The organism is Desulfosporosinus fructosivorans, from assembly GCF_004766045.1.
Lineage (GTDB): Bacteria > Bacillota > Desulfitobacteriia > Desulfitobacteriales > Desulfitobacteriaceae > Desulfosporosinus > Desulfosporosinus fructosivorans.
Window position 1 is genome coordinate 1 of the sequence record NZ_SPQQ01000004.1, and the last position, 115343, is coordinate 115343.

The following is a 115343-nucleotide window of genomic DNA, read 5'->3' on the forward strand; positions in this document are numbered from 1 at the left end:
CCTGCCCTAATCCCACGGTTGTTGTCGTTTTTCCTTCTCCTGCTGGAGTAGGGTTAATAGCAGTAACTAAGATGAGCTTGCCATTGGGCTTATCTTTTAAGCGATTCCAAACACTCAGATTGATTTTGGCCTTATACTTGCCATATAACTCGACCTCATCCTCTTTCAAATCAAGTTTTTGGGCAATCTCCAGGATTGGTTTCATTACTGCTGCTTGGGCAATTTCGATGTCACTTTTCATCTTTCATTCTCCTATTCTAGTTTTATTAAAACCTTTGACCACCTAAACTCTTATAGATATACCTGTATATACAATTAGTAATCTATAAAGATTATATTATCAAAATGCAATTATTTTGTCAATTATACATTTTACTATATAATCTGCATTTTTTTGTGGTCACACCCATGGAAATGATTTCTTAAGACCCAGTAATGTATCTAGAGTAATACACTACTTCACTTGCTTCTATCGTTTAAAATACTGGAATTTCTGAAAATCTCCTTACCTTAATTCCTTTGTGCTAAGAACTCCAGGTGTTACTGCTGTTGGGAATAAAAAAACCATCCATATAAAAACCTGGTCTCGCTACTTTGCTGACCAGGTTTTTGTATGGATGGTTTTACAACGTCATCTCGCATTAATTAACCTTTGTTACATCAATACTGGAATTTTGAGGCAATGCCAAACCAGCTGCCACTTCCACCGTTTTCATAATTCCGGAAACTCCAGGGCAACTAGGATGCGGGCTATATTTGGCAAAAATCTCATAAACCTTCCCAGTATGAAGTTTATTCAGAATTTCTTTGTAGGCATCTACTTCCGTTAACTCTTTTGCAATCTTTTGGTAATTAGGACAATCACTCGTTATTACCAATTTTATCATCTTACTTCTTCGAGAATTTGATTGACTCTCATCGCTCACTGCCTTGACATTAATGGTAAAACCGCAGACCCCACAGTGAATAGTTCCTGTCGCCATCTTAATCCCTCCCACACAATTACTAGTAGCTCCCTAAGGTTTGCTTGCCACTATGGAATTCAAGTTACTTACATATTGATACACTTCAGTTACCTGTTTGACAGGTAGTTGGCTTCCAAGGATCCCGGCACTACTCCCAAAGATATAGCCACCCCCACCTGAAGCCACAGCCAATAATTCCGCAGCTTTTTCCGTTCTATTTTCCTCACTAAACCACCCCAGGTCATACCCCCCCATTAAACACAAATTATTTTCCGCAGCTTTTTTAACTATAGCTATATCGGCAAACGAAGAAAAATCTAAGGAATGTATTCCCTTAATCCCTGAAGCAATAATATCGCTTAATACCGGAATTATATTGCCGTCGGCATGAAAGAAGATCGGCGATTTTTGGGCTTCTAAAATGCCTACTTGCTCCGTAAGGCCAGGGAAAAAGTTCTTGCGCAAATGATCAGGGGAAATAAAAGTCCCCCTTTGATAGGCAATATCATCCGCAATAATTAGGCCATTTGCCCCTAACTTTAAAGCATCTAGTCCTAACTGAACATTAGCAGCTACAACCTTAGCTGCGAGTTCCAGTATGATTGGATCACTTTTAGCGATTGCTATCAGAAACTCACTGAATGAAGAAAAAAGCTTTGCTGTTCCCTGAAACGGACCGTCGATAATAGCAAAGATAAAAAAATCTGTTTCTTTCCGCCATTGTTTTAATTCATCCCAAACTGGTGCGTTACACTCTCGAAAAGAATCAGGAGAAAAGGCTAAGGCATCAAGTCCAAGGAGGTCACAAGCCTCAACTCTATCTTTAAACTGAATGTTCTCCTTCAGACCTAATAATTTAGCGACAAATTCATCTTCTAGGTAAAACTCCCCTTTGGGTACTCGATCCACGCACTCATGACGAATTGTAGCAAGGATTCTTTCGATTTTCTTCAAATAACTCACATTCTTCCGTTTTTCAGTTTTTAACCCGCCTTATTCTCAGCAATTTTCGTACTTACTCCCATAATCATAATACAGCTAATACCCATTAAAACACCATCTAAAATCAAGGGGGTTCCCCAACTTCCGCTACTATCTCGTATGGCACCGGAAATTACAGGTGATAATACCGCTCCAATTTCAGATACGAGGTTCAACATGCCAAACGCTGCACCACGCAAATGAACGGGTGCAATTTCTGAAGTAAGAGCATGCGCAACCGCTTGCAATGCGAAAAATATTAAACCTGAAACAAAGAGAATAACCGATTGCACAACCGAATCATGTCCTCCGGACATGACATAGGCTGCAAAGACAAAGATAAACACCGTTAAAAGAGCTTCCATCGCTATTAAGACATTGCGACGACCATTGGGTTTATGGGCTACCATATCGGAGATTTTTCCGCCTAATGGAAAACCGATCACCCCAGCTATTGCATTAAACGAAATAACCAACAAAGCCGACGCTAAAGTCCCCCCACCAAAATCTTTTATTACAGCGCCTCCCCAAAAACCATAAAACCAGAGGTGCCATAACACTGCAATATAAGAGATATAAATAAGCACTAAATTTTTATCCCTTAATATCGGGCTAACTTCATTACCTTTCTTGATAAAGATAAAGGCGATTAATACAAAAGCTAAGCAGGTTAAGATGATTGCAATCAGCACATCGTTTAAATGCAGTGCATTTGTAATAAAATAGACAGACATGATAGCCACCAAGAATACAATAGCATATTTAAGCAAACTGAACAAAGCTTTCCCATAATTCTCAGGCACAATTTTTCCTTGAGGTTTTAGGGCCTTGCGAATAAAGAAGGCTGCTATAATTGTGACTGTCCCCAAAATAAGAAAAGGGGCTTTCCAAGCATTGACACCCATCGAAGGTTGAGCCCACTCTATTAAGTATACTGTTCCCACCAAAGCGGCAGATAAGCCCACCGTAAGTCCACCCATGACTACCCCCATGCCTAAACCAAGCTTATCGGGTGGAGTCACTTCGGCAACCAAGGAGCGGTCATTTGAATAGAGAACACCTTCACCAAGCCCGGTGAAAACCCGCAGGGCAATAAAAGCCACTAAACCACCGGTTAATCCCGTTAAAAGGGTAGTAATACCCGCCCAAAAGATACTGATTACAACAATAGTCCGATAACCAAACTTGTCACCAAAGTAACCTCCTGGGAATTGTGTTAGCATATAACCGGCAAAAAATAGACTTCCCAGCAAACCACCAAGGGCATGAGGGTTACTGGCAGCTTCTAAAAAGCCAACCTTGTTAGTAATCATCCAAGTAACGACTGGGCCAGTCAACGTTCGGTCAGCATAAGAAACTACCCAACCAATAAAGAGCATTAACCAAATCGTATGGTATCTTTGCCATCCCTTTTCTTTTTGTACTGTCATGTCAACCATCTCCTCCTATTTATTTTGAAGAAGTAGTTATATCTTTTTTTGAGCGATTAATTCATCCACTGTATGAACCTTTGCTAACTCAGATAGTTGCTTCGTGATTGTGACAATTTCTTCAGTTGCGGCGGCCATCTCCTCCGATGCTGCTGCTTGGTTCTCAGACGAAGTGCTCGTATTATTGATTTTCTGACTGATCTGCTCGATTGCCTTTTTTATTTCTAAAAGCGACTTCGATACCTTTTCAGCTGATTCCTTGCTTAAGCTTGAGAGTTTACCCATTTCTTTAGCTACAACACTGAATCCTCTACCTGCATCTCCTGCCCTTGCCGCTTCTATAGACGCGTTTAGGGCTAAAAGGTTTGAATGCTTCGAGATATTTTTAATATCTTCGATGATGGTATCGATGTCCTTAATCTTTTCTTCTGTCTGCGCACTGAATTCGTCAATCTCCTTAATAAAAACTGATAATTGCTGCGAACTCGAAGCAACTTCCTCTATACCAGCGTTTAATTGTTCCATAGAGGAGAAGAGCTTAGACGTACTATCTTGAATGTTCATCTCTTTTTCAATGCTCTTAGAGACTGATACTATGGCAACAACTTCTCCATTTTCATCAAAAACTGGTGAAAGCTGTCCTTTGGCTGGAACCCCGAAAAATCGTGTAGGAACTATTGACGCTAATTGTTTTTTGCTTTTCTTTACCAAATTATAGTTTTCCATATTTTTAATAGGATCTCCAACTTTTGAAGGCATCTTAAGTTCGCCCCCCGGCGCATAAGCTTGGATAATCTCTTTTCGAAGATCAAACACGACTATAGTGACATCGTCTTGCATTACTCCATTCAAGGTTGGCATTACATCAATAAATTGTTGAAGGTCTTTTTCTTTCATTCTCTTTAACTCCTATCAATCTCATTTCTTACGGTCAAAAATCACGTAAGCGAAATAAGGGAGATGAACACTAATTCATCGCCCTTATTTCGATACAATCTTTAAGATCTTCGCTTAGACTTTCCGAGCAGCTATTTCTTTTTGCATTTGTGAAAGGCTTGCAGGTGTAATCTTGTAAAGGAATATAATAAAGAATAAACCTACTAGCATTATTACTGCTGGCACCAAAGTCAATCCGTTCTTAATAGATTCTATGAGTACTGGTGTCGCCTGCATATTTGCAACATATCCTGCTCCCACAAGAACAGCTGTGATAATAACACTTCTCACCAGAATAGCCACTTTAATTGGAAAACTAATTAAAGACATGATGAAACCTCTGGCATTTTTACCTGTTTTCCATTCACCATAATCAACCGTCGATGAATACATAACAACCCCCAACGCATCCGGCATTCCATAACCTAAATAGGCTATGAACATGATGATCATGAAGGAAACATAATTCATTGGTAAGGCCCATACCGCAAAAAGCCCGATAATAAAAATTGAGAGGGACAAGATATACGTATTTCTTTCTCCGAACTTCTTAGCAATTGGATTTGCAATCAGAGCTCCAACGAAACATACTACGTTAAGTCCCGTCATGAAAATCGCAATAACAACCAAATTATTTACAACATATTTAAAATAATAAAACGCCAATCCAAAGATGACGAACCTTCCTAAGTATCTACCTAATTCCCCTAACATTAAGCCGATAAGTGGTGGGTTGACAATAATCTGCTTCAACATCTCACCAATAGGCATCTTTTCTGCAGGTTTCCCTGATTGAACGGTCGTTCCGTGGAAGGCATAGTCTTTGGTCATAAAGAACAAGGTATAATAACTAGCAATCATAACTGCCCCAGTAATTACAACAGTCAGTGTATACCCCATCGCAGGATTTCCTTCGCCAAGCGCCAAGATCATCTTCATTCCAATTAAGGAAAAAGCAATAGCACCTAAGGAGTTAAACATCCCCCTATTCGTCGACATGGCAATTCTTTCTTCTCGTACAGTTGTCATTGAAGAATTTAAGGCTACATGTCCCGCATAGAAAATATTCCAAATTAAATGACTGACAACAAATCCGACTGTAATGATAATAGCATTCACTGTTGGTGAGCCGATTTTAGAAAACTGTAAAATAAAGAACAATGCTGCAAAAGGAGGTCCTACCAGTAGCCATGAACGGTATTTCCCCCACCTCATATTGCTCTTTTCCAATATAACTCCTGCAGTAGGAACCCATAGGATATCAAAGATACTAGTGATCATCAAGACCGTTCCAACCAGGGCCATTGGTAGCTTGGCAAAGTCAGTTAAAAATGCCGCGAAATAAAACACTTCCATATTTACAAATAATTGAAATCCGAATGAGGGTAATCCGTAAAGGTTAATAATCGATTTTTTTAATCCCTTTTCCATAAAATAATCTCCTCTCAAAATCAATTTCTTTACTTCTAATTTGTCGCTAATATTAGGTCGATCCGTCTCTTTTGTCATTACTAACTTCTATAATGTCACCTCCTTAAATGTTTTTATCTCCACATTCAGAGTCATCCATTCATAAGATCCAGCACGTAATTTATGGGATGGATCAGAACCAAACTAAAGAATATTCAGAAATATCGAAGAAGAAATGTGGGCAACCTCCTCCCCGTTAAAGCCTTCCGTCTTGTAGCACGCCTACGAGGTCGAATGTTGCCCAGTGAATAAATTCTTCTGGAAATCTGATCAACTTACAATAGTAAATCCATAATGAAGCTAAACACAGCGTCTTCATATTTCTGAATTTTTGGTGCTATTACATCTGTCGGCTTGCCCTCTAATTCAGGATGCACTGCTAAATATTCTTCCCAAGTAGCATAATATTTCGAATCCATTTTATCCTCTCCTCTAGCCTTAATAAGTTCCGTTTTCATACACATACTCCAAAACAGCTCTCATGTTTTCCGCGACAGGACCCTTCGATTCAAAATTGATAACACTCTTATCTGCTTGGAACCAATATTTTCCACCAGGAGCAAGGATATCAAGTAACTCTTTAGCTTTGTCAATACACTGCTGCTTTGTACCTGTTTGTAACAACGTAATCGGATAGAAACCAGAAATAATATGTTTCTTGCCGAGTTTTTCCTTAACAAGTTTGGCATCACCGTATTCAAATCTCATAATCGTATTTTCTGGTAATTCATAGAGATAATCGAGGTATCTCATCCAGTCATTTTCCACAAACAATTGGACATTTTGACCCATGCCAGATAACGTCTCGACTAACTTCTTGAAGGTTGGCCAGTATAAGGTCGCGAAATCTTTATCACGCAAATAGGGAGCCATGTGAAGAGGAATAAACGTATAACCTAACATCCCGGGACTCGGCAGAGTACCTTTCTTGATCATCAGTGGTAAGACCGCTTCGCAGGCTGCCAGTATTTTATCTGGATATCTTCGAACATCACCAGAAATACCTTTGAAACTTCTCAGAAAGTCTGCCATAAAGTCAAAGGGAGCTTCAGTTAGAGCGCCAACTATTCCAGCATAACCATATTTTGCATTCATTTTTGCTCTAATCGTTCCGAGGTAAGCTAGGTCATCGGATTGTGCTCGCATTGCTTTGGCTAAAGCCATTGCCACTTTCCCTGGTGCTCCGTTAAACTCAGTGAACAGCCGAGGTAAAACCTTTTCAACAATACAGTCGTATGGTGACGCGATAAAGTCATCATATTCCTCTGCCAACAGGCCCACGACTTCAGGATGCTGCATGAATCCGCTAGAACTCATGACAATAGGAGTTGACCCTAGGATCTGGTAGTGTGAGGGAATTCTAATGGAACCACCAGGATAGGTGTCTGTGAAAAAATCTTGACAAAACTTATCATAGACAGGTTCTAATCTCGTTAGATCCCATTGGCATTCCGCCAAGTCCAGACCAGCATATTGGATAGCAAAATCTTGAGTTGCCGGATTGCTAACCGGCACTCTTTTGGGAGTTTTTCCGCTGAAAAGATCACGGAACATCTGATTTCGTTCATTGGTCATAGCAACGGCATCCATCATATTATTTCACCCACCCTTGACAAGTTTTCAGTCCTTCAGCAGCGTTTGTTGTAAAAGCGTCCGCGCCGATTTGCTTACAAGCGTCTTCATTAACAGGATTCCCGCCAATAATAATTTTTACACCATCTCTTAAGCCCGCTTCATTCAGAGCCTTAACCGTGTTATACATTGAATCAATAGCAAGGGTCAGAACGCCACTCATTCCAACGATTTGTGGTTTAACTTCTTTTACCTTTTCGACAAACGCGCTGGGAGATACGTCAATTCCCAAGTCATAAACGTCAAAACCCGCTGCTTCTGCCATACTACCGAAAATATTCTTCCCAATATCGTGTAAGTCTCCTTCAACAGTACCAATGACGATCGAGCCAACTTTTTGAGTAGCTACACCACTTAATACAGGTTTCAGTAATTCAATTGTTTGGGATAGCAATTCCCCAGCAAAAATCAGGTCGCCCACGTAGTATTCGTTCTTTTCAAACAGATCCCCAACAATCGCCATACCTTGCTGGCAGGCGAAAACAACCTTTTGGGCATCTTCACCACTTGGGTTTGAAGCTACAAAATCGTTAATCATGCCTAAAATAGCTTTTTCGTCGAGGTCTCCTACCGCTTGTGTTAGTACCTGTAAATCGATCATACTTAAACAACTCCTTATTAATAATTTGTGTTATTTAACTTATATCCAAGATTTAAGCTTTCATCTTAAATTTTTCCAAATCGGCGATTATGAATGTCGAAAAAGATGATATTTGTCATTGTTTGTAGGATATTCGCATTATAGCACTAAATTAGCCTCAATAAATGTATTGAAATTTAGTTTTCCCTTTAGTCCTATTAAACGTCAATTTTTACTGGACCAATCTTGTTTTTGCGGAAGGCATTCAAGTAATTTCTGCAAAAACGGTCTTTCCCCAGTAACGCATCGGTTACAAACAGTGTCGTAACTATATCTCGATTACAAGGATCTAAGATGGCTGAATCCATTCCTGCATCGATAGCTAGAGTTAAGAAGTGTTGATTAACAACTTTTCTTAACGGCATTCCGAAGGATATATTGCTTAAACCAGACGTTACTTTAATAGTAGGATATAAGGTTTTTACTTCTTTTAAAGTCTCGACAAAGTTTAATAGAGATTGATTATCTGCCGATAGCGCCATTACTAAAGGGTCAATGTGGATCCGATCTGGAGTAATATCATAAGTCAGAGCCTTTTCAACCATCACCTTTGTAATATCCACCCTTGTCTGAGTATCCTTTGGGATACCCCTACTATCACACGTCAGGGCAATAACTTCCCATTTAGTCCCTTTAATAATCGGAAAAATTATCTCGCATTTTCCACCTTCTTCAGATACGGAGTTAATCAATCCTGGGCGTTTGGCATATGGGAAGACCTTTTCAATAACGAGTGGATTTGGACTATCGATACACAACGGCGTATCCACTGCGTCCTGAACAATGCCCATTAGCCATAGTAAAGTATCTACTTCGACATCTGGAGAAGTACTCGCACAGACGTCAAGATAATCAGCACCTGCCTCAGCTTGCTTTAGGGCAAGATTCCGAATGAATTCCTCATCCTTTTGCTCTATGGCTCTTTTGACACTTGGTATAGTTCCGTTTATTTTTTCGCCAATGATAATCATTGAATTGGGCCTCCTTTTTATGCTTCATGGCTACTCCTGTATATACAGGTCTTATAAATGTATTTTACCAATATTCAATTACTTTGTCAAATGTTCTTTTTCACAATTCATTCTATTTTGGTTGATTCAATTTTTTCGAAAAAGAAACTTGATAGCCTATTCAGAAGATTAGTCCTGTTCAAACCTTTGGACGTCGGCGTTAGACTAAGTTGAATTTTTTGTTTCAGTAGTACATACCGGTCAATATACCTTTAAATTAGGATACGCAGAAAAGAAGCAAAGAACTTTATCAGTCCAGTGCTTCTTTTGTAATCACGTGTATTTTTTTGTTAGTGATTATTTAATGTTAAAGTATGTGGATTCGCCAAAAATATTATTGAATCTAGGGTAACTACCCAATTCAACAAATTTAACACCTTCTGCAATAATCTTTGCCCTACGGAATTCACTTGAAGAAAGCAACGCCAGCTTAGCGCCAGTGCCCGCTGCATTGCCAATCATCTTAATTTTACTTTCCAGTTCAGGAGGAATCAATCCTATGACACAAGCACTGTGCGGGTTCAAGTAGTTTCCAAAGGCTCCAGCCAAGAGGACTTCTTTAATGTCTTGTACTTGGATACCATAGGTCTCCATCAGAACTCTGACTCCTGCCGCTATGGCTCCTTTGGCCATCTGAAGTTCCCGGATATCACTCTGCGTAATCATAATTGGTCTGCCGTTACCAGTTAGACTTGCTTCAGCAAGCAGAAATGCCCCTTGCCCCTCATACTGTATGAGGTTTTGTTTAAACCTTTGGGCCGCAGGATTTGTTAATTGATCGAACGCTAAGATTTTCCCTCTCTTATTGAGGATACCAAGTTCCAGCAATCCTGCGACTGCGTCAAGTAAAGCAGAACCGCACACTCCTAGCGGTTTTCCTTCCCCTATTACCGAATACTCCAGCTTGTCCCGATAGTAAACATGGTCAATCGCCCCTACGGCCCCCCTCATCCCACCACTGATTTGGGCCCCCTCAAAAGCTGGGCCTGCGGCGGCTGAACAGGCAAAGATCTTTTCTCTTGAACCAAGCGCAATTTCTCCATTAGTACCAATATCAATGACAAGCTTAATATCTTCACTCCGCTCCAACTCAGTGGCCAGTAGAACTGCTACCGTGTCGGCTCCCACAAAACCAGCAATATTGGGCAGTATAAACACTTTCCCAGCCTGATTGATGCTAATCTTGAGTTCGGAAGCATTTAATACCAAAGGCTCACTGAGGACAGGAACATACGGGGATACTGCAATACTCTGAGGATTTATACCTAGAAAAATATGATGCATGCAAGTGTTCGCTGCGATAGAAATCCCATAGATCTGATCCCTAGTTACAGAAGCTTTTTGTACCGCTTCTGTAACTAGTTCATTAATGGCCTCGACCACAGCACCCTGCAGTTTAATTAGACCATTTTCTTCATGGCTAGCAAAGTTGAGCCGGGAAATTACATCCGCCCCATAGGCTGTTTGGGGATTAAGTGTAGAAACCACACTTAACTCTTTACCTGTATAGAGATCGAGCAAATAACCTACAATGGTGGTAGTTCCAATATCGAAGGCCATTCCGAGCATTGTCTTGGTAGTGTCCTGCTGTTCCATTCCTGATATTTCATTTCTATATATAACTGCAGTAATCTGGTTATTCGCGCTTCTCATGACATCTGGCATCTGCCGTAAAATGGAGATTGTTGACTCTAATTCACTATCCTTATACCCTTGTTGAACTATACTTTCCTTCAAGCGACGCCAATGAGAACTATGATTCTCACGCGAAGGCTTGGCAACTTCAATGAATATTTTGTGGAGGTGCGGATCAATTTCGAAAACCCTTTCATCAGATGTTATTAAGATGTTGTGTTTAAGCTCTTTTCGGTTAGGAAGCTCCACTGTCATATCGTTACTTACTCTAGTCAGACAAGCTAAGCGAATACCCTCGTCTAATTCCTTAGCCTGTAACATTTCTTGTTCCCTGGTTACTGGTGTCGTCAAGCCCTTTGTGATTTTGACCCGGCACTTTCCGCAGGTTCCTCTACCGCCGCACAAAAAATCAAACTCTAAGCCTGCATCGTTCATGGCTTCCTTTAATGTGCTTCCGTCCGTCGCTTCTACTAATATATCACCCGGTTGGAAAAATACTTTATGCTTGTTCAAGACGATCCCTCCACCTTGTGTCATTTCTCTCGCATTGGACTTAGGATTAATCACTACTACCCTGCAGTTTTATATAGTCTCCTCGATAACTAGTTACACCTATGCCAATTGGCTTGTTTTCGTTGTTATAAAGTTTCTGCTCAACAACCAATAAAGCATGTTCATCATAAATATTGAGATATCGTTTAATCTCTTCGTTTGGTATTTGAGCACTAATACTGATTTTTCTTTTCAATGCAAAGGTAGGCATACTATTCGATACCATTTCCTGAAATGTTGCCTGTTCAATTTCCTTTTCAACAATAGGCATGCCTTTACTATAAAGCAAATACTTAACATCATAAGCCACCGGGATTCCATCAGTATAAAACACTCTGCGAATCATAATAACATGCTTGCTTCTTGTAATTCGCAACTCATCCGCTAACTTTTCATCCGGCATAATGATCGTTACTTCCAACAGTCTTGCATTATCAACACTGTTAATAGGGTTATTCATCTCATCGTAATGTAACGTGTATTTGTTGACTTCCGGTTTTTGGACGTAGCTCCCTTTGCCAGGAACAGAATAGATGTATCCCTCGTTTGCCAATATGGCCAGACCTTTTCTGACCGTCATTCGGCTAACACCATATTCTTTGCAAAGTGCGGTTTCAGGTGGAACGGTATCTCCTGGTTTTAACTCGGCACTGTTGACCTTCCTTTTTATATCCTCAACTATTTTAATGTATACCGGATCAGCCATTACCTTCTACTCCTCGCCCATTAGCGGTCTTCATCCATTCCCAACACAATTTAGCCCCTACCGAAGCATCAGTGGCGAAAAAATCTGCGCCAATAAACCTGAATGCATCTTGTGTCAGATGATTAGCACCTATGATAATCTTAACGCTATCCCTAAGGTGTGCTTCTATCAAAGAATTAACGACTTCTCTCATTTCATCCACAGTACTTGTTAATACACCACTAAGCGCCACAATATCTGGATTATGTTTCACGACATTTTTCACAAAGAGTTCTCGCTCGACATCTACTCCAAGATCAATAACATCAAATCCGTATGCTTCTAGCATATACTTAAAGATATCTTTTCCAATGTCATGTATATCTCCGTGTACAGTCCCGATAACAACTTTGCCAGTTTTTTTATTATGCGTCCCATGGAAAAAATCAGTCATTTCTTCTAATTCTAATATTTGTCTGAAAATCAATCCAGCCATAATCAAATCTGCGATATAATAGTCTCTACGATCATAAAGTTTCCCTACCATCTTCATCCCTTCATTCATAATATCGAGTAGATATATAGGGTCAATCCCTCGATTTAGAGCTTCCTTGGCCAATTTTATTGAATTCTCTTCATCTAATAGCTCTACGTATCTGAGTAACAATTCCTTAATTTCGCTTAAGTCTCTCATTTTTTGCCTCCACCAAACCATATTAGGGTTATGCTGGCTTAAATATTGCTTGTAATTGAACGTTATATATACAAGTATACAAGAATAGTCACATTAAATATTATATTCTTAATTTTGTTTTGTCAAATGTATAATAATAGTACCTATAATTTGATCTTAGTAAATGAGTTCACTAAGATTGAACAAAACCCACTGGATGCACTATGGTATCCAGTGGGTTTTGCCTACACTACCTGACTCATCGGACAAGTTGTTTGCAAGTTGCAGAAATTACAATGGGTCTTCCCCTTAGACTCAGGGAGATCATGGCCCACTCCCATCACCATCGCAACTGACTTTCGCGGTATGATCAGGTTCGAGTCGTTTAGGTGAATACCGATCCGTTTTGCTCTCAGAAAATGAAAGATAACCTGCATGTCTTCCAGCCCTTTCCAATAAGAATGACCTGGACCCATCGGAAAGGTTGTTTTCAGGCCTTCACGATGATACTCTTCTTCGACCCGACTCATCGCGATTGTAGCAGTTTTGGCGACATAGCTTGTCGCACAGGCATCTAATGCGTAAGCTTCGGACATTTTCCCTGCTTCCTTATACTCTGTCAATCGGTCTTCAATGGCTGTACCGATGGTTGTCGAGATTAGGAGCATTTTTTCTGCTGTTCCGGCCACCTTGGGAAGAAGATTACTGGAAAACTTAAATCCATCCTCTAGAAGCAACTCACCAACCCCTGTTCCAGTCACATCAACCTCGACCCAAATTGCAATTGGACGTACTAAACTTGAGGCTTCCTCAATAATTTGGTTGTGTAATTTCACGGTTCTAGGATGCGGAGGACGTCGACTATAATCAGCCCCTTCTGCTTTAAACACTTCGTCCAACGTAATCTCAGGTATTGGGATCTCCCAGATTTCTGGTTCTCTCATATTCTTCCCCCATTTACACCCTCTATTAATAATAAAACTTGGTCTTTTCCAGCTCGAACATTGTATATTTCACTGATTGACCTTTGCTTTTCAACCTTTGCCTAGAATAACTGGAAACAAGCAAGCACTATTAACCTCAGAAAATATCCCCTTTAAACAGGCCTGAAGCCTCTCCCGGGCCTCTTCTCCTAAAACTTCCTTCGCCGGCCCAAAAATAATCGCAGTCACACTCAGGTTAATCCTGTCAGTAGACCATTTACTCCACCCCTGTGAGTGCTTAATATTAATGTTCTTACCGGTTGATGACAACCATAAATTCTCCTGACCATCCACAAATAGTTTGATATGGCCCACCAAATAAGCATTCCCTTTTGCCCAATCTCTAATTTCTTCGACCCAGCGAGTGAAGGCTTGTTGGATTTTCTCAGAGCTCACCATTTCAAGAGATAACAATTGATGTGTTTCAGAAAAAATGGCTGGCTCAGGTTGATTATTCAAGATCTCAAGTGACGGTTGATGTGAGTGCACCGAAATGTGTTCGAGCTTTGGTTCATTCAATTACGCTCACCGCCTCACTCCAGATTTGCGGATCAACCTCCAGCTGCGCAGAGATTGCGTAGAAAAGCGCTGAAGGATTTATCCCCCTAACCCGGTCTTCGACAATACTAACCTGCTCAGGTTCAAGACAATCAATCTTGTTCAAAAGAATAACCTCTGCTTTAGAAATTTGCCCTTCTATTAAACCCGGCATGACCGTAGAAAGTTCATCCCATCGTTCGGCATCAGCCACTACAATGGTTTTGATACTGTCAATCCCCTTACCGTATTTAATAATCGTATCCACAATTTTTTCTGGAAATGCCATGCCTGTTGTCTCGATGATCACCCATTTCGGGGACAGTTCCTCTTGGATTTCATTGAGACAAATAGTCAGTTCCGCATTCAGCGTACAGCAAATACACCCAGCGAAAAGATCCCGGACATTCAGTCCTTCTGCTCGGAGTATCTTATCATCAATGCCCGTTTCGCCCACTTCATTTTCAATAATTACCAAGGATGGCTTTTCACGCTCTGTCGGCCGTTTCGGAAATCCTTCTTCCATAATTTTCACTAAGTATCTCGCGACCTGCAAGATTACCGAAGTTTTGCCGGAACCCAAGAACCCGCCGAACAATAAAACATTCATGACTTTTAACTCCTTATAAGTTCAAAACACATAACCTTGGTGTGTCACTCTGCTCTTCCAGGTTAATCATGATCATATGCTCTAACGTCACTTTTTCACCCGCTTGAATTATGGCAAACTCTGCATCCCATGGGCCCAAAAGCAGCTTCTTCAATAACCTTGATGAACCTTCGATTTCCTCGTGACTCAACCCTAAAACATCTGCAAACCATTTTGTTTTTTTCAGAACACCCGCAGATTGATAAGCTTGAGTGTTAATCACCATCAAACGATGATAATTATTAAGCATCATTTTCATAACCTTGAGAGCTTTTTCCTTGCCATACCTTACAACACAGCGTTCATATTCGGATACTAGATTCTGTTCGTTTTCTAACCACCCTTTGGTTAGAAAATAAGTCCCAATTTCATTGTCCATGGTCTGTCTGCGTTCATAGGAACCTAAAAGAAGTGAGATACAGTCATCCACCCTCGGAATGATCAATTGGGCTCGTGACGATCTTATGTCTAATAAGCTATTGCCGCAGTAACCAAAGGCCAGTAAAATAGTTTCCACATTTTCGATTTTATCGATTTCTTGCTGGATCTTTTGGCCGAGTCGGTCAGGAAAATTATGCAACCCAGATTCAATCCAAAGCACAGGATAAGGAACTCTCGTTTCAGCGATTGCCAAATTCACTTCATCCCTAATCGTTTGACATGCTACGATGATTGTGCCCAACTCAGTTAATTCCTTCCTTCCTCACAAACAGGCAATCATTTGCTTGCCGCTCTGCTCGTTCATGATCCGAATACAGAGATCCGTGCCCTTGCCACAATCCGTAACCCAATAATCAGCACCCGTATAATTTTTGACAGCTTCGTTTACTAATCCACCAATTACAACAGAAACCTTCGACCGAAGCCCTTCCTTTTCTAATAAGTCCACCGTCTTTTTCATGGAATCATAGGCGGTTGTAATTAATCCCGAAAGACAAAGCACCTTGCTTCCTGTTTCCTTAATAGCTTCAATAAAAGCGACTTCTGGAACGTCAACCCCCAAATCATACACTTGACAGCCTTTACTTTTCAGAACTGAAATCATAATATTTTTACCAATATCATGAATGTCCCCTCCGACAGTACCGAAAATAATCGGAGGGAAAATAGAAACGGGCTCAATGTTTGTGGACTTTAAGACTAAATTAATGACTTCCGTAAAAATATCGGCTCCCACCATTAAATCACAGAGAAAATACACGCCTTCATCATAGAGTATGCCGACCTTTTCCATGCCGGCTCTTGCTTCTTCGATCATTTCCAGTGAATCCACGCCTTGTTCGAGCCCTAGTCTGACTAGGTTGAGAACCGTGTCTTCATCCAGCTTTCCCATAGCATGTGTCAGAAATCTTCGTGCTTTGAATACCTCAACATTATTTTTAATCCCCATCTAATCACACCTTTGCAGAGTATGGATAAGAGACGCCACTTAATTCGAAGGATTCTCCTCGGTAAATTGTTTTAGAAAAGCCTAAGGTCGTACCGTCCTTTGCGTAAAAGGCCCTATAAACGCATAACGCAGGGTGTCCCGCAACAGTCTTAAGCAACTCCGCTTCTTCAGCTGACAAGGGTGTTGCAGAAATCCTCATCTCAATTTTATGAATGGTTATATTTGTATGTTTCGCGACTATTGCAGGAAAGTCCGCATACTCAATTTCATTTTCCAGCATTGGCTGGCCCTTGATATAAGGCAGATACTTCATATCAATACCTACTGGACCATTATCGCCATGAATTAATCGCCTAATCCTAAAGACTTTGGTCCCTTTGAAAACACCAAGCTTGCTAGCAGTTATATCATCGGCGCTAATTCGTTTCACTTCTAACAGTTGATAGTTGAGTTTGTGCTCCTCAAGAGAGTCTTTCTCCTGAAAAGTTAAAGTCACCTGATTCAGCTTAGGTTTGGCCACAAAATTACCGATCCCTCTTACGGTCTCAATCAACCCAGCTTCCAATAAGATAGCCAAGCCTCGTCGAACGGTTACCCTACTGATACCGTAGTCGCCGACCAGTTGGGATTCTGAGGGCACTGCATCACCTGGCTTTAATTCCCCGGATTCTATCTGCTGTTTCAAATCATCAGCCAGTTGATAATAGACCGGCATAAAATCTCTATTCGTCTTCATTAAATCCCCTCCGGAAACGCTAAGTTACTGATAAACTTCTTCTGAAACCCCGGGTGATTTGCAAGTTCAATAAACTCGGCTTTACTCGCAATAGTCCGACATCGTTCCAATACACGCACTGATAAGATTGCTTTGACAGCACCCGTTCCTGCAGCATTGCCAACAGGGATGATCTTACTCCGCCCAGCTGAAGGGACCAGCCCAATCGCCAGCGCACTGTCCAAATCAAGGTTATTACCGAAAGCTCCGGCAACCAAAACCTGCTCAATTTCTGCAAATGTGATCCCGAGCTGCTCCATTAGGATTTCGACACCCGTAAATATGGAGGACTTGACCAATTGTATCTCTCGAATATCCCCCTGAGTAATCGATATATCCTTACCGGTAGCGCTTTCCTCCGCCCTGACCAGGACAAATTCCTTTTGGCCGCTGTCTTGGACTTTAAGCCTTTTTCCCAAAGATCCAGGCAAGAGAGCCATCTTGTCGTCACTGACAAATCTTCCGGACGTCGTGATAACTCCCACTTTAACGAATTCAGCAATAGCTTTGATGACGCCTGAACCGCAAATCCCCCTAGGCAATTCATCCTTAATCGTGTGAACATAGACATTATCAGTAATCGTGACATCATCAATCGCCCCGTTTGCCGCCCGCATCCCAGAGCTTAACTGGGCACCTTCAAAAGCTGGACCCGCTGCAGTCGAGCAAACGAGCATTTTATCCTTGTTTCCGAGTACTATCTCGCCGTTGGTTCCCAGATCAATCAATAACGTCATCTTGGAGGTAAGATCTTGGTCAACCCCAACCATTGCGGCTACGGTATCAGCTCCCACAAAGCTTGCGATATTGGGCAAGACGATAATTCTTGCGCCACAGTTAATATCTAAACCAATGCCACTGGGGGGAAACCAAGGTAATTCGTTAAAGACTGGCACATAAGGGCTGATGGCTAAATACGCAGGTGAGACACCCATTAGCAGGTGTTCCATAGTTGAATTACCTGCTACAGTGACTAAATAAATATCCCTGTTGGAAATCCCCGCCGCTTCACACAATTTATTAACTAAATCATTTAAACATTGTCTGACGACAGACGACAGAGTCTTCAACCCATCTTCAGTCTTTGCCGCTTTGATTCTGGATATCACATCAGCACCATAGGCTGCCTGAGGGTTTGTCTCAGCCGCTGCAGCAATGACCTTCCCTTGATTCAAATCTACCAAAATCCCCGCCACTGTGGTGCTGCCGATGTCGAAGGCCACTCCATATAAGGATGCTACGCTATCCCCAGCCTCGGAAGCTAAGATTTGGCTAGAACTACGGACAATCGTAATCTCGTCTACCTTTTTAAGAGCTACTTGGGCTAATTCCTGCAAAGCACTTATATCAATGGAGATATCCTCAGGTTGATCTGCTTCTCCATCCCCATCTCCACTGATCGCTCGCCTGATCATCTCCTGCAACGAGTAGTTATTCTCTAAAGTGGGATAAACCGGCTTGATAAGAACTTTTTTAATTGGGGGAAGTAAGTCGATGTATTCTAAGAAACGATCACTTATTTCCCCCTTACTGCTGACCTTGGCTTGCTTCGTCTGCTCAATCACCAGATCCTCTGCAGGGTATACCTGACAAGCAAGATACCACTCACCGTCTACGGGTTCAACTGTGTTTCCCTCCCGATCAACAACCTGCCCGCTAAGAACCCAGATCTTGCACTTTCCGCAAGAACCCTGACCACCGCAAGTGGCCTCAATCATGATTCCCGCTCCTGACAGTGAACTAAGCAGGGTTTCATGAGTTGAGGCAACTGTAACTTCTGTAACTTCTGTAACTTCTGAGCCTACCACGCTCGTGTCAATGACAGAGATTTTAATGTTTTTCATGATAGTTACCTTTTTCGTTTATTCAACCTACTCGTATACACATCTATTATAGTCTCTTGTCATTTCGACCGTCAATACATACTGAAGGTGGCAGCAACTTCAATAAACCTACACTTGCTGCCACCCAATCCACCAATTATTGATGTACAGCCAAGACTCTACTTTTCTAAGTGAGGGACGACTGCTCCGTTTCTGTTACTGTTATATTACTGTTACTTACCCGTTGCCGCTGCAACCATGGCTTGTACATTCTCTAATTTAGCGTCAATAGGAATATCGCACCCTGAATGGAGTATGAAGCCTGTGGGTCCTATCTCCTCAATTAACTTACGGCTATATTTATAGACTTCATCCGGAGTTCCAAGGGTAAACAACGACGCTGGAACATCTCCCATGATACACATGGTATCTCCCAGAATTTCCTTGGCTTTAAAGATATCCGTCATACCGTCTAATTCCAAAATACATTTACCTTTAGGGAATACCTTAAACCTTTCTAAATCACGAGTCCAATCAGAGTCAAAATGAAGAATGGGAGTTAACCCGGCTTCGATGGTTTCGTTAATCACTTTTTCTAAATATGGGAAAACAAAGCGATCCCAGAGTGGCTGGGAAAGCATCGAGCCTGCCGCGCGCCATCCACCAACCCAGATATACTCATTACCCAGTGCTTTGTTTCCTTGAATCGCTTGGGGAGCCATAAATGGCAATGCCGCATCCATTGCCTCCTGCACTTTGTCAGGCATCTTGTATAGGTCTCGAACAAATTTCGCAAATGAACGTGCCCCACAAAAATACTCAAAAGGTATTGTCGCCATGCTATTTTGCAGTACAGGGATTCCTTTATTTCTCCACATTTCCTGGATTTTCGGTCCCTTTTCCATCTCTGCCATAATTCTTTCGAAAACATCTGCACCAATTTTTGCTTGGAAAAACGACATCATCCAGTTAGGGAACCCTTCAGTGATAATTTTGTCGTAGTCTTCTTTAGTCATTAACTCTGCTTCTGACACCTGCCAGAGGGAGTCTACAGGAAGTTCTTTACCCGCTAACTTAACTTTACTTAGCCATAATAACGAAAGCACTGGTGGATACAGACTACCGTAATCTACTCCATCTGCTCCACCGACTTTTTCAAAAGTATTTATCATAGCCTGAGCTGAGATAAAGCTGTCGCTTCCCCACTCTGCGATTGATATTTTTTCGATTCTCGCAGTAAATGCAGCCATCTCTAAAACGACGGGTATTCTGTCGGTTTTTTCCAGGGCAGTAGCTTTGGCGATTCGGTCTTTTCTTTCGGCTAATAATCTTTGATTATCCATCCTTAGTTCACCCCCATAATCTTTTTGCAGGTTTCGACGGCTTCTTGCGCGTTCATACATACCATATCAGCGTTGACATATTCAAGTACCTTTTGATCTGTCGGCCCACCGCCAATTAATATAGTTCGACCTTCTCTTAGCCCTGCCCCTTCAATAGCTAGAATTGTTTCTTTCATATTCTCGAATGCGGATGTCAAGAGACAGGATAAACCAATAATCTTGGGATTATGTTCCTTGATGGCCTCGACAAACTTCTCATACGGTACATCGACGCCTAGGTCAATGACATTAAACCCATTGCACTTTAAGATGGTGACCACAATATCTTTGCCAATATCATGAATATCTTCTTTGACCGTTCCCATAACCACTGTTCCCAATGTTTCTGAAGCATTCGTCTTAAACGCATCTCCCAAAAGACCCGTAGCCTCCTTAAAGACGTCGGCCGACATAATCAGCTCTGAAAGAAAATACTCCTTTGCTTCAAACTTTTTGCCCACTTCCTCCATACCTTTTTGTAAGGCTGCAAGGATATCGAAAATAGGAACCCCTTGTTCAAATAAACCTTTAACTCCATCCAGTACCGAATCCTCATCGAGCTCCGCTAGCGCCTTGGAAATTTTCTCGTACATACTTTCTTCCTCCTCATTTTATATCTAGCCTCTCTAGGCGTGTGACCTTATGATCCTTAAATATTGCGATCAAGACATAGTTTCTAACTATAGAGTCCTTTACGATGTGCTGTTAAGTATCCACGACAGTATCGATCCTGACCAGTCAGAGCCATAGCAACATACAACGCACCCATCATGTCTCTATTGGTAGGATCTAAAATATAGCCATCCATGCCCAGCGCCATAGTTTGAACCATAAACATCCGATTTACAAGGGCCCTATTTGGGAGACCATAAGAAACATTACTGAGACCACACATGAAATGAACCTCCGGAAAAGCATCCTTGATCAAGCGAATACTCTCTAAGACTTCCCGCCCATACTTATCTCCTGCGCTGATCGGTTTAATCAAGGGATCGAGATAAATATCCCCCTGGGAAATACCTTCAGCCTCCAACTTTGTCACCAAATCCCGCGCAATTCGCAGTCTATCCTGAGCTGTTTCTGGCATCCCAGCATCTTCTATGCACAGAGCAATGATTTTAGCGTTATACTTTTTAATTAATGGGAGTACACTTTGAAACCGCTTTTCTTCAGCCGTAATTGAGTTGATCATAGGAATAGAGGCTTTTGTGAGCTCCAGACCTGCAATTAACGCTTCGGTGCTTGGGCTGTCAATACACAACGGCAGATTCGTAACCTCCTGGACGGTATTAACCAGCCATTCCATGATTTCTACTTCTTCGCCGACCATAGTACCGCAGTTTATGTCTAAGTAATGGGCACCTGCTTCTTCTTGGGCTTTGGCAACCTGTTGAATGTAGTCAGTATCTCTCTTCTCGACCGCTTCGCGAATCAATTTTCGGCTAGTGTTGATCAATTCTCCTACGACAACCATTTCCTGCCTCCTTCTCTAGTACACATATGTACATCAGTAAGATCACAAACGAATGAAGTCCCACGAGTATAAGTAAGTGCTAACTAGTGTACACGTCTACATCTGTCTTTATGATATTGAATATATACTGTTTTGTCAATAGTTTAAAAACTTAGAATCTTACTCTTTCAGATATTTATTTACCGATAACGTCCTAGCATAAAAAATTGGTGATTACTATCCTCTCGGATAACATCACCAAAACAGACCTATGCGGGCTAACCCCTATTTTTTTCTTCTATTCTATCACCATAATAATTAATACTTGGTCAGAACCCTTTCTTTCTTCAACCCCGCTCCTTTTGTACGAGTTCCAAGGCATTAAAGTGCTTATTCCCAGATTTCCTCTTGTGTAAAACTGTGTTAAAAGGATCGTCCCTTGGACACGTTTTCCAAGCTAGCCCCTTTGACAAAGAATCGCTCGATGTTCTTTTCCACAGTTGGATCAGGGATCAGCGGCGGTGCTTGATGAGGTTTAATACGAGCGTCAATAATAAGGTTATCACAAGCCCAATGCTTATTCTCATAATAGCTATTTACACCATAAATGTCGTGGGAAGGATTGCTGCGCGTGAAGGTAGCCCAAAGAAAATTATTGACCGTGGCACTCATGAATGAACTGTCATCACATAGTATGATCATCGGACATGATGGAATCGGACAAGATGGTATTGGACCCTTTGCCTTAATCGCTTCACATAAAGCTTGTATTTCTAGTTGTGCTGTAGCGTAATCTGTAAATTTGGGACCTTGCATCGCTACTACACCTGGCATCACCCACCGTACATTGTCAAACCCCTGTATGTCATTCAATTCGCCCGGGACTTCTTGGCATAAATCTCTTAATTTATCTCCATAAGCTGCAAAGACCACTTTGCTACCACTATTTAATCCCGTTCCTGAATAATCAAGGGTATCAATGGTCGTATTGGTCTGAAAATGTATGTCTCGATGTAGATCAATACGTTCCAGGATATAGGTTAAAAAGTTCACTTCATGATGAGTATCGACTGGTTGATTATCTTCAGCCGTTATAAATAAAAACTTGGCCAAGCTCAACTGTCCAGTTCCTAAAATGCGATTGGCGATCGTAAGCAGCTCGGTCGGCTGCTTTACAGGTTGATAAGGGGTATACCGTTCACTGCCTATGGCAAAAAGCAAGGGATGCACACCGGCAGCATCGACTGCGTGGACTTCTTTAACGCCAGGAATCTCTTGTTTAATTGCATCACCTGTTAACTTGTGTATGAGTTCACCGAATGATGTATCCTCTTGCGGCGGACGGCCAACAACTGTAAACGGCCAGATAGCATTTGGTTTAGCATACACCTTATGAACCTTCATTAATGGAAAAGGATGAGTCAGACTATAATAACCCAGATGATCCCCAAAGGGACCCTCTGGTTTCGTTTCGCTAGGGTGAATTTCTCCTGTGATCACAAAATCAGCATCATTACTAATACAAAACCCATCGATATAACCGTAGCGAAAACGACGTCCCGCCAGCAAGCCAGCAAACGTCATCTCGCTCATACCTTCTGGTAAAGGCATCACGGCAGACAAGGTATGCGCCGGGGGCCCACCTATAAAAATACTCACTTTAAGAGGGACTCCTCGTTTGTTCGCTTTGTCCTGATGGATACCGATACCCCGGTGGATTTGATAATGCACACCAATTTCCTGATTCATCTCATATTGATTACCATTGAGTTGAACACGATACATACCCAAATTGGAATTCATAATCCCCGGCTTATCCAGATCTTCTGTATACACTTGGGGCAACGTAATAAATGCTCCACCGTCCATCGGCCAGTGTTGTATGAGCGGAAGGTCAGCGATATTAATTTCCTGAACAGTAACTGCTAGACTTCCACTCATTTTTAAAGGCAAGGCTTTCCCTGCTGCCAACCCAGTTTTGATACTCTTAATCGGGTTTTTAAAGGCTTTCATTGGATCGTTGCGCAGAGCCATTACGCTCTGTACGTCTTCCCATGTATCTCGGAATATAAACTTACTGCGTTCTAAGGTTCCGAAAAGATTGGAAACCGCCCGGAATTTCGAGCCTTTGACATGTTCAAACAACAAAGCAGGCCCGCCGGCCGCATAAACTTTCATATGTATAGCCGCCATCTCAAGATAGGGATCTACTTCTTCTTGAATACGTATCAAATGTCCATTCTTTTCTAAATCTATTATGCAATCTTCTAGATTACGATACATAATTATTTATCTCCAATCAACACATTATTGTTATCAAAATATGTATAGTCACACTTAGAATACAGCAAAATACGTGTTGTATGCAAGTTGGAGTGTGTCAAAAGGACGGTCCTAGCGTTGAGTAGGCGGTCCTTTTGACACACTCCAAGGGATATCCTTTCGATATTAAAGGACCATTCCTTATGCGTCCGCATCCAACAGCCTATATGCTGTCAATTTTCAGCTAACCCCTTCAACCCTCGCTCCTTCTGAACGATTTCACTGGCCACTTGATGAGCTTTTTTCCGAATCTCCTCAGTATCCTGAGTTATAAGTTGTCCCTTTCTTACAACTACCTTCCCGTTAACAATCGTGGTATCCACCAAGCTGTGATTTCCGCAGCACACAATCGAAACCAATGGGTCGTGACAGCCTGCATAGGCTACATCCTTAAGATCCATTAAAATAATGTCAGCTGCCTTGCCTGCTTCTAGACGCCCTGTATCAGAACGCCCCAAGACATCCGCTCCCCCGCGAGTAGCACATTTTAAAGTCTCATAGGCTGAAAAGCCCTGTTCTTTGTAGCGCAGATGGTTTAATAGATACGCTCTACGGACTTCTTCCCACATATTCGAGCCATCGTTACTGGCGCTACCGTCGACAGCAATCCCTAATTTGGCGCCAGCTTTTACTAAATCAGTCGTCGGGCAAATTCCACTTCCGAGTTTCATATTGGAACTCGGGCAGTGCGCGACCCCTGATCCACTCTGAGCCAGAAGAGCAATTTCTCGTCCACTAAGATGAATAGCATGGGCAAACCATACGTCCGGCCCGATCCAGCCCACATCTTCCATCAATTCAACCGGACGACGCCCGTAGCGTTCTAAACAAAACGTCTCCTCATCAATAGTTTCAGCCAAATGGGTATGCAACATGACCCCTTTTTCCCTGGCCAAGATTTGAGATTGACGCATCAAGTCTAGACTCACAGAAAACGGGGAACAAGGGGCCAACGCCAGTCGAGTCATAGCATAAGGCGAGGGATCATGATACCTTTCGATCAAACGCTGAGAGTCTCTAAGAATCGTCTTTGCATCCTGAACCACCTCGTCAGGGGGTAGGCCTCCATCGCTTTTACCCAAGGACATGGAGCCACGGGTGGCATGAAAACGAATTCCGATCTCCTGAGCCGCTGTGATTTGATTATCAATTAAGTCAGTCGCTTGTCCCTTCGGAAAAACGTAATGATGATCAGTTGTTAAAGTACACCCAGTCCGCAAAAGTTCGCTAAAGCCTACCATCGCCCCATAATAAACTGCGTCCGGGGTGATATGACGCCAAAATTCATAGAGATTAATCAGCCAGGAGAAAAGTGGCATTCCTTGGACCTCTGGAAGCCCACGGAACAAGGTCTGATAGAGATGATGATGAGTATTGACTAATCCTGGGAGAACGACCATTCCACGGGCGTCAATAATTTGCGTTTGCTCAGAAGTTAAACTCAAATCTCGCCCCACTGCAACAATTTCCTTCCCTTCGATCAAAAGATCACCATTCTGGATTATTTCATCACAGTCATTAAACGTAACAATCGTAGAAGCATTTTTAATCAAGATAGACATGGATGTATCCCCTTTCAGCTTACATTACCCTCTTATGAAACACAATATCGCCTGAAACCAGGTAGATAAATTGATAAAAGTTTAAAAAGAGACAGTGGTTCCTGTGCAAGAACCTCTGCCTCTTTTCACTCTAGCTATTTCACGTATGGATGAACCTTGAACAATGGATGTTCGCGGGTTGAGTTTTCCGGATTTCCTGTATTACTTGCTCGTCAACCCAGTTCGCTCATTAAACTGTTCAATCAATTTATCGAGTTCTGGACCCATTTGATGCAGTTTACCCCAGTAATTGTCGTAATCGTACCACTGTGCATTCAACTCATCCATACTGTACTCTTGTTGTTCAATCCAAGTATAGTACTTGAGGTTATGAATGCGTTTTTTACTTTGGTAGGTTAACTCTTCCATACTGTCCGTTCTAACACCCAAAACATATCTGTTATGGTCAATGGCAGCATCCAACGAACTATATTTACGCCCTTTCTCTGCTTCCATTTCTTGCAATCTCGACTGATACATTTCTGCAGAGTCGGTGAGGACTGTTATGACAATATCATCTTCTGTTAACTCGTAGTATTTGGCGAATTTAATGCAGGATAGGATGTTAGCTGCGCCGGAAATTCCAACCCATGTAAGTTTGGAGATAACCTCTTCAGAAACCCCTTGCTCTCTTAAATATTCTTGTCCAGCGGGTTCATTACAAAGCCGGAACAGACCCAAACTATCGTTGTCATCAATGGCTATCACCATATCTGAATTTTTAACATTATGAACCCAAGGGATATGTTTATCTCCGATCCCTTCAATTCTGTGTTCCCCAAAACCATTATTCAATAAGGTTGGGCACTGTAAAGCTTCACCAACGGCAATCTTAGCATTGGGGTATTGATCTTTTAAGTAGTCTCCGCTCCCCAATGTTCCAGCCGAACCAGACGTTAAGCAGACCCCGGCAAATTTGCCCTTAGCGCCGATTTCAGCTTTGATAATATCATGCATAGCATTACCCGTGACTTCATAGTGCCATAAATGATTGCCGAGTTCTCCAAACTGATTAAAGATTACAACATTTTCTCGGGTTCTTTTGAGTTCCCAAGTTTTATCATAGATTTCCTTGACGTTACTTTCACTGCCAGGAGTCGCGATAATTTCTCCCGCAACGGTCTTCAGCCATTCGAAACGCTCTCGACTCATATTTTCCGGCAGAATAGCTATGGACTTACACCCTAATAAGGCTGAATTATAGGCTCCGCCACGGCAGTAGTTTCCTGTTGAAGGCCAAACTGCCTCATGAAATTTCGGATCAAATTGCCCAGTCACCAAACGAGGAACTAAACAAGCAAAGCTTGCTCCAACCTTGTGGGCTCCTGTTGGAAAATACTTTCCTGACATAGCTATGACCCTTGCCTTAACCCCAGAAATCTCAGAAGGAATTTCAACATAGTTGGGCAATGGATTGAATAAGCCACCTTCTTTGACAGGTTGGTTTTTCCAAGAAATTCTGAACAAGTTAATTGGGTCAACGTCCCATAACCCAGTCTTCTTCAATTTTTCTTTTACATTCGCCGGTATTTTGCTAGGATCCTTCATTTGAGCCATGGTAGGGATAACTACGTTTCTCTCTTTAACACTCTGCACCGTTTTTTTAAGTTGCTCTTCATTAATAGTCAAATCGATCAAATTATTCATATATCTGCCTCCTTTAATTCTTAGCTCGTAGTTCAGAGTTCGCGTGCCACGGGGACGTTTTGTTCGCCACCGAGTTCACCTCATCATTTATACCGCATCAAATTTCAAGTGAATTGACCACTGTCTTGTCTATTCCTTAATATTTGTAACCCTCAAAATTTGTAATGTATTCCGGACTTGACACTTGAGATATGGCAAACAAAACGTCCCTTTGCCACGCTCTGCCTTGTGACCTCCGTCTTCAGATCTTGCCTTCCAACTTCACTAACAGTTCTTTCAGCGAAGGCTCTACCTTAATGGGCTCACCGACGGCTTTAATGGCATTCTGGACATCTTTTAGGCCATTACCCGTAACGATAGAAACAACTTTTTCGTCCGCTCCAATGATCCCTTTTTCCAGCAAGACCTTCAGCCCAGCCGTTCCAGTCACACCAGCCGGTTCTCCGAAAATACCGCTGGTTCTCCCCAGCTCGCGCATCGCATCCAAGATTGCTTCGTCAGATACAGCAACCATTGTGCCTCCCGATTCGCGAACAGCATTTAAGGCCTTATCTGGATTGCGCGGCACCCCGACTGCAATACTATCGGCGATCGTGTTCTCTTCCTTGGGAGTCCAAGGGCGATCTTCCAAGAAAGCATCGACGAGTGGGCAACATCCTGTGGACTGAACTCCTGCGATTTTAGGTAAGCGATCAATCCATCCAGCACTGTAAAGATCCATAAACCCTTTCCAAACCCCGGCTATGGTGCAGCCGTCCCCGACAGAAAGGATCACCCAGTCCGGTACTTCCCAGTTTAATTGCTCGGCGATCTCCAAAGCAACCGTCTTCTTGCCTTCAACAAGGTAAGGGTTAATGGCGGCATTCCGATTGTACCAACCAAAACGATCAATCGCCTCGGCCGACAGTCTGAAGGTATCTTCATAAGACCCCTGAACACTGATCACGGTAGCTCCGAAAATCAGCAATTGGGCGATCTTCCCTTGGGGCGCGCGACTAGGTACAAAGATCACTGATTTAATGCCCATAGCAGCAGCGCTTCCAGCCAACGACGAGGCTGCATTCCCTGTTGAAGAAGCGGCAACTGTCGGAGCCTTTTCCTCCACTGCTCTAATAACCGCGATGATCGAGGCTCGATCTTTCAAAGAAGCGGTCGGATTCTGACCGTCATCTTTGATATACAAGTTACTCATTCCTAGACTTTTCCCCAGTCCCTGAGGTTTATAGAGTGGACTCCAGCCCACTCTTAGATGAGGGCGAGCAGATTCTGGATGAATCGGTAAAAAGGGAAGATAGCGAAATATCGAATTGTCTTTAGAGTTTGTCACTTGCTCACGAGTCGTCATCCGGTTGATCTCCTGGTAGTCATATATGACATCCATAATGCCACCTTTTGAGCCACAAGACGGGCAAGTATACGTCCCTGCTTCAGAGGGCACTTCCTTTTTACATTCAATACAGCGTAGTCCTAATACATTCTTCAACTAAAATCACCTCAAATTCTATTCCATACACCCTGTGCCAATTCACGTGAACGTTCTCCTATGGCTACCTCATCGATGTCTATTAGTTTTCGATTGAGCATGCGTACTCGCCCATTGATAACCGTCGTTTCAACAGACCGTCCAGAGACCCCAAAGAGAAGATGCCCTGTCCAATTGTTAGCATTCAGGGGAGTGGGTGGTATATAATCCACGACAATGACATCGGCCCAAGCTCCTTCGACTAATTCTCCGAATTTCCCACCAAAGAGTTTTGACGCAATCTCAGGGTTATTTCCATAAAGCATTTGAGGAACTTCGCCCCAGGCGACACTTGGATCAGCTGCGGCATGTTTATGAAGTATATTAGCGACTTTACTACTCTCAAACATATCGCACGTATAGCCATCTGTTCCAAGTCCTACTTGGACCCCTTTTTCCAACATTTTAAGAACAGGTGTTACTCCAACAGCGTTCCCCATATTTGATTCTGGGTTATGCACCACTTGAGTTTGAGTTTTTTTCAGGATGTCGATTTCATGATCATCGATATGCACACAGTGTACTGCAATGGTCTTTGGTCCCAGAATATCAAATTTTTCTAAACGTTCAACTACCCGCATTCCATATTTGTCGAGGCAATCTTCTAGGTCTTCTTTACCTTCGGCAACATGAACATGAAAACCTGCTCCAAGACTCTTAGCTGCCTCACTACTCGCAGCTAAGGTTTTATCGGATAAAGTTAATGAAGCGTGGAGCCCGAACATTCCTGCGACCATAGGTTCAGGGTTAGCCTGACACGCTGCGATAAAGTCGACATTTTCTCGAATCCCTTCATTGGCAATCTCTTCGCCATCTCGGTCCGAGACCTCGTAGCAAAAAGCGGCGCGAACTCCCATTTCCTTGGCTGCTTTGGAGAGAGCAAATAGACTTCCAGTAATAGTCATAGGACTGGCATGATGGTCAACAATTGTCGTTGTACCAGTTTTAATACATTCAATTAAAGGGGTAAGACCACTATAATAAACGTCTTCAATGGACAATAATTTATCTAGTTTCCACCAAAGCCCTTCTAGGATATCTCCAAAGCTTTTTGGCGGTTTACTTTTGGAATCCATTCCCCGAGCGAAGGTGCTGTAAAGATGCATATGAGTATTGATCATTCCTGGCATGATCAACTTTCCATGAGCGTCGATAAACTCCGCATCTGGAAACCGAGTTTGCAAATCTTGGGTTGAGCCGACTTCAATGATCTTGGTGTCTTGAATTAGAACGCCACCCTTTGGAATGACCTGATTACTTTTACCTAGAGTTAAAACTGTACCATTTCCGATTAATAGCATACTCTCACCCTTTCTGACTAATATCTTCGCTAATATAATGAACTCGTTCAACTAAAGATGAATTTTTGGGCAATTATTAGAATTGAATTTTACTTGTATTCACGGCTCCGGAAGGTCGAACTAGGGTGATTGCCTTTTCGAAACACATCGCCCGACAAATACCACACCCAATGCACTTGTTCATTATAACCTGAGGAAACCCTTCTCTCCAAATAATGGCATTGTTTCCTCCTGTCCGACAAGCGGTTAAACAACTTCTGCACCCATTACATAATTCGGACTGGATTTGAGAAACAACTTGAATGCCTCTCGGAAGCTGGGAATGTTCTACTAAATACGGGAGTGAGCGGCCAATAACTTCTGTTATGCTTTGGAAACCCTTTTCTTCCATCCAACTCTCTAAGCCAGCGCGAAGCTCTTGAATAATTCCTATTCCGAAACGCAAGACGGCGGTGCAAATTTGCAAGGTACTCGCTCCTAGGAGCAAGAATTCAGCACCATCCTGCCAAGTGGTAATCCCACCACTAGACGCAATATCTAGATCTACATTTTGGGCAATCTCTGCCGTACAGCGTAAAGCAATCGGCTTCAAGGCTGGGCCAGAGAGTCCACCATACGTCGATACCCCTGCTACATTGGGATAGGGAATTAAGGTATCCAGGTTAACACCAGTAATACTTTTTATCGTGTTTATCGCACATACTCCATCCGCACCACCACGTTCTACCGCCACAGCAGTAGCAATGATATCGGAATCTTGTGCAGATAATTTAATAACAACGGGAACGTCTCCGGCTGCTTCCTTCACCCAACGAGCGATTTGCTCAGTTCCTACGGGGTCTTGAACTTTAGTACACAAACCCCATTCAGCTCCATGGGGACACCAGATACTACATTCAATAATATCAGCACCCGCAGCGACAAATCGTTTCGTCAGCGATTGCCAATCTTCCTTTGTGCTGGCCATTATACTAGGAATCACAACTTTATTTGGGAAACGGTTTTTTAAGGTAACGACCATTTGTTCCATAAACTCAACTGAATGTTCAGAGACGAGATCGATATTTTGCAAGCCTATAAATGCTCCGCTTTGTTCAATCCGCATGACTAAGGGGAAAACCCTACTAACAACACTAGAATCTACTGCAACGGTCTTTAGAACTGCTCCAGCCCACCCGGCGTCGAAAGCTTCAATCAAGAGATCGAGCTGATCTGTGCTGGGAGATGGAGCTAAAACAAAGGGATTCTCAAGTTTTAATCCGCAAAACTCAACGGATAAATCGACAGCCATTCCCTAAAACCCCTTCGCTGTACCAGATTTCCGGTAGGGACAATTCACGAATTGCCAAACCCCTGACCATGTAAGGGCAATTCATCAAAAATTGCCCTTACATACATACTAGTCGTGAAAAGGTGGGAAAGGATATTCTCTCCCACCTCTAATGTTTTAGGCATTCATTCCAGCATTTTCTTTAAGTTCATCAATATCTCCTGCACCTTTACTGCCATTAAAGAAGGCATTAAGGACAATTGCCGTGATTGAACCTAAAGTAATACCACTATGCATAATGGTTTGGCTCCAAGATGGGAAGTGTTGGAAAAAGGTTGGAACTACTACGGGAATCAGGCCAATCCCGATACTAATAGCAACAATGAAAATGTTATTAACGTTTTTCTCGAAGTCGACTTTAGCGAGAGTTTTAATACCGCTTGCAGCTACAATTCCAAACATAGCGATTCCAGCTCCCCCAAGTACTGGGACAGGTAGGGATGCGATAATTGTAGCCATTTTAGGGAACAAGCCCAAGACAACCAAGATCAGACCAGAAGTCGCAACGACAAAACGACTCTTAACCCCTGTTAAGCCGACCAATCCGACGTTCTGTGCAAAAGCCGTGTATGGGAAAGCGTTGAAGATACCGCCGAGCATAGTGGCTAATCCATCCGCTCTTAACCCAGCCGTAAGGTCCTTTTCACCGATCTTTTTGCCGACCATCTCACCAATGGCCAGAAAATCTCCCGTTGACTCAACCATAACAACCAACATAACAAGAATCATGGCAATGATAGAACCAATGTCAAAGGTTGGAAATCCGAAGAAAAAGGGCGTATCAATACCAATCCAAGGTGCAGAAGCAACTCCCGAAAAGTCTACAAGTCCAAAGGGTATGGCTACTACAAGGCCGACGATTAAACCGAGCAAAACTGCAATGTGGGATATGAAACCTGTAAATAATTTATTAATCAAGAGAATGGCCAAAAGCACAATTGCTGCTACAGCAATAAACGTTAACGAGCCGAAGTTCTTGTTTCCAACTCCGCCTGCAGCCCAGTTAACACCCACTGGCAGGAGAGATACCCCGATGATCGTGATAATGCTCCCCGTAACAATCGGCGGGAAAAAGCGGATCAACTTACTAAAATACGGTGCTGCTAAAAAAGTAAATAGACCGGCTACTATCACGGATCCAAAAATCAGCGGCATACCACCACTCTTGGCCATAATAACCATAGGCGTAACGGCAGCAAAGGTAACCCCTTGGATAACAGGGATTTTAATTCCGATTTTCCAAATTCCCAAGGTCTGGAGTAGGGTGGCAATACCGCATGTAAACAAGTCAGCGTTAATCAAAAAAGCGGTTTGTGCTTGTGTTAAACCAGCAGCAGCTGCGATGATCAGAGGGACAGCAACCGCTCCAGCATACATTGCCAGCACGTGTTGTAATCCAAACAAAAAGAGTTTCGGAGCAGGCAACATCTCATCAACAGGTGCAACAACATTTTTCGTAGTAGCCATTATTTTCGTTCCTCCTTATATTTACGTGGAATAATCTAACCCTAGCCCCTTTCCACCTCCTTGCCCTAGAATCCTTAAGAGAAAAATACAATTAGACTGGATAGCCAAATATATAGCAAGATTCGTGCCAATCTAATAAAAACCGCTAAGTTCGCCTATAATAAGCTTTTCTACAAAAAAATCACATTTCTCTTTATCATAATGATAAATATTTTGACAGGAATTTTACAACTTGGAATCCTTCTTACAGAATTTTTTAATATTAACGCATTATAGCCAACTCTTCGCATATTTATCACTTTGATAAATATGCTTATCAATACAATAATACTTGAAAGAAATGTATTCCTCCGGTCTTATTATAGAGAAAAATCCGCAGACAACTAGAAAATAGAACCTTATGTATACCATTTATATCTACAATTCTTTGTTAAATAAGTTGGTTAGCCCCAACTTTCAGGCCTTTAAAGCTTGAAGAAAAGAGAGGCCAATGTATTTCTTGACCTCTCTAACTATGCGCAATTTTTTAGATTTTATACAAATAACCGTATTTATCTATGACGGTCCAAACAAAAGCAGCTATAGACTCATCAATCTGCACATCCGTTTTACCTGATTCGTCAAACTTGACCGTGCTTATTTCCCCAGCCAGGCGAAGCTTTACTACTACCTCAGCCCCATCCTCCACGACGAGGAAGCCTGAGTTATCACTATCCTGGAAGTCTTTTTCACTCCAGAATAACGTTAATTTAACCTTGTACGGCTCACTAGAATACGGGCAGAAGGTTGCGCAGTTTCCGCAGACATTACACATCCCGTCCACGTGCAGGATCTGGTTCATATTCGTTAAGCCTTTTCCATTAACCGGAATCATCAGGTTAGCGCGGTTTGGACAAACCTCAGCACAGATATTACACACTTTGTTACACTCTAAACACCTATCGGATTCTAGTTTGTGATCGGCAACTGGTTTCATTACACCTTTCTTTTCAGCAATTTCTAACAACTGCTTTTCATTATTAAAAGCAATCTTAGAGATAAACTCTTGTTTAAAAACAAGCTGTTCTTTTTCCAAAATGGCTTTGGCTACGATTGTTCCGTGCTTAGCTGCTCCAACCACTGTCCAAGGCCCTACCAAAGCATCTCCACCGATGAAGACATTTTCTACATTGGTCTCCAGCGTTTCCTCGTTGACTCGGATGACGCCTTTCTCCCCAACTTCGATTCCGTTACTCTTTAACAGATCATAATCGATCAATTCCCCAATCGCCGACAAAACGGTATCGATCAACAATTCTTCAAAAGCACCCTCTACGGCCATTGGTCTCCTTCGCCCAGACCCATCCGCTTGACCTAAGGCCATCTTCTGACATTTCAAGACACCTTTAGTCAAGGAGACGGGAGCAAGAAGTTCCTTAAAGATTACTCCATCTTCAACCGCATAGATCAATTCTTCATGGTCTGCAGGCATATAGTCTTTCGTTCTACGATAAACGACATAGACATTCTCGACGCCTTTCACCCTCAGAGCAGCCCGAGCCGCGTCCATAGCTGAATTACCGCCTCCGACTACCGCCACGTTCTTGCCAAGCTTTAAGGCATCTTTGTTCGAATTGAAGTCTTCTAAGAATGGAATTGCTCCCATCACACGCTCGGTATCTCCTTGGATATCCAAGTCATTGGTCTTCCCTGCGCCAATGGCTAAATAGACGTATTGAAATCCTTTAGCTTTGTATTCTGAGACGGAAACCTTCGGATCAACCCCAAATTCGAACTTAACGCCCATTTTTTCGATGAGCTTAATATCCTTACTAATTGCTTCTCTGGAGATTCTGAAGTCCGGAATCACATATTCGACCGTACCGCCGGCTTTCGCTCGTTTATCAAAAACAGTGACTTCCATACCTCCTTTGGCCAGGAAATAGGCGGCCGCCAGTCCGGATGGACCCGCTCCAATCACCGCAACTTTGGCAGACGACACAGGCTTCAGTGTCGGGATCTTTTGCATATAGGCATCAAAGCCTTTTTCTGCAGCCACTAATTTCTGCCCCCGAATATGGACAGACTCATCATAGTCCAAACGAGTACACTTCGTCATACAGTTATGGGTACAAATTGTCCCAGTAATGAAGGGGAATGGGTTTTTAGACACTATCACGTCAAACGCTTCCTCATAACGCTCTTCCCCCACTAGGCGCAGATACTCCGGAACATCCTGTTCAATAGGACACCCAACCGTACAAGGAGCAATAAAGCAATCCAAGATAGGTAGCTTAAGCTCTGTTTTACGATTGATCACGTCTCTTTTTTCTTTAAGATGATTGGCATCGTCAAACGAACTTTCCGCGAGGGCCTTTAATTTTTCCATATCGAGTTTACTTGACTGTTGGTTAGCCATGAGTGGGTCTAATAGATCCGCCATTTGCTTAAAGCGCATATAGGCTCCGGGCTTGAGCAGGGTTGTAGCCACAGTAATTGGCTGGATTCCCGTCTCAAAGATTCGTCCAATATTAAAGGCATCCGCTCCACCAGAATAAGAGATATTGAGATCTCCCTTGAACTCAGCAGCTAACTTGTACGCTAGATTAATCGTTAAGGGGTAAAGTGCTCGGCCAGACATATACATTTCATCGCCCGGCAATTCAGATTTCGTGATCTTCACGGGCAAGGTGTTGGACATCTTGACTCCAAAGTCTTTTTTATGGTCCGCTGCAAAAGCTTTGAGGCGTTTCAACATTTCAACGCCATCTTTAAACTGGAGATCATGAGTAAAGGATTCTTCCTTAAGGGAAATGTACTTATAACCCATTTTATCGAAGGTGTTTCTCACATACTCATAACCTAAAAGCGTCGGATTCATCTTCACAAACGTATGAAGTTTCTTTTCGCTGAGCAGGTATTTGATGATGGCTTCAATTTCTGCTGGAGGACAGCCATGCATGGTTGATAAGGTGATAGACGTGCAGATATTAGGAGAAATCTGTTCTATAAAGGCCCGATCAATCTTCTCGAACTGATCAACATTTTCGAGAAGAGAAGCGAGACACTCCTTAAAAATAGCCGTTTTTGAGGCATCTTTAAGCCCTTCCACAAATTCGTCGACCTTAGGAGACTGAATTCCCTTTAGGTCATATCCCACACTCATGTTGAACATAAAGCGACGATCACTTTGGTTAAAGAACTCCTTTTGTAACACATGTAACGCAAACCACGCTTTGACATACTCGTCAAAGGCACCCATGATCGGAAGCTCTGTCGACCACTCCGTATTATAGCATTCGTCCTCCGCTAGGATACAAGGCTTAGGGATCTCTAACTCATCCATGATTTGGACGGATTTCAGCTCAAAAAACCGACTCCCGCTCAGATAAGAAGCGATAATGTTTTGGGCTAGTTGGGTGTGCGGACCAGCTGCAGGCCCTACTGGCGTCTCCATGGTTTCACCAAAGAGCTTAATTTGCTGGTCGTTAGTTTTCTTAAAGAACTTTACTTCAGATACACCGAAAATAGTTTGAGTTCGTTTATATTCCTCGAACATCCAATTAACAAGTTTGTTAAAGGGAATTTGCACCATCTTGTCACTCATCATAATTATTGTTCCTCAATTCTTTCTTGTTGTTGTTTATAATGAGGGCTATCCACACAGGTGCAAATATGCCCGTCTAATGATTTTTCAGCAGCTTTTAAGATGCTCTGATAACCAGTACAGCGGCAGAGATGGCCCGAGAGTTCTCGTTTAAGTTCTTCTCGCGTAAACTCTTTGCCACTCTCCGCCAAAGCCGTGGTCGTTAAGACAAGGCCAGGGGTACAAAATCCACATTGCACAGCCCCTTCATCAACATACGCCTTTTGAACATCAGAGAGTTCTCCACTTTTTGAAGCAACTCCTTCAATGGTCGTAATCGCCTTACCATCCGCCCAGACTGCCAAATAGATGCAGGAATCAAACGGTACTCCATCAATCAGCACGCTACACGCGCCACATTCGCCAACCCCACACCCTTTTTTTGCTCCAGTGTATCCTAAGTGATTTCTCAACAATTCCAACAATGATTCTCGAATATCTACTTCTATATTAAAGGCTTTACCATTGACGGAAAACGCTATTCGTTTAAACAAGTTCCACACCTCCTGCGTTGACAATGGCTACTTTCAGGGCTCTTTGCACAAGTTCTTCGACAAGATGTTCCCGATATTCTTTAGATGCCCGCCAAGACGTTCGTGCTTTGGTAGAGTTAACGGCTAGTTTGCCAATCTCCGCCACAGTTTCCACGGAAACTTCTTTTCCTTGGGCATACTCTTCTGCCTCAAGACACCTCAAAGGGGTGGGACCCGCTACTCCAAGCGCAATTCTAACCTTGTCAAATTTTTTACCTTGCAGTTTGCAAATTACTGCAACGCCAAGCGTGGCAATATCCATAGCTTCACGCATGGCAAACTTAATATACTGCCCGCCGAAGCCCTGATAATCTTGCGGGGAAATGCGAATTTCAGTAAGAATTTCTCCATATTTTAGAGCCACTTTGCCCGGTCCGAGGTAAAACTCTTGGATCGGAACAATGCGTTCCCCTTCATAACTCACTAATTTCAACTGAGCATTGAGCGCAAACAACGTGGATGCACTGTCTCCAGAAGTTGCCCCACTGCAGACATTTCCACCAATCGTGGCAATATTTCTGATTTGTGGCCCCCCCATCGAGACGGCCGCTTCAGTTAAAATGGGGATCATTTCTCGAATGATAGGATCATTAAAAACTCGAACAAAGGTAGATAGCGCGCCAATGACAATCGTCCCATCCTCAGCAATGCGTATAATCTCTAGAGATTTTATCTTGCGAAGACTGAGGAGCTCGACGTCTTCAGACTTTCCGTGCATCTTAATCAGTACGTCTGTACCACCCGCAATGAGTTCCAAATTGGGTTTTGCCGCAAGGAGCGTTGTCGCTTCACCGATGGTTTCCGCATCATAATATCCAATAATATTGTACATCTCATCACCGCCTTCCTAGATTAATCCAGCATTTTTGAAGCCTTCGAAGACCCGTTGCGGATTCATCGGCAACCGATTAAAGGCAACACCCGTCGCATCCAAGACGGCGTTACGAATCGCAGGAGCAGGGGTTATCGTCGGAGGTTCCCCCAGAGATTTAACACCAAAGGGTCCGGTTGGTTCATAGGCTTCCACGAAGGCTACACCAATGTCCGGAGTATCCATAATGGTGGGAAGTTTATAGTCTAGTAAATTGTTGTTGAGGGGCTTCCCTGTGACTGCATCAAAGAGCAACTGTTCAGAAAGCGCATAGCCAATTCCCATACTCACCCCACCGTGCACTTGTCCCTCAGCCATTTGCGGATTGACGATCGTCCCTGAATCATGAACATTGAAAATTTCTAAGACTTCGATCTTCCCAGTCTTAATGTCCACTTCCACCTCGGCAAAGGTCACCCCAAAAGGGATGGCATTAATGCGGGCATTATTAGAAATATCGCTCGTAATAGGCTTAGCAAGAACGCGGTCATAGTAGGACTGCATTGCAACTTGTTCGAGGGACAAGACGCTTTCCCCAGAATGTTTGAGAACAATCTTTTGGTCTAAGAGATCCAGTTTGTCGGCAGGAATATCAGTCATACTCGAGGCGAAGCCAAGAATCTTCGCTTTAACTTCGAGGGCTGCCTTTTCCACCGCCATGCCTGAAACATAGGTTTGTCTCGAGGCGTAACACCCTGTATCAAAGGGGGTAATATCCGTGTCTTGCGTTGAGTGAACATGCACCATGTCCATGGGGAGCCCCAGCACTTCTGCCACCATCTGGCCAAAAACCGTGTCACTGCCCTGCCCTGTATCCGTTGCCCCAATTTGTAGTTGTACCGAGCCATCTTGGTTTAAGACAATTCGAGCCCCCGCCAACTCTAAAGCCACCGGGTAGGTTCCAGAGGCATAACTGAAGCAAGCCATGCCCACACCCCGAACTTTATCTCCACTCTGTTCTTTGTAGAGGGCCTTCTTCTCGTCCCACTTAATTAAGGCCTTCCCCTTATCGATGCACTCGCGTATGCCACAGCTCGTGATCTTATTTTTACTGACAGGATCGACATACCCAACTTCCACTACGTTTTTGCGGCGGATCTCGATGGGGTCCATATTCAAGCGTTTGGCAATATCTTCAAGATGAGATTCAAAGGCATAAAAAATTTGCGGACACCCGTACCCTCGCATCGCCCCAGCGACAGGCAAGTTCGTGTAAACCGTCATAGGCTCATATTTCAGTGCCTTCGTAGGATAAAGATAGCGGAATTTCCCACCTGCACTGCCCGCAATGGAATGACCGTGCGAGGCATAGGCCCCAGTATTGGAGACAGCAGTAATATGAATCCCAATAATTTTTCCATCTTGATTGATCCCTGTTTTAATTTTAAACTTAAAAGCATGACGCGTACGCGTGTCAACCATACTCTCTTCGCGAGAAAGTTCGATTTTCACGGGTCTCCCGCCCACAGCTAAAGTCATCGCAGCATTTAAAGGCTCAATGCAAACATCTTGCTTATTGCCAAACCCTCCGCCGACAAATGGTTTAATCACGCGCACCCGCCCCCAAGGAAGCCCCAGCGATTGAGCAACCACGCGACGCACAATTTGTGGAATCTGAGTCGAGGTGACGATCACAATTCGTCCATCGGAGTCTTGATAGGCATAGGAGGTTTGATTTTCCATATGGCAATGTTGCACAATACTTGTTTCATATTCCCCTTCAAAGACATGGTCGGATTCTTTGAAAGCTTCTTCCACATCTCCGATGGCGTACCCACCCGATGCTAAAATATTTCGCTCGCGTTCTTCGTGAATCAACGGGGCGCCTTCTTTAAGTGCAGCGTCCGTGCTTGTTAGCGCTTCCAATACCTCGTATTCAACCTTAATTAATTTTAAAGCCTTTTCCGCGATTAGTTCATCCGTCGCCACCACAGCCGCTATGTTATCTCCCACAAAACGGGCTTTTTTCGTCAAAATATGACGGTCCTCTACATCCCGATGGCCAGGGTCGAGGGAATAGGGATGTCCTGCCGTCCCATATTTTAGGCGGTCAGCTTCAAACTCTTCCTCTATACCATCATCTACAAAACCCGGCAACGACGTAGCATAGTTAATTCGCGGTAGGTCTTTATACGTTAATACAGCCTCCACGCCAGGCAAAGCCTTGGCCAAACTTACATCAATCGATTTAATAATCGCATGGGCATAGGGGCTGTGCAGGATTTTCCCGACTAACATATCCCGCTCAGGAAAATCATCCGTATATTTAGCCTTACCTGTAACCTTGGCGATAGCATCTACTCTGCTAACGCTTTTTCCCACCACTGTGTAAGCCATTAAAAATTCCCTCCGTCCCGACGTTTAATGAGGCTCCTACTTCTACAAGCGGGAGTGGTGTCAGTTCAACTTTAGTTGAACGAGTTCACTTGTTCCTATGCCACTCATAAGTGCTTAGTGAGTTCGAAGTTAATCACCTCTATATATTATGCCTTTATACCTGTGCAAAATCCGTGCCAACTGGCTGAAATGTCGTAAAGTGGCTCAATCAACGACTTCTTATCTTAACCTCTCAACAACTCTCTATCAAAACGAGAAATATATCACGCCTACTTACACCCACCTCCACCGTGCCATAGGCATCTCCATGTTTATCGATACGATAATATCTTATCAAAATGATAATAATATCCATCTTGAAAACATGTCCTCAGAGCATTATGCCCAGAAAACATGATTTAAGTAGGACTACTGAATGTTATAGCGTGCCAGTTTTCTGTAAAGTGTGGCCATCCCAATTCCTAAGGCCTTCGCAGCTCGTTCTTTCCCCCGCACACTATCTTCGGACGTTCGGAGGCAACGAAGAATGGTTTCCCTCTCGATATTTTCCAAATTAAATCCATCTAGATCCTCGGACTTTTCCGACTGCTTAAGTCTAGGGGATAAATGGTCTTCTGTTAAGGTTGAATCTTCCGTTAAGCTCATCGCATATTCTAGAATATTCTGTAGCTCACGAACATTGCCTGGCCACGAATAGTCGCGCAACCTTTGCCGAAAGCCATCGGATAAAAACTGGACATTTTTATTGAGTTGCTGATTGTAGACCTGGATAAAATGCTCACATAAGGTGGTCAAATCTTCTTTTCGTTCGCGCAAGGGTTTGATAAGCATAGGAATTACGTTAATCCGATAATATAAATCTTCTCGGAATTCCCCTTTGGCCAACATTTCCTCAAGGTTACGATGGGTTGCCGCGATCACCCGAACATCGACGGCAGTCGGTGTTATTCCGCCAATGCGCTCTACTTGACGTTCTTGTAAAACCCTGAGAATCTTGGCCTGTAAGAATAAAGGCATATCCCCTATTTCATCGAGAAAAAGTGTTCCTTTGTTGGCCAATTCAATCTTCCCGATTTTACCCCCTTTACGAGCGCCGGTAAAAGCACCCTCCTCATAACCAAACAGTTCACTTTCCAGTAACGCTTCAGGAATGGCTGTACAGTTAATCGCCATAAACATCCCCTGGTGCCTAGGACTGAGATTATGAATCGCCCGAGCCAACATCTCTTTACCCGTTCCACTTTCCCCTCGAATCAACACAGTTGACTTGCCCCCAGCAATGACTTTGGCCCGCTCACGTATTTCACACATCGCTTCACTGGTACCCAAAATATCTTGAATCGTGTACCCGGCATTTTGCTGGCTAAGGCGAGTGACAATTTGGCTAATTTCATCAAACGGGCGCAGGATCACGGCAATACCCTTGATCCCATCTTCACCATCAATGGGCAAGGCACGCAAGACCATCTGAACCCTATTTTTCTTGGTTTCAATATGCACTTCACGCTCGACCACTTCATCGGCGTTTTTGCCGACCTTAAGGATATCTGTGACAATTTGAGCTGTAAAGAGAGAGGATAGATTACTCCCGGGTGTCAACAAATTGGCGCTAAAGAGCCGCTGGGCAGACTGGTTGAAGTGAAGGATATTTCCCGTAAGATCCGCGGTTAGGAGCCCTTCGTCCAGACAGTCGATAATCGAATTCAAATAGTGATTAGACGAAACAAGACCGGCTAGAAACTCTTGTTCCTTAAGTTTTAAGGCAATCGTTTCGGCCATTTTAGTTAGGAAAATAAGATAGGAGTGTTGATTTTCCTCCACAAGTTTCGCTTGGGCTTCAGTAAAGCAAATAAGCCCGATCGCGCCCACCGCTTTACCATCCACATTGATCGGGGAAACCACTTCATAACTTTCCGAACAATTCCCCCGCGCTTTACACGGAGCACACAGAGGATGCTGGCCCGGTGTTTCAATAATAAACTGATGCCCCGTCCGCAGAACTTCCTGATACACATAACCCTGCCGGTCCATCGATTGACCGACCCCTTTGTGATACTTCCCCGTTCCAGCAATGCGAATCAGGTTATGATCCGCGATCTCTATATCGATTTTCACAACTGTGGCAATCGCTTCTGCAATTTGTTGCGCATAATCTTTCACATCTAAGAGTTCAACCATTTAGCTCACCCCCATAAGAACCATCATTTTCTATTTAAAACGACTGAGGCATATCCAAGAGACCATCGAATCAGCATGTCTAAAATAGATTCAAGCGAAAATGCCCTGCGTAGTATGCAAAGCCGATGACTAAAACGTTCAACACTAGCAGGATTGGCGCCCCAATCACAAACTTCGTGTGCGAAGTCTTATGTCGGAAATACTTCATCCCGGCATAGAGTCCGATCCCGCCTAAAGCCGCTCCCATCAAAAGTAAACTAGTTTCAGGCGTTCTCCACTGATGCCGCTTCGCTCGGCGTTTATCTCTCCCCATCGCCATAAAAACGTAGCCATTCCAGAGGGCGTAGGCTACCACAAATATCTTTAAACTAAGCATGCCCTACCTCCTACATAACTCGTTGGATTCAATCGTCTAGTCGATCAACTCTTATGAGCAAAGACGATCACTCATGATCAGTATCGGGCCTTACACATTCGCTTAGAGCCCGCTCCAGCGTTGAAAAAGCGTATGTTCAATTTCAAACTGATCCAAGACTCTTCCCACCACATGATTGACTAAATCCTGAATATCTTGAGGATGGTGATAGAACCCTGGTGAAGCAGGCATAATCGTTGCCCCCGCTCGTGCCAGCCGCAACATATTTTCTAAATGAATAATATTATAAGGCATCTCCCGGGGGACGACCACCAAGGGGTGGCGTTCTTTCAACGTAACTTGAGCCGCTCGGGCCAGAAGCTGATCCCCTGTACCGGTTGCCATCAAACCCAACGTGTTCATCGAACAGGGAATCACCACCATCCCACGGGTTCGATAGGAGCCACTGGCCAATGCTGAAAATAGATTCGTATTTTCATGGATATGGACGTTTTCAGACAAAGCCGCTCGTTCGACCCCTGTTTCATAGGCAAGTACTTTTTCTCCGGTCGGAGACATGACTAATTCTATCTGCCAATCCATAGCAGCAAGAACATTAATTAACGTGAGGGCGTAGATCGAACCACTTGCCCCAGTCAGGCCAACAATCAAATGTTTTCTCACATGGCACCTCCATCATCTACGATGCTAACTACCCTAAGGGCGGCAACCCGCATATGCTACTTCGCGATCTCGGATACTACCTCTTTGGTTTGCATAACCGTTAACTTGTCTTTTCGAATCATACCAATACCTAAAAAGATGACGACAGCGCCTATGCCCTGCATCAAGTGAACCTGTTCTCTGAGAATAATAGCCGCCGTAATCACAGCAACTACTGGTACCGCGTACATATAAGGCATGACTCGATTTGCCCCTATTCGGCTTATGGCGTGATACCAAACAACCAGTCCGAAGGCTGTCACTAGAACAATGGAATACAGCATAGAGCCCCACTCCGCGAAAGTTATCTCTGACCAAGTGATGGCTAGTACACCTTTCCCTCCGATGATCAGAAAAAATATCGTGCCAAATAAGGAAGCATAGGTCATCGTTTTAAGTGCAGAATATTTACTCAGCATGCGTTTAGCAAGTACCGGGTATAATCCCCAGACGCTCGAGGCTAAAATAGCGATCAGATCTCCTCGCAGCACGTCCCAGCCTAAGGCCAATTTATTCGTCCCAAAGAGCAAGACAAAGACGACTCCTACTAGAGATAAAGCGCTTCCCAATCTCCCCTTTGGTCCTAAACGCTCTTGGCCCGCTAGGTAAGCAAAAATAGCGGTGAACACTGGCGAGATGGCGAGCATTAAAGAGGCATTGGTAGCCGTGGCGTATTTTACAGAGGCCATGAACAAAGTCTGGTAAATAGTAATGCCTATGAGTCCGAGCATTGCCAATTCCCAGCAATCCTTTAACTGGATACGCAGGTTTTTTTCCAAAACATACAGCAACAGAAACAACAAAGGCGTTGCTCCTATAAAACGAACGACATTAAAGGTCAAGGGATCAAATCCAACCATTCCCCATTTTCCAACCGTGTAATTTGCTCCCCAAACCAAGACAACTCCCCAAAGTACCCACTCTGGAAATTTCTTTTCCGCATTCATTTAGTTTCCCTCTTTCTCCTTCGCCCATACAAAAGACCCCTAGCATCGTGTCATGCAGGAGTCTTCTACTATATAAGATAATGCTATAATTGTATCATCGTGCCCTTACTCTTTCAATGGACGAATTAAATGATTGACAAAATCTCAATCTTCTCATATAATAACCTTTGTTACGCGGTCGTGGCGAAACTGGCAGACGCGCTAGATTCAGGTTCTAGTGCTCGCAAGGGCATGGAGGTTCAAGTCCTCTCGACCGCACCATAATTTGTCTTAAAACCCGCTATTCATGCGGGTTTTCGGTTTTTTATAGTGGTAATTTTAAAATGTACCCTAGAAAACGGACAGCAAGGGTTTTCAAAACCCTTCATTTTGGACAGGCGGATTTTCAAAACCCCTAAACTCGGACAGGTGGATTTTTGAAACCCTTAACCTCTGACAATAGTGGTTTTTGACTCCAGTTCAGACAGGTATTACAATAAAACTGAACTGAATTGGAGGCCTGCCGCATGGCGAACAAGAAATTTACTGAAGAAGATATGAATCATCTCCGAGCAAGTCCTTATGTTTTGGATGTAAGCCCTAGTATTGTGCATTTCTCGGCCAGATTTAAGGAACTGTTTTGGAATTCAATACAAGAAGGAAAAGAGCCGCGAGATATTGTTATCGAGCTCGGCGTCGATCCGGATATTCTTGGCGAATATCGTGTAAACGGATTGAAAGGTATGATCCGAAATGAAGTACGAGCGGGAAAAGGGTTCAGGGACTTAAAAACATACGGGTCATATCTCAAAGACTACACAGATCCAGAAGCAAAAGTAAAGTACCTTGAACAGCAACTGGCATACAAAGATCAGGAGATAGAATTCCTAAAAAAAATTGTATCTCTAGGCCGGGAGGATGCGGAATCATGAATGTTCCCGCATCTGCCAAGTATGCTATCATCCGTGAGATGACCCAGCGAGACAACAATTTGCTGAATATTGCCTGGCTGTGCGCTGCTGCTGGTGTTTCTCGGTCTGGATATTACCATTACCTTGAAACGGAAGACCTCAGACAACACCGTGAAGAACAAGACCACAAGGATTTCCTAATAATTCTGGAGGCTTACCGGTTTCGTGGTTACAACAAGGGAGCTCGCGGTATTTACATGCGGCTTCTTCATATGGCTCCTCCGGTGCACATGAACATTAAGAAGATCCGACGTTTGATGAACAAATATGGGCTAATATGTCCTATTCGCAAAGCAAATCCGTACCGGAGAATGGCCAAAGCACTAAGAACCAGCAATGTTGCTCCCAACCTGCTGAACCGGGAATTTGAAACACACGGCCCCCGTGCTGTTCTGCTGACGGATATTACCTACATCATTAATGGGAAGGCGCCACGGTGCTATATGTCTACTATCATCGACGCCTGTACAAAAGAGTTGCTCGCTTGGGTACTGAGCGAATCTCTCGAAATCGATTTTGTTCTGGAAACCGTGAATCAGCTCATCGAGAATTATGGTATCTCTTTGACAGCCGAGACCCTGATTAATTCGGATCAAGGGGCACACTACACAAGCATCAAGTTTATACAGCTGATAAAAGACAGTGAACTGAGGCAGTCCATGTCCCGAAAGGCAAACTGTTGGGATAACGCTCCGCAGGAATCCTTTTACGGTCACATGAAAGATGAAGTTGACATTTCTCAGTGCACAACGTTTGAAGAAATTCACCAAGTGATCAGCGGCTGGACTGATTATTACAACATCGAGCGATACCAATGGGATTTGGCAAGATTAGCTCCAAGGGAGTATTACAAGTATTTCGTTACAGGAAAATACCCATTAACAATACCAAAAGCAAAAGGTGAAGATTGAAGGTGGGGCTCTGCCCCACACCCCGAGGTTTTTCGCTTTGGTTTCCAGGGAGGCAGTATTTGCCTGCAATAAAAAGAAGCGGTGCTGATACGCACCGCCCTCCCTTGTAAACCCACACGGGCGCTCGGGTCGCTCCTCAGCGTTGCCCTATCCTCCCTTGCGGTAAAGCACCTTTAGTATAACAGAAATACCTATTTGATTGGAATCTCAAAAACCCAAATTGTCCTTGACATGGGGTACACAACATTTTGCTTGTTTTTTTCAGAGAAGTATTTTATAAGACAAAAAAGAAGACAATTATGCCCTCATAACCTCCACCAATTTCTTTGTCCCAACCATATTAATGGCCCTTTTCAGATTATATGCAAGAAAACTAAGCCCCAGCTCGCCTGTGGCTTTTTCTATGCCCTTACATAACAGATAATGGGCTCCATGGTACCATTTGACCGTACCAAAGGGATGTTCCGAGAGGCATAAGCGCAGTTTTTGTGTCGGTATGTCGTCGCGTATATGTAGAACCACTTTCTTTTTGGTTCGCCTTTCAAGAAGTGAGAAGGCATTGTAGGGCGTTTCCGAAGCAGGAAACACCTGCAGCGGTCGCAACGCAGTGCCATACATCAGAACCGGCACATACCGGGTGCTTGGTCCAAATTTTACTACCTTGTAATCTTTCCTCGAAGTACAGCGATTGGGGCATTGCCGACAGGCTAAGCGGTTCTGATAGCTGGCACTTCCCCCTTTATGGGTGCGTACTTTTGTTAAAATACAACCCATCGGGCAGGTAACAGTATCATTCAGATTGCGGACGAAGCAACTGATCTGGTTCTGCTCTTAGACCTCGATGGACATAATTGTATGCTCGTAAAATGTGGGCAGAACTCCGGCCTTATCCGTATCAGCTTCTTTTTTAAAATTTCCTCGTTATACATTTTCTTTCGCCCGTTAACTGCCCGGAATTTTGAACCATCAATAGCAATCAGTTCCCGCTCATACAGCTTCAGATCCATACATACATTGACAAATGCCTTAAAGACATGTTTGATGGCTTTAGCATTATTTTTTCGAAAGTCCGAAATGGTTCGAAAATCGGGTGTCAAGCGGTTAAGCAGATAGATTAGCTCAATATTGCGCCCACATTCGAGCATCAGTCTACGGCTGGAACGGATGCGGTTAAAGAACCGTATATGTAAAGTTTAAGTAGTTCTCTAGGATCATAGGGAGGTCTACCTGTCCTGGCCGGTGTTGCTCTTTGAATCTCTAATTTGTCCATAGTTAAATGATCGACAAAGGCATCAATGACTCGAACAGGATTATTTTCGTCCACTAGCTCTTCAAGAGTTACTGGATAGAGATGCATTTGGGTCCGGTTTTCTCCGTAAATGAATCCCATAGTGACACCCCTTTTAAGCAATCCCCTTATATGGTTATTATACCATTTTTTGTCTCAATATGGGCGTTTATGGTGACTTTTCGGACAATCTGACCAATTAGAAAGTAACCGTTAACTTAGCTCCTGCAGACTTGCGTAAAGAGGGATCAGGTCTCGATCTGCCGATTGCAATAGGGATTCTTGCAGCGACAGGACAATGCCTTTGCCCAAGTCTTAATCAGGATGTTTTCTCCGGCGAACTATCCCTAGAAGGAACCTTGAGACCAGTTCCAGGCGTATTGACGATGAGCATCGCTCTGAATAAGGAGAATAATAAACTGGACTTTGAAGGGGCGAGGATTTCAGAGGGGTTCTGTTTGATAATTCCTCCTAATAATTTAGTTGAAGCCCGTCTGGTTAATAGGTTGGAACACATAGCACGTCGACCTTGAGGCAAATAGTACAAGCACTTGAAAAAAAAGAGTGACTTCGAAGATGATATATCGTCATCCCAGCCTCCATAATATTTAAATTCAAGAAAAAATAAAATAAACCTTCTTTTTTACAATAAAGGGTATTTTATTGTAACCTTTTACCATGCTGTAAGACTCTATAGTAATAGAACCATATTTATCTTAGAAAGGAGGACAGAAAAATTTAATTTCAATAACAATATCCCATAAATGAAAGGAAGCGAATATTATGCAAAAGAAAAAAAAATTCCTCAGTTTGATACTTGCAATAGCCACCGTCATTGCACTCGGAGTCCCAGCTCTTGCACAAAGTCCTATTATCACCAGTAAAGGTGCTCTTTCTAGCAGCGAAATTATACAGCTAAAGAAAAACTTCAGTTCAGAGAATGTACCTGTAGATACACAACGAATGCTTATTGAGAAGCTTAATAGTGGACAGTTAATCAATTCCATGGACTCTAAATTTACGGCACTAATTCCAGAAGGCGCGCTTAATGTCTCTGAAAATCAACCCGTAAAAAAATTTGTTTTCCCAGATGGTTCATATATCAAAAATTCAATGAAGGTAACAAAAAAAATTAGTATTATTCCTGAAAATAGAGCTCAGTTAATTGAGGCTATTGGAAATACGCAAGAAGTTGACACTCTTTTGGCGACTGAGAGTTCTGCAAACGGAATAGTTTCTCCAATGGTTTTACCACCGAAAACTTTTATGGGAGTCTACATGCAAAAGGAATCCGGGAATGTAAGCGCGAGCTTTTATACTAATTTCGTAGAAAAGGATGCTCAGGCTAGCTATATTATTAAGTCGTATACTTCCTCAGTTGCCGTCACAGGTGGTACGTATACGAAAGACCCTATCGATTATACAACTAACCAGTATCAAGACGGTAGCACACCAGCGCAGGCTCAACTTGATTTCACAGTGACTCTTATAGGTGGGTCCGCAATGTCTGATTATCATCTTGTTTTTAATGTACGAGATTATAGCTATTGGGGAAGTCTTATTTAGTTAAGGAATTTTATTCTATTGGTCAAAAACTCACCTCTTTATAAACTTGGTGAGTTTTTGGCTATTTCCATTAATTAAAGAAGAATCTATAATATATTGTTTTTACATAAAGGAGGGTTAATGTTATGTATCCTACGCTTGCATTTATTACATTCTCAACAACATTCGCTGTTTTTCTAGCCTTTTTACTTATTTTACTAGTAATAATCATACCTTTTATATGCATAATTACAAAGCAGAAAAAAGCCGAGAAAATTCTTTACCAAATTTTACATTCAATAGAGACTAAAGCAAAAGATTAAGGGTGGTATACATTTAGAGATCAAAGAGTATTCGTATCACCGTTTTTGTAGAGTAGCACCGGGCTTGTTCTTCATACTGGGCGTTTGGGTAATAATTGACCTTGTGTAAGGGCCTTTAAGTCGATTTAATTACCTCGGGAGGAGCAATGCCTGGAGACTATGTCGACATATTGGTGTCCAGCGGCAAACAAACGAACGGACAACCTAGTCAATTGAATACTTTATTTCGCCACAAACGGATTGTTGCCGTATTCAATGCAGGCGCACAAAAGATTGAAAGTAGATCCACGGCGAACGCCGCCGGCGGACTCTCAATGACACCCGCCGCCGTTTACACACTGGCGTCGGTTACGATCGCTGCAAGTTCTACCCAAGAACGTGACCAGATTATGAGTGCTGGTAAAGTCGTGCTAAGTATATCGCCTTGGGAAGGTGAAACGAGTCCTTAGTCAATAATCTGATACGCTTATCCTTTGTAGACAAAGTGTCTGAGATAGAGAGCAAGCTCTACCATATGAGTGACCGTTTGTTCACACATACTGACATCCAGAATTAGATAATAAGATTTTGCTGAATAGTTGAACTTTAGTCACAGGACTAAGGTTCAATTATTTTTCATGTATTGAGCTTTTAAATCCTTTAAAATAAAATGCTGCCACCGTTTCCTTAGCATTTCATAATGAAAATAGTTAACAACTTTCCACTGCTTATCTTCTCTCAATACTCCTTCTGTCACGAGTACATGAACATGAGGATTCCATTTCAGATCTCGTCCAAACGTATGGATCGCGCAAACTATGCCTGGGGTTGGTTTCTGCTTCTTACTCCGTTCCCAAAATGAGCTTATAATCGTTTCTCCTGCTGCATCCGATAAGTCCTTTAACAGCTTCCTATCTTTTAAAAAAACTATTCTCAGTTTCTCGGGTATAGTAAATACCATATGACGGTGGGGTACGTCTAAAAGCTCTTGACATAGGTTTTCTACCCAATCATCTGTAGACTTTTTTCCGCAAGATGTACAAAATCGACTCTTGCAAGTAAATGCTACATACTTACGTTCGCCACAAGTGGGACAACGATATTCACTATAGCCTTCGCTTAACTCTCGGCACTTTAGCATTTTCGTAATTTCTTTAGATACGACATCTCGAACCTTATTATTTGTTTCGAATTTTCCCCATTGATCTGCAAATATTTAAAGATGCTTTTAATCGGCTACTTGTACGGGATAGATTCCGAACGGAAGCTTGAGGAAGAAGTCACAGTCAACAACGCCTATCGCTGGTTTCTTGGCCTTGACCTGGAGGATAAAGTTCCGGATCACTCCATCTTCTCCCAGAACCGCCGACGCAGATTCAAAGACTCAGAGGTGTTTCAGGAGATATTTCATGAGGTCGTTAAAAAATGTGCCGAGGCAGGACTCATAGGCGGCGAATGCGTGGTAATGGATTCCACCCATATCAAGGCCAACGCCGCTAACGGCAACGCGGAAACGGTACTTCTCATGGAAGGGCCGGATGAGTACTGGCAAAAGCTAAATGACGAACATGGTCAAAAGGTCAGGCAAAAAAGAGAAGATGCCGACATGACCGTAAAAATAAAGAAAAAGTCCGTCTCCGATCCTGAAGCCGGATGGATGCATAGGCACCCCAAGCCCGCAGGCTTTCACTATCTATGCCATCAAAGCTCGGACATCCGGTATGGTATCGTAACAGACGTACATGTCACCCCTGGTGATGTGACAGACGCGCCCTATTGTGTTAAACGGATAGCATCCCAGAAGCAAAAACTAAACATTGCCTACCGCTTTGCCGGATTGGACAGCGGCTATGATACAGTAGCTGTACATCACGGTTTGCATGAGCTTGGTATTAGGGGGTATATCCATCTGAATACCGGCCATAATGCTAATTGGCGCAAAGAAAGAGGACTGTTTAGTATTGAAGACTTCAAATATGACGCAATAAATGACCGTTATATCTGTCCAAACGGATGCACGCTGCGTTATATAGGCGTGAGAAAAGTACGATATAGAGTCGGCAAAAACTACGTATCAAAGTCAAAAGACTGTAAATGCTGTCCTTTGAAAAGCCTCTGTATTACCGGAAAAGCCGGTTACAAGGAAGTCCGACGTGATTTTTATCAAGAGGATCAGGAACGCAACCACGCTTTAATCGGTACTGCCCTATACCGCTATGTGATGCGAAAGCGACAGGTGATCTGCGAAGGGAATTTTGCGCTTCAAAAGCGATGTCACAATCTAAGGTTCACCCGCAAGAGAGGTGTTGAGAAAGTTCGAGAGCAATGCCTCTTTTCGGCGATGGCACTGAACCTGAAAAGACTGGTGAAATACGGGACAGCGCCGTTAAGGCCGGCTGTCCCGTCTCTAATTTATAGTCTGAATTTTGCTCTGCAAAGAAATCTCCCATTAAGAACTTGTTGATAGTTATATAAATTTAATTTTATCCCTATTTGTCAACAGACCCGCGCTTGCCGATTTGAGTTGTTGTACATAATGCGTCTACTGCGTAGTAGGAATTACATCTCAATACCCGTATTTCTCCACAAAGAATATCTTTGGTATTGGTAAGGATAATAATTACATAATTTGCTTTGATAGCTTGCCATTCTACTCATCTTCAACTACATATTAATCGTATTTGTAAGTACTTTTCTTTTTCAAACACCCCAAATTTTATTACTTTTTCTACTTTAAATTGGTCAAATGTCATGTCAATGATAACGTCTTTATTACCATCTATGTGCTCCGCAAATTTAAATAAATCATTGGTGTTAGAATCACACCAGGCTAACAATTTTCTATAATCGTCAATCGATGATCCTGATCCTATCGACAAAATCTCATGTTGATGGGCAACATATGGTTTGAAGTTGGGAGAACATAGCCTTATTAAAGCTGTTTTTGGGATACATGCATCTCCAATAGTTATTTTAGACACTGGAAAAGTTCCTATCATAAGTAAATGACAACCTAATTTTTTCTCTAATACAGGAGCATTGTTGTATATATGCTTTGCTTTGCTACTCCATTTCTGCGCAACAAAACTAGGAATAAACCCCTTTTGGTCTTTCTCATTCTTTATACAGTCCGCTAGTCCATCAAGCATTTTAAAACCCAAGTTGACGCTACCAGCAATCCAGCGCCTATATTATTGTAATAGGATAAAACTTTTGAAGGCAGTCTAGTTCAGAACTATTACCCCATGATGCCTTAATAATAAGGCAAAACTGTAGCCCATGAATGAATGTATTTACTCCAATTATCCAAGTCACCATTCTCACCTCATTAAAAATGATACACCGCCTTGGTGATAATTCAATAATCGTTAATTTGATGCCTCAACTGAGTAATGACATACTATAACTCATACATTATCGAACCACTTGTAGAGTCTATCAATGTAGATTGGTTTATTAATTGAAAATATTCTTCATTATTTATAAGAATTTTTTCAAAGACCAAAACCTTCGTTGGAAAATAGTACTTGTCAATAGCGTCAGGGCTTAAAACAATGTTAATGCCTTCTTTATCAACTGCTATTGAAGGGTAGCATAGTCCATCTAAATCTCCTCTTGCAAATAAAATCTCTTTCACTATAACAGATATTTTATAATTATACTCCTCACCTATTCTCACTTTCTTAAGTGATTCGGATTCTAAAAACTTCTGAATTAATGTGAACTTCTTGATATTCTCATGGGTCTTTAAAATACTGTGGGCTTTATTGTGTTTTTCAATTGGTTCGACATTGACACTAATTCCCGGTATAGATTTATAATCATTTAAAAATATATTTGGAACTTTTAACTTCCTTTTAGGTTCTTTAAGTTCACACTCCATTACCGATACTACATCTCCAACCTGAGCATTAATCTCAGAAGTTGCTATCAGTTGGTGCGTACCACAGTAAAACATTTGTTCATGAATAGCATTAAACCTTCCAAGTTTTTTGATTTTCTCCTTGTCTGGGTACCATAGGTCTTTAATATTAGGAAATGATTTTTTATCCTCATTTATTCTAGCCCTATATACTTTAGGGAAATTGGCACCTATAACCATTTCTAATAAAGGTTCTATAACTTCTCCAATTTGCATTTTTAAATAATCAATCGTTATGTCTACTTTGCTCAAATCAAGTTTCGACAACTGTTTGATTTTTTCCGTAAGATCCTTTTCATTCATTTTCTGCATATACCAATTAGTCCCTTCTATACTTAAATACTAATTTAGTATTCTACATTTTAACCCATTCTCCTTGATTCTCCACAAATCAAATAACCTCGTAGAAGGGCAAAGAAAAAAGACTATCTCTAGTCCCTGCTTTGCCCTCCGTGAAATTAAGCCGCTATTACTACGATTAAATCTTGACGTCCTTCTGCAACTAAAATTGCATCAATACCTACCTTGAATTTGGAATAGGTCGGGCTAGTTGTTACTGCTACATAGTCAAAACGACTTTCGATAATGCCTTTAGCTAGATATTCCCCTTCCACCACTTTATTAGGTAAAAGGAAGGATTATCCTTCCTTTTAGTAGAACTAGGTAAAAGACAATTATTTATTAAAAAATTGTCAAAGTTAAGGTAAGGGAGTTTATAAATTGGACAAACCATTTATTTCAATTGAAGACCTAGTCAATTTTCGTAATAGTCCTAAATTTAGCGTCTATGCTCTAATATTTAAGCCAAAAAGGAAAGGTGTTTTTATAGGACTATGTGTTTTATACATTATGGCAAATATCCTCATCTTAGTTTCGCTGATTGAATCAGTTCTCAACAATTATTACCCTTGGAAGATCGGCATTGTGGTTGGAGGAACAATTAATCTTCTTATAATCGTTGTTTTATCCCGTCTCCAAAAACATATTGAATCAAAATTCCCGGATAATAAAACATCTACCCAGATCAAATCAGAGGCTTTAAGGGATTATTGTAAATCCAAACAAATTACAAAAAGTGATCTTGAGAAAATACGAGATATATTAATTCGTGAAGAAACAAAATCGCACAAGAAATTCTCAGTAATCATACCAGGGGCCGTAGTACTCTTACCACTATGGAATGCTTTCCTTAATAAATTATTCACCTATACTACGGATACTAAGTCATTATCCAGTTTGTTTGTTGGACTTTCTCTTTCTATGATATGCTTATCCTTCGTCATGTGGTTAACTTATAAATTAATCTATGATGTTTTCATTATTAGGAGGTATGATAAATTAAAGGCAACTATTAACGCAATTGAAGAATTACTTTTAAATCAATATCAATAGTTTCATTATTGGCTTTTATAATGCTTACTTTTCTTTTTAGTATTCAATTCCCTCTGCTTCAACACATTCGGCAAAAGCAAAAGAAAACATTTTCCTGCATTCAAAATTGATTCGACAGTATTTATCAGGATGATTTTTCTTAATAATAGACCTTTGACTGCTAGCGGAATAATTTTAACATCAGTTTTGAGCACTATAATTACAACAATTCTAATCTATTTTTTTAAGTCTCTGGTTCTGAAGACGGTTAAACAATTATACAATAAATGTAAATTATATCTATTGAAGAAATATAGACGATATAAAGGCCACTAACTAAAAAAGAAGGAAAAATATTAGCAAAATACCACGAAGAAATTACAGATGCTCTGAGTAATGTTGCCTACCTAAGAACATAGTGTAACATTACTAATTTGACGATTTTAAATCTAAGAAGAGTCCAAGATCACGTTCAATATCTAATAATCTTTCTTGATCCCAAATCTCCAAAATAAAATCCTCTGTATCTAAATTCAATTTTTCCAACACTTGTTCAAAGAATCGAATGCAATAACTTTTTAATTCGTCGGTAAAACTTAGACTCGCAACAATGAATCGAAAGACCATATCATCACCAATATCTTTGTAATCCTTTAACATCATTCTAATCTCAGCTAAAATAGTTACTATGTTCAACGAATCATCTTCATCTACAAATAAAATCCCAAGATATGCTATACTCGACTCATCCTTTTCATAAAAGTAATACCCCTTAAACTCTCCTCTTGGTTTACTTGCAGTAAACTCTATATCCTCACCCATATCATTAACCCCGTTGATCCAAACTAGTTCACCATCTTCTTCTTGGGCGTCTAATAACTCAACGATACGTTCAATACGATAACTTAAATCATCTAGGTTCATTATATCAATACTGTTATTTGCCTTCGACTTTGACTCCTTTTTGATGTGGTCAATTCTATTCAATAATTCTCTTTCTCGATTCCTTAGTTCGTTATTTTCATCTAGTAAACGGGCTATTTCATTTATATATTTTTCAGAGTCATGTAGTTCTTTTCCTGATACCCACCCAGTCAATGTATACCTTTGTCGAAAGTCTGTTAATGTCTCATATACTGCTAATTTTATATCCTTAGTATCATTATAGAATTTACACATTTTAGATTTAACCAATTCCTTAAACGTACCATAGAGATTGGGATTTTGTAGCTCCAATGCACTTTTACCACTACTTTGAACCTTTGTATCAAGAGCGGAATCAGTAATAATGACCCCAAAAAACGGCTTACCTGAACTTACTGCATATTCATATTCCAATTGTGTATAACTTTTTCCTGAGATGGGTTCAATTGTTCCATATCTTCCACCAAGTATAAGCAAGAATATATCCGATTCATCAATCCAACGTTTAATGACTTCAAGTTGCGATTCACTACTCGCACTAAATAGTTCCATACCAGCTGGTATATGGCTTGCCGCTAAGATTGCTTCTACCGCAGCTTGACGTTCCTCAATTAAGTCAGTAAATGTTGAAGAAATAAACACTTGCAATTTTCTCATTATAAAGAACACTCCTCTGTTTATGTACAATTTGGAGATTATGCATCCGATCTTATCCAACTCGGCATATGACCGTCCGTGGTACTTATGAACACAATGTCATTGAGTAACATAATTTGTAAATAAAGAATATGTTTTAGCAAAATGGGAAATGCAGAATAAACAATATCTACCTGAAACGAACGAGGAGTGAGTGTATGGCAAGACATCAGTAAATAATCATCTTTAAGTAAGTCTTATCTTAGCGTCATTATATATAACTTCTCCATGATCTAGTACCTAATACAATAGAGATAACGGAAGATATAATGGAAAACACTTCTACTTGTTTTATGGACACCTCAATTAATTTTCGTCCACTAGCTCTTCAAGAGTTACTGGATAGAGATGCATTTGGTTCCGGTTTTCTCCGTAAATGAATCCCATAGTGACACCCCCTTTAAGCAATTCCCTTATATGGTTATTATACCATTTTTTGTCTCAATTTGGGCGTTTATGGGTGACTTTTCGGACAATCTGACCACTTAGAAACACAAGGCCTTCGGGCCTTTTTTCTTTTGCCCTTGTTGACACTGAAAATATAAAATAGTCAACAAATAGTCAACACATTTTTCAGGTCACGTACCCTGAATGAATTACAAAAATCGTTATTAGGGTTTACAACAATGGCGATGAACTTACACTGCTGGAAACCCTAACAATAATACTGTAATTATTTGTTTAAATTCGCCTCCATATTCAGCAATCGCCATGGACGGCGACTCCCAAAATCCTGCAAAACCTTTCCTAATGATTTAAATAATATGGAAAATCCTGCGAAGTTGAATTAACAGCAATAAAATAAAACTGCGTCCTATAATTAGGGTTATGACAATAGCACCAGCATTCTATCCATAGAATATTGGTGCTATTGTTTTATAGAATCATTTTATAATAAGCAAGTGAATACTAAAAGTAAATTATAAAGACATCACCTTCAAATTAGATATTTTTACATTGTAAGAATGGAACCATTCACCAGAAATAAATAATTTACTTTTTTAAATTCGGGTCCAATTAGGTGAAGTTTGAGTTACCCAACACCCAACCCAACTCGACAATTTCTAATGAAACAATTTTTCATATTTCCCCCCATTAACCTAGTTCCTCTTGGACCAAATTCAAAGTCGGTACCACCAACTTTTTCAAAAACTTCAACTGCCGTTATAGGAAACGCGATTCCCCATTGTTCGGGTGAAGTTTCAGGGTAGCGTTTCTTTACTGCCTCTTCCGATTCCAGTTCCACAAATTCAATCTTTAGTTCATCACTGTTAGTATATTTAACTTTTAATAACTTCCCTGAGGGAGGACACTCTAAGTCATCAGGACTGCCAATACTTAACCAGAAGTTGTCTTCGATTGTAACCCTTGGTTCCCTTGCAGATGTTAGCATTTTTACATTTAATAGTAAATATCCATTGTCATCCCGATTGAACCAAATCGCAGGTTGCCCTTTGAATTCAAAAATAATCGGTGTCTCGAAGAAGAAGTTTCCTCCTACGACGGCCAAGATACTGTTCCTCATCCAATCAAATTTTCCGCTAACGGCCAATTCGCGTTGAGCTGAAGTTTCTTTTAAATCTCGTAGCTGACCTTTGGTAAAGGCTCCACTATCTGCCTTCGCATGATGTTCACTGCATAATGCAATCATCCCTGAGGGTTCATGATGTTGTCTTTCATTCCAAGGTGGATCAAAGTGATGCCATGATAAGTAGGGATTTCCACACTCTGGGACTGGACAACCGAATCTAACTTCTCTTCGTAATTCACGACGCACCCCGACAGGCGGTGTTCTATTCATTCAAAATTCCCCCATATTGAGTTCCTTTATTGGCACATCTAAATCACTCGACTCAAGGAATAATTTACCTTTATTTACACCTTGAGTCCTATAGCCAATGTTATGTCAATAGCACCAGCTTTCGATCATAAGAACTTGTATTAGCTGATGTGCAACCCCCAAAGAATTCTAATGTCAAAATGGTGGGTAAAAACTCCAGGGACTTCTGTGCTTTGTATAATTATGAGATTGTAATTCCCATTTTACCTTGTCAAGTACCTTAGCTCTAACTGATTCAAAATTCTGCCTTATTTGGGCTAACGCAATTAATAATACTAAATTCAGCAAAGTCCCTCCAATGGTTGGATAACTAGTTTCACCATGTAATGAAGAATTTCGCCACCTATAAATGAGGTCAAACGGGTCTTCTTGATCATCTAATTCAGAAATATATTTACGAACCAAAGTAATTTGTGTCTTTAAATCGGAGTCCGCTACTTCATTGTAGAGTAGGCAAAGTAAATCGCGCAGACTTGAACATGCCTTTTTCCCTCGTCCAGAAGGAACGTAATCTACTTTATGACCATCCTTTTTAATAACTGAAAAATTAGAGACTACCTTTCCCGAGTAATCAACATATTTAAAACAAGCTTTTTTGATTACTGCCTCTAAGAGTGGAAATACCAAATATGTTTGCACACGTGATTTGTTTGTAACGAGCTCACGTGTATTGAATTCGGTAAGTTCTCCAATTCTTATTTGTTCTTCCCATTCCTGCCGATCGTGAACCGGTAGTCGGATTCCGGCAAGAGTAGCCCTAATTACTATTTCAAATAATTTCTGAATTGAATACTCTTCTGGCAGAAAATAACCTGTATCCTTTGAGGATAAAACCTCACCCATCCACGACCAATAAACCAAGTGGTCCATATCTATAATTGTATTCATTCCCTTCAGTAGAAGGACATGTGTCAAACCTATACAGGCAGCTTGAGTTTCCTCAAAGGCCAGCTCATGAAACACAATTTTATTGTTTAAAAGCCTATATTTCTCGGAATTACCACCTATTCCTATACTGCCGTCTTCCTGATAAACGGCACTAATCCAAGATTCACACAGTCGTTTTATCAATTCTTTCTTATTTTCTTCCATTTAAATCCTCCCGTTTCACTACTTGCCGCATGTCATCCATTCGCCACAATGAATAATTTACCTTTATTTTGAATTTGAGTCCGATAAAGAACATTACGTACACTTATTTAAAATCGTTTTCCTCGTTTTTGGCCAAATTTGACCGTGAGCGACGATTTAGGTGTTTTCGATTTCTACTTTTTTTGCACGCTGGAAGCATATTTAAGACTAAAATGCAAAGTCCTTTATTCTCTCGCTCACGTCGATTTACTATGGTGTTTGTCACCTGAATATTTCATTTCATTAAAAGTTAACTTGGTTTTTCTAAAATTAAATTAATCATCTTTTTAGATTACTTTTTTTCGATGTTACTTTTCCAGTTATAGATTAGCAGAAGCATTCAGGGACAGTAGAACTACTACTTTTTAATGTTTTCACATTCGCATTAAGGTTTGTCTTCTTTAAATTAACAACGCTAATAAGATTTCGACAAGTATTTTTATTTTCCTCCATTATTTAATAATATTGAAAATACCTCTCATTCCTTAAGGGTAAAGCCATTCAAATTATTGATTTTTTAGTTACTGAGTCCAGATAGATTCCACCTTCTGTGTCAAAATGAATTAATTAGAATATAATAAATGCACCAGTGGCGGGGGCCCCCGAGAACCCCGCTCACTGGTGCATTTATTTATTCGGCTGAATCTTTATCAAAGATAGCAGTAACAGGCACCTGCATCGTTAATGGCACTGGTGCTCGTATATCCGTTATCTTGTCTAATAACGCTTGGGATAATTTGAATCCAGTGAACATTGCATAAGTATCATAATGATTCGCAACTTTTTTATGATACAAAATAAATTTGGAGCCAACCTTTTGTTTTATGACATACCATCAGAGTGGGGATAAAGACCAGTGTTTAAGCCTGAGACGGGTCGAATAGATCATCGGTAACAGTTCCGATGACCCTAACGTCCCGTAGGCCTGTGAGGGCGCCGCTGGTCGTCAAGAAAATATTGCTGGAGACAATCGTATTCATAACGGTCAGGACCTCAGCTTGATTCAGGTCTTCCCGGGGATTGGGAATTGTTATGCTAAACGTCTTTCCTCCCTCGGTGGCAAAACTTAACCTGACCACTTTGGTATTGCTTGTAGCCACAAACTCACCTCCTTCTCTTTGGATTTTCTTAAACGGTTACTCCTCTGTCAGCCTGAAATTCTTTCTCAACTGCACGTCCACAAGCGGCTGCAGTGACAGGCTGAATAAGGCCTGAGCCACATCGTAAAGGGCTTCTTCGGAGGCATCGGAGCGCACGTAGCTCAGGCTTTTTTGCCTGCTTACCGGGCTTCCGGTGGGAGTCGATCCGGTTTGGTAAATTGCTATCAGTGCCGAATTCAAAGGTTCAGCTATGATTGACATTTTCTTGCTCCTTTCTGATCGTTTTGACAAACCGGCTGTTCCGGCATATCCCTATATTCTATGGGTTTGTACTTCGGGGGGTTACCCTCTGAAACAAAAAGAATGTCCGAACCAGCTGACGTTGCCTGCTTCGGACATGATCTTAGCCGGGATTGTCACCAGATTCCCAATTTTGGAAGGTGATTTGCCAGATTCATAGCCAAGCCTTCACCATTCGAAGCCCGCCTACGTATGCTGTCATTAAAGCTATTAAAAAGGCGGGAATCAAAATGGATGAACCCAGCACTGAACGTACTCCCCAAGGCATCGCGGCTGAGATTAATAGGATCAAACACAGACTTGTAAAATTATGCTTACCAATGCCCTGGAGATCGGCAAGCGCCTGAAGGAGGCCAAGGACCTGCTCCCCCATGGAGAATGGAGTAAATGGCTGGTGGAATCGGTGAGCTATTCCCAGCGCACAGCCAACAGGCTAATGCAGCTCTTTGAAGAATATGGAGATAAACTATTCACTTCCACCGCTGACGGCGACAGGTCAAATTCGTCGGCGCCGACGAATTTGACCTACTACCAGGCCATTCTCCTGCTGGGAATTCCGGAAGATGAGCGGGAGAAATTTATATTGCAGCATGATGTTAAGAATATGACCACCCGGGAGCTGGATCAGGCGCTCAAAGAACAGAACCAAACCCCTCCGGAGAAAGAGCAGACTCAAGTTACGCCCATGTCCAATAACCCTGGGGAAATCAAGATAGAATATCAAACCGTCAAAAAAACCGTCAAACCCATAAGCAGGCCAGAAACTGCAGCCTCCCAAGCCTTTACTACGGAGTATGAAGAAAGATGCACCGCTTGCTGCCAAACTATCGCCGATACATTCCACGAGCTGCTGGTAGCCCTCGGCCAACTGGCCAGACTTGATCTGGCGGTGAAGGAAAAATGCATTAAAGACGCGAGCCAGCTTGCTGAATATATGGTCGAAAGGCTTAAAGAGTGGCCGCCTGTTCCCACGACGAATATGAGGACGGTTGAAACGTATGCCACTCATGAAAGGTACTAAATCCGAGGGCAAGGGATATTCCTTTAGATGACGGACAGTTTACGACAATGATAGATATCGATATGACAGCCTATCGCCGACATAAGAGTTCAAAGGCTGTAAAGAAAACATTATCGATTCCCTCATGGCTTAATGAAGAGGCACCAATATCTCTCAACGCATTTAAAGTTTGAAGGTAATACTTCCTCTACTATCTTTCCTGATTCTCCGTCTGAGTAGATGTACTCTCACCACTTAAAGCCCTTTAATGTTCAAAAAATAATGAGAAGACAAGGTTGACTCTTGTCTTCTCATTATTTTTTCCCATTGCTTTATTCTTCTTCCTTCTGCATATCTAAAAATCCTTTGTATAGCAAATCTTTGAGAACCAAAACAGTATCCGCTAAAGTGTAATTATATGTTGTCATCATCTCTTTAATCATCTTACTGAATATTCTATGATATTGCTTACAATCTACGGTGCTTTGATATTCTGAAAGAATTGGATAAAGTTTAGTCCAGTCAAGATCATAACCATTTGAACTCTGCATAGATACCTCAACTGTCACTGACTTATCATCCCTCAATAGATAATCACAACTCACCTTCAGCACTTCAGCTAACTTTGGAACTTTTGCAGTTTCTGGAAAGGCTAAATCGGATTCCCATTTGGAAATAGTCTGCCTTGTAACTTCCAATGATTCAGCTAATTGGTCTTGTGTCAAATTAATATCTTTTCTTGCCTTAGCTATTTTTTCGCCTGTTTTCATTTTTTCTCTCCTTTCGACTTTATGCTTAATTGTAGCATTCTGCAGTTGATAGACAAACCAACTCAGGGTTTCTAAAAGCAACCTGTAGTTGCTTTATATGGTTTCATCTAATTTATATACACTCAAACATATTATTTGATATCAAAGGCCTCTGGGCCTTTTACTTTTTCCTTTGTTAGGCACGAATAATCCAAAATGCCCAACAAAACTTTTAAACCCAGAAAGGGCTACCCTCCTAATTAACAAAATAGGGTAGCACTTTTTGGATTCAAACTCCAACGATTATTGTGACTTTCTGTATTGCATTTATACCGGCAGTTATTATCTAATTCTTAAGCTCTGTAAAATCCATCATCTCATGCTGAAGAAAAAACATCCTACTAAAGGAATAACTAAAGCGGATCTCCCAGCACAGGCTAATGCCAATCTAATCAAAGAAGACTTTACCGCCGAATTACCGATAAAAAATGGCTTGGAGATTTTAAAATTTGTTTTAAGAATATGATTCCATTGGTAGTCTAGCGGTTGCCAAACAGCTTGCTAAACTATTTTGTGTTCATGTTCGCCATCTTTTCGTAGGTCCCCATAAAAAATAAGCCCCCAGGCTCAAAAGACAGCATAAGGCTAGTGGCTAAATCTTGGATTAGATTAGACTCGTTTGAAAATTTCCTGCAATGTGGTCACACAATTGCTGACGGTATCACAAATTCCCACTGCTCCTATTCCGATAAATAACCCTGTCTCTCAGCGTGACGGATTAACGTTTTTTTGATATTCTTCGTGCAAACAGGTTTACTACAATTGCAAAAACAATCAATATCCATAACCACCACGGAATATTGGTGAGTATAATTTTAAAAGTCCACAATGCATACTGAAATATCGCTATCTGATCAACTTCAAAATTAATATCCAGCACCCCCATATTTGTGATAAATAGTATATTTCTTTATCCACTATTGCTATTCCTTCTTTTGCTCACGATCTGCCAACTACAGAAAAGGACCCCCACCGTTTCGATGAGCGCCAAATGAATAAGGCAAGCATGTATCCTTTTTGTACAAGCAAACATAACATGCAGAGACCAGATACACGCATACTAACCAGAAGTTACTTCTTTTCTGAAAAAGAAGTCGGCAGCTCGGACCCAGCACTAAGCTGGGTCCTTAACAATGCAATGTTCGTAACCTTTTAGACAAGCAACAATATCATTTGTCTTTATTAGTTTAATGTCAGAAATCTCATTCCATCCAATTGCTGCAAATTCATCAATAGGCATTCCTGTCGCATTCTAACTGCATTCATCTTGACTAGTAATGTAAATGAGTGATGTGCGGGGTCACCCTTTTTCGCAATCGCTAATTACAAATATCATATTCCATTCTATTAGCCGTACTCAGACCAACCTTTTCTCCCAGGAGTTTTGTCACTATGTAGATAGACATATTAATACCCGCAGACACACCACCCGCTGTAATTATGGAACCTTCGTCAACATATTTAACGCCTCGTTCAACAGTGACTTTTTCGAACTCTTTCTCTAACCTATCAATGTCCATCCAATGAGTTGTCACTCTTTTACCATCCAGCAAGCCTGCTTTAGCTAATAAAAATGCCCCTGTACAAACCGAAGCCATTAGACTGACCTTGGCCATTTGCTCCTTAAGCCAATCAATTACCAAGATGTTATTGATTTCTATTTCCTCCGCTCCGTAGCCACCAGGGACAATTAATATATCGAACTTAGGATTGTCGGCGAAGCAACAATCAGGAACCACCTGTAATCCATTTCGTGCCCTTACAATTTTTCTTGATTGAGCAACGGTTTTCACATCAAAGGGTTTAAAGCTAGATTCTGGGTAATTTGTAATAGAAAACACTTCAAACGGTCCCGCAAAATCCAACACCTCGACCTCGTTAAAGAGTAGAATTCCAACCTTCCAAAGCTTCACCATATCTTCCTCCCTTGTAGCTAAAAACAAATCCATGTGGTTTCTTTAATCATTTATAAGGAATCGTATACCCCGCAATGAAGTAAACAGGTTAAGCGGAAAAGAGGTAGATGAGATTAAGGAGACGTTTGTGCCGTAAGAATTAACTGAATCACGGTTAAACTAAGTATTACTTTCATTAATGCTTAAATTTCTATAAACTAAATCATTTCGTTTATCAAAACCAAATGATTCCCAAAATTTATTTCCCAAATTGTTTGAGACGAATACAACAAGTACAACCTTGTTTATTTCTTCTCTCCTTAATGCATCAAGTGTAGCGTTGACCAAAGCTTTTCCTATTCCCTTCCCGCGATACTCTATCTTGACTGCTGTATGATAAATATATCCTCTTCTTCCATCATGTCCACATAAAATTACACCTACAATCTTATTTTCTACTTGTGCAATAAAATTCGTTGTAGGATTTCTTTTAATAAATCTTCCTATACCCTCAAATGAGTCATCTAAACTACGCATGCCCATACCCTCTGTATTTGTCCATAATTGATATACGTTTTTATAATCCTCAATAGACATTAATCTTATTTCCATCTCTACCCCCTTCTAAAAGTTACCTCATGTACTGAATTGCACCTAAAATTATCAAGCACAAGTAGTAATGCTTTTTAGAAATAAGAAGGTTTTATGCCCTATGCAAATAGTGAAACCCCTACTTTGTTATAACTGTGTGTCTTTCTTTTGATTGTAACTGGATAAGAGTATCAAGTTTTACTAGTAGTTCCTTGTCATTCTCGGTCTTCCGTTTAAAGAATTGTATAGTACTAATTATTAAATATACAAATAGAGCCAAAAGACCAATATAGATCACTAAGCCAAGAAAGCTAAATATGCCTAATCCAACGCTAGGTCCCATATAATTCATAATAATAATTCTCCTTCACCGTAAATAATTTTTACATGCACAGTTTTCTCCATAAAGCCACCTAAATCCTTCTTTTACCAATAGTATTGAACAGTACCTGCTATCGCCATAATTTCAATGTGAAGTTCTAGTTGAATTCCTATCGTTTCCAAAATAGCTTCTAGTTTAAATATATCGTTCGTTAACTTCCGATTAATTTATGTTATAACGCCTTATCCGGTATTAAACAATCCTTAAAACGCATAACTCTACGGAGCGTTTATTGAAAAGTTCCAGTTCATTCATTAGTATATATACAGGGAGGCAGTGACAATGCAAAATGTAAATGTTGGCAACATCATTCGTGAATTGCGTACAGAAAGAGGAATGACGCAAAAACAGCTTGCGGATAAAATGAATATCAGCGATAAAACCGTTTCTAAATGGGAACGGGGTTTAGGTTGTCCCGATGTTTCACTGCTCTCGGAACTGTCCGACCTACTTGAAGTTGATATAGGTAAACTATTAAGCGGTGATTTATCGCCCAATGACTTTGTGGGAGGAAATATGAAAAAGACAAAATATTATGTTTGCCCTATGTGTCATAACATTTCACTTTGCACAGGTGAAGCCAAAGTATCATGCTGTGGCAGAAAAGTTGATCAACAGCAAATGCAGAAAGCCGAAGAAAATGAGATGCTTTCTGTTGAAGTAATCGAAGACGACTGGAATATCACAGTGGCTCATCCAATGAACAAAGAACATTATATATCCTTTGTCGCATTTGCAACCGGTGACCGTGTACAGATTATCAAGCAATATCCCGAATGGGATATGCAGCTTAGGATACCCAAAAGAGGTCATGGAATGCTTATTTGGTACTGTACAAGGCATGGATTATTTTATCAGTTAATATAGAGGAGTTTTAGGTATGAAATTTATTGTTTTTAATGGAAGTCCTGCTGCGGCGGGTAGTAATACCAATGTAATTGCACAGGCTTTTTTAAGCGGAGCAAAGCGAGCAGGTGCGGAAACAGAAAATATATTTGTAATAGAGAAAAATATTGGACACTGTAAAGGCTGTTTTTCATGCTGGTTTAAAACACCGGGCAAATGCGTTTTACAAGATGATATGCAGGGATTAATTGAACAGTATAACTCTGCCGACGTTGTGTGCTTTGCTTCTCCGGTCTACACCTGGAATATGACTGCGGCTTTAAAGAATTTTGCAGACCGTCTTGCCCCTCTGAAAAGCCCATTGATAGTAAATAGAAATGACAACTTTGACCTCGCTGATGCTGTTTCCAAAACACAGCAGTTTATTGTTATTTCAAATTGTGGTTTTCCCGGGAACAACAACTTTGAAACGATGAAAGTTGTATTTGCGTCGTGTAATCCTGTCTTGGAGATTTATCGAAACTGTGGCAAGTTACTGCAAAGCAAGGACGAAAAAATCAAAAGAGATGTTGATGATTATCTGAAAGCCGTTGAGCAAGCAGGTTATGAAATGGCAACACAAAATAACATTTCAGAAGAAACAGAAGCCGGGCTTCAAAAAGAGCTTATGTCTATACCTGAATATGTGAAATACATCGGGATGTAATAAAATTCCATTCAAAGTTAAACGTACAAAGGAGAAAGGAAGAAAAAATGAAAATTGTCGTTATCAATGCTAGTCCTAAAGGTAAAAATAGTAATACGAATGTAATGGTTCAAGCCTTTTTCAAAGGGGCACAAGAAGCAGGAGCAGAAACATTAAGTATTTTTTTATCTGAAAAGGAAATAAAACACTGTAAGGGTTGTCATATTTGTTGGACCAAAGGACCAGGTCAATGTGTAATAAATGATGATATGTTAGGAGTTCTTTCAAATATGGGAGGGGCAAATATTATTGCTTTTGCTACTCCAGTCTATTTCGAAAATATATCAGGAATGTTAAAGGTTTTCATGGACAGAATGACAATGATAGGTAGTCCACATTCTCAAAAAGATATTGAAGATAAAGTACAAAATTTAAATTCATCAGAGATGCTAATTCCAAAACTGATGATGATATCAAACTGTGGCTTTCCTGATAGAGATGAATTTCAAGTCGTTTCTCTTTGGATTAAGAGAGTAGCACAAAAAATGCACATGGAATTAATTGGGGAGATTTACGCTACACAAGGGAAATTGCTGACTACACCTCCAGAAGGATTACAGTCTATATCTAATTATCTGTTGCTTCTGGAAAAGGCAGGTAGGGAAATTGCAACCAATATGAACCTATCAGAGTTAACTGAAAAGCAACTCTTACAAAACTTTATTTAGAGATGAATATTACGTATTGTCATTTAACTTGGAGTATTTTCTTGTTGCTTGAACTTCACAAAATCCTACGAATGCCGTCCACCTACATAGAGGTTGGACGGCATTTATACTAATGGGTTTAAGAATAATGGAATACTTTGTTTTATTCAACTTATCTTAATAAATTCCTTACCATCCCACTTAAAAACATCTTCAAGGTATTTGCTTCTTGAATTATCGTAATACTCCATTTTAAATGTAACATTATCTACCTTTACACTGTGGTTTCCTCTCTCTGATTCATTTCATTGTAACCTTAATACCATGCGATAATAATAGAATGGTGGAAACCCAACAGGAAGTCATATCGGTGATACTGGAATCGATAGTCAGTATCAATCGTTTGCCATAATTGAGACACTCAGGATTGAACGAGAATCCACTAACTATTTTGCTAATTTTAAAAAACAAGCTGTATTTGACCCAAAAGTGAGTGGACTAAGTATCATCTTGGCTGGAGCGCTCCTTGTTTTAATAAGTTACTTTTTTAGTTAAACCAGAAATCACATTCGCCAGGCATAAATAATTTACCTTTTTAGATTTGGTTTGGGGCCTATAACTAGAGATTATGTTAAACACCAGCATTCATAAGGACGCTGGTGCTATTGTTTATTCGTAAATCAATGACTACACCTAATTCAGGTCAGTCATCATAATTTTTATTTCTCCCTCGGCAGCAATCTGTCCGTCTACACTTGCTGTCACCTTTGCTTTAATCAAACCATGCTTTGAAACGAGTATTTCGGCCTCAAGCTTCAATATATCCCCAGGAACTACTTTCCTTTTGAACTTCATTCCATCTATTCCTGCTAATACACCTAGTTTGCTCTCGCTTTTCTTATTTATTGATACTGCTATACCTGCCGTTTGTGCAAGAGCCTCGACAATCAGTACTCCAGGCATGATCGCATACTCGGGAAAATGTCCTTGGAAATGGGGTTCGTTAGCCGTTACGTTTTTAATACCCACAGCCTTTTTCCCCGGTTCAAGCTCCAAAATTTTGTCCACTAATAAAAACGGATACCAGTGGGGAGTCAAGGCTCGAATTTCCAAGTTGTTTAACATAGTACACCTCTTAAAGTTAATTATTGTCTGTCTCATAGACTTAATGCGCACTTGTCGTATAAATCCCTTTTATTGGCATATCCAAATTATTTCGCCAATAATACATAACTATCACGTAGCTGAAACTCTCTATTTTTAATATTTTTAATCGTTGCTGTACACAAGCAATCTAAAAATATTAAAACGATTAATTTGTTCATTGTTTTATCTTCTTAACTATTTGATCAATTTTAACTGGTATTTCTTTTGATATGTCAAATTCATTAAGTGTCATAGTATTATCCTTGTGTTTAACAACTATATAAACCGTACTATCCCCTTCTAGAAAAATCATTGGTTTAAAATCTCCAACTTTTATATCCATAGCCCTAACAATTTTCATTCTTATATCAGAACTTAACGTTGCGATACTATCGTCAAATATATCTCTCATAAAGTAAGATTTTAAATTTATGGTATCTAAGTCAAAAGTATTGATAGCTTGTTTTTGGACAGTGTATTCCTGGTCTAAATATAGACTGTCCGAAACAGCCGTTTTTGCATCTGTGAAAAATAATCCACCGACAAGAGCTAAAATACCTATACCTACGCCTAGGTAAGAAAAAAGTTTTTTCTTATTCATATTCATAAACTTATACCGCCTTTCAATTCTCGGTAGTTACTATTTTAGTATATAATATTATTCTTTAGTTATAATTACAATATATTTCCATTATAGTATATAATTACCTCTCGCATATAGTGGAGAAAAAATATCGTGTTGATTAATTAATGGATCACTTTACTCAACAAGTCCCATATTTAGCCTAACCTTTTCTATGATAAACGTAACACATGCTAGGTATATCTCATCAGCCACCTATACCTATTCAGACCAACAATATTACCAATTCGACAAGTATTTACCTTTTACCTTTGTAAACAAAAAGAAATAACACTCCTTAACGGTGAGCGTAAATATTGATTCCTGTATTGATCTTCTACTATGGCGTAACTGAAATATCCATTACTGAAATCAAATGTAACAGATACTTTAGGTACGTTTTCTAATCTCAAATGCACTGAACCTTAAAAACTTCAGCCTTGATATTTAAGAGAGTTGTCCAGAATCCGCCCCCTTACGTCTTTAGCTATAGTTATTTGTGTTCACATTCGCCATCTTTTCGTAGGTACCCATAAAAAATAAGCCCCCAGGCTCAAAAGACAGTGCATAAGGCCAGGGGCTAATCTTGGATTAGATTAGGCTCGTTTGAAAATTTCCTGCAATGTAGTCACACAATTGCTGACGGTATCACAAATTCCCACTGCTCCTATTCCGATAAATAACCCTATCATTAAATACTCTCTTATTGATGTGCACTGGAGTAAGCCGAAGCTACTAAGGATCCCTAATGGAATTGATAATAAATGTGCAAACTTATGATCTAAACCATACTTCTTAAGTGCCGTCACAATAACATAGACCAGTACAACTAATAATCCGAGTTCAGTAACCACAGCAGATTATCACTCCTTTACGAACAATTAGTCTTGTACGCCTATAATTATAGTATTCTTAAAGGTTCGATAATGTGAGGTCACTTCATTATGTGCGAGAGAGAGGAATTGTCCATAACCCATTAAATTTTAGAAAGTTTCAGGTGAAATTAAGTTATCCTTCAGCCAGTTCTCAGGTTTAAAGCTTATATTTATAGAGTGCCACGATGGCAAACGCAAAGGCAAACTGGGTAAACGCTTTTGTTGCTATTGTATGGTTTAACACAAATTAAGGGAGGCAAATACTATGTCAGAACTAACAATTATCGACAATGACTATGCAACTTTATGGTATCATCCAGAAACGAAAATCATCCATCATAAAATTAAAAAGTATACATCTGGCAAACAATTACAAGATATATTAAATACAGGGAGTGAACAGTTGCGAAAATGCGGAGCTGAAAAATGGTTATCCGATGATATAAATAACAATGCCTTGACTTCCAAAGATGCAGAATGGACTTCAACAGTTTGGCTTCCAAGTACAGCCAAAGCAGGTTGGAAATATTGGGCACTAGTTCAACCCGAAAAAATTACTGGTCAAATGAATATGAAGAAACATGCGGGTTTCACTTCTGCTCTTGGAGTTGTTGTAAAAGTTTTTAATAATCCCAATGAGGCAATGAAATGGTTAGAGAGGCAGTAAAGATAAAGCAAACAGTAGTACAAATTTCTCACCCCAATTACGCGGGGAGCTACATATTTGTTCTTATGACAAATATACCTAGAAAGACCTCTCAATCCTTGAACTGCCCCCTGTCAAATAGACAGGGGGCAGTTCATTTTATACCAAGTACAGGTCTTTTGCTGATATAACCGTTATTGAGTGACAATGCGAAATTCTGGAATAACCTCAACGTTATTCTTCAACATAGTCCATACAGGACAGTATGTTTCTTCGGTAAGCTTAATCGTCTTCTCCACTTCTGAACTTTGAACATCCTCAGAACTTATTACAAATTCAAGAGTAATCTTTTGAAATGAAGTTGGGGGTTGCTCTCGCCTTATGCCTTTTGCGTTAACCTGAAGCCCAGAGATGTTCTTTCTCATCTTTCTAAGCAACGTCAAAACCGTAGTTCCACTACACGAGGCTAGACTTATTAGTAGCAATTCAAGCGGCGTATAACCTTGTCCATCCCCTAGCGGGGGTAGACAGTCAATAATAATTGCTGGATTTGCTCTTCCTACTCCAGTAAATTGAACCTTCTGATTCGTTAAGTCAACTGAAACTTCCAATTGATTACCCATTTTTCAATCCCTCCATTATTCCTTATTTATTAGACACTAATGGTGGGTTTACCTTTATTTTACTCTTTAAGTAGGTTAGTAACATTATGACACTTTGCCAATAATATTATTTGGTTCGTTAAACTCCCACTCAATCGTTCCAGGTGGCTTCGAGGTAATATCATAAACAACGCTGTTAACCCCTTGTACCTCATTCACAAGCCGCGAGGATATGCTTTCTAAGAGATCATACGGAAGCCTTGCCCAATCGGCTGTCATGGCATCTTCGCTGGTGACCGCCCTGAGGATAATGGGAAACTCATAGGTACGGCTATCCCCCATTACGCCGACGCTTTTGATCGAAGGAAGAACAGCAAAACTTTGCCACAATTCGCGATACATTCCTGCACGCCGAATTTCTTCCGTAAAAGACTAGGCGGTTTAGAATTTTTACTGATCAGTGGTTTAGATGACTCAACTTGCACTTCTTATTTATAATGTGTAGAAATACGGATTCCGAGTCTCTTTGATCTTTACCAATAGAGGCATAGTCATTAATATAGTGATTATGATGCCCTTCCTTGTATAATATCAAGAAAATAGCAAGTTGAACTTCATTTAATTCCTGACCAATCTCAAAAAAATGTCCCTTTTACTTATTTGCTTGATAAAACTTTACAAAAACAAAGCCGTAAATAATTGATGCCAATACTATACCGGCATAGTTCACAATCGAAAGTAGGACACTTGGATAATAATTTCCGAATACGTAAACCCCCAAAACTTGGGAGCCAACTAAAGCTCAAACCATAGCCCACTGAGTCGGGAAATAGTCACTTTTATAAAAATAATTTTTGAAGTAATCAGTTAGTAAATATACTGTAAATATAGCCCAACCAATTGCTATCACATAAGAAAACGTGATAAAAAAGAACGATGCTACTTTAATATCAAACGAAAACCACGTTTGCAAGTAGAGCATGATTTTGTAATAACTGATTCCATACAGACAAGTAATTGGAACAACTAAAAAAAACGCAGGTTGTATTTGATTATCCGGTAATTTGCTGGATTTTAGCTGTTGGTAAATCAAATAAGTGAGTTTAATTACAAGTAAGAAAGAACCTATACTTAAAGCTAACAAGGATGCAAAAGCTGCAATCGATGCAATCTCTTGGTTGCTTGCCATCGAGGCTATTCCTGTTCCGGTTAAAGTCACTAAACCAAATGCAAAAACGTCAAGTAGCCAGACGAAATTTAATTTAGTGACATCCAACGGCTGGCTTAACCAGCTTTTAAGAACTGTAAATTCAAGCTTCAAAAGCATGAATAATAGAAAGCCAAACATGATCAAGCCAGGCAACATCAATACTTGGATATTAGCTGATAACTGCGGAACAAAAAAAGCCAACGGAGCTAAAATCACATTCATAGTCATAGACAGTGAGGCAATGGGTACAAAAATACCTGTAATCCTTGATGGTGGGCCACTCATAAACTCTTTGTATTCTTGCTTAGTTGCAAGCCATTGAATGAGATCTTTCAAAAAAACAACAATCGAAAGTAAGTTTATAATAGTGAAGACTAACATAATCCCGATTAAAGGAACATACAAGCTAGTTTGAATTGCTGTCAAACTTGCCCAAGGGATATCTGATAACTTAATTGATCCTTCTCCATGGGGCACTGCAAACTGAAGATAACTGAAGGCCATCAGTGTAATACCTCCAGCACCTAAAGGCGCTTGGAAATTAAATGGTGAGAACTTCAAAATACATCCTCCCTAACTATAATTAAGCTACATATCTAAGTGCGATTCATACTTTTGACTTTAAAAAGTCACTACCTTATCGGCCCACTCAACCATATCAAGACAGTCAACCATTGTTGAAATGGGACAAACATCTGTGGTACTAAGGTTACGTACCCTTAGACAAGTTCCGCACGCCAATATTTCTCCGCCGGCTTCTGAATATGTCTTAATCTGTCCAGCCACATCAAAGGTCTCGTGAGTAAGGTTCTCACATTCTACTGCTTCCCCCATTAGGAATACATGAACTTCATGGCCTTTCTTTAAGGCAGTGTTTGCAAATCTGAAGGCATTCCAGGCTTTTTCAAACTCTTTTGTTTCCAGAATAATTCCTAGTTTCATAATTTATATCTCTCCTCCATTTTTTAAATTCGAACCCATAACCAAACAATTTAGTTATCCTTCTAAGTTATCAATATGTTACCACACTCTTTGTTATAATTGTTATGCATTGTTATTATATATGCTATGCAAATTGTGCATATTGCACAAGAGCCTTTAACCAGACCATAAGTCAAAAAAAAACCCCTATTACTGGAGGCTCTCAAAAGCTTTATAGTCACTTACTCATTAATTTATGGATAACTCCAATAAATAAAAGAGCCGGATGGGGTAACCGAAAATCTTTAGGGTACGTTAAAATTACTGGGTAAGTACAATTCAGGGGAACCCCTTGTAGAACACCCTGCTCTAATTCTAGCTTTATTAAACTTTCTGGTAAAATACTACAACCAGAACCATTAAGCAGAAGAGTTTTAATTCCTTCTAAAGAGTCAACGGTTAATGGAGCATCAGCAGCCGAAAACTCCTCGGGAAGAAACTCTCTATATTTCGAGAATGCGTAAGTTGAAGGAGGGAAGAGAAAGGGAGAATATTCAGCAATTAGTTCGGCGATTCTAAGGTTATTAGGAAAACCATTGATTTCTGGAATTTCCCGTTTAATTTGCAACATCACGACATCGGATACGTCCGTTGTTTTCAAGATAGATCTAAAGGTGGATTTCGCCGAGGTGACTAAGAATAGTCTTTCTTGGTACAATGGTTCAAGTGTCAGTGGTACATTCTCAGCTGGTTCCACCCCGCAAAAGAAGGCGAGGTCGATCTCACCGCCTGCTAGAAGATTATATAAATCACCATGAGCATGAGTACGAATCTGAAGTTGTAAACTCGGATAACGACGGTGGAATTCCCCCGCGAAGCGAGGCAAGAAGTAGTTGCTCAAATAACTGTCTGCCGCTACTGTAACTGTTCCCTGACGCAAATCTCGCAGATCTTGAATGGTTCGATTTGCTTGCTCTAGAGTTCGAATTATTTCTTCAGCATACGCCAAGAGTTTCCGCCCTGCTTCCGTGAGGGAAATATGATTCGCCATACGTACAAAGAGCGGTAATCCAATTTCTGCTTCTAAAGAAGATATCTGTCGAGAGACCGCAGGTTGGCTAAGATAAAGTTCTTTGGCAGCCTTAGAAAAACTTCGCCAGCGCGCGACTTCATAAAAGGCTCTTAAATGCTGAATGTCCACGCTATACTCCTTTCGCATAGGGATTATAACTAAGTTGCATTTCCATTATATATGAAATATGATACGCTAAAACAGATAAGGAGGCAAGGCGATTGGCTGATCTTAACCGTTCTATTCGTTTAACCAATTATTCTCCTGGATCTGGCTGAGCTTGTAAGATAGGTCCGGAGGACCTAAGCATTCTTTTATCCTATATACCCAAGCAGAACAATCTAGGTATGCTGTCCGGTCTAGATGATGATGCGGCTACTTATCGTATCGATGAAAATCTCGCCATTGTTCAAACTCTGGATTTCATTACTCCAGTCGTTGATGACCCTTTTTCATTTGGCGCCATAGCCGCAGCCAATGCGATCAGCGATATTTATGCGATGGGAGCCAAGCCGATATTTGCTCTGAATATCGTCAGCTTTCCGATCAAAACGATGCCGATGGAAACTTTAGGAGCCATTTTAGCCGGTGGTGCTGCGAAAGCGGCGGAAGCTGGATTTTCTATTGTCGGTGGGCATTCTGTGGATGATGCTTCACCAAAGTATGGTCTTTCGGTAACAGGACTCGTACATCCACAAAAATTAATCCGCAAAAGTGGTGCCCTTGTTGGGGATGCTCTAATCCTGACAAAACCTTTAGGCACTGGGATTTTGGCTACAGGGGTTGATTCTGGAATCGTCGGAGACGAAGTAGAAGCCGCCCTAACGGCAATCATGTTGGAACTTAATCTGAAGGCGGCCCAAGTTATGCAGTCGTTTCCTGTTCATGCCTGTACGGACGTATCGGGGTTCGGTCTGTTAGGCCATCTCAGAGAAATGTTAAATCCGGATTTAGCCGCACTGCTTGACTATGACAGCTTACCGATTTTACCCCAGGTTTGGGATATTCTTAAATATGGGGGAGTTTCCAGCGGAACGCATTCGAATGCTCGCTATTTAGGTGATCAAGTCCAATGGGAAGAAAAAATAACCTTACTTGAACAAATGGTTCTATTTGATGCCCAAACCTCTGGCGGTTTACTGATGGCCGTTCCTGCAGAGGTGGCTAGTTCACTGATTTATGAGCTAACCCAAGCAAAAACTCTTGCTGCAAATATTATTGGCTATGTTAGTCAACGTAATGATTTCCCGATTAAAGTTCGACGGGGATTAGGCAGCGAAAACCCGTTCTAACTATTTTCAATGAAAGTCATACTAGAAATGATAGCAGCAGACGTGGATTCAACGATCCACATCTGCTTCTGTTCTATTATACTTTTTCTAAATTAACCCAAGTATCATAAAATGACACACTACCACCAATCGGTTCACTCAAAGGCGTACCCCTCAGATTATCATCCAAGCGTAGAATTGGATTGATATGGACTCCTTTCGCCCTCCTTGGATCGCCTTTAATCACCACCCCATCGACCACTACATCGTTAGACCCGTAAGCCCAATGTCCATAACCCGTGGAAACGGCAACAACTCCAGGGCGTATCCCTTCTACTACTTTAATATCTCCTTGAACATAACGTTGCTTCCCATTGCCTAAATCGTGAACTCCTTCAGGATTACTCTGGGACTTGACTCGAACCTTGTCTCCATTTTTCAGTCCCAGTCGTTGGGCATCCTGTCGACTTATTTGGACATAGTTCTGAGATTGAAGCCCGATCTGTGACCAATAGTTGCTAATGGTCCTTGATTGAGTCGAAAACACATCTTTGTGGGTAATTAGTTTAAGGTCTCCTTCTGCTTCAATCAATTTACCCATTGAATCCTGGATTTCCTGATAGATCGCATGACCTTGGAAGTACTTTCCACTGATCGAATGTCGACTAACGGCTACTTCCTCAATATAGAAGCGTTTTAGTCCTCCCAACAAATAGCGTTGCTGAGATCCAACATAAGCTTTTTCATTACTTTCAAAGCGGCCTCCTCGGTTCAGGACGTAAACCACCTTGCCCCATTCCGTCGGTTTTAAGGCCTTTCTCCAGGCTTGTTCTTCAAAAACCTCCGGTGATAAATGCCGTCGAGCTTTTCTAAAGAGCTCGAGTTCTTTATCATCCGCATCAAGGACAGTATCTCCTTCTTTATCTCCATAGGCGATATTAGCCACGAGCTTAAGATAATAATCCTCAGGTCGTTTAAGCGGTAATCCCGCACCGAACCCATCGGCCCCAAATCCTGAAAGATTCAGCTTCCTAGCAATCGCGATCATCAAGGTTTCGAGTGACAATGGTAACTCTTCTCCCTCAATTTCCACCGAATCCGTCAAAGCTGGAATGACAGGTTGACGAATCGCTGTTGATTTCACGCGAACATGGTGGGGACCTTGACCGGTCGTCCAACGTTCAAGATATGATATGTCTGGGAAAATATAGTCGGCATACATGCTTGTTTCCCCGATTACGATATCCGCTGCGATCAGAAGCGGTACTTTCGCTGGATCAAGAAGCGTTGGTAATTGGTGACTCCCACCTGGTACCGAATACATCGGAGTATGACTGGAAAGAAGAGCTGCCTTAATCGGATAAGGATATCCATCGGCAATGGACGGCCACGTTTCTTGGGCTACGTTACCGCTAAAAGGGTACCAAGGTCGTTTAGCGGGATACCCAGCAAAGAGCGTGGACTCTTCATATTGCCAAGTTTCTCGGGTAATCGGCACCCCAAAGGCCGATAATTTTCCAGGGTGTAGTTTACTCATATCATACGGTTTACCAGGTTTAGCACCTATATAATCCCAGCCACCAGGAGGTTTGGTCAAGCCTCCCTTCCAATCAGGATTCCCGATCAAATAGTTTAAAGCGATTAAGGCTTGGGCATTATACCATCCATTCGTATGCTTCACCGAGCCACGATAAAACTCCACCGCCGCCTTCTTACCATGGGAGGTAAATTCGCGCGCGACATCGACTATATCATCGTACTTTAAACCTGTGATCTCAGCATAGTCCTCGAGACTCCGCTTAAAGGCTTCTTCTCGTAACAACTGAAGAGACGTCTTAAGAGTGATTTCTTGATAAACTGTTTCAACCAGAAGGTCCCCTTCAACAGGATTAATGGTGTCGTTCGGATCAGCAGGAATAAAGTTCCCACTACGATAGACCACAAATTGATCCTTGGTTCCCAGACCCACCTCGTCAGCCCGAAGAAACTTACCTGGCCGTCCATCGATTACTTTAACAAGATAACTGGCATCGCTCCAGGATGTTTCTCCATCTTCTTTAGCTGCTGCAGAATTGGCGTTTTCTAAATATTTCTGATCATAGCGATTATTTTCTAATATCCATCGGACCATCGCCAGGCCCAAGGCAGCATCCGTTCCGGGTTTAAGAGGTAGCCATTTCCACGCTTTACTCGCAACCTTCGTTAAGCGCGGATCCGCTACAGCTAACTTTAAGCGACCACTTACCAAACCGTCCGTGATGGGTTCAGTCTCCTGAACTGGACCATAATTAGCCTCAAATACGATCGTACCTAATACCAGTGCGAACTCAATATTGGTCCAATCAGGGCGAGGCGCTTTGACACCGCCTGCCCATTTTCCATCCGTGTAGTCCATCGTTGATCGCACCCAAGCTTTATTGCTGGTTTGACCGCATAGTGAGGTTTTTTCGATCCAATTAACACTGCCCATGGTATTGTTTACAAATCGTTTCGTGAATTCAATTCGACCATTATGAATACGACCGACTTGAAAGAGAAACTGATTATTTTTCGGCCCCAAATCTGGGTGGTCAGGGTCAATCAACACCTCGAGGTGTGCTTGATGCTTCTCTTGAAATTGGGCGACTGTCATTTTCTTTTTTCGGATTTCCGCAACATCTGCCGCCATATCCTTGGCTACTTTAGCGTCCCTCAAAACAGCTATATCTTTGAGTCCAGTAACCTGTTGATCTTCCCCCAGTTCTTTAAAAATTTGTCCTCCATCAACAATTTCGTTTACAGCTTGTTCAAACGGAATCACTTTCCACTCGCCAGATCCTCTGAGTCCAGCACGTTTTAGGACTTTTCGCAGTCGATATGGGTCGTATACATGCTGTATTCCAGCTTGACCTTTGGGGCAGAGCTTACCATCGATTCGAGTCGCATCTTGAGGGGGTAGGCTATAGGGTAAGTTCGGTACGATATTTGCCGGACTATAAGGATTTCCGTCAATTTTGACTAAGATACCATCATAAATCTTGGCTTTAATCGAGCAAGCCACCGTACACTGTAAGCAGCACGTATAGAGAATATTTTCTTGATTGGCTAACTCGTAGGGTGCACTCCCAGACTCAGTTTCTGCATGTGCAATTCCAACTTTACCGAAAATCCCTGCTTGGGTCGCTAAAAGACTAGTACCTCCAATAAAGGCTGTACTCTTTAAGAAATCACGCCTTGTGAGTTGCCCTTTTGGTGTTGATTCCATAATCATTGCTCCCCCTTCCTTGAATCGGATGGTTATTACGCTCTAAGATTGGGAGAAGCTCCCAAGCCACACTAAACATTAAAATGACAAAGGCAATAATCCCTAAGGAACTAAAAAACTCATTGGTGCTTGGGAAATAGCTATACACTAGGCGGGAATCGACAAAGGCTTTGTCTAGCCCATGCAGCTGCGGAGTAATATAAGCTGGCATTACTAAATTGATCCGTACAGCAATGATACCGAGCACGGTGGATAGACCTGCCAACCCTTGCAGCTTATAGGAACCTTCTTTATTACGAGATAGGTAAATTAACAGGATAGGGATAACGACCGCCAGCCCAATCTGGCCTATCCAGAAAATCGGTCCGTAAGACCCCGCAAGTATTTCCTTCAATGAATGCACATCTTCTGGTATTCCACCATATAGACCAATTAAAAATTCTGCTAAAACTAATATTAGATCGATTCCGATAAACAAAACGAGCAGATTCGTGAGCGACGCTATAACATTCGGTTTATCCTTGTCATCTTTACCGAAGAAAGCGTATAGGAAGGTAATCAGTGCGGCCCCCGAAACAAGTGCGGAAACAATATAAATAATCGGGATAATTGCACTGTTCAAAGCAGGCTTAGCAATCTGTACTGCGAAGATTGAACCAGTTCCCCCGTGTACAGCGATAGCCATAGGAACTCCAAGCATACCGAGAATTCTTACCCAGCGCCCTGCGAACTGGGATTGCTTTACACGTCCCTCGGGGTTCGCTACAGTCCTATACCCCATAGAGAGGAAACGACCTAGTTTTCCACGAATTCCAGGTTCGTTAGTTGCCATTAAGGAAAGATCATCTCTCATAATGAGCCACAACTCCCCCACCACAAGCAGGATATATAAGAGATAAAAGTGAATTTCCCATTCTAAAACAGAGGTGAAATTACGGTGTACAAGAGTATACCAGAACCGCTCGGGATGCCCCAAGTCAATCAGGACAAACATTAACCCCCCTACCAAAGAAAACAAAGCACTTAAGAGTGAAAGTCGCCCGATCTTCTCCAGCGCATGCATTTTAAACACATAGATCATGGTCGATAACAAAAATGAGCCTGCGGACAATCCGATGAAGAAAATGTAGAAAACCACCCATAAACCCCAACTAGAATAACTGGTTAAGTTAGTCACTAACATTCCATTCATTAACCTCATGCCTACGAACCAAAACCCAATTCCGGTCAGAATAAGCAAGAGGATATAATACAGACGCTTCTGCATAGGTTTCCCTCCTTCCCTTAATTAAATGAGATAAAATACGTTAGGTTCAGTTCCTAATTCCTCTTTGAGCCGCATCACATTAGACCTCCCAATTAGTTCAAAAACTAAGCTTTCCGGATCACTCTTGTCCCCAAAATAAGTCGCACGTCCGATACAGGTGGTCACGCACATAGGCAGCATTCCTGCATTGAGACGATGTAAACAAAAGTGACACTTTCGTGTATTATTGATAGGCGATTGCTTCTTTTCTCGTTCTCTTTTATCTCCGTACTCAAACGAGGGCACTAATTCATATTTCTCAATGTTCGGCGTGCCTTGAGTATGATACTCTCCCCAGTCAAAGGTCCGCGCGCCATACGGACAAGCTGATATACAATATCGACATCCGATACATTTATCATAGTCGATAACCACGATCCCATCTTCTCGTTTATACGTAGCCGCAACTGGACATACCTTAGTACAAGGAGAATTAGTACAGTGCATACAGGGACGTGGTAAAAAACGCCTAGCTAGATGAGGGTAGGAGCCCAGGGTTTCCTCGATTACTGGACGATACACGACACCCGGCGGTAGTTTATTTTCCGCGATACAACCCACCGTGCAGGAAAAGCACCCCACACATTTGCGCGTATCAATCACCATCGCCCAGTTCCTCTCGGCAACTGGTTTTTCGAGGGCCTTGAACAATTCTCTGTGCATTCTATAAATAAGTTTATCCTGAGGAATTTGCTTTGATAAAGGCTCTAAGGTTGTCGTTTGTTGTTCTTCATTCTCTGGTTTTGCCTGTGCCTTTCCTGTCGATATCAAAGCTATTCCCGCAGTCAAACCCAAGGTTGCCTTAAGCATATTGCCAATTACTTGGCGACGCGGAACCTTTTGCGACCCATCATCTTGACCTATTTTGGACATATTATTAACCTCCTCCACCTTAATCACTCAATATGTCAAGTATAACTAATCGTTCTTCTTTACACATGAGGAGATCCCCTCATTAAAAACGGTCTGGTATAGGGGAATTCCCCTATACCAGACCGTTTTCCATTGCGTAGCGTACCAACTTTGATCGGCTATTTATACCCAACTTGTCATGAATCCTAGTTTTATGATTTTCAACCGTCTTGACACTAATATTTAGTTTCTTAGCAATCTCCATATTGGAATACCCTAAGGCTATAAATTTCAATAGTTCTCTTTCTCGAGGAGTTAGTTCGAAAGCCCGCTTCATCTTGGCAGGTTCCTCGGGACTAAGAGCACGTGTTACTAAATATTTTTGGAAGCTGGTATCCACATAGAATTCACCACGATGGACGGCCCTAATCGCACTCAGGAGTTCTACATCGGCTGCCCGTTTTAGAACAAACCCGTTTCCCCCAGCGGCTAAAACCTTATCTAAGTATATGGAGTCCTCATGCATTGTCAAGACCAACACCCGCTGTTCAGGCTTTTTCTTCTTAATCTGTATCATCGCTTGAATTCCATCGATGCCTGGTAAACTCAAATCCATAATGACGAGATCTGGCGAATGCTGGAACGTAAGGTCAATGGCTTCTTCACCACTCGATGCTTCTCCGACAACTTCGATTTCCCCACTATCTTCCAGCACTAGACGTAAGCCTTTGCGGATGACCTGATGGTCATCCACTAAGAGGACGGTTATTTTCTTCATCGCTGCGCAACCCTTCCGGAACCTTCACATAAATGGTCGTCCCTTGGGCAAGAGCAGACTCAATCTGGAAACTTCCACCTATAACAGCCACTCGTTCCTGAATTCCAAAAAGTCCGAACTTCCTGTTGGCAACCCTTTTTGCTAATTCTTCCGTCACATTAAATCCTTGGCCGTTATCTTCAATGGTAAGGTTAACCTCACCTAAATAATTAGTCAGAACTATGCTTACCTGCTGAGCTTGGGCATGACGAGCAATATTCGTTAACGCTTCTTGAACAATCCGATACAATGAACTAGCAACCTCCCCTGAGAGTTTACCTGAAACATCAGCAATTTCTATATCTAGTTGGATTCCATACCGCTTTTCAAATTCTTGGGCATATCGTTTAACAGCTTGCCCCAGTTCTCCTTCTTCTAATACACTAGGCCGAAGAACTGTGATCAATCGTCTTATCCCATCAAACGTTTGATCTAATAGTTTCCGGACCTCTATTAAACGAACAGTTGCCTGTTCAAGAGTTGGCGCCTTTTCTGTATATTTTAAGCCGAGACGAAGAGAGGCTAGAGACTGGCTCGTTTCGTCATGAAGTTCCCTCGCCAGATGACTTCGTTCCTCTTCTTGAACTTGCATCAACTTTTCGGCTAGCCCCTGCCTCATATTACTTAATTCTTTGATCTCTAAGGCTGACTTTTCCATTGATTCTATCATAAGGTTAAACGCGTGAGTCAATTGCCCACCCTCGTCTTGGATAGACCATTCAGGAATCCGATAACTTAGATCACCCGAGGCGTAAATTTTCGTTGCCTCAAACATTCTTCGGTAGGGAGTTGATAAGAGGTGGGCTAGGAGATACGCCATAACTAATCCTATCAGCATAAATGTCAGGGTAGCGATAGAAAGGGTGACTAGCAACTTAGATTTTGCTTGAGTAATTTCCTGTACAGACATACCAATACGCACGGTCCCTAGCTTACCGTCTGATAAGGGCAGAGCTATATCACGAACTAGACCTTCTTCGGTATCAATAACATTAACATGATACGCTTCACTCGGTTTTACTTGGTTAGCCGCTAATAGCCCATAGGGCAGGGCATTCCCAAAGGTATCAACTAAAACCGTCTCGTCTGCATCAATAATAAAAATATAACGGATGTTTTCGTTACTATTACGAGCATCTCGAATCAAGGTATATAGTTTAAAATGGTCACCACGATAAATGTACTCTGGACTTCGGTCCGCAATATATTTTCCAGTGGAAATCCCTTGAGCGTCAAGTTGTTGATTCATAAAAGGGCTAATACTCCGTTCAGTTTGGATAAGAACGGTGACTGATAATAATAGAAGCAAACTAACAACGAGCCCAACAATTTTGGAACGTAAACTGATTCCTAATAACGACCTTACTAATCTCATGACCCAAAATTTCACTGGATTCACTCTCCAATCAGCTTAACGAGTTCCCTGACAGAATCGTAGAGACTGTCTTCCAACAACTTAAACTGGTCGTATCCAGCAACTTGTAAAGCTTCTTGCCCATCTTCATCTTGATGCATAGTTAGAAATGCCTTCTGTATCGCTAAAAATGACTGTTCATCCAGCCTTGGGCTAGCGACAACAGGATTGTTCGCATAGTTCGGAGATGTATCGATTATCCGGATAGAATCCACTAATTGGGGAGATTTCGCAAAAGCTGCGGCCAGAGTATAATTATCGACCGCAGCCGCCTCGACTAGTCGGTCCTTAACAGCTGCAATCGAATTACTATGCCCATAGGTATAAATGTAACTTTTAAAATAGTTTAGGCCTCCCTGATCTTTCACCTTGCTCAAGGCATATAAGGATCCTGAGGTTGATTGTGGATCTACAAAGGCGAAACTATGGCCCTTTAACTGAGTCCAATTCCTTATTCCACTACCAGTATCGGCAATAATCACAGACTGGTAGTACGGTGACCCATTTGTGATAGGGACTGCCACTAGACGCTCTCCAAATTGCTCATGGCCTATAACATACGACGATGAACAAACAAAAGCAATATCTACTTTTCCTTCTTGGATCAAATCATCGACTTCTTTATAACTTTTTCTCTGTACCAGCTCAACTGGTCGATTTAACGTTTCTGATAAATATTTGGTTAAGACCTGAAATCGAGCAATACTCTGGCTCGGAGACAACCCCACAGCCAACGCCACTCGTAAACCATCCTGAGGTGACTTTGGCGGATTGTCCAGGGGCTGTAAGTTGGACAGTGTTACATGTTGCGGAGTGTCTGCCTTGCCACAGCCGTTCAAGATCACGACGGCAAGTATCGCTGTGCATAATAAAACTATACGAGGTAGCATCTTCATAAATTAACTCACTTCCCTACTAATCAACTTAAATGTACTCTATTGATCCACTTGCCACGTTCTATTATTAGTTTGCAATTCCAATGTGATCCTTGGTTTTGCTTGTCCATTTCTAGGGATGTATACCGTCTCATTATAGTTGTTTACCTCCAGTTGGGGAAGTAAAAATTCATATAGGGTGTACCATCTTCACCACACAAAACAACAAAAGCAATTTGGTTTCGGCCAATTGCTTTTATTATTTGCCTCGTATCATTCCATCCAACGCTTTTACTGTCTTATCTCCTATCACTTAATTACATAGAAAAGATTTCTATTTTCTTCACGATAACGCTTTGCACACGTGTTAATACGTGTTGTAATGTATTTAGAAGGAGATATTCTATTTGTTCCGGCGAAAGCTTTCTGGCTGTATCCACCAGACGGCGAAGTTCCGGCTCAAGCTGCGGACATTTATACTCTAGATAACTCATCCCTAAATGCCGGTCTATTGGCATATTTGTTAATAAGCTTCTGTATGATTTCCGATACCCGTTCTTTCCCTCCAGCTTTTTTATGATTACGAATAATGGCACATACCCTCTGATAATCTTTCCTGTTACCTGCTCTGGCAGCACTCTGCTCAATATGTTGCAGAAAGAGCAGGTAAACCTCTTCCTTGAATTCAGGAATAAGATGCCTGTAATAAGTTTCGACCGATGATGGACTTCCTTGAACGTACTTAAGTAATTTTTGTTTTTCCCCTTCTTCTATTAGAATACGGGTGTAGACATCCTGATAAGTCTTCTTCTGGTTTTCCAATAAAAAAATGATCTTGGGATAAACAGATGGCCACTCATTGGTAGCATAGGTGTTTTTCAATTCCTTGTAATAATCGAAGCTTCCGTCCAGAATAAAATCCGTTGCCATTCCACGCTGTTCATCCAGCTTCCCGGAAAGTTTAAAGGCTTCGTGCCGGTATTTCTTCCACTGGCTTACCAGTCCACGCAGGCTTTTATCCTTGTCCTCCCCATCAAGGGTAAGCTTGATGACATAGTCATAATCCTTTTTGTTCATAGCGCTTTTGATTGCCATTTCCCTAAAGTTGGAGTATTGAAGGTTATTTTCAATAAACTCCTGTGCTTTTTTCGGCCCGTCATGTTTCTCAACCAAATGATATCGGATGAGATTAACTCGCTCAGCTAAGTAATTGACACCCCATGAATCTCCTTTTTCGCTTTCCAGCATTAAGATTAAATAATTTTCCAATTTGCTTCGTAAATCCGAAGTGTCTGCAAGCTCTGAACAGCTTTCCAGCAGGTCTATCCTCCAATCCGTCCAACCGTTGTATTGTCGATGAGATGCTTCTTCGATCAGTTTATTAAACAAAGGTTCTTTATGAATTGGTTTTAGTTCTTTATCCCCACACATTTCATCAATCAAGGCTAAGCTTTCCTCAATTACTCCACCGATTACACCGTCTGAATCATCTGCGCCTTGAAGTAAATCCATCATCTCCTGGATTACACATAGGCTAAGCTGTAAAGCATGCACAGTCTTATTCTTTTCTAAAGCAAAATGGGCCTTTTCCAGCACCAGATCCGCCCCCCTAACCGCTTCACCGGTATCTCCGTACGCTACAAATCCATGTCTGTCTGATTTATTATTAATATAGGTACGAATCAGCGCAATGGCCTTGGATAGTTCAGCCTCATCATTTCCATCATCAAAATTCAGTTCAATTCGCCGCTTGATTTCTTCATATTCTGTAACGATATCCAGCAAAAATTCAACCAGTTCCTCTTTGGTTCTGTCAGATAGTATTTTTTCGATATTAGGCGCTTTTCTTTTTTTCGGAACCGGGGATTTAAGTACGGATTCTAAATCCCCACTATCTTGGGATATCTGGTTATATCCTTTGGATAGATTTTTTTTTATATCCCGTACAGCAAGAAATGTTGCTACCTGATGTTTGCAATAATCACCCATATCATAGGGACAATCGCATTGGGTATCGATGATGTTCGCCTGATCATCAAGTTCGACCTCCACCGTGTAGAGCTCAGTGCCTTCAACCTCTGCCTCAAAGACATTCTCCTCAGTTTCTTCAACTGACGTTACATAGTTATTCTCGTAGTAGTCATAGCCCCTTGCCAGTATCTTTTTCTCGATATAGTTTTCAAAAGTTGTGAAGATTCATTGTTACCACCCACCCTCGTACTATCTTCTCAGGCCTGAGTTTTTATCTTTTTAAGTAGGATTAGATTGTATGATCACAGAATTGTTGCCAACAGCTGTTGCCCAAACCCTTCAACTAAAATATTTTTCCCTCTTTCAGTAAGTAATCAATGACCCTCTGAATTTCAGCCTGCACCTTTCGTCGACCGCTTGTTTCAAAACCTCAATAACATTCGATCATTCCACATGTCTTTATATTCCTCAAGGAGTAAAGGGGTTTCAAATTTATTCGCTCGATTATGATTCAATAACTCAATTATAACCTGTGAGAAAGATAAAAAAAAGTTCATTGCCATCCGCTCACTGCCTTATGTTCCATCAAAAAATGCCGCTACCTTTTATTTAAGTAACAGCACCATTCAATAAATACCTAGTGTTATTATTTTGACCCGCTACGGTTGATGTCCCGACACAAGATAGAGCGTGTAGTCGAGATGGTCCAATACCACAAACCACGAGCCTAGTGTGAGCAAATATGACAAACACTGGAGAACATCGCTGAGCGACCGCTCCTGCCAGCGGCATGTATGCTATTGTGTCCATCAACTTAGCAGAAAAGTAACTACGGCTTGAATTTATCAAGTCGAGGTTACTTTTCTCAAAGTGTTCCTAAAAGAATAATGCATACTAGAAATAATTAGTAAGGAAGTCATCAGGGGCAATGGCTTTAACTGGTGACTCAGCAAAGTCTTTCAGATCGCGAGTAATGATTAACTCAATTCTCCTGCGTTTAGCACAAGTTGCTAATAAGGCATCTTCATAATCATCCATTGGCAGACCGAGTGCCTTTTCACAATCACTTTTTGTTACGTCAATAACTTCAAATATGTTGAAAAAATTAATAAGCATTTCCTTTGCTCGATCACTATCATGATAATCTCTCTTAAGGAAATAGTAGATATCAGTTACAGAGCTTGCAGTAATGGATGCATTCACCTTTTCATCTGCAACAAGAAGTAAAATCTTTTCTGCGGAAACATTGAAAGGTATACGGCTTAGCCCTGCATCAAGAATGACATTTGTATCAATCAGTACGTTCATATTTCTTTAACCTTTCTTCTCTTGACTGTTCTAAAGAAATATCAGTAGAGAGAGAACCAAAAAACGACTTCATAATTTCCACCTTGTCTTCTTTTAAAGGAGTGAGTTTTGCAATACCCTTTCCATTCTTCGTGATGATAATTTCCTCATCATTAACGAGTGTTAAATACTTTCCGATGTTTTTTTTAAATTCAGTCGCGGTAATAAGCATTCAAACCACCCCTTGTCCAAAATAGATGATTTCATTATATCAAAATCGCACGATGTTACAAGTGTGAATCGTGCGATTTTATGTAGAGGGAAGTAGTTTCCTGTCAAATCAAACATCACTATAATTTATAAATATTGTTGGGTAAAATGTCACTGAAAACCACCTACATATGTCTCGCCAACAATAAACTGGCTTTTACAGAAATGTGTAGAACCCTTCTCAATATTCTCAGTCCTTAATTTGCCAGCAAAAGGATAGATATCTTGAAAGATATACCCATGTATTCTTTTTAAGTGGGTGATTCCAAATCTGCCTTTCACCATCTGCTCTTTTTCAAGCTGGTATTGCCGAAGCATTGTCATATCAGCCTCATATTCAGCTAAGGCATTTGCATCCTTAATGTTTTCTTTATTAATCAATACATCGACATCTTTGTAATAATAGACAGATCGGTTAATTTCTTTAGAATCGTACTTTGAAAAGCCACTGCCACTTTTCATTTTAGCGTCCAAATTTAGAAGCGTGCCTAGCTTTTATACCTGCGACAGCTTCCCCACTGCTGATCTTATCTTCAAGGTACCGTTTCCCAATTGCCTTCGCATGCGTACTTGGCTTCAATCCTTCAAAAGCCATCGATGCACTTACACCAGAAATCACCCGATTATTCGTTGTAACTCTTGGAGTTTTCCTTGCCAATACAATCACCTCTTGATAGTATCATATGCAATTTTAAGCTCAAAGACAATTTGTTCTGAATACTTTATATTCAGAACAATCTTTATCAGCTGCCCCATGGCCTATAGCTATATTGCAACAAAAAAGAGAGAGCGCATCTCTCCATAAATTCTCGTCAATATCCTCTGCCTTAATTAGGCTTTGGAGCGAAGCAAATCCAATAATCTCTCCTCACTCCCCTTCTTCTCTATAAGGACTTTATTCCTTACTGCGTATCTCCGCCGGGGCGAGCTTGCCTGCTCCAGGTCTCGTCCTTAAGCCACACCTTCAAAAGATCGTAAACTTTATTCTTATAAGTGATATACGTCTCCTTATCATTGGGGGCGATTTGGAGCAGCTCATGCTTGACTTCCTTAATGGTTTTATCCAGGTTTTCACAGAGGAAGGCGATATGGTTGGCCTTGACCTTGAGCGACGTATTAATGAAGTTCGCTTTCATCCTCTCATAGCCCTTGGCGGATGAACTTTGTTGGAGCGACTCCAGCGAATCCTTCAGTTGCCTGGCCGTTTTATCGAGTTCCACTTTGGACGTCTTGACGTTCTCGAATTGGACCTTCAGATTGGCAAGCTCCCTAGTCAGCTCGGTGATGATACCGCTTTGGTCTTCAACTGTTTTCTGGAGGTCCGCGTTCTCCTGCAGGGCCTGGTCTTTTTCTTGCCGGACCTGCGTCCGTTCATTGACCGCTTTCCTGAGTTCCTGATTAGTCATTCCCTCGATATCCATATCGATGATGAACTGTTCTCGACCTTCTTCCGGGACTCCTAAGAGGATCACTGCCTGGGAGTATGTCAGATTGCGCACTGGTGCGTAATCTGAGTTGCTGTCGGAAGCATCAAGCAGTTTGCTCCCGTATTCTCTGAAGACCTTCATAAATCTGTCGGCCGTACTCTGAGAGTAACTGACCGACTCTTTCAGCCACTTGCCCCATTCTCCATACTTGAGCAGGGCCTTGGCTTCCGTCAGCCGCCTTCCGATCTCGACGGCGGCGGCAAGGTAGACCCTCTCAGCCTGGTATTTGATCATGTTAATTTCAGCCGCGATTACCTGCGTGGTGCGTCCGCTGATGACATCAGTTACTGTATTAGTTACTGTATCAGTCATAATATCCACACTCCTTGGGGCTAATTTCACTCTTAGGATATGTGGCCAGGCTTAAGAGTGTGACAACCTCAGTCGTCAGGCTTTTTAATCTAGGAAAGTACCCCGCTGTTTGGTCGAAACAGCGGGGTACTTTCCTTTTTAGAATCTTTTTAATGCCTCCAAACCTGTAGCCTGAAGTTAATCGTTCTCATAGTATATTAAATTGTTTTATTCTGAAATTTCTTGATTTGTCTTCCTAGTACTATAAATCTTCCTTAGCTCCTCAATATTACCCCAAGACATTTCTCTGCGGCCTTCCATTTGACCAAGTTTCGTTCATGCACAAAATTAGACTTGACAAATAACCTAAAATAATAGGACATTTTAAAAATTTCCGAATCGCCTGTATACCAAGCAATTTGGCGATTTTCTACCCTTCTATCTCCTAAAGTCAGGAACTACGGTAACAAGTAAAAAGTCCTTGGTCCAAAGTGCTTGCTTTGGATTTGACGTCTCCATAATCTAACACCTCTGTTCAGGCTCATAACATTATCATCTCTTTTCCTTGATCTGCGTGTGATTTCATTTTTTCTTCCTCAATTTGATGTCTTTATTCACGAACTGGTTTACCGTTTCTAAATTTCCTATTGGGGAAAGAAGCTCCAGCTATCTCATTTTCAGGTACAGCTTCTTCAATTTCCTTAATATCATCTTCCGTCAGACGAATATCAAGTGACTGCAAAGCCTCTTGAATATGCGCCGGTGATAAGCTGCCAATGAGCGGAATAATGTCTTCCCCTTTTGATAACATCCATACAAACGCCAGTTGTGATACCGATATTTGTTTCTTGGCGGCAATCTCAGCCAGCCTTTTGGTCAAAGCAACATTTTTCACAATATTATCTTCAAAAAACAACGGAATAAAGCCACCTTTACTCTTTTGGATTCGCTCTTCTGTCCAATTGCCTGCAAGAAGCCCATGCGCCACAGCACCAAAAGCGACAACACCGATCCCAAGTTCCCGTGTAGTTGGCAAAATATCTTTTTCAATGCTTCTGTTAAAAAGTGAGTATTCGGATTCCACCAAGCTTATTGGATGCGTTGCATGTGCTCTTCTCAATATATCAGTATCAACCTGGCTGACGCCGACATGCTTTACATAGCCAGCTTTCACCAGATCGGAAATGGCACCGATGGTTTCTTCAACTGGTATCCCCAGATCAATTCTTCCCGGCAGATAAAGATCAATATAGTCGAGATTAAGTCTTTTGAGCGAATATGTGAGATAATTTTTCACATTATCGGGTGTAACATCCAATCCGTAAGATGAGCCGTTAGGCCCACACAAAATTCCAAACTTCAATGATATAAAATATTTATCCCGGTTATACCCCTTCATCGCTTCAGCAATTAACATCTCGCTTCGGCCAGCGCCGTAAAAATCCGCTGTGTTGAAATGATTGATCCCGTTCTCTAATGCCGCATGAATTGCAGCGATGCCTTTCCCCTTATCAGTTTCATTGGCATTGGACATATGACCGCAGCCAAGTCCTATCCTGGATATATCCAGTCCGTTTTTTTGATAATTCATAATGATAACCTCCTAAATTTTTCCAATGTTTCATTTTTATTAGTTTGTGTATAATGCTGCGTTTACATGTAGCCGTCTACTTTTTTGTTTAAAAAAATACTCGATTACATAGCAAAATCATGGCTTTGACAATTGCTTGTCCACGTTTTCAAAAGCACGGGTCAGCAGAGATACAAACATTGCTTTTTCGGCAGCTGACATACCTTCCGTTACCAATTCCTCAGATTTTGATAACGCAGAACTCTTATCATTGATGAAATGCTTGGCTTTGGCTGTTACATCAATACTTAGGTTACGTCCGTCGGAAGGGTTGTTATTGCGCGATATAAATCCGCCTTTCTCCAGACCGTTCAATAAGTTTGTTACAGACGGACCACTTAAAGCCATTGTTTTCTCAAGAAACTTTCGGTTTATTTCAATATTTTCCTCTATTGACTGATTAATATGCCACAGAAGAATCGCTTGAGAGGTATTCAAGCCATAATCCAGCAGCAGCTGGTCGGTTATTTCCCGAATCTTTTGCGCAATAAGCTTAATATATAGACTATATGGATATTTGTCGAAAACACTTTGCATAGATATCTCCTTATATTGTGTAGATGTCTACATTATATATTGAGTTTCTATTTTAGTCAATACGTAAGACAACTTTTAGTAATTTGTCAACCACCCCTTGACCTTGGTGAGCAATGCTTCCCGCAACTCAGGGCAGTCGTCTCCGGGAAGCGCTTGGTCTATGGTACATATCCAGTTTGACACAACTGTGCATAGACCTCTTTAGAATAAGAATATTCATTTGAATATTCATTTACTATCGAGTTTGCGTGCTATTGCTATTTCCCACATCGCAGGTAGGACTGTTATTTGTCCATGCTCATGATTAATTCATTAGCAATGTTTGGGCTATCCAGTCGCATGATACTTTCTTCAGCACTTCCAAAACTTAAAAGATTGATACTCCCATACCATACGATTCGTTGGTCAATGACGGCATATTTTTGGTGTATATTCGATTTGAAAATTAAACTTACTCCAGCAGCGAGTTTTCTTGCTAAAGTTGCGACAATGGGGCTTTCAAAGAAAATCCAAGCATGGGCTCCATTTCCTGACCGCGAGCGTTCAATGGCTATAGGAAAATCAAATTCTGAACAGACTTCTCTAAGCTGCAAAATATCCTTCTGCCACTCTCCATCATCAAAGTCAATTGCTAAAAAGTAACACGTATCATCAAGACACAGAGGATATATTCCCGCAACTAAATTACCACGACCTCGCAGATGATCGTCAATAGCCTTTTCATCCAAACGAGCATAGGCCTTATTGGAGCAAGCAGTACATTTTACCTTTGGCTTTCTGCATAGTTCAGATTTCCATTCATTCAAGCAGCACTGCGAATATCCATTAGTCCCCTTCTTTTTGTTTTCCCACCGTTTGGCATAAACATCATCCCGTCCTTTAAATAGTGACATAAATAGCTGGATTTTGTCCTCGGGGTCTGACATGCTGTTTATGTTAGATTGCAAAGGTTTGCCAACTGATCCATGATTAGATACTTCTGAAAATGTATTAGGGGTCGGGAATAGACTATCCAGAGAAACATCATCTGAACTCCCATAAGGAATAGCCCGATGTTCAGAAACACCGAGCTTAGTATTTAAACTTTTTATTTCTTCTTTTAGGATACCGTTTTCGAGCAACACTGCTTGATACTTTTCAAGCAGTTCTTCAAAGGTCATATTGCCACCCTTTTATTACCTTAACCTACTCTATTATGCCCGACTCTCCTCTTTTTAAGGCGTCCTTGACAATCTTAACTAAATACTGCGGTTTCGATTTATCTCCAAGACCTTTAAACACAGCTGAAGCAGCAACTAAAGCGCTTCTCACGTAGGCACTATTCTGTTCAAATAATTCTGTATCTAACTTGAAGCCTTTTCTTTCTGTATACTGGCAGATAAACGTCACGATTGTTCTTGTATTGCCCTCACGAAAAATATGTACTTTCCATAATTCAGCCATGTATTTTGACAGAGATTCTGCTTTTTCATCAAGCGAAAACCTTTCCCAATCTACCTCTTCCATCTTTGACAGTACGCAAGAGGTCACAAATTTTATATCCTGGAAATCCGAATACTCTATAGAAATTCCACCTAAAACCGGCTCTGATTTTTCAATATTTATGATTCTTGGCTGGCCTGCCCAATCATATAAATCCTGAAAAATATAGCCGTGCATACGGCACAAATGATCAAAATCAAAATTGCCTTTAATGGGATTCTCCATTATTTCCTTTAGCCTTGTGCTTGTATATTCTGCTTCTATGGTATTTAGCTTTTCATTGTCAAGCACTCTGAGTTTATTTTTCAAAACCTCGGTGTTCGGGTAAAGGTATGGGTCACGCATCATCACCATTCCTTTCCTCTTTCATTTTGTATCTCTCATTCAAGGTTTTGATTATATCGTTTGTTGTGATTTCACCCCTCTTTTCTTTCTCTACAAGTTTTAAAAATTCCGGTGAAGGCTCTAATCCATCAACCTTAATAATCCCTAATGCGTAATCCCACGCCTTGTCTTTTTGTGTGCTCATATGCTTACCCTCCATTTATATCTTTTCTAATATATCAGCCAAGTACAGCTTCAACGCTTCCCTTACAACGCCGCTTTTGTCAAGATCACCTTCGGCCGTTTTAATCGTAATTGCCTTTTGCAATTTATCTGTTAAATAGTAAGAACGCTGTATCAATTTATCAGTTTGTTCAGAGTTGCTCTGAACGGCCTTTTGCGGTTGTTCTGTCTTCTCCGTGCTATCATCATTCACTTTTGTTTTTACAGTGCTTTTTCTTCTAACTACAGCTTCTCTTTCCTCTAACTTGCTCATTGGAATACCAATTCCTTTCAAAATTGCCGTGGAAATATATTCATAGAAAAAACAACAATCCCCTTACTTTGAGCTACAGGTAGTTGTTGATGCTACCATAATAAGTATAGCTCAATAGTACTTTAGTGTCAAAGTACTAAGCAAAAGTCGTGTACGTAAATTGATTCCTATTTGCTAAATTCGCAAAATATCAAAACTTTAAATCCACTTTTAATATCGATCTAACCGTAGATCATAACTCTCACCAAATTCTTATGTATCGTAGTCCCATGTTTTCTTACAAGAATCACGTTATGTCTGAATTGCCCGCAGGAGTTGAAAATCGACACCTATATATGCTTTCATAAAAATCCCTTTTGGGCGAGGTATCTTCTTGCCATTACTCACTACCAACGCGTAAACTTCCTCTCTCTGCGCTTAATCTTCTGCAATGGGTTACTACCCAATTATCATCACTAATATTGTGAACCCCTTACGTGGCGTTATCACTTTCCGCTTCATTAAATTGAACAAAAAACGCTTCTTTAGCGCATTCTATAAACGAGATAGTTAATAACCATACCTCACTAAATTCAACGTCCTGCCAATGGTGGATTTCACCAAATATCTTAATTAAAGTTTGAAGCAGGTACCATAGATTAAAATTCAAAGAATCCAAGGTTTTCCTACATCCCTCATTAAGATCCCCAGAGAAATTTGGTACAAAACATGCTTCTTTAGGCTTATACGCCGTTGCCATGCTCTCATAAAAACGATGATGAGAAAAATTAGACTCGTTTCGATATGAGGTATCACGAATTTCATTCAATTCCTTCGTTAAATCGAACGGAAAATCTAGTACCCCTTCTAATTTTCTTATGCTTTTCTTTAGTTTTACCGGACGAAAATGTTTATACCATAGCTCTTCAGTATTCTTCGAGCCCCTTAGCTTACAATATTGCTCCATTTTTTCTCGTTCGGAACAAAGAGTAAGTGTTAACCAACACAACTCTTGCAAAGATTTCAATAGTGTATGAGCAGGCGTACCTAATCCGGCTTCAATTAGTTTGACAATTGATATCGAATAGTTACATGCTTGAATAAGTAAATTGGCAATAACCGAGGTCGGCTCTATTCCCTGGATACTCCATTGAATGATTCTGTTGTTCTCTATAGAATCTTTTACAGCTGTACTCATCATCATCAAGCTTATAATATTTAGTTGTGCTAAACTATGCTCCTTTCCAACAATACCCTTTGATCTTTTTTTATCCTTGTACATGTCGGCTTGTATTGATGCCCATGTTTGTTCTAAATCCCGCAATGTTAATTTAAGATTCGGCAGCTCTTCTTTGCGCCTAGCAAACTTTCTCATTCTGTTTAACGTATTAGCAACAGAATTACGAATCTCACGGTTAAACACTCTTATTAATCACCTCTTAGAACGATGTCATACAAAGTCCGGGGGGGTGCGACGAGCATAATATTGCATAGATTGTCTAACTGTTCAAATAAACCATCATTATCATTTACATATGTTGTGAACTGAAATAACTTAAATGCTGAAGCAATCTGAGACAACGCATGATTATAATTATAATCTTTACTATTTTCAACGGTTAAAAAATTAACCCCAAATAAATTACGTGCAATACTATTCTATAATCGTTAATTACAACTCAGATAAGAAGCCGGAACAAAAACTTCCTTCTATTCGCTTTCATGATCTTCGCCACCCGTATGTCAAGTACACACCGAAAAATAATTTTGGATATTTTATCAGTTCCTGCTAATGATCAGGTCTTTTTTTATTGTTCTTTGAGGGTTAAAAGGTATAATTATTATATAGAGACTATACTCACAATTATATGGATAATATTAAAGTGCTGATCCGTATTTTTTAATTCTGCAAAATAAAAATATGACAATACAGCATATTTCCCAGGAATATGCAGCATGGAGTACCTTATGATTTCAAAAAAAAATATACAAACCTTTTACGAAAAATATCGCATTTTAATAAAGGAAGATGATTATGTTTATCTCCTGCCTCATCCATCTTTAAAGAACTGGATTTCAAATTATACCATTACCTTCCCGATCGTAGGTATGATGTCCAATGAATATACCATTATGCCGCACGGAAGTGCCACGTTGGTACTGTCAAGTGATGGGAATAAGACTTATTGCACCCTGTTTGGCCCAATGACAAAGCCCGTCTGTGTGGGTAGTGAGGCCAATCAATTTCAACTATTATTTATCGTGGAATTTCAACCGGCAGGGTATTATGCATTCAGCGGAATGCCTCAGAAGGAACTGACTAATTGCATATACTCTTTTGAAAATATAAATCCTGCAATGAATAGGCTAATGGCACAGCATTTGGAAAATTCTCCGGATATACGCAGCTTTGTTGGTGAAATTGATAAGCTGTTTCTCGCACACTTGAAAACGATTTTGTACCGGCCTGAATTTTCTGTGGCAAATCAAATAATACTCTACAGCGGGGGCCAAACATCCGTCAAAGAATTATCCCACAACGTGTTTTACAGCGAGCGGCATTTGGGACGGATCTTTGAAGAATACTTAGGGGTAAGTATTAAGTCCTTTTCCCGTTTGGTTCGTATCAACAAGGCAATCCGGCTTCTGAGGCAGCCTCAGTACAGCATCACTCAAGCCTATCTTCAGACCGGATTTTATGATATGCCGCACTTTATCCATGAGTTCAAATCTATATGCGGGATTACCCCACAGAAATACCAGGATAATATGTCCGATTTTTACAGCGAGATTGCTAAATTCTGAGGTACAATAAAGGAAAACCCAAAGGAGTGATTATATGCAATACCAAGGTACTTTAATTGCCGTATCAGATATCGCAAAATCAAAACATTTTTATGAGACGGTCATGGAGCAAAAAATTTTAATGGATTTAGGAGTGCATGTGTCTTTTGAAAGAGGACTGTCCCTGCAATCCAACTATGCGGAGTTAGTGGGGCAAGACCTTAGAATGCAATCGCGTCCTAATAACTTCCAGCTTTATTTTGAAGTAGAGGATTTGGATCAATGGCAGGAAAAAATTAAAGGCACGGATAATATTGAGTTTATTCATGAGGCAAAAGAATATCCGTGGGGCCAGCGTGTCATGCGATTTTATGATTACGATCAATATATTGTCGAAGTCTCTGAAAGCATGACGAGCGTTGCAAAGCGCTTTTTAGCACAGGGACTGAGTGTAGAGGAAACTGCGCAGAGGACAATGTTCCCAGTAGATTTTGTTAAAAACCTTTTATAATGAGCTTCAATTAACTATGGTAGATGATGCCAATCAAAGTTGGCTCGTATACAAATTCAAAACTGCTTGATCATGGATTAGTTCAATATGTTCTCTTGATAAATACTGAATATCATTAACACTCACACTTATTTAGCCAATTTGCTCATCATTTTAGAATGTTTTTTATTAGATTTAATAATAGCTTTAATTACGTTAGAATTATTAGCAGTTGTTGAAGTCTCTTTTTTGATTGCCAACATTTCATCACCCTTTTTCTTAAATGCTTTGACTACGGGATGCCGATTAATACGAACGAGAGAGAGATCCCTTCCGTTAGCATAGTTCCATACGAGTAAGCCAAGACTTTTGAGGATAAGCTTTAACCAATCTGGATCGGCATTGGCCAAATGCCCTATGGTTCTGACGCTTCGGTCTTGGAGTTTTCTCGCAGTGGCCCGGCCTACCATGAAAAGTTCTTCCACCGGTAGCGACCACATCTTCTTCTCAACTTCTTCCGGAAACAAGGTATGTACTCTGTCCGGCTTTTGAAGCTCTGAGCCCATTTTAGCAAGGAGTTTATTGCTGGACACCCCGATGTTGACGGTAAAACCTAGTTCCTCCCGGATGCGGTTCTTAATATTGTGGGCTGCTTGGATAGGATCTCCAAAGAGCTTTTTACTATCAGTAAAGTCAAGAAAGTATTCATCCACTGAGTATTGTTCGATCAGAGATGAGTACTCCCTGAGGAGATCGCCGAGGGCTTGGCTACATTGCATATAGAGGGAGTAGTTGGGGGGGACGACAAGTAAGCCTGGACATTTCGTCCGGGCTGAGTGTAAGGTTTCGCCGGTTTGGATACCGAAAGGTTTGGCGGGGATGGATTTGGTGAGGACGATTCCATGGCGAGTTTGTTCGTTGCCGCCAACGACGGAAGGAACGGTACGGAGATCGAGGGGATCTCCATGTTGGAGGCGGTGAGCGGCTTCCCATGAGAGATAAGCTGAGTTAACGTCGATGTGCATGATGATCCGCTGTAGCATATACATTCGCTCCTAATAAGAACATTTGTTCTTATTATAGCTTAAGATGAGCGGATTAGTACAGGTAAGTTTTGGGTGCACAGATTAGCTCACGATCTTGAGTTCTTTGTCGTTAGCTACGTTCTAATAGTGCCTCAAATTAGGAAGATAGAGGAAAGCACCCATCCCTATATTAAACCAGGATAAGTGCTTTCCTCTTATGAAACGATAAATGATTTTGATATGCGCTCTTCGGAAGGGTCTGCAAAATCATCTGCCCTTAAATCAACAAAGTCTAAAGCGGTTTCTAAACTTTTTCTAGGAATTAACTTATCATAATAATTTGAAATGACCCATTCGAGATATTCAGCGGGTATCTTCTTTGCTTCCGAGGATTTGCACAAATCCGAATTACCCTTGATAGCCTTCAATAGTGCTGTAGCCGTTTTCTCTATCTTTTCTAATTTCAAATTATCTAAAATAGTATTATCTAAGATACCTAGTGCTTTCAAACGAACAAGAGTCATATCATAGCTTACATTAAACGTTGTTTGAATCCTGGCTATGTCTAACCCATTCCAAATCTTGATATTCTTATCATTAAGTTCTAGTCTCATAAATTTAAAGATTTTATCTGTCGGCATCAATAAACAGGCAGCAAAATAATTAGCCTCAATTTCGTCGTCATCTCTATCGTTGAAATCATCATCTCGGATCATTGTTTTACCTTGCTCGGATAAGTGTAATCGTTGATGCCCCATTTCATGAGCAACAGAAAAAACTTCCCGTGATAAGATCTGCGATGAATTCGAAAAGATTATTCTTTCTGTATCCTTAATTAAAGCGAATCCTAAAAACGATTCAGCGCCAATAGGGTATCGAATCACTCGATACCCCACTTTTTCAGCTGCTTCAAAAATATTTTGGAATCCATAATCCGTTACATTACATTCATCTCTTACATTTTCAGCCGCTCTTTCTATCACAAGTTGCCTACTTTTATTCATCGACATTAACCTGCCTCACGCTTTGGTATAGCTTTCGATGAGCATAAAATGTATCAATCATCTTGTTAATATATTCGAATTCATCTTCTTGAATTGAATTGTTATTCACTCTAAACATGGGTTGCTCTTGAGAAATATTGTTGACAGACGATGTTATGTCTTCAACTTTAATCCCTAAAACTTGGGCAACAGTCATAAGGCTAGCATATGAAATATCGATTAAACCTTTCTCAAGCCTAGCATATTTTTGCCTTGAACACTTAATTTTTTCTGCAATCTGTTCTTGAGTAAAGCCTTTGGACTCTCTCAAACTTCGGATTCTTACTCCTAAAATTGCATTCATAAAAATACTCCTCCTTCATACTTATTTTTGAACTTATCCTACTCAAAAACTAAAAAATTGTTACATTACTATAACATCCATAACATCTATGCCTATTATTTCTGCATCTATATCCAAATTATACACTGTTATGTTATATTTTTAAACCATAATCTTAAAATTCGTTTTAAGATTATGGTTCCATCCCTCATATTTTCCGGCCGCGCATGACCGACACAAGAGGGAATTCGAGGTTCCCGGCCCCGATCACACTTAAACGTAGACATGACATAGGCCTCAACCCATTCCTGTTGGACAGAATGTTGGCATTTGGGGCAATGCCTATTACGACAGGAATTAAGCCATTACTTACCATATAAATATAAAATCGCAGCGAAAAACCGCCCACAGCAAGGACGGTTTTTCTAAATCTTTTTCATGTAGTTTTATTCTCTATCTATACTCGAACTTCTTCTGCAATCAGAATACAACAGAAATATTAATATCTTAGCATGATTGTGTTAAGAATCAGTTAAGATATTAATATTTAGATAAGAAAAAGACCCCCCATGAAGGAGATCATTACACAATAATCTATAACTGAAACCACTTGCTCAAATAGTTAAACACTTCGAAAAAAGTCCCCTCTGAATTGCTGTTCCCAGAGGGTTAAAGTAGTAGTACTACATGAAAAAGACTCAAGGGAGACGATCCCCTTAGACATATTATACCGCATTGAGGTACACCATTCACTGGTAAGTTATTGCTGAAAAAACGCCACCTTTCGGAAGCGCTTTGAAACAAAATTTAATCCTTACTCTCTCCTTTCACATTTCAGGGGCCTTTTTTTGAAGTTGGATCTCGAAATGGTATACTTAACCTGTAAATTCAAACACAGGGAGGGTTATTATGTTTAGTGGAAAACCAGTTTTATCGAAATTGCTCTTGCCTCTACTTATGATTTTGATATTAAGCATTACGGGATGTGGAAGCAAAAAAGCCCCCGAAAACTCAAATGAGGGAACAACTCCAGCACCATCTCAAACTACTAAACCAGGAGTTGTTACCTATGAAAACTACCTTAAGATTACTCTTGATATGACTTATGATGATGTGAAAGGCATTCTGGGAGAAGGAAAGAAAAAAGAAGTAAAGACTGACGTTATTAAATACACATGGGAAGAACAGGATAAGAATATCGTTATCCAAACCAATAAGAGTAAAGTTGAATCTAAGACTCAGGATGGTCTTGGAAAAACCACATCCACTCTTACCGTCGAGCAATTCGACAAGATCACAACAGGAATGACTATTGATCAGGTGGTATCCGTGCTAGGTCCTGATTACAGGGAAGAGACCTTAAAATATTCTGATAATCTTATACGAAGAGATGTCGTCTGGATGTTACCTGACTCTACCTATATCAAAGTTAACCTACTGGACGGCAAAGTTATTAGTAAAAATAATAAACTCAAGAAGTAACCTCATGGTACTCGTGAACTTAGTAGTGGAGAAACTAGAAAGGAGAGCATACAAATGCTCTCCTTTCTTAAAGAAACTATCGAACATACTAAGAATAACTTTTGAACACTCCCCCACCTACGCCACGGGCTATGAGGAGGGGGATTCGACGCCTAAGTACTAAGACTAAAATATAGGCAAAAAAAACCCCCTCGCTAGGAGGGGTAGAAGAAGGAGGAAAAGGAATAAAGAGAAGTCTTTATATTGACCGTTTTAAAAAAACGGGGAATCATCTTCTGTATTTTTAATTAGTCTGAGGACTCATCAGCAGTCAACAGGGCCCTTAATACGGAGGGAATCATACCTATTAATAGTAGGGTGATAATTAATGTCATTTATATACAGCTCTTTCTTTATTTAAATTTTACGAGATACCTGTTCAATATATTTATCATAAATCATATTTGTTACCGTTCTATGACCGTTATGTGAAGAATATGTGAAGGCTTATATAATGAATAAGTGACAGTCTTGTGCTTGAAGACAATGTTATTATGCAATAACCGTCTGAATCTAGGCTGAGGATTAACTGAAAGTTTACTGAAATATATTGCTTATACCCTTTGTTTAAACTTCTAAACGGAGATTATAAAAAAGCCGAATTGTCCTAAAAACTTTAGGACAATCGGCTTTTGTTGACTCTAGCTTAATGTAATTAAATAAAGCTAGAATTAGAATCTATAGATGGGCATACTTTAGCTATAGTATAAATCAGCAGAAAGAAAAAGTCTATTATTTTCTCATTATTTCTGATATTATTTCAAGGCAGCTGCAAAATATAAAACTTGGAGGTAGTATCATGGACAAAATAAAACTACAGAATAGACCTTTTGGTCCTTTTCCAACAGTGCTTGTAGGTGCTGCTGTTAATGGTAAACCAAATTACGCCACTCTCGGAGCATATGGGGTTGTAAGTATGAAACCTGTTCTATATATTTCTTTGAAAAGCACTCACCATACAACCATGGGGGTTAAGGAAACTGGATATTTCAGTGTTAATATCCCCTCTGCTGATTTAGTTCAGAAGACAGATTATTGCGGTATGGTATCTGGTAAAACAATAGATAAGTCGAATGTTTTCACATCATTTTATGATGATCTTGGAAAGGCACCAATGATTAGCGAATGTCCCATCAATTATTTATGTAAAGTTATTCAAACTATCCCCATTTTTGATTTCGAAATGTTTTTAGGAGAGATAGTTGCGGTATACGCAAATGAAAATTGCCTGAAAGATGGTAGGCCTGACCCTATTAAGATTAATCCTATTATTATGATGGACACTAGTTACTGTGATCTAAATCATGTGGTTGGTACTATCTTTAAAGTAGGTCAAAGTATTACTGATTAAACTCTTCTATAAAAGTTTGTTCGAGTAATAATATTCGTAATCCAAGGGGGGCTTCGACTAAAAATTGAGGACCTCCCTTCGCTTATTGGGTCAATTGGACCATACCTTAAATTACCAGAGATTTGCCCCTTGACCAGGACTATCAGACTTGTTAAAATAAAAATTGTTCAACAATACATGCCGACGTAGCTCAATTGGTAGAGCAACTGATTTGTAATCAGTAGGTTGCGGGTTCGAGTCCCATCGTTGGCTCCAGTCCTACAGTTAATCACTTTTAGCCATGTTGCATAGCAAATGATTTTCAGGGTGCTAACAGGTAATCACTTGTTACTCTCAGTAAATCAGAGGTTATGTTAATATGGCTAAAATTCGTTTAAGGGCTAGTCAGATTCGGTTACCCTCTATTTTGCTGTCCCACTTTGTCCGCTCTTGAAAATCATCTCTTGCTTGCTACACTTTCCAAAAAAGTCCACTAAGCAAAACTCATGAAAATTTCAAAACTGTGCTTAAATATTGCTCTTTCTGGCATACTGATTAAGGGATGTTAACAAGCGGAAACTAGAAATGGGAGGTATAGCCCAAACATGACTAATTACACCCCTAATGATATTCTTAACTTTATAAAAGAGTTACTAAAAGACGATACTAATTTAGTAAGTGTGACCATGAGTCCTAAAAAAGAACCTTTGTTACTCAATGATGGTGGTGCAGAATTAATTGGCGTTGATTCAATTAAGATTGAGTTTAAAGATGTCAATAAATCTGATTGCTTCCGTACTGTGCATGATTCCCTAAAAGATTATTTAAAGGATAATGGGCAATCATTTAACCTTGTAATTGGAAGTGGCAATACACTGTTGGTATTACTGTTGTAAGCGTTGAGCCTAAATACCGTAATGTTCAACGAACACATTCTTGTGTTGGGTTATACTATTGGGTATTACTTACGGAGATGGTGGGAATATGGTTCAAGTCGGGACTTAAGTCCTATTCATCTATGACTAACAGCATATGCACTTTTTGTATTTTCTCATGTAAACTTTAAGAAAATAGTCGAAAGGATGCTTGAGGAGTATGTATGGAAAAGCAAACGAACTTGGCAATTTGCTAGATGCAGAAATGACGTGCGAAAAAGAAGATACTCACTCTTTAGATTGTGATTGCATGACTCGAATGATGACACCAGAAGATTGGGCGAAATATGGACCAGTAAACAATACCCAGAGTAAGAACATAAAGAAAATAAAAGCTTTTTGACTAGTTCAATGCAATACCGAAGCCGACCGTCAAGACAACGGACGGCTTTTTTTGCTAACAATGCAGTATTGAGTCCTCATTGGATCTCTTTTTTTGGTACAATTGCAACTAGTATCAAGGCAAAAATTGCTAGACAGCTTGGAATACACACTTAATTTGCGGTATTATTGAGTAAGCTTATAATATATTATTAAATCTTGGGAGGTAATTGAATGAGAGTATTAGTCAGAGAACCGATCAATCAGCCTTTACAGTTAAAGGAGATTGAAGGCACTCTTGAGGATTTACAAGAGTTAGTTGGAGAGTTTATCGAGATTGTACCCATAACCGACGATATTGTGTGTATATGTAATCAAAAAGGTGAACAACAAGGTCAAGGAAACAATTTTCATGATGATCGACTAGGTTGGATCGTTGGAACATGTGTATTTACTTCAACTAACAATACTGAGTTCTCTTCACTTTCAGATAAGCAAATTGGTTACATAGCAGAGTATATCGGATACCCTGTAGTCTGACGAACTACTAAATTTTCCTCATTGAGCCTCTCACTTCAACAAGTGAGAGGCTCAATGTTTAACTACTTTGGTTGAAGATGTTTCTTTTTTTAATACAGAGACTCTTATTATGATAGGGCATATTGTACATTTTTCAGGTCTTAACAGTCTTTTACAAATTTTAGCTAGTATTGATAGTCGCCAAATAACAAAAACTAGACTTGTTTATTAAAGATATAAAAGACTTAAGGAGGTTTTTCTAAATGATGGGAATAATGAGAAGTCGAAGCAATTTAATGAGTCCCAGTTCGATAGCGATCCACGTAGTTGGTATTGGTGCCGCAATTTGGTTAGGCAAGGCTTGGGGAAGAAAAGCAGACGATTTTTAAGACAGAAGCCGTCCATATGGGCGGCTTCTGTCTTAAAAATTTCGCATAAAACATAACGTTTTAATCATTAATTCCATAATTGAGGCGCAAGAAGAACAGAGGATGTTAAACGTCCCCTGTTCTTCTTGTTAAAATCTAGATTAGTTAGTTCACCCCTCTTATTTACGATATACTACGTTACCATTAATAATGGTTAGCTTGACCATTGAGTTCAAGTCAAATGGTTTACCTGTTAAAACTATCATATCTGCATCCATTCCTACGTGTAGAAGTCCAACCCGTTGATGACATTCTAATAATTCAGCTGGATTGATTGTTAAACATTTCAAAGCTTGGTGTTCGCTAAGACCCTCAGCGACTGAGAGAGCAGCTATAGTACGTATTTGTTCGATTGCATTATAGGGATGATCTGATATTAAGGAAACCTTAACGCCTGCCTTCGTTAACTTTAAAATAGTACCATAGCCTCTATTTTTCAATTCCATTTTACTTCTCGGTGTAAGCATTGGCCCAAATGCTACTGGAATCTTACGCTCAACTAGATAATCAGCGACTAAATCAGCTTCTGTTCCATGTTCGATCACTAACTTTTCAATTTTAAATTCTTCAGCAATCCGCACGGCAGTAATAATATCATCTGCCCTATGGGCATGAGCTCTTAAGGAGATCTCCCCTTTTAACAATGGTATTACTGCTTCTAAACGGATGTCCCTTTTTGTAAGTTTGCCGTTTTTCTTTTCCTCCATGTAATCTTCAGTCTTCATAAATAACTCTCTTACCAGAGCTGCCGTCCCCATTCTAGTAACTGGACACTTGTTGTTTACTCCGTAGGTTGTGATCGGATTTTCACCCAAGGCAATTTTCAAACCAGCAGGGCTTCTAACAATCATTTGATCGATAATGTTACCTGCAGTTTTAATTACAGCAACTAACCCACCCACTGCATTATTACTACCGGGTGTAATCATAACTGTTGTAACTCCTGCCTTAATGGCATCATTGAAGGCGATGTCCCTAGTATTAATAGCATCTATAGCTCTTATATGTGGGGTTACTGAATCAGAAGTTTCGTTGTTATCAATGCCAATCTTGCCGGCTGATTCTTCTATAATACCTAAATGAGTATGACAATCTATAAAACCAGGTAAAACGTATCTTTCATCTATATCCATTATCTCGCAATCTTCAGGGATATCTATAATTGTTTGAGCAATTCGAGCTATCTTGCCTTCTTTGATCAATAGATCTATGTTTTCTGAGTTACCATTATCTAAATTAATGGTTAAACAATTTCTCAATAAAGTATGCACTCTTTCACCTCTTTTTTAAAACTAGATTAAAAGTAACTCCCCGGTCCGAGAAAGCTTGCTCAAACCTTTCCGATTCTATTATTATCTGATTTCTAAATATCATTCAATTTATGTTTCAGATTACTATTCGAAAGAGCAAAATCCAGTAAACAGAAAGGTTTCCCCTCCCACCGTTCCGATACGCACTAAAATGAAAACGCTGTTACAGTAATTTGGGTAATTATACAAAAGAGGTATAAACAAAACATACCAGCGTACTTGTGTGCTACTTGGATATATTAGAACTGCAATGGTTTAGATGAAGTCTCGATGTTCAACTTTAGGTGAACGAGTTCACTGAAGGTGTACATCTCTTTGGACATTAGATTTTATAAGAAATACAAATAGGGTTCTAATATTGGACTGGAGGAAAGCTACTTGAAAATTCTTAGTTCTAAGGTCTATCAGGGTAAAAATATATATACTCTCAAAAAGTGCATACGTTTGGATCTTGATTTAGAAGGGTATAGCGAAATTCCAAGTAAAGAAATTGATAACTTCAATCAGAATTTAGTAATAATGTTGCCAGAGCTTACTAAACATAGATGTGGTATCGACGAAGATAGGGGCTTCATTAAGAGACTTACAGAGGGAACTTATTTGGCGCATGTATCGGAACACATAATAATCGCACTCCACAATATGATTGGAGTGGAAATTAGCTATGGCAAAGCTAGAGAGGTATCCGGGGATAATTATTATGTCATTTATCAATATGAATATAAGAATACGGGGCTAGAGGCCGGAAATATGGCAGTTGATATCATTAATTCGTTAATAAATAAAGAGCAATTCGATCTAGACTTGAGATTAAGTAAGTTAAAGGATTTATTAGCTAGTGAACAACTGGGATTAAGTACACTCGTTATTTGTGACGAAGCAAAAAAAAGAGGAATTCCTATTTTAAGAATCGGCGAAGAAAGCATATTTCAATTAGGTTATGGGAAATACTCAAAAACAATTCAAGCAACTATGGGTAGTGATACTAAAGAAATCGCTGTAAGTATTGCACAGGATAAATTACTAACCAAAGAACTGCTAAGCTTGCATTGTATACCTATAGCAAGTGGCATGAAAGTAAAGAGTAAAAATGCTGCCATGCTAGGTGCTAAAGATATTGGTTATCCAGTAGTACTTAAGCCCCAGTTTGGAAACCAAGGTAAGGGAGTTATTGCCAATATTAAGGATGAGATAGAGTTAATGCAAGCCTATGACCTTTTAATTAAGGATTATAAAGATATAATGATCGAAAAGTATATCGTTGGAAGCGACTATCGAGTATGCTTTGTATATGGAGATATTGTTGCGGTTTCAGAAAGAATTCCGCCCTATATCATTGGAGATGGAGAAAGTTCTATAGAGAACCTCATTGGTAATATTAATGAGGATATTCGCAGAGGCGAGGGTCACGAAAAAGAATTAACCAAGATTAAAATAGACGATACTCTTATAGCTTACTTAAGACAAAGGAACTATTCTTTAGAATCTCTTCTTCCTAAGGAAGAAAAATTAACTTTAAAAGATAATGCGAATTTATCGACCGGTGGCTTTGCTATAGATCATACTGAATTAATATGTGAGGAGAATATAGCGATATGTAAAAGGGCTGCAAGTGCTATTGGACTGGATATTTGCGGCATAGACTTATTATGTCATGATATTGGTAAGCCTCTAAGTGAAGATGGTGCAATTATAGAAATAAATGCTGCCCCTGGTATTAGAATGCATCATAATCCGTATAGTGGAATAAAACGTAATGTGGCAGGTCATATCATTGACAAATTATTTAAGGAGAAGCCTCAAAAATTCCCCCTAGTAGCAATAACCGGTACAAATGGAAAAACCACGACCACTAGACTCATTGCACACATACTTTCTCTAGCAGGATATACTGTTGGAATGACCACAACGAGCGGAATTTATATTGATGGAAAATGTATATATAAGGGTGATACCACAGGTCCTAAGAGCGCTTTATCTATACTTATGAATAAGGAGATAGACGCAGCAGTACTGGAAACTGCTAGAGGGGGAATAATTAGAGGCGGATTGGCCTATGACGTTGCGGATGTCGGGGTTATAACGAACATAACTCAGGATCACCTTGGGATCGATGAGGTCGAAACTATGGAAGATTTGGCAAAAGTTAAAGCGTTGGTCGGGGAAGCGGTTAAGGAAGATGGCTATGTTGTAATTAATGGGGATGATAAGATGAGTATAAGTATCATTCCCCGACTTAAGAGTCCTCTCATTATTTTCTCTCATAATAAGGACAATGAAGTCCTGCAAACTAACCTGAAAAAAGGTGGGTATGGGATCTATGTCGATGAGGGTCATATCATAATCCAGAAGAACTCGAATTCCAAAAAATTAATAGAGATAAATAGTATAGGCATTACCGTAAAAGGCATTCTTAAATATAACATTGAAAATGCCATGGCTTCCTGTGCTGCTGCAGTCGGCCTAGGCATTGATTATAATACTGTTAGACAGGGCTTAATGTCATTTTACTGCAATCAAAATCCAGGAAGGTTTAATATGTATTTTGTAAATGATAAAATGGTAATATTGGACTATGGCCATAATAAAGAAGGTTACAAGTGTGTACTAGATGGACTTAAGCATATCGAACACAAGAAACTCATAGGAGTCATTGGAGTACCAGGAGATAGACCAGACAGCGATATACTCGAAGTTGGTAAATGTGCAGGAGAGAACTTTGATTATATTTTTATCAAAGAAGATAGAGATAAACGGGGTAGATCTATTGGGGAGATATCAGATCTTTTAGAAAAAGGAGTCCTCTCATCCAAGTTTAATACAATGAGTATGAGCAAAATTTCATCGGAGACAGAGGCTTTTATAGCAGCCTTAGATCTGGCAGAACCTGAGGATATTGTTATTGTCTTCTTCGAGAAATCCGAACCTCTTATTGATATAATGAGAAGTAGAATTGATGAAATAAAGCTCGCAACCTTAACGGCGAAATAACTTCTTAAACCAGTAACAATAGTGCTTTAGTAATATTTTATTCCTGTACTGGGGTGTCGCCAAGCGGTAAGGCACCAGACTTTGACTCTGGCATTCGTTGGTTCAAATCCAGCCTCCCCAGCCATTAATATTACAAATGTGAACATTGCACTAAACCTTTATCAAAGTAAATTTCGACATCCTTTTTAAATATCAGGAGGGAGCTGTGTGAAAACTCAGTCTCCAAAATTCTAAGTGGTTACAACAATCAAAAAGCGTCCTCATTTCACTATGCTCATATTTTGCAATTGCTGTTGAGCCATTTGAATATAATTATTAATTTGATTGAGAACTTGAGTGGATTGAATATATTGATCTGCTTGGGTTCAATGCTTGCATTCTTTGCTGGATGCTCTAAAAGTATTTCCCATATCACTGAAAACCTCTTGGGTATTCTGTGGTAAAAATTTTTGCAACTCGATATTCGGGCTTAGCTTATCTGTTTATTCTAGATGCCAGAGATTGTTGACAATTATTATAAGCCAAACCACAGAAAATCCAATTAGCGAACGTTCAATCAGACCCGTTATATTATGAAACAATAATAATATAACGGGCACATTATGATGATATTTTAACGCCATATCTCCTAAAAGCCCTAAAAATAATAACATCGCCAAAATCAATATTACTATAGCAATTATTTGAGTGACAAACACAACATTTTGAGTGCTTTCGTTAAGGGCAAATATAAAAGACAATAATATTAACCCTATTACAGAAGCGGCTACTCCAATCACAGAAGCAATTGAGTGCACTGTACCGTGCCATGACATTTGCTTATCTTTTAAATCAACATTGAAAAAGCCAGTAATTGCTATACATACACCCCATATAGCTATAGGTGCCAGTCCTGTGTTCGAGTGAGCCCTAGTTGGTAAAATAGTTTGCAAACACAAATAGATTCCCAAGATTGCTAGACCATAAATAACGAAACTACTTGCAGCAAGCTGTCCATACTTGCCAACCGCATATTCGCTAATATATCGACTTCGGGGATTATAATCTGGGCGCAGTATATGCATTGCAATTATTATAGCCATAAAGAAAAATAGACCGATTAAGGAAAACACAGCTATCAATTTAATATTTAGATATTCTAATTTCAAAGTATCCTCGCCTTCTAACACATGTCACCAAAAGTGAATCGCTCTTTCTTCATTTCCTTGATCGCATCTAATAATCCGCAGATAGGTTATTTATAAACCATCTAGTTCCAGATTATACAGTCAATTCATATCACTGATTATTACTGCAAGGGCAAATACATTGGTATTCGGTAAAATTGACGAAGGCAGACTGTGGTAAAACCGAAACTACCCTTAACATAATTAAACAAGAGAGCTTTCAACAGAAAGCCCTCTTGTTTGTCACTACAATACTGAAGCATTAGTAAGTCTGGTTACGCGCTTCTTTTATTAGCTGTATAAAACTCGTTAATCAATACGTCAAGCTTTTCGCTAACCCCTACCACCCTCTTATCGGTAAGATCTTTATCCAAAGCAATTTTTTGCATTTGTAATCTCAATTCTTCAATCTGTTCATAGACCATGAGACTCACTCTCAGAACACCTTCTTTCCTAATAAAATAGTACTCTTGGGTATTTTAGTACAATGAAACGGTAACATCAACCGTATAAAAGGTAATGCTTTGTCGGAATATATCATAAGAGAAGAGTCTCTAGTTTTTGCTACTACTTTGTTAATTACATTGTATGCCATCAAGCAAAAAAGTGCATAATGCAATAGTCACAATCTGCGGTACCAAAGGTCCTAGTCCTAAGGTCCCGTCATATAAAACATCTCAAAAGACGAAGGCCTTATCTTCAAGGATGGGTACCACTCCTACTTATAGAAGTGAGAGTCTCACGATTTGGATTAATACTAAAAACGCTGGAGCTAGACATAAAGAAAACTTGGCTAGCGCCAAGCCTTCAGGCGCCGGCGATCGCCTTAGTTGCACTTATGCTTCCAGAAGTATATAATTGAAAGTTATACTTTCTGACTAGTACAAAAAAGCTCCAAGAAAGCCTGCACCTAGCGGACCTTCTTGGAGCTTTTTTTAGGAACAACCTATACTTTACCTTTTTTCAACCACATTGCAACTTCTACCGTTCTTTTCGCTTGGTGAAATACAGCATCTTTTACGTCTTCTACCATTTTGCCATCTTGGCCTTGAGTGACTGAGGTTCCATAAGGATTGCCACCTGCCTTAAAAATAGAAGGGTCGGTATATCCTGGAGACACAATGATGGCGCCCCAATGCATCATCGAAGTATATAAGCTCTTAATCGTTGCTTCCTGACCGCCATGAGGATTCTGAGCTGAGGACATGCCGCTAACAACCTTATTCATCAGTTTTCCTTGTGCCCACAAACCACCTTGGAGGTCAATGAACTGTTTCATCTGTGCCGCTATATTCCCAAAGCGTGTTGGGACACTGAAAACAATAGCATCCGCCCAATCGAGATCATCTGAACCCGCTTCCTTAATGTCTTTTGTTGCTTCTGTATTTGCCTTCCAAGCCGGATTGTTGTTAATAGCCGATTCGGGAGCCAATTCACGCACCTTGAGTAGACGAACGTCTGCCCCTGCTACTTTTGCAGACTCTGCGGCCCACTGAGCCAACTGATAATTAATTCCTGTCATGCTGTAATAAATGACTGCGCATTTAACCTTTTCCATGCTTAATCTCCTCTCGTTTATGTGTAACGGTTAATAAGTAATCTAGCAAATCATAGTTTATGGCCTATTTCTATTATAACATTCCTATTTGAATTAAATTCTTCTTCGGTTTATTTATATCCTTCTTTATTTAATAATCATTTTTTACTTGAAGTATATTCATTCTCCTTTCTCGGCAATTGCTCGCATCAATTTGCTCGCAAGATACATGCCTAGACCAATAGCACTCTCAATATGCAACAGATGTTCTATGGAAGGCTCGAAAAGGATGGTGGCATTGGCTCGAACTTCTTCATCTCCTTCCCAAACAACCACACAGAGGGGAATTTCGGGAAATGCCTGGAAGATAACGGATGCGTCTCCAAGAGATGCCGGTTGACCGCTCAGAACAGAGCCACTAGCCAATAATTGTTTGGACTGATGTCCAAATGCCTTGATGAGGCCTTCGATCGAATTCTTATGAAACGCAGGGTAAAACAACATTCCACCGTTCGGGATTTCTTTAAGGCTGACCCATTTTTTGGCCGTTTCTTGGGGAGATTGTGCGTAAGTCAGATAATTAAGCATTATAATACACGCGTTTATTTCAGGCACATGTCCGTCTGTTTTCCTGTAGATCATTTCATTATTGCAATCCAAAATATACTCTGAGTTAAAGAACGTCACGACGAATTGACGAGTGTCGCTACTGTAGGTCACTGCAAGCTGTGTTGCAATTTCTTCGGGCACCTTTCTTTTTAAATCCTGCCAGTATTTATCATAGGCAATTCGGTAATTAGTCTCCATTTCTCTCCCTCCACCCATCTAGTTTGCAGAAATTTCAGAGTGAATCCTTTGCATATAGTCTGCTATATCATTTTCTGTAGAGCTTCTCGAATCTCTGTTTTGACCGATTCCGATGTTTCCCTGCTCATGTTCTCCTCAAGAATTTGTTTGGCTGATCTGCCGCCGATCTTACCTAAAGCCCATGCGGCATAACCACGTACCAATTCTTCAGTATCCTTCATAGCAGTTGCCAGATCGGAAACATTTGCCGAGTCGCCTAGATTCCAAAGAGCAATGGCGGCATTCCTTTGAAAGTATTTCTTCTCTTTTATATAATTGTACATCATTGGCTGAATTCTTGTCGCATAAAATTCAGTAAAAATCCTAGCATATGAATTAGTTCTACGTGGGGACAATTGAATATAAAGGTTAGAGATTTTACACCTTGACTAATGAACTCATCTGGTGTAATCTACTCACATACTCATATTCCCATATTGGCATGTGAGTATGTGAGTAGATTATATTTCATGTTAGAAAGGACTCAGCTATGTATAATTTGGTTAATATTTTCAAACTGCTATCTGATGAAACCAGACTAAGGATTATTATTCTCTTATCGCAGCAGGAACTTTGTGTTTGTCAACTCAGCGGCATCCTGGATGTCCCTCAGCCAACAGTTTCTAAAAATTTGTCAAAGCTTAGAGATATGAATTTAGTCTTTGGCAGAAGAAACGAGAAATTTGTCTTCTACACCTTAACATCCGAAAACCTCATCTTGACAAACACAGTAAAGAACATTTTAGATAGCCTTGTTGATTATCCTCAATTAATCTCAGATAAGAATCGGGCTGTTGACAAAGAAAAATATCTGAATCAATGTTGTGTCAATTGCGACTAAGTGCAGAACTAAGGAGATGTTCTTTTGTTTATATTTGAATGGTTAAATAATCAGTTACTGAAAATGGAATGGCTGTCCAATATGGTTAAAATTTTAGTCGAGCAGGTATTAGGACTAAATGTTCAGGAAAGATTGGGAGGAAGTATTCACTTTTTCATATACGATGTTGTGAAAATATTTTTATTGTTATCCATACTCATTTTTATTATTTCCTATGTTCAAAGCTTCTTTCCTCCCGAGAGGACACGAAAAATTTTAGGCAGATTTAACGGTATAACTGCCAATATCTTAGCAGCATTACTGGGAACTATAACTCCTTTTTGCTCATGTTCCTCTATACCGTTATTTATAGGCTTTACAAGTGCAGGACTTCCAATCGGAGTCACCTTCTCATTCCTAATATCTTCCCCACTCGTTGATTTAGCATCTGTTATTTTACTTGCTAGCATATTCAATTGGAAAATTGCGATTGCTTACGTTATTGTGGGACTTGTTCTTGCTGTTGTCGGGGGCACGATCATTAGCAAGGCAAACCTAGAAAAATATGTTGAACCCTTTGTTTATAATAATACGATAATGGACGTAGAAGAAGACTTAACCACAAAAGATCGAGTTTACTATGGAAAAGAGCAAGTACTCGAAATTATTAAAAAGGTTTGGGTGTATATTTTAATTGGTGTAGGTATTGGCGCTGCAATCCATAACTGGATACCAGAAAACGTGATTTCTGCTGTACTTGGACAAGATAAATGGTATTCTGTACTCTTGGCAACTATGGTAGGCGTACCAATGTATGCGGATATTTTCGGAACACTTCCGATTGCTGAAGCCTTAGTATTAAAGGGTGTTGGAGTAGGCACAGCACTTTCTTTTATGATGGCAGTGACAGCCTTATCTCTTCCCTCGATGATTATGTTAAAAAAAGTAGTTAAAACAAAATTGCTTGTCATATTTGCCAGCCTGGTAACTATTGGAATACTAATTATCGGGTATGCTTTTAATGCTTTTGGATACATGCTCATGTAACTTCTATACTAAACACAGTTCATAGCGGTTAACATTGCAAAATCATGTATTTCAGCAAAGTCTCACGATTGGATTAAAAGAGAAGTGGGTGAAGAGTGATGTCTGAATACAAACATGAACATATTGAGGGGGGCCATACTCACGATGTTTCCAGCTTGTCAGGTAGGAAAATATTCTGGGTAACATTACTGAATGCAACCATCACCGTCGCCGAAATAGCCGGAGGAATACTTTCCGGTAGCTTGGCCTTATTATCTGATGCTGTCCATAATTTAAGTGATACTGTCGCCATTGCTCTTTCTTATTATGCAAATAAGATTGCCCAAAAACCAAAGGATGCAAGGAAAACATTTGGGTATAAACGAGCTGAGATTTTATCTGCCTTTATAAACTCAGCCGTTCTATTAGCAATCTCTATAGTGTTGATCTTTGAAGCATTCAAACGGTTAAAATCGCCCGAAAGCATCAATGGCACACTGATGATAACCGTTGCACTGATTGGTCTTATCGCTAATTTCATATCTGTTTATCTGCTTGAAAAAGATTCGCATGAGAACTTGAATATAAAGTCCAGCTATCTTCATCTTCTGAGTGACACGGTTTCATCAGTTGGGGTAGTTGCTGGTGGTATTGCGATAAAAAGATGGGGGATTGTCTGGATTGACCCTCTTATAACTATTTTAATATCTCTTTATATTTTAAAGGCGACATGGCAAGTTATCATAAAGACTGTAGATATTCTCATGCAGTCCTCCCCTTCACTTG

108 protein-coding genes, 3 tRNA genes and 6 pseudogenes (1 of these 117 running past the window's edge) are annotated in these 115343 nt (G+C 40.6%); 29 read left to right on the forward strand and 88 right to left on the reverse strand.

Features of this window, described 5'->3' with window-relative positions:
• The 38 genes from E4K67_RS11950 to E4K67_RS12135 form a co-directional block, all read right to left on the reverse strand.
• On the reverse strand, positions 1 to 241 hold a 241-nt coding region (locus E4K67_RS11950), incomplete at its 3' end, for a formate--tetrahydrofolate ligase (protein WP_135546996.1).
• Positions 242 to 641: 400 nt separating this feature from the next.
• Positions 642 to 983, reverse strand: coding sequence for a DUF6951 family protein (locus E4K67_RS11955; RefSeq protein WP_135546998.1), 342 nt, complete (start codon positions 981 to 983; stop codon positions 642 to 644).
• Between the two features lie 33 nt (positions 984 to 1016).
• Positions 1017 to 1919 carry a uroporphyrinogen decarboxylase family protein gene (locus E4K67_RS11960; protein ID WP_135547000.1) on the reverse strand — a complete coding sequence of 301 codons (903 nt, stop codon included), beginning with the start codon at positions 1917 to 1919 and terminating at the stop codon, positions 1017 to 1019.
• A gap of 29 nt (positions 1920 to 1948) precedes the next feature.
• Positions 1949 to 3376: an MFS transporter gene (locus E4K67_RS11965; protein ID WP_135547002.1), complete on the reverse strand. Its 1428-nt coding sequence runs from the start codon at positions 3374 to 3376 to the stop codon at positions 1949 to 1951.
• Between the two features lie 36 nt (positions 3377 to 3412).
• Positions 3413 to 4273, reverse strand: a complete 861-nt coding sequence (locus tag E4K67_RS11970) for a methyl-accepting chemotaxis protein (RefSeq protein WP_135547004.1) — start codon at positions 4271 to 4273, stop codon at positions 3413 to 3415.
• A gap of 114 nt (positions 4274 to 4387) precedes the next feature.
• On the reverse strand, positions 4388 to 5743 hold the full coding sequence (locus E4K67_RS11975) for an MFS transporter (protein ID WP_135547006.1): 1356 nt from the start codon (positions 5741 to 5743) through the stop codon (positions 4388 to 4390).
• Positions 5744 to 6057: 314 nt separating this feature from the next.
• Positions 6058 to 6240 carry a hypothetical protein gene (locus E4K67_RS30115; RefSeq protein ID WP_135547007.1) on the reverse strand — a complete coding sequence of 61 codons (183 nt, stop codon included), beginning with the start codon at positions 6238 to 6240 and terminating at the stop codon, positions 6058 to 6060.
• Positions 6221 to 7375 (reverse strand): uroporphyrinogen decarboxylase/cobalamine-independent methonine synthase family protein, encoded by a 1155-nt coding sequence (locus E4K67_RS11985; RefSeq protein WP_135547009.1) that lies wholly within the window; start codon positions 7373 to 7375, stop codon positions 6221 to 6223. Before E4K67_RS11985 ends, E4K67_RS30115 begins: the two co-directional genes overlap by 20 nt.
• Before the next feature lies 1 nt (position 7376).
• On the reverse strand, positions 7377 to 8015 hold the full coding sequence (locus tag E4K67_RS11990) for a cobalamin B12-binding domain-containing protein (RefSeq protein WP_135547011.1): 639 nt from the start codon (positions 8013 to 8015) through the stop codon (positions 7377 to 7379).
• 197 nt (positions 8016 to 8212) lie between these two features.
• Positions 8213 to 9025: a methyltetrahydrofolate cobalamin methyltransferase gene (locus tag E4K67_RS11995; RefSeq protein ID WP_135547013.1), complete on the reverse strand. Its 813-nt coding sequence runs from the start codon at positions 9023 to 9025 to the stop codon at positions 8213 to 8215.
• Positions 9026 to 9361: 336 nt separating this feature from the next.
• Positions 9362 to 11212 carry an ASKHA domain-containing protein gene (locus E4K67_RS12000; protein ID WP_135547015.1) on the reverse strand — a complete coding sequence of 617 codons (1851 nt, stop codon included), beginning with the start codon at positions 11210 to 11212 and terminating at the stop codon, positions 9362 to 9364.
• A 46-nt stretch (positions 11213 to 11258) separates the two neighbouring features.
• A complete protein-coding gene (locus E4K67_RS12005; RefSeq protein WP_135547017.1) occupies positions 11259 to 11957 on the reverse strand; it encodes a GntR family transcriptional regulator in 699 nt (232 codons plus the stop codon).
• Complete coding sequence (locus E4K67_RS12010) at positions 11950 to 12630, reverse strand: cobalamin B12-binding domain-containing protein (RefSeq protein WP_135547019.1); 681 nt, start codon at positions 12628 to 12630, stop codon at positions 11950 to 11952. Before E4K67_RS12010 ends, E4K67_RS12005 begins: the two co-directional genes overlap by 8 nt.
• Positions 12631 to 12854: 224 nt before the next feature.
• Positions 12855 to 13553, reverse strand: a complete 699-nt coding sequence (locus E4K67_RS12015) for a Vitamin B12 dependent methionine synthase activation subunit (protein WP_135547021.1) — start codon at positions 13551 to 13553, stop codon at positions 12855 to 12857.
• Between the two features lie 90 nt (positions 13554 to 13643).
• Positions 13644 to 14111: a hypothetical protein gene (locus E4K67_RS12020; RefSeq protein ID WP_243454433.1), complete on the reverse strand. Its 468-nt coding sequence runs from the start codon at positions 14109 to 14111 to the stop codon at positions 13644 to 13646.
• Positions 14104 to 14739 (reverse strand): GTP-binding protein, encoded by a 636-nt coding sequence (locus E4K67_RS12025; RefSeq protein ID WP_135547023.1) that lies wholly within the window; start codon positions 14737 to 14739, stop codon positions 14104 to 14106. Before E4K67_RS12025 ends, E4K67_RS12020 begins: the two co-directional genes overlap by 8 nt.
• A gap of 13 nt (positions 14740 to 14752) precedes the next feature.
• Positions 14753 to 15460, reverse strand: coding sequence for a DUF1638 domain-containing protein (locus tag E4K67_RS12030; protein ID WP_135547024.1), 708 nt, complete (start codon positions 15458 to 15460; stop codon positions 14753 to 14755).
• Positions 15461 to 15481: 21 nt separating this feature from the next.
• Entirely contained in the window at positions 15482 to 16168 is a 687-nt protein-coding gene (locus E4K67_RS12035) for a cobalamin B12-binding domain-containing protein (protein ID WP_135547026.1), read from the reverse strand.
• Positions 16169 to 16172: 4 nt separating this feature from the next.
• On the reverse strand, positions 16173 to 16904 hold the full coding sequence (locus E4K67_RS12040) for a GntR family transcriptional regulator (RefSeq protein WP_135547028.1): 732 nt from the start codon (positions 16902 to 16904) through the stop codon (positions 16173 to 16175).
• Complete coding sequence (locus E4K67_RS12045) at positions 16904 to 18787, reverse strand: ASKHA domain-containing protein (protein ID WP_135547030.1); 1884 nt, start codon at positions 18785 to 18787, stop codon at positions 16904 to 16906. Before E4K67_RS12045 ends, E4K67_RS12040 begins: the two co-directional genes overlap by 1 nt.
• 212 nt (positions 18788 to 18999) lie before the next feature.
• Entirely contained in the window at positions 19000 to 20109 is a 1110-nt protein-coding gene (locus E4K67_RS12050; RefSeq protein WP_135547032.1) for a uroporphyrinogen decarboxylase family protein, read from the reverse strand.
• Positions 20110 to 20111: 2 nt separating this feature from the next.
• Positions 20112 to 20741: a cobalamin B12-binding domain-containing protein gene (locus tag E4K67_RS12055; RefSeq protein ID WP_135547034.1), complete on the reverse strand. Its 630-nt coding sequence runs from the start codon at positions 20739 to 20741 to the stop codon at positions 20112 to 20114.
• An 83-nt stretch (positions 20742 to 20824) separates the two neighbouring features.
• A complete protein-coding gene (locus E4K67_RS12060; protein ID WP_135547036.1) occupies positions 20825 to 21622 on the reverse strand; it encodes a methyltetrahydrofolate cobalamin methyltransferase in 798 nt (265 codons plus the stop codon).
• 402 nt (positions 21623 to 22024) lie between these two features.
• The gene (locus E4K67_RS12065; protein ID WP_135547038.1) at positions 22025 to 23884 is read right to left on the reverse strand and encodes a UbiD family decarboxylase; all 1860 of its coding nucleotides are present in this window, start codon (positions 23882 to 23884) and stop codon (positions 22025 to 22027) included.
• A gap of 212 nt (positions 23885 to 24096) precedes the next feature.
• A complete protein-coding gene (locus E4K67_RS12070) occupies positions 24097 to 25485 on the reverse strand; it encodes an 8-oxoguanine deaminase (protein ID WP_135547040.1) in 1389 nt (462 codons plus the stop codon).
• A 201-nt stretch (positions 25486 to 25686) separates the two neighbouring features.
• Entirely contained in the window at positions 25687 to 27171 is a 1485-nt protein-coding gene (locus tag E4K67_RS12075) for a pyridoxal-phosphate dependent enzyme (protein ID WP_135547042.1), read from the reverse strand.
• Between the two features lie 241 nt (positions 27172 to 27412).
• On the reverse strand, positions 27413 to 28654 hold the full coding sequence (thrC, locus tag E4K67_RS12080; protein ID WP_135547044.1) for a threonine synthase: 1242 nt from the start codon (positions 28652 to 28654) through the stop codon (positions 27413 to 27415).
• Positions 28655 to 28665: 11 nt separating this feature from the next.
• The gene (gene ssnA, locus E4K67_RS12085; RefSeq protein WP_135547046.1) at positions 28666 to 29994 is read right to left on the reverse strand and encodes a putative aminohydrolase SsnA; all 1329 of its coding nucleotides are present in this window, start codon (positions 29992 to 29994) and stop codon (positions 28666 to 28668) included.
• 76 nt (positions 29995 to 30070) lie between these two features.
• On the reverse strand, positions 30071 to 31285 hold the full coding sequence (gene preA / locus E4K67_RS12090; protein ID WP_135547048.1) for an NAD-dependent dihydropyrimidine dehydrogenase subunit PreA: 1215 nt from the start codon (positions 31283 to 31285) through the stop codon (positions 30071 to 30073).
• 156 nt (positions 31286 to 31441) lie between these two features.
• Positions 31442 to 32791, reverse strand: coding sequence for a nucleobase:cation symporter-2 family protein (locus tag E4K67_RS12095; protein ID WP_135547051.1), 1350 nt, complete (start codon positions 32789 to 32791; stop codon positions 31442 to 31444).
• A 526-nt stretch (positions 32792 to 33317) separates the two neighbouring features.
• Entirely contained in the window at positions 33318 to 36380 is a 3063-nt protein-coding gene (gene ygfK / locus E4K67_RS12100; RefSeq protein ID WP_135547053.1) for a putative selenate reductase subunit YgfK, read from the reverse strand.
• Between the two features lie 2 nt (positions 36381 to 36382).
• On the reverse strand, positions 36383 to 36910 hold the full coding sequence (xdhC, locus tag E4K67_RS12105) for a xanthine dehydrogenase subunit XdhC (protein ID WP_135547055.1): 528 nt from the start codon (positions 36908 to 36910) through the stop codon (positions 36383 to 36385).
• Positions 36903 to 37781, reverse strand: coding sequence for a xanthine dehydrogenase FAD-binding subunit XdhB (xdhB, locus tag E4K67_RS12110; RefSeq protein ID WP_135547057.1), 879 nt, complete (start codon positions 37779 to 37781; stop codon positions 36903 to 36905). The genes xdhC and xdhB overlap by 8 nt, the downstream gene beginning before the upstream one ends.
• Before the next feature lie 15 nt (positions 37782 to 37796).
• Positions 37797 to 40157 (reverse strand): xanthine dehydrogenase molybdenum-binding subunit XdhA, encoded by a 2361-nt coding sequence (gene xdhA, locus E4K67_RS12115; RefSeq protein WP_135547059.1) that lies wholly within the window; start codon positions 40155 to 40157, stop codon positions 37797 to 37799.
• Between the two features lie 408 nt (positions 40158 to 40565).
• Complete coding sequence (locus E4K67_RS12120; RefSeq protein ID WP_135547061.1) at positions 40566 to 42335, reverse strand: sigma 54-interacting transcriptional regulator; 1770 nt, start codon at positions 42333 to 42335, stop codon at positions 40566 to 40568.
• A 79-nt stretch (positions 42336 to 42414) separates the two neighbouring features.
• Positions 42415 to 42711 (reverse strand): DUF1294 domain-containing protein, encoded by a 297-nt coding sequence (locus tag E4K67_RS12125; protein ID WP_135547063.1) that lies wholly within the window; start codon positions 42709 to 42711, stop codon positions 42415 to 42417.
• 102 nt (positions 42712 to 42813) lie between these two features.
• A complete protein-coding gene (locus E4K67_RS12130; protein WP_135547064.1) occupies positions 42814 to 43374 on the reverse strand; it encodes a UbiX family flavin prenyltransferase in 561 nt (186 codons plus the stop codon).
• Between the two features lie 56 nt (positions 43375 to 43430).
• The gene (locus E4K67_RS12135; protein WP_135547066.1) at positions 43431 to 44360 is read right to left on the reverse strand and encodes a DMT family transporter; all 930 of its coding nucleotides are present in this window, start codon (positions 44358 to 44360) and stop codon (positions 43431 to 43433) included.
• A 174-nt stretch (positions 44361 to 44534) separates the two neighbouring features.
• Between E4K67_RS12135 and E4K67_RS12140 the strand changes: the two genes are divergently transcribed.
• From E4K67_RS12140 to E4K67_RS12150, 3 genes are all read left to right on the forward strand, one after another.
• Positions 44535 to 44621: transfer RNA gene (locus tag E4K67_RS12140), tRNA-Leu, on the forward strand.
• A gap of 245 nt (positions 44622 to 44866) precedes the next feature.
• The gene (locus E4K67_RS12145; RefSeq protein WP_135547068.1) at positions 44867 to 45271 is read left to right on the forward strand and encodes an HTH domain-containing protein; all 405 of its coding nucleotides are present in this window, start codon (positions 44867 to 44869) and stop codon (positions 45269 to 45271) included.
• Positions 45268 to 46221, forward strand: coding sequence for an IS3 family transposase (locus E4K67_RS12150; protein WP_135547070.1), 954 nt, complete (start codon positions 45268 to 45270; stop codon positions 46219 to 46221). Before E4K67_RS12145 ends, E4K67_RS12150 begins: the two co-directional genes overlap by 4 nt.
• A gap of 297 nt (positions 46222 to 46518) precedes the next feature.
• Here the strand turns inward: E4K67_RS12150 and E4K67_RS30630 are convergent, their stop codons facing one another.
• Together E4K67_RS30630 and E4K67_RS31740 are read right to left on the reverse strand one after the other, a co-directional pair.
• Complete coding sequence (locus E4K67_RS30630) at positions 46519 to 46995, reverse strand: hypothetical protein (RefSeq protein WP_243454434.1); 477 nt, start codon at positions 46993 to 46995, stop codon at positions 46519 to 46521.
• 20 nt (positions 46996 to 47015) lie between these two features.
• Positions 47016 to 47611, reverse strand: a pseudogene (locus E4K67_RS31740) (transposase).
• Positions 47612 to 47742: 131 nt separating this feature from the next.
• Between E4K67_RS31740 and E4K67_RS12160 the strand changes: the two are divergent.
• The 3 genes from E4K67_RS12160 to E4K67_RS29740 all read left to right on the forward strand — a co-directional run bounded on the left by E4K67_RS12160 (position 47743) and on the right by E4K67_RS29740 (position 49826).
• A complete protein-coding gene (locus E4K67_RS12160; protein WP_135547072.1) occupies positions 47743 to 48042 on the forward strand; it encodes a magnesium chelatase domain-containing protein in 300 nt (99 codons plus the stop codon).
• 250 nt (positions 48043 to 48292) lie between these two features.
• Positions 48293 to 49075 carry a hypothetical protein gene (locus tag E4K67_RS12165; protein WP_135547074.1) on the forward strand — a complete coding sequence of 261 codons (783 nt, stop codon included), beginning with the start codon at positions 48293 to 48295 and terminating at the stop codon, positions 49073 to 49075.
• Positions 49076 to 49523: 448 nt separating this feature from the next.
• Positions 49524 to 49826: a hypothetical protein gene (locus tag E4K67_RS29740; RefSeq protein ID WP_158408461.1), complete on the forward strand. Its 303-nt coding sequence runs from the start codon at positions 49524 to 49526 to the stop codon at positions 49824 to 49826.
• Positions 49827 to 49981: 155 nt separating this feature from the next.
• On the opposite strand, the gene E4K67_RS12170 is transcribed toward E4K67_RS29740, so the two are convergent.
• The gene (locus E4K67_RS12170; protein ID WP_243454471.1) at positions 49982 to 50572 is read right to left on the reverse strand and encodes an IS91 family transposase; all 591 of its coding nucleotides are present in this window, start codon (positions 50570 to 50572) and stop codon (positions 49982 to 49984) included.
• On the opposite strand from E4K67_RS12170, the pseudogene E4K67_RS12175 reads away from it, so the two are divergent.
• Positions 50573 to 51820 (forward strand): annotated as a pseudogene (locus tag E4K67_RS12175) (transposase); the annotation flags it as partial.
• Between the two features lie 196 nt (positions 51821 to 52016).
• Here E4K67_RS12175 and E4K67_RS12180 read toward each other — a convergent pair.
• Entirely contained in the window at positions 52017 to 52517 is a 501-nt protein-coding gene (locus E4K67_RS12180; RefSeq protein WP_206752194.1) for a hypothetical protein, read from the reverse strand.
• 239 nt (positions 52518 to 52756) lie between these two features.
• On the reverse strand, positions 52757 to 53590 hold the full coding sequence (locus E4K67_RS12185) for an RES domain-containing protein (protein WP_135547080.1): 834 nt from the start codon (positions 53588 to 53590) through the stop codon (positions 52757 to 52759).
• Between the two features lie 408 nt (positions 53591 to 53998).
• Between E4K67_RS12185 and E4K67_RS12190 the strand changes: the two genes are divergently transcribed.
• Positions 53999 to 54670, forward strand: coding sequence for a hypothetical protein (locus E4K67_RS12190; RefSeq protein WP_135547082.1), 672 nt, complete (start codon positions 53999 to 54001; stop codon positions 54668 to 54670).
• 408 nt (positions 54671 to 55078) lie between these two features.
• Here the strand turns inward: E4K67_RS12190 and E4K67_RS12195 are convergent, their stop codons facing one another.
• The 5 genes from E4K67_RS12195 to E4K67_RS12215 form a co-directional block, all read right to left on the reverse strand.
• Positions 55079 to 56230, reverse strand: coding sequence for a DUF4062 domain-containing protein (locus E4K67_RS12195; protein ID WP_135547083.1), 1152 nt, complete (start codon positions 56228 to 56230; stop codon positions 55079 to 55081).
• Positions 56231 to 57302: 1072 nt separating this feature from the next.
• Positions 57303 to 58070 carry an HNH endonuclease gene (locus tag E4K67_RS12200; RefSeq protein WP_135547085.1) on the reverse strand — a complete coding sequence of 256 codons (768 nt, stop codon included), beginning with the start codon at positions 58068 to 58070 and terminating at the stop codon, positions 57303 to 57305.
• A 174-nt stretch (positions 58071 to 58244) separates the two neighbouring features.
• The gene (locus E4K67_RS12205) at positions 58245 to 59201 is read right to left on the reverse strand and encodes a hypothetical protein (RefSeq protein WP_135547087.1); all 957 of its coding nucleotides are present in this window, start codon (positions 59199 to 59201) and stop codon (positions 58245 to 58247) included.
• Between the two features lie 899 nt (positions 59202 to 60100).
• Positions 60101 to 60340 (reverse strand): DUF2922 domain-containing protein, encoded by a 240-nt coding sequence (locus E4K67_RS12210; protein ID WP_135547089.1) that lies wholly within the window; start codon positions 60338 to 60340, stop codon positions 60101 to 60103.
• 36 nt (positions 60341 to 60376) lie between these two features.
• Positions 60377 to 60601 (reverse strand): DUF1659 domain-containing protein, encoded by a 225-nt coding sequence (locus E4K67_RS12215; protein ID WP_135547091.1) that lies wholly within the window; start codon positions 60599 to 60601, stop codon positions 60377 to 60379.
• Positions 60602 to 60870: 269 nt separating this feature from the next.
• Here E4K67_RS12215 and E4K67_RS12225 point away from each other — a divergent pair.
• Positions 60871 to 61661 (forward strand): annotated as a pseudogene (locus tag E4K67_RS12225) (DUF3102 domain-containing protein).
• A 311-nt stretch (positions 61662 to 61972) separates the two neighbouring features.
• On the opposite strand, the gene E4K67_RS12230 reads toward E4K67_RS12225, so the two are convergent.
• Positions 61973 to 62410, reverse strand: coding sequence for a helix-turn-helix domain-containing protein (locus E4K67_RS12230; protein WP_135547095.1), 438 nt, complete (start codon positions 62408 to 62410; stop codon positions 61973 to 61975).
• 262 nt (positions 62411 to 62672) lie between these two features.
• On the opposite strand from E4K67_RS12230, the gene E4K67_RS12235 reads away from it, so the two are divergent.
• Positions 62673 to 62915, forward strand: a complete 243-nt coding sequence (locus E4K67_RS12235; RefSeq protein WP_135547097.1) for a hypothetical protein — start codon at positions 62673 to 62675, stop codon at positions 62913 to 62915.
• An 853-nt stretch (positions 62916 to 63768) separates the two neighbouring features.
• On the opposite strand, the gene E4K67_RS12240 is transcribed toward E4K67_RS12235, so the two are convergent.
• Positions 63769 to 64365 (reverse strand): DJ-1/PfpI family protein, encoded by a 597-nt coding sequence (locus E4K67_RS12240; protein WP_135547859.1) that lies wholly within the window; start codon positions 64363 to 64365, stop codon positions 63769 to 63771.
• A 159-nt stretch (positions 64366 to 64524) separates the two neighbouring features.
• Positions 64525 to 64956, reverse strand: a complete 432-nt coding sequence (locus tag E4K67_RS12245) for a GNAT family N-acetyltransferase (protein ID WP_135547099.1) — start codon at positions 64954 to 64956, stop codon at positions 64525 to 64527.
• 643 nt (positions 64957 to 65599) lie between these two features.
• On the opposite strand from E4K67_RS12245, the gene E4K67_RS12255 reads away from it, so the two are divergent.
• From E4K67_RS12255 to E4K67_RS12265, 3 genes are read left to right on the forward strand one after another with little or no spacing between them, the layout of a single operon-like run.
• Positions 65600 to 66184 carry a helix-turn-helix domain-containing protein gene (locus tag E4K67_RS12255; protein ID WP_135547103.1) on the forward strand — a complete coding sequence of 195 codons (585 nt, stop codon included), beginning with the start codon at positions 65600 to 65602 and terminating at the stop codon, positions 66182 to 66184.
• 13 nt (positions 66185 to 66197) lie between these two features.
• On the forward strand, positions 66198 to 66869 hold the full coding sequence (locus E4K67_RS12260; protein ID WP_135547105.1) for a flavodoxin family protein: 672 nt from the start codon (positions 66198 to 66200) through the stop codon (positions 66867 to 66869).
• A gap of 47 nt (positions 66870 to 66916) precedes the next feature.
• Complete coding sequence (locus tag E4K67_RS12265; RefSeq protein ID WP_135547107.1) at positions 66917 to 67576, forward strand: flavodoxin family protein; 660 nt, start codon at positions 66917 to 66919, stop codon at positions 67574 to 67576.
• Positions 67577 to 68248: 672 nt separating this feature from the next.
• Here the strand turns inward: E4K67_RS12265 and fabZ are convergent.
• The 3 genes from fabZ to E4K67_RS12280 form a co-directional block, all read right to left on the reverse strand.
• The gene (gene fabZ / locus E4K67_RS12270) at positions 68249 to 68680 is read right to left on the reverse strand and encodes a 3-hydroxyacyl-ACP dehydratase FabZ (protein ID WP_135547109.1); all 432 of its coding nucleotides are present in this window, start codon (positions 68678 to 68680) and stop codon (positions 68249 to 68251) included.
• Between the two features lie 196 nt (positions 68681 to 68876).
• Positions 68877 to 69308 carry a hypothetical protein gene (locus E4K67_RS12275; RefSeq protein WP_135547111.1) on the reverse strand — a complete coding sequence of 144 codons (432 nt, stop codon included), beginning with the start codon at positions 69306 to 69308 and terminating at the stop codon, positions 68877 to 68879.
• A gap of 611 nt (positions 69309 to 69919) precedes the next feature.
• A complete protein-coding gene (locus E4K67_RS12280) occupies positions 69920 to 70177 on the reverse strand; it encodes a hypothetical protein (RefSeq protein WP_135547113.1) in 258 nt (85 codons plus the stop codon).
• 286 nt (positions 70178 to 70463) lie between these two features.
• Here E4K67_RS12280 and E4K67_RS12285 point away from each other — a divergent pair, with 286 nt between their 5' ends.
• Entirely contained in the window at positions 70464 to 70865 is a 402-nt protein-coding gene (locus tag E4K67_RS12285) for a hypothetical protein (protein ID WP_135547115.1), read from the forward strand.
• Positions 70866 to 71038: 173 nt separating this feature from the next.
• Here E4K67_RS12285 and E4K67_RS12290 read toward each other — a convergent pair whose 3' ends face one another.
• The 5 genes and pseudogenes from E4K67_RS12290 to E4K67_RS12310 all read right to left on the reverse strand — a co-directional run bounded on the left by E4K67_RS12290 (position 71039) and on the right by E4K67_RS12310 (position 74778).
• Complete coding sequence (locus E4K67_RS12290; RefSeq protein WP_135547117.1) at positions 71039 to 71467, reverse strand: OsmC family protein; 429 nt, start codon at positions 71465 to 71467, stop codon at positions 71039 to 71041.
• An 84-nt stretch (positions 71468 to 71551) separates the two neighbouring features.
• Positions 71552 to 71869 (reverse strand): annotated as a pseudogene (locus E4K67_RS12295) (GMP synthase (glutamine-hydrolyzing)); the annotation flags it as partial.
• Between the two features lie 229 nt (positions 71870 to 72098).
• Positions 72099 to 73217: a selenoprotein TsoY gene (tsoY, locus tag E4K67_RS12300; RefSeq protein WP_376797694.1), complete on the reverse strand. Its 1119-nt coding sequence runs from the start codon at positions 73215 to 73217 to the stop codon at positions 72099 to 72101.
• Between the two features lie 60 nt (positions 73218 to 73277).
• Positions 73278 to 73598, reverse strand: a complete 321-nt coding sequence (locus E4K67_RS12305; protein ID WP_135547121.1) for a DsrE family protein — start codon at positions 73596 to 73598, stop codon at positions 73278 to 73280.
• 217 nt (positions 73599 to 73815) lie between these two features.
• Positions 73816 to 74778 carry a LysR family transcriptional regulator gene (locus tag E4K67_RS12310; protein WP_158408465.1) on the reverse strand — a complete coding sequence of 321 codons (963 nt, stop codon included), beginning with the start codon at positions 74776 to 74778 and terminating at the stop codon, positions 73816 to 73818.
• 158 nt (positions 74779 to 74936) lie between these two features.
• On the opposite strand from E4K67_RS12310, the gene selD reads away from it, so the two are divergent.
• Positions 74937 to 75941, forward strand: a complete 1005-nt coding sequence (gene selD / locus E4K67_RS12315) for a selenide, water dikinase SelD (protein WP_274594878.1) — start codon at positions 74937 to 74939, stop codon at positions 75939 to 75941.
• 76 nt (positions 75942 to 76017) lie between these two features.
• Here selD and E4K67_RS12320 read toward each other — a convergent pair whose 3' ends face one another.
• The 19 genes from E4K67_RS12320 to E4K67_RS12415 form a co-directional block, all read right to left on the reverse strand.
• Positions 76018 to 79164, reverse strand: coding sequence for a molybdopterin dinucleotide binding domain-containing protein (locus tag E4K67_RS12320; RefSeq protein ID WP_199242533.1), 3147 nt, complete (start codon positions 79162 to 79164; stop codon positions 76018 to 76020).
• Complete coding sequence (gene nrfD, locus E4K67_RS12325; RefSeq protein WP_135547129.1) at positions 79127 to 80431, reverse strand: NrfD/PsrC family molybdoenzyme membrane anchor subunit; 1305 nt, start codon at positions 80429 to 80431, stop codon at positions 79127 to 79129. The genes E4K67_RS12320 and nrfD overlap by 38 nt, the downstream gene beginning before the upstream one ends.
• Positions 80432 to 80452: 21 nt before the next feature.
• Entirely contained in the window at positions 80453 to 81343 is an 891-nt protein-coding gene (locus E4K67_RS12330; protein ID WP_135547131.1) for a 4Fe-4S dicluster domain-containing protein, read from the reverse strand.
• A 112-nt stretch (positions 81344 to 81455) separates the two neighbouring features.
• Complete coding sequence (locus E4K67_RS12335; protein WP_243454438.1) at positions 81456 to 82100, reverse strand: response regulator; 645 nt, start codon at positions 82098 to 82100, stop codon at positions 81456 to 81458.
• Complete coding sequence (locus tag E4K67_RS12340; RefSeq protein ID WP_158408466.1) at positions 82069 to 83529, reverse strand: sensor histidine kinase; 1461 nt, start codon at positions 83527 to 83529, stop codon at positions 82069 to 82071. Before E4K67_RS12340 ends, E4K67_RS12335 begins: the two co-directional genes overlap by 32 nt.
• 5 nt (positions 83530 to 83534) lie before the next feature.
• Positions 83535 to 84449: a substrate-binding domain-containing protein gene (locus E4K67_RS12345; protein WP_135547135.1), complete on the reverse strand. Its 915-nt coding sequence runs from the start codon at positions 84447 to 84449 to the stop codon at positions 83535 to 83537.
• Between the two features lie 453 nt (positions 84450 to 84902).
• Entirely contained in the window at positions 84903 to 86480 is a 1578-nt protein-coding gene (locus tag E4K67_RS12355; protein ID WP_243454439.1) for an SWIM zinc finger family protein, read from the reverse strand.
• A gap of 813 nt (positions 86481 to 87293) precedes the next feature.
• Positions 87294 to 87707, reverse strand: a complete 414-nt coding sequence (locus E4K67_RS12360; protein ID WP_135547139.1) for a type II toxin-antitoxin system VapC family toxin — start codon at positions 87705 to 87707, stop codon at positions 87294 to 87296.
• A complete protein-coding gene (locus E4K67_RS12365) occupies positions 87691 to 87918 on the reverse strand; it encodes a type II toxin-antitoxin system Phd/YefM family antitoxin (RefSeq protein WP_135547140.1) in 228 nt (75 codons plus the stop codon). The genes E4K67_RS12360 and E4K67_RS12365 overlap by 17 nt, the downstream gene beginning before the upstream one ends.
• 149 nt (positions 87919 to 88067) lie before the next feature.
• Positions 88068 to 88418 carry a hypothetical protein gene (locus E4K67_RS12370; protein ID WP_135547142.1) on the reverse strand — a complete coding sequence of 117 codons (351 nt, stop codon included), beginning with the start codon at positions 88416 to 88418 and terminating at the stop codon, positions 88068 to 88070.
• A gap of 1 nt (position 88419) precedes the next feature.
• Positions 88420 to 88614: an antitoxin VbhA family protein gene (locus tag E4K67_RS12375; protein ID WP_135547144.1), complete on the reverse strand. Its 195-nt coding sequence runs from the start codon at positions 88612 to 88614 to the stop codon at positions 88420 to 88422.
• 244 nt (positions 88615 to 88858) lie between these two features.
• Entirely contained in the window at positions 88859 to 89755 is an 897-nt protein-coding gene (locus E4K67_RS12380; RefSeq protein WP_135547146.1) for a DUF3102 domain-containing protein, read from the reverse strand.
• Positions 89756 to 90344: 589 nt separating this feature from the next.
• Positions 90345 to 91325, reverse strand: coding sequence for an aldo/keto reductase (locus E4K67_RS12385; protein WP_135547148.1), 981 nt, complete (start codon positions 91323 to 91325; stop codon positions 90345 to 90347).
• 117 nt (positions 91326 to 91442) lie between these two features.
• Positions 91443 to 91901 (reverse strand): MarR family winged helix-turn-helix transcriptional regulator, encoded by a 459-nt coding sequence (locus E4K67_RS12390; RefSeq protein ID WP_135547150.1) that lies wholly within the window; start codon positions 91899 to 91901, stop codon positions 91443 to 91445.
• A 284-nt stretch (positions 91902 to 92185) separates the two neighbouring features.
• Positions 92186 to 93061: a TOTE conflict system archaeo-eukaryotic primase domain-containing protein gene (locus E4K67_RS12395; RefSeq protein ID WP_243454440.1), complete on the reverse strand. Its 876-nt coding sequence runs from the start codon at positions 93059 to 93061 to the stop codon at positions 92186 to 92188.
• A gap of 25 nt (positions 93062 to 93086) precedes the next feature.
• A complete protein-coding gene (locus E4K67_RS12400) occupies positions 93087 to 93737 on the reverse strand; it encodes a Fic/DOC family protein (RefSeq protein WP_243454441.1) in 651 nt (216 codons plus the stop codon).
• Complete coding sequence (locus E4K67_RS12405) at positions 93721 to 93912, reverse strand: antitoxin VbhA family protein (RefSeq protein ID WP_135547153.1); 192 nt, start codon at positions 93910 to 93912, stop codon at positions 93721 to 93723. The genes E4K67_RS12400 and E4K67_RS12405 overlap by 17 nt, the downstream gene beginning before the upstream one ends.
• A gap of 15 nt (positions 93913 to 93927) precedes the next feature.
• On the reverse strand, positions 93928 to 94203 hold the full coding sequence (locus E4K67_RS12410; RefSeq protein WP_158408467.1) for a hypothetical protein: 276 nt from the start codon (positions 94201 to 94203) through the stop codon (positions 93928 to 93930).
• Positions 94204 to 94675: 472 nt separating this feature from the next.
• Entirely contained in the window at positions 94676 to 95605 is a 930-nt protein-coding gene (locus E4K67_RS12415) for a hypothetical protein (RefSeq protein WP_135547157.1), read from the reverse strand.
• Positions 95606 to 96150: 545 nt separating this feature from the next.
• On the opposite strand from E4K67_RS12415, the gene E4K67_RS12420 reads away from it, so the two are divergent.
• Both E4K67_RS12420 and E4K67_RS12425 read left to right on the forward strand, forming a co-directional pair.
• Complete coding sequence (locus E4K67_RS12420; protein WP_135547159.1) at positions 96151 to 96987, forward strand: helix-turn-helix domain-containing protein; 837 nt, start codon at positions 96151 to 96153, stop codon at positions 96985 to 96987.
• Between the two features lie 34 nt (positions 96988 to 97021).
• Entirely contained in the window at positions 97022 to 97477 is a 456-nt protein-coding gene (locus E4K67_RS12425; protein WP_135547162.1) for a VOC family protein, read from the forward strand.
• Between the two features lie 266 nt (positions 97478 to 97743).
• Here E4K67_RS12425 and E4K67_RS12430 read toward each other — a convergent pair.
• The 4 genes and pseudogenes from E4K67_RS12430 to E4K67_RS31515 all read right to left on the reverse strand — a co-directional run.
• A pseudogene (locus tag E4K67_RS12430) lies at positions 97744 to 98499 on the reverse strand (DNA polymerase Y family protein); the annotation flags it as partial.
• Positions 98500 to 98696: 197 nt separating this feature from the next.
• Positions 98697 to 99491, reverse strand: a complete 795-nt coding sequence (locus E4K67_RS12435) for an ImmA/IrrE family metallo-endopeptidase (protein ID WP_243454442.1) — start codon at positions 99489 to 99491, stop codon at positions 98697 to 98699.
• Complete coding sequence (locus tag E4K67_RS12440) at positions 99478 to 99828, reverse strand: helix-turn-helix transcriptional regulator (RefSeq protein ID WP_135547165.1); 351 nt, start codon at positions 99826 to 99828, stop codon at positions 99478 to 99480. The genes E4K67_RS12435 and E4K67_RS12440 overlap by 14 nt, the downstream gene beginning before the upstream one ends.
• Before the next feature lie 128 nt (positions 99829 to 99956).
• A pseudogene (locus E4K67_RS31515) lies at positions 99957 to 100166 on the reverse strand (transposase zinc-binding domain-containing protein); the annotation flags it as partial.
• Between the two features lie 550 nt (positions 100167 to 100716).
• On the opposite strand from E4K67_RS31515, the gene E4K67_RS12450 reads away from it, so the two are divergent.
• The 7 genes from E4K67_RS12450 (at position 100717) to E4K67_RS31095 (ending at position 104822) form a co-directional block, all read left to right on the forward strand.
• Positions 100717 to 101289 (forward strand): hypothetical protein, encoded by a 573-nt coding sequence (locus E4K67_RS12450; RefSeq protein WP_135547167.1) that lies wholly within the window; start codon positions 100717 to 100719, stop codon positions 101287 to 101289.
• An 838-nt stretch (positions 101290 to 102127) separates the two neighbouring features.
• Positions 102128 to 102679 carry a flavin reductase family protein gene (locus E4K67_RS12455; protein WP_135547171.1) on the forward strand — a complete coding sequence of 184 codons (552 nt, stop codon included), beginning with the start codon at positions 102128 to 102130 and terminating at the stop codon, positions 102677 to 102679.
• Positions 102680 to 102858: 179 nt separating this feature from the next.
• Positions 102859 to 102934 (forward strand) — tRNA-Thr (locus E4K67_RS12460).
• A 329-nt stretch (positions 102935 to 103263) separates the two neighbouring features.
• The gene (locus E4K67_RS12465) at positions 103264 to 103554 is read left to right on the forward strand and encodes a hypothetical protein (RefSeq protein ID WP_135547174.1); all 291 of its coding nucleotides are present in this window, start codon (positions 103264 to 103266) and stop codon (positions 103552 to 103554) included.
• Between the two features lie 199 nt (positions 103555 to 103753).
• Positions 103754 to 103936 (forward strand): hypothetical protein, encoded by a 183-nt coding sequence (locus tag E4K67_RS12470; RefSeq protein WP_135547177.1) that lies wholly within the window; start codon positions 103754 to 103756, stop codon positions 103934 to 103936.
• A gap of 212 nt (positions 103937 to 104148) precedes the next feature.
• Positions 104149 to 104454 (forward strand): DUF3846 domain-containing protein, encoded by a 306-nt coding sequence (locus tag E4K67_RS12475; RefSeq protein ID WP_135547180.1) that lies wholly within the window; start codon positions 104149 to 104151, stop codon positions 104452 to 104454.
• A gap of 242 nt (positions 104455 to 104696) precedes the next feature.
• Positions 104697 to 104822 carry a hypothetical protein gene (locus E4K67_RS31095; RefSeq protein WP_274594860.1) on the forward strand — a complete coding sequence of 42 codons (126 nt, stop codon included), beginning with the start codon at positions 104697 to 104699 and terminating at the stop codon, positions 104820 to 104822.
• 158 nt (positions 104823 to 104980) lie between these two features.
• Here E4K67_RS31095 and E4K67_RS12480 read toward each other — a convergent pair whose 3' ends face one another.
• Positions 104981 to 106132, reverse strand: a complete 1152-nt coding sequence (locus tag E4K67_RS12480; protein WP_420841539.1) for an amidohydrolase — start codon at positions 106130 to 106132, stop codon at positions 104981 to 104983.
• Positions 106133 to 106549: 417 nt separating this feature from the next.
• Here E4K67_RS12480 and cphA point away from each other — a divergent pair, with 417 nt between their 5' ends.
• Both cphA and E4K67_RS12490 read left to right on the forward strand, forming a co-directional pair.
• Entirely contained in the window at positions 106550 to 109162 is a 2613-nt protein-coding gene (gene cphA, locus E4K67_RS12485; protein WP_135547182.1) for a cyanophycin synthetase, read from the forward strand.
• Positions 109163 to 109211: 49 nt separating this feature from the next.
• Positions 109212 to 109286, forward strand: a tRNA-Gln gene (locus E4K67_RS12490).
• 358 nt (positions 109287 to 109644) lie between these two features.
• On the opposite strand, the gene E4K67_RS12495 is transcribed toward E4K67_RS12490, so the two are convergent.
• From E4K67_RS12495 to E4K67_RS12515, 5 genes are all read right to left on the reverse strand, one after another.
• Positions 109645 to 110310, reverse strand: a complete 666-nt coding sequence (locus E4K67_RS12495; RefSeq protein WP_206752195.1) for a DUF998 domain-containing protein — start codon at positions 110308 to 110310, stop codon at positions 109645 to 109647.
• 293 nt (positions 110311 to 110603) lie between these two features.
• Positions 110604 to 110753: an aspartyl-phosphate phosphatase Spo0E family protein gene (locus E4K67_RS12500; RefSeq protein WP_135547869.1), complete on the reverse strand. Its 150-nt coding sequence runs from the start codon at positions 110751 to 110753 to the stop codon at positions 110604 to 110606.
• 521 nt (positions 110754 to 111274) lie between these two features.
• A complete protein-coding gene (gene wrbA / locus E4K67_RS12505) occupies positions 111275 to 111886 on the reverse strand; it encodes an NAD(P)H:quinone oxidoreductase (RefSeq protein ID WP_135547186.1) in 612 nt (203 codons plus the stop codon).
• 159 nt (positions 111887 to 112045) lie between these two features.
• Entirely contained in the window at positions 112046 to 112672 is a 627-nt protein-coding gene (locus E4K67_RS12510; protein ID WP_135547188.1) for a DUF3786 domain-containing protein, read from the reverse strand.
• A gap of 62 nt (positions 112673 to 112734) precedes the next feature.
• Complete coding sequence (locus E4K67_RS12515) at positions 112735 to 112998, reverse strand: HEAT repeat domain-containing protein (protein WP_243454444.1); 264 nt, start codon at positions 112996 to 112998, stop codon at positions 112735 to 112737.
• Positions 112999 to 113201: 203 nt separating this feature from the next.
• Between E4K67_RS12515 and E4K67_RS12520 the strand changes: the two genes are divergently transcribed.
• The 3 genes from E4K67_RS12520 to E4K67_RS12530 form a co-directional block, all read left to right on the forward strand.
• Positions 113202 to 113552 carry an ArsR/SmtB family transcription factor gene (locus E4K67_RS12520; protein WP_135547190.1) on the forward strand — a complete coding sequence of 117 codons (351 nt, stop codon included), beginning with the start codon at positions 113202 to 113204 and terminating at the stop codon, positions 113550 to 113552.
• Between the two features lie 24 nt (positions 113553 to 113576).
• Positions 113577 to 114578 carry a permease gene (locus tag E4K67_RS12525; RefSeq protein WP_135547192.1) on the forward strand — a complete coding sequence of 334 codons (1002 nt, stop codon included), beginning with the start codon at positions 113577 to 113579 and terminating at the stop codon, positions 114576 to 114578.
• A gap of 98 nt (positions 114579 to 114676) precedes the next feature.
• Positions 114677 to 115343, forward strand: partial view of a cation diffusion facilitator family transporter gene (locus E4K67_RS12530; RefSeq protein ID WP_135547194.1) — the 5' portion only. It continues 254 nt past the right edge of the window; 667 of the gene's 921 nt are visible here — the first part of the coding sequence; the start codon lies at positions 114677 to 114679; its stop codon lies off the right edge, out of view.

Coding starts and splice junctions, on each gene's coding strand:
- E4K67_RS12405 (WP_135547153.1), bottom strand. CDS start 93,912: ATGAGCACACAAAAAGACAAGGCGTGGGATTACGCATTAGGGATTATT.
- preA (WP_135547048.1), bottom strand. CDS start 31,285: ATGGCTGTCGATTTATCCGTTGAGTTTTGCGGATTAAAACTTGAGAAT.
- ssnA (WP_135547046.1), bottom strand. CDS start 29,994: ATGCTATTAATCGGAAATGGTACAGTTTTAACTCTAGGTAAAAGTAAT.
- xdhA (WP_135547059.1), bottom strand. CDS start 40,157: ATGGCTTACACAGTGGTGGGAAAAAGCGTTAGCAGAGTAGATGCTATC.
- E4K67_RS12010 (WP_135547019.1), bottom strand. CDS start 12,630: ATGAGAGACTTAAGCGAAATTAAGGAATTGTTACTCAGATACGTAGAG.
- E4K67_RS12335 (WP_243454438.1), bottom strand. CDS start 82,100: ATGAAGAAAATAACCGTCCTCTTAGTGGATGACCATCAGGTCATCCGC.
- E4K67_RS12075 (WP_135547042.1), bottom strand. CDS start 27,171: ATGAATAATTTGATCGATTTGACTATTAATGAAGAGCAACTTAAAAAA.
- E4K67_RS12455 (WP_135547171.1), top strand. CDS start 102,128: ATGGACAAAATAAAACTACAGAATAGACCTTTTGGTCCTTTTCCAACA.
- E4K67_RS12290 (WP_135547117.1), bottom strand. CDS start 71,467: ATGGGTAATCAATTGGAAGTTTCAGTTGACTTAACGAATCAGAAGGTT.
- E4K67_RS12500 (WP_135547869.1), bottom strand. CDS start 110,753: ATGGTCTATGAACAGATTGAAGAATTGAGATTACAAATGCAAAAAATT.
- E4K67_RS12345 (WP_135547135.1), bottom strand. CDS start 84,449: ATGAAGATGCTACCTCGTATAGTTTTATTATGCACAGCGATACTTGCC.
- E4K67_RS12240 (WP_135547859.1), bottom strand. CDS start 64,365: ATGGTGAAGCTTTGGAAGGTTGGAATTCTACTCTTTAACGAGGTCGAG.
- E4K67_RS12095 (WP_135547051.1), bottom strand. CDS start 32,791: ATGGCTACTACGAAAAATGTTGTTGCACCTGTTGATGAGATGTTGCCT.
- E4K67_RS12410 (WP_158408467.1), bottom strand. CDS start 94,203: ATGAGCAAGTTAGAGGAAAGAGAAGCTGTAGTTAGAAGAAAAAGCACT.
- E4K67_RS12005 (WP_135547017.1), bottom strand. CDS start 11,957: ATGGCTGATCCGGTATACATTAAAATAGTTGAGGATATAAAAAGGAAG.
- E4K67_RS12040 (WP_135547028.1), bottom strand. CDS start 16,904: ATGAAGACGAATAGAGATTTTATGCCGGTCTATTATCAACTGGCTGAT.
- E4K67_RS12380 (WP_135547146.1), bottom strand. CDS start 89,755: ATGACTGATACAGTAACTAATACAGTAACTGATGTCATCAGCGGACGC.
- E4K67_RS12165 (WP_135547074.1), top strand. CDS start 48,293: ATGCAAAAGAAAAAAAAATTCCTCAGTTTGATACTTGCAATAGCCACC.
- E4K67_RS11965 (WP_135547002.1), bottom strand. CDS start 3,376: ATGACAGTACAAAAAGAAAAGGGATGGCAAAGATACCATACGATTTGG.
- E4K67_RS12515 (WP_243454444.1), bottom strand. CDS start 112,998: ATGATGTACAATTATATAAAAGAGAAGAAATACTTTCAAAGGAATGCC.
- E4K67_RS12360 (WP_135547139.1), bottom strand. CDS start 87,707: ATGAACGTACTGATTGATACAAATGTCATTCTTGATGCAGGGCTAAGC.
- E4K67_RS12125 (WP_135547063.1), bottom strand. CDS start 42,711: ATGCTTAGTTTAAAGATATTTGTGGTAGCCTACGCCCTCTGGAATGGC.
- E4K67_RS31095 (WP_274594860.1), top strand. CDS start 104,697: ATGATGGGAATAATGAGAAGTCGAAGCAATTTAATGAGTCCCAGTTCG.
- fabZ (WP_135547109.1), bottom strand. CDS start 68,680: ATGTTAAACAACTTGGAAATTCGAGCCTTGACTCCCCACTGGTATCCG.
- E4K67_RS12420 (WP_135547159.1), top strand. CDS start 96,151: ATGATTTCAAAAAAAAATATACAAACCTTTTACGAAAAATATCGCATT.
- E4K67_RS12390 (WP_135547150.1), bottom strand. CDS start 91,901: ATGCAAAGTGTTTTCGACAAATATCCATATAGTCTATATATTAAGCTT.
- E4K67_RS12285 (WP_135547115.1), top strand. CDS start 70,464: ATGTCAGAACTAACAATTATCGACAATGACTATGCAACTTTATGGTAT.
- E4K67_RS12065 (WP_135547038.1), bottom strand. CDS start 23,884: ATGTATCGTAATCTAGAAGATTGCATAATAGATTTAGAAAAGAATGGA.
- E4K67_RS12245 (WP_135547099.1), bottom strand. CDS start 64,956: ATGGAAATAAGATTAATGTCTATTGAGGATTATAAAAACGTATATCAA.
- E4K67_RS12185 (WP_135547080.1), bottom strand. CDS start 53,590: ATGCAGAAAATGAATGAAAAGGATCTTACGGAAAAAATCAAACAGTTG.
- E4K67_RS12275 (WP_135547111.1), bottom strand. CDS start 69,308: ATGAATATGAATAAGAAAAAACTTTTTTCTTACCTAGGCGTAGGTATA.
- E4K67_RS12255 (WP_135547103.1), top strand. CDS start 65,600: ATGCAAAATGTAAATGTTGGCAACATCATTCGTGAATTGCGTACAGAA.
- E4K67_RS30630 (WP_243454434.1), bottom strand. CDS start 46,995: ATGGGTTGTATTTTAACAAAAGTACGCACCCATAAAGGGGGAAGTGCC.
- E4K67_RS11955 (WP_135546998.1), bottom strand. CDS start 983: ATGGCGACAGGAACTATTCACTGTGGGGTCTGCGGTTTTACCATTAAT.
- E4K67_RS12305 (WP_135547121.1), bottom strand. CDS start 73,598: ATGAAACTAGGAATTATTCTGGAAACAAAAGAGTTTGAAAAAGCCTGG.
- E4K67_RS12150 (WP_135547070.1), top strand. CDS start 45,268: ATGAATGTTCCCGCATCTGCCAAGTATGCTATCATCCGTGAGATGACC.
- E4K67_RS12425 (WP_135547162.1), top strand. CDS start 97,022: ATGCAATACCAAGGTACTTTAATTGCCGTATCAGATATCGCAAAATCA.
- E4K67_RS11975 (WP_135547006.1), bottom strand. CDS start 5,743: ATGGAAAAGGGATTAAAAAAATCGATTATTAACCTTTACGGATTACCC.
- E4K67_RS12365 (WP_135547140.1), bottom strand. CDS start 87,918: ATGCTTATTACCGCGACTGAATTTAAAAAAAACATCGGAAAGTATTTA.
- xdhB (WP_135547057.1), bottom strand. CDS start 37,781: ATGTACAATATTATTGGATATTATGATGCGGAAACCATCGGTGAAGCG.
- E4K67_RS29740 (WP_158408461.1), top strand. CDS start 49,524: ATGCCTGGAGACTATGTCGACATATTGGTGTCCAGCGGCAAACAAACG.
- E4K67_RS12475 (WP_135547180.1), top strand. CDS start 104,149: ATGAGAGTATTAGTCAGAGAACCGATCAATCAGCCTTTACAGTTAAAG.
- E4K67_RS11970 (WP_135547004.1), bottom strand. CDS start 4,273: ATGAAAGAAAAAGACCTTCAACAATTTATTGATGTAATGCCAACCTTG.
- E4K67_RS30115 (WP_135547007.1), bottom strand. CDS start 6,240: ATGAAAACGGAACTTATTAAGGCTAGAGGAGAGGATAAAATGGATTCG.
- E4K67_RS12265 (WP_135547107.1), top strand. CDS start 66,917: ATGAAAATTGTCGTTATCAATGCTAGTCCTAAAGGTAAAAATAGTAAT.
- E4K67_RS12435 (WP_243454442.1), bottom strand. CDS start 99,491: ATGTCGATGAATAAAAGTAGGCAACTTGTGATAGAAAGAGCGGCTGAA.
- E4K67_RS12440 (WP_135547165.1), bottom strand. CDS start 99,828: ATGAATGCAATTTTAGGAGTAAGAATCCGAAGTTTGAGAGAGTCCAAA.
- E4K67_RS12385 (WP_135547148.1), bottom strand. CDS start 91,325: ATGAATTATCAAAAAAACGGACTGGATATATCCAGGATAGGACTTGGC.
- E4K67_RS12055 (WP_135547034.1), bottom strand. CDS start 20,741: ATGTACGAGAAAATTTCCAAGGCGCTAGCGGAGCTCGATGAGGATTCG.
- E4K67_RS12395 (WP_243454440.1), bottom strand. CDS start 93,061: ATGACCTTTGAAGAACTGCTTGAAAAGTATCAAGCAGTGTTGCTCGAA.
- E4K67_RS12025 (WP_135547023.1), bottom strand. CDS start 14,739: ATGAATGTTTTATTGTTCGGCGGGTTCTTGGGTTCCGGCAAAACTTCG.
- E4K67_RS12195 (WP_135547083.1), bottom strand. CDS start 56,230: ATGAGAAAATTGCAAGTGTTTATTTCTTCAACATTTACTGACTTAATT.
- E4K67_RS12450 (WP_135547167.1), top strand. CDS start 100,717: ATGTTTAGTGGAAAACCAGTTTTATCGAAATTGCTCTTGCCTCTACTT.
- E4K67_RS12015 (WP_135547021.1), bottom strand. CDS start 13,553: ATGAGAGAACCAGAAATCTGGGAGATCCCAATACCTGAGATTACGTTG.
- E4K67_RS12370 (WP_135547142.1), bottom strand. CDS start 88,418: ATGAAAAGTGGCAGTGGCTTTTCAAAGTACGATTCTAAAGAAATTAAC.
- E4K67_RS11990 (WP_135547011.1), bottom strand. CDS start 8,015: ATGATCGATTTACAGGTACTAACACAAGCGGTAGGAGACCTCGACGAA.
- E4K67_RS12230 (WP_135547095.1), bottom strand. CDS start 62,410: ATGAAAACAGGCGAAAAAATAGCTAAGGCAAGAAAAGATATTAATTTG.
- E4K67_RS12260 (WP_135547105.1), top strand. CDS start 66,198: ATGAAATTTATTGTTTTTAATGGAAGTCCTGCTGCGGCGGGTAGTAAT.
- E4K67_RS12035 (WP_135547026.1), bottom strand. CDS start 16,168: ATGGGGATTAAAAATAATGTTGAGGTATTCAAAGCACGAAGATTTCTG.
- E4K67_RS12045 (WP_135547030.1), bottom strand. CDS start 18,787: ATGAAAAACATTAAAATCTCTGTCATTGACACGAGCGTGGTAGGCTCA.
- E4K67_RS12215 (WP_135547091.1), bottom strand. CDS start 60,601: ATGTCAATCATAGCTGAACCTTTGAATTCGGCACTGATAGCAATTTAC.
- E4K67_RS12120 (WP_135547061.1), bottom strand. CDS start 42,335: ATGGTTGAACTCTTAGATGTGAAAGATTATGCGCAACAAATTGCAGAA.
- E4K67_RS12510 (WP_135547188.1), bottom strand. CDS start 112,672: ATGGAGACTAATTACCGAATTGCCTATGATAAATACTGGCAGGATTTA.
- E4K67_RS12520 (WP_135547190.1), top strand. CDS start 113,202: ATGTATAATTTGGTTAATATTTTCAAACTGCTATCTGATGAAACCAGA.
- E4K67_RS12050 (WP_135547032.1), bottom strand. CDS start 20,109: ATGGATAATCAAAGATTATTAGCCGAAAGAAAAGACCGAATCGCCAAA.
- E4K67_RS12330 (WP_135547131.1), bottom strand. CDS start 81,343: ATGTCCAAAATAGGTCAAGATGATGGGTCGCAAAAGGTTCCGCGTCGC.
- E4K67_RS12320 (WP_199242533.1), bottom strand. CDS start 79,164: ATGGAATCAACACCAAAAGGGCAACTCACAAGGCGTGATTTCTTAAAG.
- E4K67_RS12400 (WP_243454441.1), bottom strand. CDS start 93,737: ATGGTGATGATGCGTGACCCATACCTTTACCCGAACACCGAGGTTTTG.
- E4K67_RS12135 (WP_135547066.1), bottom strand. CDS start 44,360: ATGAATGCGGAAAAGAAATTTCCAGAGTGGGTACTTTGGGGAGTTGTC.
- E4K67_RS11995 (WP_135547013.1), bottom strand. CDS start 9,025: ATGATTATCATTGGCGAAAAAATAAACGGAACTATACCAAGTGTCAAA.
- E4K67_RS12145 (WP_135547068.1), top strand. CDS start 44,867: ATGGCGAACAAGAAATTTACTGAAGAAGATATGAATCATCTCCGAGCA.
- wrbA (WP_135547186.1), bottom strand. CDS start 111,886: ATGGAAAAGGTTAAATGCGCAGTCATTTATTACAGCATGACAGGAATT.
- E4K67_RS12060 (WP_135547036.1), bottom strand. CDS start 21,622: ATGGTTGTCGTAGGAGAATTGATCAACACTAGCCGAAAATTGATTCGC.
- E4K67_RS11985 (WP_135547009.1), bottom strand. CDS start 7,375: ATGATGGATGCCGTTGCTATGACCAATGAACGAAATCAGATGTTCCGT.
- nrfD (WP_135547129.1), bottom strand. CDS start 80,431: ATGCAGAAGCGTCTGTATTATATCCTCTTGCTTATTCTGACCGGAATT.
- E4K67_RS12205 (WP_135547087.1), bottom strand. CDS start 59,201: ATGGAAGAAAATAAGAAAGAATTGATAAAACGACTGTGTGAATCTTGG.
- E4K67_RS12470 (WP_135547177.1), top strand. CDS start 103,754: ATGTATGGAAAAGCAAACGAACTTGGCAATTTGCTAGATGCAGAAATG.
- E4K67_RS12465 (WP_135547174.1), top strand. CDS start 103,264: ATGACTAATTACACCCCTAATGATATTCTTAACTTTATAAAAGAGTTA.
- E4K67_RS12070 (WP_135547040.1), bottom strand. CDS start 25,485: ATGTCTATCTTGATTAAAAATGCTTCTACGATTGTTACGTTTAATGAC.
- E4K67_RS12200 (WP_135547085.1), bottom strand. CDS start 58,070: ATGAATAGAACACCGCCTGTCGGGGTGCGTCGTGAATTACGAAGAGAA.
- ygfK (WP_135547053.1), bottom strand. CDS start 36,380: ATGATGAGTGACAAGATGGTGCAAATTCCCTTTAACAAACTTGTTAAT.